Below are 112,520 nucleotides of genomic sequence, written 5' to 3' on the forward strand. Positions count from 1 at the left end.
TTGGAGCTATCGCGAGACACGCAACTCACCAATAATTTTTTCCTAAAATTAGGAATACGCAGCATTTTGGCAACAAAGACCGTGGCACGGGCGGCTATTGGCAATGGCTTAAACCAAATGCGTTATATTGTTAGACCTTATTACCGTTTCATGCCAGGCTTAAATCTCATAGCCGAATTTGAACATGAAGAGGCCTATGGGACATTTAAAACGATTCTACGTAATTTAGGACAGCATACCAGTGAAAATACGCTAACTTTTGGGATTTCCGTTTTATTTTAAGTGAGTGCCCACAGGGTCGGATTGGTTTGATAAATGGAGTATTCTGACTGTAGCAAGACTTATCATAGGCCATCTATATAAACAACCTACTCAGAACTATCTACTTTGACTAGAGGTTGCCGAAGAGGCTATATTGTAATTATTTTCTTTTAAAATCAAGGATGGAAATACAAATCATTGGATGGTTTTGGCATGTTGTTTGATACTGACTGCTTGTATGAATAGTAGTGATACTCCCAGTAAAAATACTGAAGGTCTGGAAGAGCATGTTGCCCAAGGTCATGTAAGGCATGGTGGAGGTGGTGGTCGCTAACATTAAAATCCTGTTACTGGATTTCAAAGAGTTAGTATGAAAGATACCGATTTTTTGAAACAAGAGCTCTAACCTATTAAAAATTGGGTAAAATGGTGCTTATCAATAATGGATGAGCGAATGCAAAGGATGGCTGCTATGGCAGAACAATGGCACGAGAAATCACTTGTAGAGATTGCTTCTCAGTTCAACATTGATTTATCTTTGGGGTTACCTGAGAAAGAAGCCAAGCTGCGATTAAAGGAAGTAGGACCTAACCTTCTCGGCAAACAGAAGCGAACATCCCCCTTAATTATTTTTTTGCAGCAATTTGAGAGTGTGGTCATCTGGGTACTTTTAGGTGCTGTCCTTGTTTCTTTTTTATTGGATGAAAAAGCCGACGCCATTGCTATTTTGGCCATTGTCATTTTAAATGCCATCATCGGATTTTTTTTGGAATATCGCGCTGATAGGGCGATGCTGGCGCTCCAGCAAATGGCCGCCCCGAAAGCCACGGTACTTCGCGATGGCCATGCGAGAGTGATAGCCGCTTCTGATATCGTACCAGGTGATATTCTCCTTTTTGAGAGTGGTGATTTAATCGCTGCCGATGCTCGTCTTTTTGAATTGTCAGCGCTTAAGGTCAATGAAGCGCCACTCACGGGTGAGTCGATACCCGTTGCTAAAAATCTGGATATTTGCACTGCTAAGACACCTCTAGCCGACCGTAAAAACATGGTGTTTATGGGGACTTCTGTAGCAGATGGCACGGGCAGAGCGCTTGTTGTGGCAACTGGCATGCAAACGGAAATGGGACGCATTGCCAAAATGCTTGGTGAAGCGTCTCGTGATGAAACGCCTTTGCAGAAAAAGCTCAATCAAGTGGGCTCTCGTCTATTGTGGCTTTGCTTTTTCATTATCGTTGCCATTTTTGGCTTAGGTCTCTTACGTAACATCTCACTCTTCAGCCTATTCATGAGTTCAGTCAGTCTTGCAGTGGCTGCAATTCCTGAAGGCTTGCCTGCTGTGGTCACGGTGGCTTTAGCACTCGGCGTGCAACGTATGGTGCGACGCGCTGTACTGGTAAGACGATTATCTGCGGTTGAAACACTCGGCTGTTTACAGGTTATTTGCACCGATAAAACAGGAACATTAACCGTGGGTGAAATGACGGCACGAAAGCTTGTGACAACCGGTGATGTGTACAGCATTCATGGAGAAGGCTATAACCTCTCGGGAGGATTTTTACTTCAAGGTCAAGAAATTAATGCGTCAGAAGACAAGCTGTTGCAAGCTACTTTGCAAGCGATGGTGGCTTGCAATAACGCGAGTTTTGAGAGCCAAGATGGAGAAGCGGCAACCGTGGGAGACCCAACTGAAGTGGCGCTCTTAGTTGCTGCAGCCAAAGGAGGAATTTGGCGAGGTGAACTACAAGCCTCTTATCCTCGCATCAAAGAGCTGCCCTTTAGTTCCGAACGCAAACGTATGACGGTCGTGTGTCGACAAGACCATGAACACATCGCTTTTGTAAAGGGGGCACCTGAAATTATCTTGGAGCGCTGTACCCATATTTTGACAAAGACGGGCATCAAAAAATTAACGCCGAATGATAAGGCGCGCATGAAGCAATCCTGTGAACTTATGGCCAGTGAAGCATTAAGGCTTTTAGCGTTTGCACAACGTTTTGTGGACTCTTCATGGTTAGAAAAAGAAGACGACGAGATTGAAAATAACCTGGTTTTTTTAGGTCTTATTGGTCTTCAAGACCCCCCTCATGCAAGCAGCAAGGAATCCATCAGTCGCTGTAAAAAGGCTGGCATTAAGCCAGTGATGATTACAGGAGATCATCCTGATACAGCAAGAGCCATTGCCAAAGAGCTTGGCATTTTGGAAGCCGGTGATCGATTGCTCACTGGCAATGAACTTGAGAATATGCCAGAGGAGGAATTTAACCATTGTGTCAAAGACATTGCTGTTTATGCCCGTGTAACTGCGGAGCATAAATTAAAAATCGTACGCGCCTGGAAAAAACAACAAATGGTGGTGGCGATGACAGGCGATGGGGTGAATGACGCGCCTGCTTTAAGAGAAGCTTCTGTGGGTATTGCCATGGGAAAAACAGGGACTGCTGTCACCAAAGAAGCCTCTGACATCATTGTCATGGACAATAACTTCACCTCAATCGTGGCAGGTATTGAAGAAGGTCGCACGATTTACGATAACATTGCCAAAACGCTTGCTTATTTATTAGCAGGCAATAGTGGGGAATTGCTGGTCGTGTTTATCGCCCTTTTAATCGGCTGGCCCTTGCCGTTACTTCCTATCCAATTATTATGGATTAACTTAGTGACGGATGGTTTGCCGGCCATTGGCTTAGCCACCGATATGTCAGAACCCGGGATTTTGAATCGTCCGCCCAGAGCAACACAAAAATCCATGATGGACATTGCCTTTTTCAAACGAGTAACCTTTGTTGGTTGCTTAACGGCTTTGGTGACGCTGAGTGTCTTTGCCTATGAATATTTAATTGATGGGGATTTAATCCAAGCTCAGGATGCAGCGTTTTCTGTCTTAGTAACCGCCGAGCTTTTACGGGCCTTTGGGGCTAGATCCCAGACTAAGACCATTTGGCAAATCGGTTTTTTCTCTAATCTGCGTTTGTTTTTTATTGTCAGCATTAGCTTTTCACTGCAAGTCTTCATCCATCATATTCCTATGCTGCGTGAATTATTTGGTATTGAGCCAGTGTCATTTACCCAATGCTTCGTTTGGATTCTATTAGGCATGGTGCCTTTGCTCATCATAGAAGCTCAGAAGCGGCTAAGGAAGGCACCCAATGAAGCGTTTTAGTATTAAAATAATGGTGGTTTATTGCCTAATGGCAAGCTTAACTTATGCCAAGACACCACCTGGTTTATCGCAATTAATTCAAGAGGCTACTCAAAATAATCCCCAGATTCGAGCAGCACGCGATCGCTTTCTTGCCGCCAATCATGTTATTCCTCAAGCCCGTTCATTGCCTGATCCAAAAGTCAGTGTTGGCTCTCCCATGAATATTGATCCCATGCGACTACAAATGATAGGTGCTAGTCAGGAAATTCCATTTCCAGGCAAGCTCATTGTTCAAGGGAATATAGCGACGGAAAAGGCAAGACACGCTGCGGCTGTTTATCAGTCTACTTGTTTGCAGGTTATTGCTCAATTAAAACGTATTTACTATGACCTTTATTCAGTCAACAAATCAATTGGAATATTGCAAAAAAATCGAATACTTCTTCAGGAAATGGAGAAAAGTGCCGAAGTCAATTACAGTGTAGGTAAAGTTCCGCAACAAGATATTTTTCGAGCGCAAACAGAAATTGCACGTCTTGACATGCGTTTAGTCATCTTAAAGCAGGAACGCGAATCGCTTCAGGCAGACATTAACCGTTTACTAAACCGACCTTTGGATATCGCAATTCTTACCCCCTCGCAGCTATCCATAACTCATGTTCGCCATAATTTGACTTCTTTAAATTCACTTATCAAACAACGCGCCCCTCAACTAAAGGTTCGTGAGCGAAGTGTTGAACAACAACGCCAAACGGTTAGATTAAGTAAAATGAATTATTTTCCCGATGTTGAAATTGAAGGAGGAAAACTTCGCAATACCGTGATGGATAATGATGGTTATATGGTTACTTTGAAAGCAACTATCCCTTTGTATTTCATGGAGAAACAGAATAACGGTTTGCGAGAATCTCTTCATCGTTACAATGCCGAAATAGAGGATTTACATACAACTTACCAGGCTCTTCTTTTCCAAGTGAAGAATGCTTTCTTGGTAGAGCAACGTTCAGCACGTTTAATTGAATTAATTCAAGGCTCCATTATTCCATTAGCACTACTCACGTTTAATTCATCACAAGCGAATTACGGGGTGGGTAAAGTAGATTTTTTAACTTTTCTAAATAATTTGCTGACGTTACAGGAAAACGAAATCGAATTACATAATGAGCTGGCGAATCATGAAAAAGCCGTGACGATGATAGAAGAAATTATAGGAAAGGTCTCATGAAACGAATAAAGCTTACTCTATTCTCTATTGTGATATGGGTTGTTGTTCCGATGAGTTTTGCTCAATCAACAAAAAGCAACCATAACCATAGCAAAATGAATAGGGATAAATCTACTTCAGAAAATATAATTGTGATTAACCCTGTTCGCTTACAAGCCATCGGCATTACCTCAGCGCCAGTAAAAAGCCAAGTGATTGAAAAAACGATTCGCACAGTGGGCTATGTTACAGCGGATGAGCGATTAGTCGCTCATATTCATGTGCGTTTTGATGGTTGGATAGAAAAATTATTTGTCAATTTTACCGGAGAAAAAGTTAAAAAAGGACAAGCCTTATTTACTGTTTATAGTCCTGATTTGGTTTCTACTCAGCAAGAATATCTGTTGGCAATGCATGCTAAAAAAATTCTGGATAAAAATAAAAGCACTTCCATATCATTGGGTTCGCAAACATCTTTTGAAGCAGCCAAACAAAGACTTTTGCTGTGGGGGATTTCTGAAGAGGCCATTAAGCAATTAACCCAAAGTGGTAAAATTACCAATACGATGACCATTAATTCTCCGATTAATGGAACGGTTATCCATAAAATGGCATTAGTGGGTATGCGAATCAAACCAGAAGATGAACTGTACACAATAGCTGATTTATCTCGTTTATGGATCATGGGCGATATTTATGAGTATGAATTACCCTATGTTAAACTTGATCAAACAGCAGATGTCACCTTGTCCTATTTGCCCAATCAATTGTTTAAAGCCAAACTTGATTTTATTTATCCAACAGTCGATACGAAAACTCGTACTGCCAAGGTTCGTTTCGTCGTGGATAATACTAAGGACCAATTAAAACCGGGGATGTATGCCAATATTGACTTAAAAATTCCTTTAGGCAAGCGACTGGTTGTTTCTAAAAATGCGGTTTTGATAACCGGTGAGCGTGCAGTGGTATTTATTTACCATGGCAATGGCAAAATTGAATGGCGAGATGTGACCTTAGGGGTTAGGGCAGGGGATTTGCTTGAGATAGTCAAAGGAGTTAAAGAGGGTGATCAAATTATTACATCTGCCAATTTCCTCATTGATTCAGAGAGCCAGTTGAAAGCGGCCATGGGAGGCATGCAACATAAATAGACATTCTTTCCAGACATATATTGTGGTGGAGAAAGAAGCTCTAATAGCAGAAAGGCGTGGTTTTGCCTTTAGAATAAAGGGATTTTATGGTTGAACGGATTATTGAATTTTGCGCACGCAATCGATTTATTGTGCTGCTTTTTGTGCTTGGGTTTTCTTTCATGGGCTACATCGCCTTAAAGAATACCCGCATGGATGCATTGCCTGATATTTCAGACACTCAGGTCATTGTGTATACGACCTGGATGGGGCGATCGCCCGATCTGATGGAAGATCAAGTCACTTATCCTATTGTCACAGCCCTCTTATCCGCACCCAAGGTTGTTGCTGTACGGGGATTTTCTGATTTTGGCTTTTCCTATGTCTATATCATTTTTGAGGATGGTACCGATATTTATTGGGCGCGTTCTCGTGTCTTGGAGTACATGAGCCAGCTGGCTGGAAAATTACCCGAAGGCGTAACACCTCAATTAGGCCCTGATGCCACACCGGTGGGTTGGATTTATCAATATGCCTTGGTCGATGAAAATGGGAAGCATAATCTGGCGGAGCTTCGCACGTTTCAAGATTGGTATTTGCGTTATTGGTTAAGAGCAGTCCCAGGGGTGTCTGAAGTAGCGAGTGTGGGTGGGTTTGTCAAGCAATACCAAGTCAATTTGGATCCGGTCAAAGTCCTTGCCTACAACCTATCGGTTCCTGAGATTGTTGAAAAAATTCGCATGAGTAATAATGACACCGGTGGGCGGGTCATTGAGTTCTCAGGTGTTGAGTATATGATTCGTGGCCGCGGGTACATTAAATCCACCGATGATATTGAAAAAATTGCAGTGGGCACCAATGCCAATGGCACACCGATTTTGCTGCGTGACGTGGCAACTGTTCAGCTTGGCTCTGATATGCGCCGAGGTGTTGTCGACTTAAACGGCGAGGGAGAAGCAGTAGGTGGCATCGTCATCATGCGCTTTGGGGAAGACGTGCTGCAAGTGATTGGCCGCATCAAAGAGAAGTTAAAAGAATTGGCCTCAGCGATTCCTGAAGGCATAAAAATAGTTAACGTGTATGACCGAAGTAACCTCATTCGAGAGGCCATTTCCACGGCCAATTGGAATTTGATTGAAGAGCTTGCCGTGGTCGGTTTACTTATCATTGTGTTTTTAGGACATTTTCGTTCCGCACTCATTCCCATTATTACCTTGCCGCTTGCGATTTTGATTTCTTTTATTCCCATTTATTTCTTACATGTTGGCCTTAACATCATGTCCATCGGTGGCATTATAGTTGCTGTTGGCGATATGGTCGATGCAGCCATCATCATGGTCGATAATGCTCATAAACGCCTAGCGGATTGGGAGGCGAAGGGAAGCCTGGGTGATCGCACTCAGGTCTTGATTGATTCGGCGAAAGAAGTAGGACCTGCTATTTTTTCATCGCTTTTAGTCATTGCTATCTCTTTTATGCCTGTTTTTACACTGGAGGCTCAAGAAGGGCGGCTGTTTTCACCCTTAGCTTACACCAAAAACCTGGCCATTTTCATGAGCGCTTTACTTGCCATCACCTTAATTCCTGTGTTATTGCCTCTTTTGGTGCGTGGTCGAATCATCCCTGAACAAAAACATCCGATTACGCGGTTTCTACAAAAAATATATGCACCTATTTTAAGGTTATCCTTGAAATACCGTACTTTTGTAGTGGTGATAGCAGTGCTGGCAGCATTAGCTACAGTGCCTCTTTATAAACTCATTGGTTCCGAATTCATGCCACCTCTCTATGAAGGCACCATTTTGTATATGCCAGTGACCTTACCAGGTATTTCGGTCACTCAAGCGACTGAGTTGCTTCAGAAAATGGATAAGAGATTAAAAGCATTCCCTGAGGTCGCACACGTTTTTGGAAAAACAGGACGGGCCGATACCTCCACCGATCCATCCCCTTTCAGCATGATGGAAGTCATTGTTGAGCTGAAACCTAAAAAATTTTGGCGCAAAGGTGTGACTTATGAAAGCCTGGTTGCCGAGATGGATAAAGCCTTGCAATTTCCCGGCGTGAGCAATGCCTGGACTATGCCGATTAAAGCGCGTAATGACATGCTCACTACAGGAATTCGGACTGCTGTAGGGATTAAAATTTTTGGTCCTGACATTAAAAAAATCGAAGCCATTGGCAAAGAAATTGAAATGGTGGCTAAAGAAGTGAAGGGAACAAGTACGGTTTATGCGGAGCGAGTAGCTGGCGGATATTTTCTTGATTTTGAAATCCATCGTGATGAGCTGGCTCGATACGGCTTAACCATAATGGATGTCAACCGCATCATTGAGTCGGCTGTGGGTGGTGAAAACATCGCAACAACCATTGAAGGACGTGAGCGCTACCCCGTGAATGTGCGCTATTTGCGAGAATTGCGCGACGAACCTGACAAACTCAATCGTATTTTAGTCAAGACCCCCAGTGGTGCGGAAGTACCTGTTGCGCAATTGGTGACTTTAACCTTTCGTTCAGGCCCCGCTATGGTTCGCGATGAGAATGGCATGTTAGCAGGTTATGTCTTCATTGACATCAGTGGCCGGGACATTGGTGGCTATGTGGAAGAATTAAAGCAAGCGGTCAACGCGAAAGTCAAATTGCCCCCGGGCTACACGTTGGCTTGGTCGGGTCAATACGAATTTATGCAACGGGTTTATGAGCGGCTTAAAATTTTTGTACCACTGACTTTAGTCATCATTTTTGTTTTATTTTACTTTACCTTCCGTACCATCACTGAGACCTTGATGGTGATGCTTGGCGTTCCTTTTGCTTTATTTGGCGGCTTTTTATTGCTGTATTTATTAGGTTACAACATGAGTATTGCCGTTTGGGTGGGGATGATCGCACTCGCCGGTGTTGCGGCTGAAACAAGTGCGGTGATGCTCGCTTATCTTGACTCGGACTACAGCGAGCAAAAAGAAAAAGGATTGCTCAAAACCTTGCCTGATTTGATTCAAATGGTACAACAATGTGCAGTCTCACGTATTCGTCCTATGGTGATGGCGGGGTTGGCTAACATCCTTGGTTTATTACCGGTGATGTGGGCCACAGGCATAGGGGCTGATGTCATGAAACGTCTGGCAGCGCCCATGGTGGGTGGAGTTTTTTCGGCACTGCTGCTGACCTTAATTGTGATTCCGGTGGTTTATGTGATGTGGCGAAACCAAGTGGATTTGAAAAAACAGCAGGCTTAACGGAGGCAAGATGAAATTAACTTTTTTAGGGGCTACTCAGACCGTCACCGGCTCAAAATACCTTTTGACTGTTGGTTCTAAAAAAATTCTGATTGATTGTGGTCTTTTTCAAGGCTATAAAGAATTGCGCTTGCGCAACTGGGCCCCATTGCCTATTGACCCGCATGATATTGATGCGGTGATTCTCACCCATGCTCACATTGACCATACGGGTTATCTTCCTTTATTCGTCAAAAATGGCTTCCGAGGCAAAATTTACGCGACACCCGGCACCAAAGCGCTATGCTCGATTTTGTTACCTGACAGTGGTCATTTGCAGGAAGAAGAAGCCCGCTTGGCCAATAAATATGGTTTTTCAAAATATAAGCCTGCTCTCCCTCTTTATACTGAAAAAGAAGCTCAGACGGCATTAAATTATTTTGAAACGATCGATTTTGATACTCCGCATCAATTGTTTCACGATTTCAGTTTTGAGTATCATCGTGCCGGCCACATCGTCGGCGCCGCCATGGTCAAAATAAAAACCCCAAAGGGTTCCATTGTGTTTACTGGAGACATTGGCCGTCCTTATGATCCCGTCATGAAAGCCCCGACTGCTATTGAAGAAACGGATTACCTGGTCATGGAATCCACCTATGGCGACCGATTGCATGATGCCACAGATCCCTTACCGCAAATGGCTCAAGTGATTAATCAAACCGTTAAACGAGGGGGCTCGGTCATTATTCCTGCTTTTGCAGTAGGACGTGCTCAAAGTCTTCTTTATTTTATTTACGAATTGAAACGACAAGGGGCTATACCCAAAAACATTCCGGTTTTTTTAGATAGCCCTATGGCCATTGACGCGACTCATTTGCTCTGCACCTATAAAGAAGACCATCATTTAACGGCAGAGCAATGTCAGGGATTATGCCGTATCGCTACTTATGTGAATACACCTGAGGAATCCAAGGAGATTGACCGCCATCACATGCCGCAAATCATCATAGCGGCTAGTGGCATGGCGCAAGGAGGTCGCATTCTCCATCATTTGAAAGTGTTTGCGCCCGATCCCAAAAGCACTTTGTTATTTACTGGCTTTCAGGCGGGTGGCACTCGTGGTGCTCGAATTGTGAATGGGGAGAGACAAGTCAAAATTCATGGGAGTCTTATTCCGATACGAGCCCAGGTGGTAGTTATGAGCAGTACGTCGGCTCATGCGGATTATCAAGAACTGTTAGGATGGCTTAAGCACTTTGCTAGGCCGCCTAAAAAAGTCTTTATTACTCATGGTGAACCCCACTCTGCTCAATCATTAAAAGAAAAGATTGAAAAGCAATTCGGTTTTTCTTGCACGATTCCTTCTTATCTGCAAACGGAGGATTTGTTGTGAGTAAGAAAACCCCTCATGGGCTTCGTTTAAAGCATTTAGGGATTAAAACCTATCATGAAGCCATTATTTACATGCGCGAGGATTGCCATGTCTGTCACTCGGAAGGATTTGAAGTACAGACCCGTATCCAAGTGACTTTAGGTAGCCGCTCCATTATAGCCACCCTCAATGTGGTGACCTCAGAGCTTCTAGCACCAGGTGAGGCTGGTTTGTCAGATTATGCCTGGGATTCGTTACATGCCAAAGAAGGCGATGAAATTCAGGTCTCTCATCCAAAACCCTTGGAATCCTTAAGCTATGTGCATACCAAGATTTATGGCAATGAACTGTCTTTTGAGCAAATGAAGGTCATTATTGATGATGTGTTAAGCGGCCGACTTTCTGATGTGCAAATTTCCGCTTTTCTAGCGGCAAGTAGCGCAGGACGGCTAAACAGTACGGAAATCATGAGACTCACCAAAGCCATGATTGATAGTGGTGAACGTTTATCCTGGCCTTCGCCTCTTATTGTGGATAAACATTGCGTGGGAGGATTGCCGGGAAATCGCACGACGCTGATTGTGGTTCCTATCGTGGCTGCTTTTGGATTGATGATTCCCAAAACATCATCGCGTGCCATTACGTCCCCCGCGGGGACTGCAGATACCATGGAGACTTTGGCGCCAGTCCACTTAAGCTCTAAAAAGATGCGCCGAGTGGTTGAGCAAGAAAACGGCTGTATCGTATGGGGTGGGGCTGTGAGTTTAAGTCCTGCTGATGATGTGCTCATCCGAGTGGAGCGAGCCATCGATTTAGATAGTGAAGGGCAATTAGTGGCTTCTATTCTTTCTAAAAAAATTGCAACAGGCGCCACGCATGCGGTCATTGATATTCCCGTGGGGCCTACTGCCAAAGTCAGGAATCAGTCTATGGCGTTCCTTCTTAAACAATCGCTTGAGGAGGTGGGTAAAGAGCTAGGATTGGTTGTCCTGACTTTATTGACGGATGGGTCGCAACCGGTAGGACATGGCATTGACCCATCGTTAGAAGCCCGTGATGTTTTGGCCGTGTTGCAAGGGTTTCCTGATGCGCCCAATGATTTGCGTGAACGAGCGTTGACTCTTGCTGGTGCCGCGCTTGAGTTTTCTTCGCAAGTACAACCTGGATTAGGGAAGTCCATTGCAAAGCAATTATTGGATAGCGGACAAGCCTTTAAAAAATTTCAGGCCATTTGTGAGGCTCAGGGTGGGATGAGGGAATTGACTAAGGCACGTTTTACTCATCCTATTGTGGCTCAACAAACAGGTAAGATATCTGTGATTGATAATCGAATGTTGGCAAAAATTGCAAAGTTAGCCGGAGCCCCTAAATCTAAATCAGCCGGGGTTGACTTACATGTTCATCTTGGCACGGTTGTTGAAAAAGGCGAGCCTTTATTTACGATTCATTCAGAATCCTCAGGTGAACTAACCTATACACGTGATTTTCTTTGCGACAAACATGACATCATTTCTCTGGGAGAGAAGTCTTGAGGCCCATTTTATTTTCATTATTTGAATCCTCCGAAATCAGTCAGCAGTTAAAAGAGGTACTTGAAGTTGACGTGGGTGATGTTACCTTACATCGTTTCCCAGATACTGAGTGCTATGTAAAGATTAATTCGGTGGTTGAAAATCGTGACCTTATTGTGGTTGATAGCTTAAACCAGCCTGATGCAAAAATATTGCCTTTGCTCTTTTTCGCTAAGACAGCCAAAGAATTAGGGGCTAAAAAAATCGGTTTGATTGCCCCTTATCTTTCTTACCTCCGGCAAGATAAACGCTTTCATGAAGGTGAAGGCATTACTTCGCGCTATTTTGCAGACATTTTATCCAGCTCATTCGATTGGTTGATGACGATTGATCCCCACTTGCATCGCTATCATTCACTGGATGAAATCTACTCAATTCCCACCTTTGTGTTGCATACCACCAATACTATAGCGGCATGGATTAAACACCATGTTCCTAAACCAATTCTTATTGGCCCTGATATGGAAAGTGAGCAGTGGGTTGCCGATATTGCAGAAAAAGGCCCTTTTTCTTATGCGATTTTAGAAAAGATTCGCCGTGGTGATAAAGAGGTGGCTATTTCAATGCCATTCATCCCTGAACTTGAATCCTCAACGCCTGTATTAGTGGATGATATCATTTCCACCGCCAGAACCATGGTGGAGACGGTAAAACAATTACAACAGGCGGGGATTAAGTCAGTGATTTGTATTGGGGTGCATGCGCTTTTTGCAAAAGAGGCTTATTCTTTATTATCGGGGATGAACGGGGTGCACATCATCACCTGCAACACCATCCGTCATAAAACCAATGCGATGGATGTGAGCGATTTGATTGCAAAGACTTTAATAAAAAACAAGTTCGCTAAGGCTTTAGAAAAATAAGAGGAACAAACGTTTTTATTTACAAGGAGGGTTACATGTCGTTTTTTAAAACAATCAGGATCATTGGAGTTTTCATGGGGCTGGTTTTGGCAACCTTTTTTTTGAACTCGTGTGAGGGTGCCGTGAAACAAGGTTCACAAGAAGTGGATGGAGGTTACGGAGGGCACGGTGCTGGTGGGCATGGGGGACATGGCGGCGCTGGGCATTAAGCCTGTTCTGTCTTGATGAAACAAGTCAAAGTTTACTCCCGCAACAGATAGGGCAAACACAGGTACTGATGTGGCTATTGAAAGCGCTGGCATTACTTTACTACATGGGGATTTGCGTGGTATTACTAAAGCTCGTCGTTTGTCAGAAGGCACCATGAGTAACATACGCCAGAATCTATTCTTTGCTTTTATTTATAATGTACTGGGTGTACCGCTGGCAGCAGGGGTTTTGTACCTGCTAACAGGCATGCTCTTAAGCCCAATCATTGCTGCGACTGCTATGGCCCTTTCTTCCGTTTCAGTCATTATTAATGCGCTTAGGCTACGACGGATAAAATTATGAGAGCATGTTTAGCTGTAATTGTATTATTACTTACGTCCTTTGTGGCAATAGGGAAATCGAGCTTAAGTCTTGAGGAAATGACGCAAATTGCTCTTGCTAGTAATAAGGATTTAAAAGCAGCTCGCTATAATGTGGCTATTGCAAAGGCTCGTTTGATACAAGCTGGCCTTTGGCCCAATCCAAGCCTTAATCTCTCAAATAATGACGACCGCCTATTTAATGATGAAGGGGAATATTCACGCAGTGCTGGTTTTAGTCAAGCATTTCCTATTTCTGGACGTATTGCAAAACAAAAGACGGTTGCCTACCTGGATGTGTTGAAAGCGATTGCCGAAATTAAGGAAGCAGAGCGTCAATTAAGCGCCAAAGTTGCGAATGCCTTTTATGCGGCAGTGATTACTGAGTGCCGTTTACAACAGCTGAATTATTTATTAAAAATCAATAAGGAATTAGTTGACGTGATCCATAACCGTTATCATGCGGCCGAAATTTCAAAGTTGGATGAGAATGCAGCTCGGATTGAGTATCTACGCATTGTTCAAGAAAAGCATTTATTACATAGCTTTCTCATCAGTCAAAATGCCTTGCTAAATCAATTGATGGGACGAGCAGCAGAGTCTCCTCTATCACTTAGAGGCGGTTTAATGACGAAACAAAAACTCCCTGAATTAACCATCCTAAAAACATTGGCACTTAAAAATCGTCCTGATCGTCAAGCCATCGCCTTATCGATTCATCGCGCCAGTGCCGATAGCCGTTTGGCAAAAGCCGAACGTTTTGCTGATTGGACGGTTGGGCTTGGTGTCCAACAAGATAAAATTGTGGTGGAAGAGGGTCCGCCTCAACCAGCTGACCGCACCTTGGGTGTTACCCTTTCTGTCCCACTTCCTCTTTTAAATCGTAATCAAGGACGAATTTTGGAAGCCGCCCGCACGGGAACTCAAGCTATAATGGCTTTACGTGCCTTGGATTTAAGCATTGAAACGGAAATAGCGAGTAATTATGCCCAATTGAAAGCACTTCAAATGAGTCTTAGGGAAACGCAAAACATTTCTCTTAAGTTAGGTGTTGAGAATGTCAAGCTCGCTCGCGAAGCCTATGAGGGTGGCCAAATCTCTTTCTTGAATGTGCTGCAAGTGCAGCGGCAACAAAATGATTTGCAGATGACCTATTTAGCCACCTTGGAAAAATATTTACAAGTCTACGTAGCCTTATGTACTGCCATGGGTCCTGGCAACACGAAAGGCTTTTGTCCTTATTTAGCTTATCAAAGGAATGGGAATGACTGTTATCTTTCGACAAAGGGTTAGAACAATTGCATTAGCAGGTATTTTGCTGGTTTTGTTTTTTTCAACGCCAAGCTTCCCTCATGGTGAAGAAATTGAGGTTAGTGAAGGGGCTAAAGGTCCTGTTCATTTAACGCCTGAACAAACCAAAATGCTTGCCATTAAAGTGGCCGAGGTGGCGCCTCGTTCCATGTCCAATCTTTTAGCATTAAACGGTCAAATTCAGCTCCTCCCTGATGCTCAAGCAGATGTCAGTGTGAGAATTAGTGGTAGCGTGACTGCCATTGATGTCAATTTAGGCGATGCTGTTCAAGTAGGGCAGCAATTGGCGGTTGTGCAATCGAGGTTAATTGGTAATCCACCACCTAGCATTGCAGTAAAAGCCTCGATTGCCGGAATCATCGATGCTCGTAATGTCAATTTAGGTCAAGCTGTTGAACCAAACACCGTACTTTTTCACATCAGTAATCGCGATAAGCTTTTGGTCATTGCCCAAGTTTACGAAGAAGATTTAGGCAAGATCAAAGTGGGGCAAGCGGTCAATATTCATGCGCTAAGCTATCCCAAGGAGGTTTTCCCAGGCAAAATCATTTTGATTGAACCCAGTCTTGATCCATTGACCCGTACAGTGAATGTGAGAATCAGCCTTGATAATAAAGCCAATCTGCTTAAGCCTGGCATGTTCGTTCGTGCTAACGTTATTTTAAGCCATAATGATACCGCACTTGCTATCCCCAACGCAGCACTCCTACAAACCAATGGCGAACAATTTGTTTTCGCACGGAATGGAAATGAATACGAACGTGTCTTTGTCAGCACTGGGATGAGCGATGACGAGTACACCGAAATCATCGATGGGCTTGTGCCTGGAGATGAAGTGGTAACTCAAGGGCTTCGTCAGATCTACACACTGTGGCTTAGCGGTGGAAGTAAGCCGCAACCTGTCAAAAAGGAAACCCATTAAATGTTTACCCATTTAATCACCTGGTCCTTACATAATCGCCCCTTAGTGTTAGCACTGACGCTTATTCTTTGTTTATTAGGAGGATATGCCTTACAACGAATGCCTGTGGATGTTTTCCCCGAATTTGCTCCACCGCAAGTGGTTGTGCAAACCGAAGCTCCAGGTATGGCGCCCCAGGATATGGAAACCCTTGTGACCTATCCTTTGGAAAGCGCTATTAATGGAACACCTGGGGTGGTGAGTGTGCGCTCAAAAACATCTGTTGGGTTATCGACCATTACCGTTGTTTTTGATGACAGAACAGATATCTATCGTAATCGCCAGTTGGTTAACGAGCGCGTTCAGCAAGTGGCCAACCGCCTGCCGCCAGGGGTTAATGCTCCAGTCATGTTGCCTGTGATTTCGGCCGTCGGATGGATGGTCAAATATGCCTTGGTCAGTCGAACAGCGAGCCCTGAAACACTGCGTACCATCTCAGACTGGACGATACGCCCACGAATTTTGGCTCTTGGGGGAGTTGCGTCAGTCGTTTCTGTTGGAGGAGAAGTTAAACAGTATCAGGTACAGCTTCAACCACAGCGAATGCTTGCCTACGGGGTGACAGTGGAAGAGGTTCGGTCAGTGTTGGCTACTGCAAATCAAAATGTGCCTGGTGCCTTTATCCACCAAGCAGGGACCGAATTTGTAGTAGGAACAATGGGGCGTATTAAGACGTTGGATGATATCAAAAAGACCTTAATTGCGGTTCGCAATGGCGTCCCTATTACCATCAATAATGTCGCTACAGTGGCTTTCGGTGGTGAAATAAAGCGTGGTGATGGTGCTTATAATACGGAAAATGCAGTTATTGGCACAATCTCAAAAATTTATGGTGCAGATACCCTAACCACGACTCGCAAAGTAGAGCAAGCATTAGCAGAGATTAAGACCTCATTACCCGCTGGGGTTGAATTAATCACGGAAGTGTTTCGCCAGGCTAATTTTATCGAGTCAGCGATTCATAATTTAACGAAGGCGTTGATTGAAGGGGCGATCATTGTGATTGCTGTGCTCTTTCTTTTTTTGATGAATTGGCGAGCCTCATTCATTACTTTCATTTCCATGCCTGTTTCTTTTGTAGTGGGAATTCTTGTGCTTTATTATTTTGGTTTTGGTATTAACGCCATGGCGCTAGGAGGGATGGCCATTGCCATCGGAGAGGTGGTGGATGATGGTATTATCACGGTCGAAAATGTGGTGCATCGCTTAAGGCTTAATCGTTTAGCTCAAACACCACTTTCAGCCATTCAAGTGGTGTTTGATGCTGTCTTAGAAATTCGAAGTTCTGTGGTCTATGCCACTATTATTATTAGCTTGGTGTTTTTACCGATTTTCTTTTTGTCAGGTATTGCTGAGCGGATTTTTAGTCCCTTAGCGATTGCCTACATTGCATCCGTCATGGGCTCTCTTGTCGTATCTATCACCGCGGTGCCGGCCCTTTGTTACCTCCTTTTGGTGGGGCGAGCTGAAAAAAAGCAGGATGTTCATGTGACTTTGCACGCTCTTTCTCAAGATGAACGGAATGATTTAGCTGGTCAGGACTTAAGTGAACATCACAAATCCGAAACCCCTTTTGTTGTTTGGCTAAAAAGGCATTTCTTAACCTGGTTACACTGGTCTTTGGCCCATTGCAAAACGGTGGTAGCTTTAGCAGGGACGGCTTTTATTTTTGCGTTAGCCTTGCTGCCTTTTTTTGGCACGTCCTTCTTGCCTGAGTTTCATGAAGGTAATTTTATTATCGCGATGACTACACTTCCTGGTACATCCCTGGATGAATCCATGCGTTTGGGAGGCCAAATCCGCAAAACCTTACTTAAATACCCGCAAGTCATCTCCATTGCGCAGCGTGCGGGGCGTAGTGAATTGGATGAAGATGCATTGCCACCTAACGTCAGTGAATTTGATGTGCGCCTTGATTTCGATAAAGACAAAGCAATGCCACCGGACGAGTTGCTGCGTCGTATCCGTGCTGACTTAGCGAACATTCCTGGCGCCGTATTTAACGTCGGGCAATTCATTGCTCATCGTATGGATGAAGTGTTATCTGGGGTTCGAGCGCAAGTGGCTGTGAAAATATTTGGTGATAACTTAGCTAAACTCAACGAATTAGGGCAATCAATAGAAACGCTGTTAAAAACGATTCCTGGGGTGGTGGATGTTAACAAGGAACAACAAATCAATGTGCCGCAATTGATCATTAAAATCGATCGCGAGAAAGCGGCGCGCTATGGTATTAATGTGGGGCAAGTGTCTGAAGATGTACAAGTCTTGCTTAATGGAGTGGCTGTATCAAGCATTCTTGAGGAGCAGCGAACGTTTGATTTATATGTTCGGATGAGCAAGGCGGAGCGTGACAATGTTCGAGCAATCCAAACCATGCTCATTGATGCTCACGGGGCTCAAGACAAAGAGACCAAAATTCCCTTGCGTGCCGTGGCTGATATTCGACTAGAGCCTCAGCCTTTTGCGATAAACCGTGAAAATGTGCAGCGTCTTTTAGTCATTGCCTTTAACGTGCAAGGCCGGGATTTAGGCAGTGTCATTCAAGAGGTGCAGCAAAAAATCAAGGAAAAAATTCAATTGCCAACAGGTTACTTTATTCAATATGGTGGGCAATTTGAAAGTCAGCAACAGGCTTCACGTGTCATACTCATTTTTGGTGGTCTCGTTATCTTTATCATGTTGATTCTACTGCATAAAGCTTTTGGTACATTGCGTGAAGCACTGCTGGTGATGTTTAATTTGCCACTGGCGCTGATTGGTGGGGTGGTTTCCCTGTTTCTTTTCAGTGGTGAGATGAGTGTAGCGGCCATGATTGGTTTTATCACCTTATTTGGCATTGCGGCACGTAATGGGATTATTTTAGTGAGCCACTACAATCAATTGCGTGTCCAAGGACAATCGCGCGAACAAGTGGTGATTCAAGGTACTCTTGACCGCTTAGTACCGGTATTAATGACTGCAGCAACGGCAGCCCTTGGCTTAATTCCCCTGTTGTGGGGATCGCCCGCCGGCAAGGAGCTTCAGCGCCCTTTGGCGCAAGTGCTGTTGGGAGGATTGTTCACCTCCACCTTTTTAAATATGCTTGTGGTACCCACCGTCTATAACGCCATTGAAGGCTGGCGTGAAAAACATATCTATACCAATAAAAACTTTCAAGGAGAATCGCGATGAATCAAATAGCTGAACGCATTAATAAAGAAGCAAAGGGTTTATTCCATGTGTTTGTGGTTTTATTTTTCTTGCTATCACCTTTACATGCTGCTAATCATGATACACAGGTTGAACCTCTCCCAACAACGATTTCAGGCGTTTGGGAAGCAATTGATAAGCACATGAAAGCAATGGATGAAGCGGTGGCTAACAACCAACTTGATAAAATTCACCATCATGCATTTGCTGTTCGGGATTTGGTGAATGCTCTACCGGCATTAAGTCAGAGTTTATCTTCCGAAAAATTGGCTGCGGTCAAGCGAGACAGTAAATATGTCGATCTACTTGCCGTGCGTCTTGATAAAACAGGGGATACTAATGATAAAGAAGGCACTGCCGCCAATTTGCAAAAATTGAAAAAAATACTGACGTCAATCCGTGGCAATTATATGGCTATTCATTATTAGACCTAAAAAAGGCAGGTCGAACTGATTCGTACCTGCCTAATAACGTTTCAGTCAGCAATGCTGGGGAATATCTGTTTAATGTCCACTATGGCCGTGAGCTGCCAAGATGATATTGTTTTGGGAACCCAATGTTGGACTGAGAGCAAAACCAGAAACGGTAGAAGCTGCAATAAGTACTATTGAAGGGATTATTACCTTTAATGTCTTTAAAATACCCATGCTTGTTTAATCCATCATCTCAATGGCCAGTGCGGTTGCTTCGCCTCCGCCAATGCAAATGGCGGCAATGCCTCTCTTTTTTTCATGGTACTTCAATGCTCCAATTAGGGTTGCCACAATACGAGCTCCCGATGCACCGATGGGATGCCCTAAGACACAAGCGCCACCGTGAACATTCACTTTCTCATGCGGAATATTGAGCTCTTTCATGGCTACCATGGGAACAACCGCGAAGGCCTCATTGATTTCCAACAAATCCACGGAATCCAGTGTCCAGTCTACTTTTTTAATTAATCGTCGGATGACAGCTGCTGGGGTAGTTGTAAACCAACCTGGCTCGTGGGCATAAGACGCGTGCGCGCGAATGACAGCCAAAGGCTTGATGCCTAATGCTTCGGCTTTTGAAGAGCGCATTAAGACCATGGCTGCTGCCCCATCGGATATTTTGCTGGAATTTGCAGCCGTTACCGTGCCGTATTTACTGAAGGCTGGTTTGAGTAAAGGGATTTTTTCAATGAGAACGGCTTGTGGGCCCTCATCAGTTGTGTAAATTTTCTCTTCTTTGGCGGTTGTAACGGTCACGGGGGTTATTTCAAAATTAAAACGGCCTTCTTTAGTTGCCTGTTGTGCCCGCAGGATGGAGGTTTTGGCATATTCATCTTGGCTCTTGCGGCTAAAACCAAATTTTTTAGCGGTGTTATCTGCAAAAACGCCCATCAAGGTCCCTCGCTCATAAGCGTCTTCAAGGCCATCTAAGTACATGTGATCGATGAGCTGTCCATGGCCTAGGCGATAGCCAACGCGTGCTTTCGTTAACAAATAGGGGGCATTGGTCATGCTCTCCATACCACCGGCCACAATGACGTTATGAGTGCCTGCCATAATGGCATCAAAACCTAGCATGATGGATTTCATGCCTGAGCCACACATTTTATTAATGGTGCTGCAGCCCACATGATGAGGAACTCCAGCAGCAATGGCTGCTTGCCTTGCGGGTGCTTGGCCAAGGCCTGCTTGCAAGATACACCCCATGAATACTTCTTCAATATCATCTGGCTTTAAATGAGCACGCTCGATTGCTGCTTTGATCGCATAGGCACCCAATTCATAGGCAGTGAGGTCTTTAAAATAGCCTAGTAAATGACCAATGGGTGTGCGGGCTAGGCTTGTAATCACAATGAGATCGTTATTCACATTTTCATTCCCCGTATAGAGATTCAAACAGCTGCTCCATAAACTCATTTCGTCTATTTTTTATGACTTCTATTGAGGAACGAATCATTTCAGAACCCAATTGCCCCAGTTTTTTGAATGTGTTCTCTTCTGTAACTGACTGACGATTTGCTTCTACGGCTTTTACTAACCAGGCAACGGTACGCATGGTGGGACTGATTTTTTCGGAAAAGATCGTGCGACTTAAACGCATGGGGTGCATTTTTTCTAACCACAGTGTTAAAAGGGGATTGCTAAAAGCTCGAATCCAAGGTTGACAAAGGACACGATAATGATAATCGTTGGCTTCAGAGGCTTTACGTACGTTTTCAAAGGGCTCAATAGCCTTGATCGAACAAAGTTCTGCAAGATCGCGTTCCTCAAAACGAACCTTGTACTGCTCCTTGCTGCAATCTGGGTCGCCTGTGGGGTTATCGATAATCATTTCATATAAACCGGGGGATAATGTCTCGATAGCCGCATAATGTTCTAAAATGGCGCGATGCTCCAAGCGAACCACTTTAGCCGAAACAAAAATGCCCAGATGTCCCACCGTCGGGTGCACAAGATAAGCAATGCGTTGCTTGGCTTTTTTTAAATCATGGGTTGTTGGATAAATGGTTTTTAACCAATGCAATGCTTGATAAGGTGGGGTAATTTCATCGCCTTGGGATGCAAAAATCACGATGGGATTATGAATGCGTTTTAAGTCAAAGACACAATCCTGATGGATAGGAATTTCTCCACGCTCGAACTTATTTCCAATAAAAAGGCTTGCCACTGTTTCTGTGATTTCCTCCTCACTAAATTGGTAAAAGCCATTCCACCAGTGTTCAAAATCTAAAAAACGCTCGCGCTCGGTATCTATCTCATCAAAGAGACGGCGGTATTTATCCCAGATGGCGGTAGTTGGGTTTAAGAATTCAAAATTTTGCACAAGCCAAGCGCCATCAAACATTCCATCATTCAAATCAGCAAGATAGCGAGTGAGCCATACCCCTCCTAAAAGTCCACCCAGTAATTGCATGGGGTTGGTTTCTTCTTTGCTACTCGCCCAATAGGAAATGGGTGAGCCATTCATCACGAGTGGACCGACCAAGCCTTCACAATCGGAAGCCAGTAACGCCAACATCCAACCGGCCTGGCAATTGCCATAAAGGATGGGAGATTGGCCTTGATGCCAGGTTTTTACTTGTTTCACAAACTGTTTTATCGTCGCTAGTACATCAGACAGCGTTTGATGCGGGATAGGGTGAGGATAAAACATAGCAAAATAAACGGCATGACCTCGATGCAGAGCGATTCCTATTTCAGAATCTCGTTTAAAGCCACCAATCCCTGGGCCATGGCCGGCACGGGGATCGACGATGATAACAGGCGGCTTATTGGGATCATAGCAATCGGCAAAACACACCTCATCGACCTCAAGGATTTTAAGTAAGGCATAATTCGTTTTAGGCTCTAAGGTTCTACCATCCAATACTAGCTCGTATTTAAAATGCAAAGGCGGTGGCATGCCTTGTTGTTCATGCGCCATCATATCATTGGCGCGTTGGCGCAATGTGTCGAAAAATAAAATGCTTCTTTGTCCAAAATCAATTGCGTAAGAAAGCCAATCCTTCCATAGTTGGGAAGATTGAGATAAGCCTTCAGACCATGAAGGGTTATGTTCTTTAAGTGTAGTAGTTTTCCCTTGTTTTAAGTCTTGTTCGTCCATGAATTGTCGCCTTGTTTGCTGCAATGATAAATTATAGCTTAGCACAAACGAGCAGTTCAGAAAGTCTGAGGTTCAATCTTGTGCTATGATTTGCTATATCTTATTTGATTGCGTTTAATGCCAGGGATATCGGCCATGAATGGACTAGAAAAGCAATGCTGTCCTAAGGAAATACTACTCACCCAACAACAAGAATGGTCACAAGATGTGGATGCTTGCTGTTATATCCCTGCTGAGATAAGCGCTTCCATTAGTTTCTTTCCTTTTTTTACCCAATTGGTTCAAGCAAGCCTGGCTAAATGGACTGCTGGGATAAGTCCTGCCGCGCTTGGCTCATCCTATTCTAATTGGCTTTGGCAGTTAGCACAAACTCCTGGACTATTATGGGAGCTAGCTACTTATCCTGTCTTTCATGCACATGATTGCATTAACAATATTGTTTGCATCGAGCGTGCTGCTGGGGGTAAAGACGTACGCTTTAAGAAAGACAGCTGGCAGCCTATGCCTTGGCGTTTATTCGCGGAAGGCTTTTTACAGGTGGAAGATTGGTGGCGACCCGCTACAACCAGCCTGCCAGGATTACTTGGTCAGGCAGAGCGCACGGTCTCTTTCTGGGCGCGCCAATGCCTTAATGCTTTGTCCCCTTCCAATTTCGTTTGGTCTAATCCTGATTTGTTCCATGAGGCCTTACGCACCGGTGGGCTTAATCTCATCCAGGGCAGTCAAAATGAGTGCGCGCATGAAGAGGCTTTGCGTTTTATTTGGGATTGGATTGAGACCTGGAGTGGTCATTGGCAAGTGATCTCAGTTGCTTATCGTATCGTTCATGGTGGCGCTCTCTACAAGAGAGTGATGATACCAAGGCTAAATTTGCACTAGATTATTTATGTCTCAAAACTGCTCAATTCATGGGGATGATGGCGATCCATGCGATGTCACTTCTTGAACGTCAGACAGGAGTTAAGAGCCTATGAAGAGTAAAAAAGGACTGATTATAGGCATTGCTAATGAGCATTCAATTGCTTGGGGTTGTGCTAAAGTATTGCATGAAGAGGGTATCCAATTGGCTATTACTTATCAGAATGAAAAGGCTAAAGGCTATGTACAACCTTTGGCTGAAAAAGTATCTTCTCCCATTTTTATGCCTCTGGATGTGACCGATAAAGCACAATTCGATGCCTTATTTCAGAAGATAAAAGACAGTTGGGGTCGGCTTGATTTTGCGATTCATGCGATTGCTTTTGCACCAAAAGCGGATTTACAGGGCCGTGTTGTCGATTGTTCTAAAGAAGGATTCATGATGGCCATGGATATTTCTTGTCATTCACTCATACGGTTGGCAAAAGCTGCTGAGCCACTGATGGTCGATGGAGGAAGCATTATTACCATGAGTTATTATGGGGCAGAAAAAGTCGTTAAAAATTACAATCTCATGGGGCCAGTCAAGGCGGCATTGGAGACTTCCGTGCGTTATCTGGCTATGGAGCTTGGGAGTAAAAGGATTCGAGTTAATGCCATTTCTCCTGGGCCAATCAGTACTCGTGCCGCATCAGGTTTAGCCGATTTTGATAAGCTGATGGAAAAGGCAGCTAATGAGGCTCCCTTGCATCAACTCGTTACCATAGAGGATATCGGTGAGGCGGCTTCTTTCTTAACATCCGATAAAGCCGCATCCATTACAGGACAAGTGCTCTATGTAGACGCCGGCTATAATATTAAGGCTTAAGCAGGCTTCGATGAATCACATGCTAAAGTGTGGGTTAAGTCAGTTAAATGGTTAGGATTGAAGGTTATCAGCGCAAGAAATGAATTACCTGATTGTGGATTTGTAGAATTCATTGCCCGATTTATGGAGGGCGGCAAACAGCGCTCCATCCATGAGATCAGTGAGTTTCATCGGATTAATGAGCGGTGGTATTATGTTGATGGAACGCATCCAAGGAATCAGAGGAAATCTTTATCTGTGAAATTAGGGCGTAATAGCCCCTGCCCCTATGGTAGTCATAAAAAATTTAAAAATTGTCATGGTAAAGGCTCTGCACCTTGAAGGCTGTATTTTAAATTTAGGATTTAATTACGATGCATGAAGAATACTGGCAACAACGTTGGCAATTCAATGAGATTGGCTTTAACCAGTCACAACCTAACGTATTAATGCAGCGTTATTTTCCTGAGCTGGATTTAAATACGGGCAATCGCGTTTTTGTTCCTTTATGCGGCAAAAGTATCGATATGACTTGGCTTGCATGTCAGGGCTATAAAGTAGTTGGAGTAGAACTCAATGAGCAAGCATGCAAAGCGTTTTTTAATGAAAACAAGATTCGCTTCAAGCGGACTGAAATGGCTGATTTTACAGTCTACCAAAGTGATGAAATTACTTTATTTTCTGGTGATTTTTTTAAATTAAATAAAAACTTACTCGATAAAGTCGATGCAGTGTATGACCGAGCGGCTCTCATTGCATTACCAGAATTACTAAGAAGCCGCTATTCAGAGCACATGGCCAAACTGCTTGAGCCAGAAACCAAGATGTTGTTAATAACTACTTCATACAATCAAAATGAAATGCAGGGCCCACCTTTTTCAGTAGATGAAATGGAAATTGATGAGCTGTTTAAAACAAATTTTGATATCACACAGATTTATAATAAGGCAATAAAAGCCATACCGGAGCATCTAAGCGCCAAGGGATTAAAGCATGCAATCGAACAAGTTTATTTTTTGGTAAAGAAAAAGCCGAAGCAAGGAGCTTTGTGAATCACGAGCATGATAAATTATGGTTCTATTAATTCAAATTAGTTGAATTAGTTTTACCGAGCCTGCTCTGGGCTGCCATATAATACTACTTGATTTCTGCCTTTCTTTTTAGCCTGATAAAGCGCTCCATCCGCAGCGCCAAGGAGTTCTCCAACTGTTTGCCCATTATTTGGGAAAATGGCAATACCGATAGAAATGGTAATTGGGCCTATTTGCTGATCATTGTGTTTAATGTTTAAGTGGTAAATTTTAAGCCTTAAATTTTCGGCTATATTTTTTGCGTTTTCGGTATTGATGTTATGAATAAATACTACAAATTCTTCGCCGCCGTAACGGCATGCTAAATCAGTTGCGCGCATCTCATTGCGGAATACTTCGCCAATCTCTTTTAATACTTCATCGCCAGCTTCGTGACCGTAGGCGTCATTGATAGATTTAAAATGATCCAGATCAAGCATTAACAGGGCAAATTGCTGATTTTCACGTTTCGCCTGCCCAATTTGTTGGTTAAGAAATTCTTCAAGGTAACGTCTGTTATAAAGTCCAGTGAGTGCATCGTGTATAGATTGAAAGCGAAGATTTTCTCTCAGGCGAATGTTGGCCAGGGCAAGTGCAGTTAATTCTGAAAATGCAGTAATCAGAAGCCTTTGATTTTCATCATGAAAGGGCGGACTCTCCTTGCTCGTCTCGAGATACAGTAAACCATAAATATTGTTTTGCGCCATTAATGGTATGCAAAGATGATATACGTCTTTATGGTTGGTTTTAGTATGCGGACAAACCAGTGTCGTGGCCGATTCGTCGACTTGATGCATTCTTCCCAACCTGATTCCCCAGCATAAATCGGGACTAAAGCTGTCAAGCTGCTCATTGGGCTCTCCCCAGATAACGATTTTTTCCAGGGCATTTTTGGAAGAGTGCATGATGAATAAAAAGCCGCTGGCAAATTCCAATAATTTTTTGGTAAAACTGTTCATGGCTCTAATGAACTCATTTTGTGTATTGCATGCCAGCATGATATCGCTCATTTCAACCAGAAACGAAATCTGTTTATTTTTTTCTTCCAGGGCGCGCATGCTGCTGGAGAGATTTTGATATGATTGTTGTAATTCCATATGTTCGCGAATGTTTTCGGTAATATCGCGGATATTTTGCACCGCACCCTGAGCGGATTCTAAACCTTGCAGCAAGCTGCTTGTTAATTCATATGTTTTTGTTTGATGATTGACATCAACCTCCAGGATTTTGGAAGTTGTATTGCTCCTGAGCGATTCTTTCCATTCATGAACTAATTCTTTTCTGCTTTCAGGTACCTTTGCCAATGCAGCCTCAATGGACATACCTGCCGATATCGAGGTGCCAAAAAGCAATTTAAATTCTTTGTGGTATGAGTCATTAAAAATGATAAATTTTAAACCTTCGTCAAAAGCGGCTATCATGTCGCTTGAAGCTTCCAGTACTTTGCGTAATTGCTCCTGTGCCTGCATATATCCGAGCTCAGTTTTTTTGCGGTTAGTTAACTCAACATTGGCAAGGGCAAATGCCACAATTAAGGCAAGAATACTTAAAGAATTCCCAACGATAATGGCTAAGCTCGTACCCTCAGCCTCAGATATTAATTTTTGATGACGATAATTTAATAATGCTGATTCTATGGATTTAATTTCTTCTCCTAAATTTTTAGCCAAGTTGGATAAATTCTGGCTGCGATTAAATAGATCGGCTCCCTCTTTTGTAGACTGTATTTCATGAATCTTTAGGGGAGTAATTCTGCTTAGAATCTGTAATCTTGTTTTAATAGTTGCTGCAAATTTTAAAACACGCTGATTCTGTTCAGGATTATCTTTAGTTAATTGGGTAAGCTTTTGTAAGTTTTGGTTAAGATTTTTTTTAATTTCGTCCATTTCTTCAAGCAATTGAGTCTGGCCGCTGATTAAAAAACCGCGATAATGCGATTCAAGATCAGCCAGTTCAAAGAGGCTTGCGTTTACGGATTGAATGACCTTATGGGCGTGAATGACGCGGTTATTAACATCAATCAAGCTTTTAACCTGATAGTAAGAAAAAAAGCTAATAAGCAGTAATGCCGAAAGCGCGAAAAAGAAAATGGTGTTCAGAAAGGATTTATTTATTTTGAAAGCAGGGGCTATCGTTTTTTCTTGACTTGCTATTTTAAGGATATCCTTTTTCATGCTTTACCGTTTTTTATTCTAAACTTTTAAATAGGAGTATAGTAAAAGGACGGGAAGCCTTATGAACCTGCTTGAATTGTTGCGCATTATAATATTGCCCGCTTTGTGTATGATATGCCTAAGCTTTAAAATACATGGGGCAATCGATCTTTCGCGCCTTATCAAAGTCACAAAAGAAAATAATCCTGATTGTGTCGAATTTTATACTTATAAGGGCGAGTTATACTGCAGTACGACCCCCATTGAAACTGACGCGATTGAAGTCAATATCTTGCAGGATGAAAGGCAGAATATTGTATTTGACACGCGTGTTTGGAAAGCGGCCTGGGGGAAAAAATCAGAGCAATTCACCACCATTGAGTATGTGCCGGAAAATGAAAATATTCATAATTGGCATGAACTCATTACCAGCCAATTTATTCCCGGCATTCAAGACCAAATTACTCCCATCCAGTTTGTAGAAAGCGAAATAGAACAATTAAAGGCATCGGGCCTAACACTTAAAACAGCCATCATCAAGCAATCTCCGGATGAGGTTATTTTCGAATTTCGCGTAACTGCACCCCAAAATTTAATTCAGCATGAGTTGCAGAAAGTCAGCAAGGGTAAGGATGGGTTATATATACTTCACTATGTCATCAAAGAAAAAAACATGGGTAAGGATAAAAGGAATAAATGGATTAAAAACCTCAAGGAAAGTTCAATTAAAGAATAACCAGCCTGCATGGCAAATTATTGCGCATGCTGTTCTATACTATAGATATGTAAATTGACATGCTGTGAATGATATGACCCAAGAGAAGCAGGAAATTCAAGAAACTATAGTAGAACTGCCAGATCAAGAAAACCCGATTGAACAGGCTAAAAACTCTTTGCTTGGCAGTATTGGCAAGTATGACAGTAAGACTCAAGGTGTCAGCCAGCTTAGTGAAGAAGGAAAAAAAGCGCTGTATGATGGATTTGACAAATATCAAAAAGAAAGGCAGGAAGAACTTAATAAGGCGAAAAGGGATAATAAAATTACAGAAGAAGAGGCAAAAGACCCGGCCTATTACCGAAAAAAATTCATTGAATTTCTTTATGATAAAGCTCAAAAAAAGGAGATTAAAACGGGTAATGGCGAACCAGTTACCCTTGAAGCGATGCTTGGTCAAGAAGGGGTTGAGCTTTATCAAAAAGCCCTGAAAGAAGAACGTTATAGTCAAGAGTACATGGATGCCGTATTTAACAAGGCAACCAAACATTATGAAGGCGAAAAATGGGCAGAGCGCCTAATCGTACCAATCGGCGGTCCATCAGGCGCTGGTAAATCATACGCTGCAGGTGAAATTGTCAAGCAGGCCAGTACTTATGTTCGTAAAGTGCCGAATGATGACAGCGGTAACTATGTTGTTTCTATTGACGGCGGTATTGGCCGTGAGATGTCTAAGATTCGCAATGAGGTGATTAAGGTGGCGCGCCTGAATGGGCATGCTGGCGTCAGCGATTTACATGAGCAAAGCAAGGTGCTGGGGGGCATTAAAAAAAATCTTTGGAACGCTGCCATGAAAACCAAGGGATTAAGTATGGTCTGGCCTGAAACCTTTTCGCATTGGCATATCCCCTCTGGCAAGTTATACCCTAAACAAATTATCAACGCGATAAAAAAAAGAGTGCCTTTATTAAGCAAACTCCAGAGTGAGCTGTTAAGCCTTGCGAATATGCAAGATACCAAAGTTATTTTTAGCCGGGTAGTCAGTCCGAATAATGATGAGCAGATGAAAAACGTGATTCGATATAACGGAAATAAAAGGGCTTATGGCGATATATCAGCGTTGAAGAAAGGCTCTTATGAAGATACTGATTATTCAAAATTGCCGGAAAGTAAAGCATACAGCGCAGGGCCGTTAGATTTCTTTTTTAATTCTGGCCTGTTTGGTTCAAGGGATGCCGAAAAACATTATCAAAAAGTATGCAAAAAACCTGTGGTTATTCACGTGGTGAATGACATGATATTGGTCAAGAATACCGGCGGTAATAATTGGGTAAGAACAAATGATCCAAATGATGCAACCATGAGCGTCTCGGAACGGTTGTTTAATGATTGGCAGGCAAAAGAACCTGATACTTCATTGGAAGAATATGTGCAACAACACCGAAGCGAATACAAGCCACTGATTAAGAATCCCGAGTTAGCAAAGCTTGAATCGTCTGTTGAGCAATTGCTAGAAGATGCAAAACGCCATAATGACGATATTGCGATTCAAATTGCTGCTTCGTTGCAAAAACAGATCCAACAAATCGAAACCTGCTGGCGTAACGATAAGAAGGCAGACTGCAGGCAAAAAATTGAAAATGTAAAATTATTACTGCATAACTGCGGCCAGTGCACAGAATATCTGAAGTTACCTAAAGCAAATAGAATTTTAAATCATTTAAGCGAGCAATTAATTGTTATGAAATCATCTCTTCTGGGAGAAAAAGAGAAATCAACTTATGCTCAAACTCCAAGCATCGACTGGTCTGCTAAAAAAGATTTTATGACTGCAGACAATGAAGATGCCCTGGGTTTTAAAACAGAATTTGTTGACAATGTCGCCAAGATTAATGAAGGAATCGATGCCAGGATTTCAGAAACGGCAAATTGTACTGCGGTGCAAAGTGAAACTGCGGGAACGGTCAAGTTTAAAAGTAAAGAATTAAAAGAGAATGAAGCCATTCGGGCTTATTTGGATTTTGGCGCTGAAGATGGCGGCAATAAAAAAATCGGCCTCTTAAAGCAGGATCATACCGGTAAGGTAACCGATCTGTCTTCCGACAATCTTGCCACTGACGAAAAGGCCAGGGTGGCTTTTAAACAAGCGCAAATGTTTCTGATGCAATGGAAACCAGGTGGTGGCGACATTACCATTCGCGGTCCTGATAAGGACATGGCCAACAAGGTTTATGCCTCCCTGCTGCTGCTTAAAGAAAGTGATCCCAAATTTAAGCAGGTAAAAATTGTATCGCTCGTCGCCGGGTGTAATGGGCCTAAAAAAGGCGGTCAAGCAAAATTCATCAAGCAACATCTCGGCACAACTGACGATGGGCCTTTAAACAAGGATATGCGGGAACGTGCCGTGCAAGAACTGCGTGAGGCAGGCAGCGCGAAATTCCGCGATCGATTAAGCGAGATGCGCCAGGAATTTGAAAAGCCACCTGTACAATCTAGGGAAGAACAAGAACAGCAACAAGGCCTCAATATTCAGCAGTAGGCAGTAATCGATTATTCTCCAGCCTGACGGCATTCATTTTTGGCTGTTTCTTCGCAAAGCCCCGCGCAATCTGTCATACCTGCTTGTTTGCATTTATCAATACATTGGGCTGTTCTTTCCTGCACGCAAAGCAGTTGATCGTTTTTCTGCTTATCTATGGCTTCTTCAGAGAGGGCAAATGCTGGTGTTGGGGAAAAACATAACATCAAAAGCAAATACATCCAGTATTTGATCATCATTTTGCTCTTTTCCGTTTAGGTTTTAGTAAAAGTATAGATAATGAGCGATAGATTGGCATTTTGTTTTTAAAAATTATACAACATGGTAAAGTATTAAAATCATGGATGACGACTTAGGCTGCTTTGATTAAAGTTTGGCTATACTTAAACTAAATCGATAAGGAAGGAAGAATTTCTCTATGACTTCATCAAAATACATGCAAGAGCTTCTTGAAAAGGCAAAAAACAAGGCTTATGGAGAGGCTCAGAAAAATAATCTTGCCTTTGACCCGCAGGGACGGGTTTTGGTGCAATTAGAAGGTGCGATAGTCAGCCTTGACATTAAAGATGATGAAGCTTTAAAACAACAGTTTTTTAGTCGTTTAAATAAAGAATTAAAGACGGTAAAGGAGGAATTGGAACAGAAGGAAGGGACTAAATCCAGCTCAATTTATGTGGAAGCTCCTATCAAGGCTCTTAAAAAAGCAGATACAGGCAGCATTATTCCTCTGCAGCAGGAATTTCATTTTCATTTAAGTCTTGTGGCAAGAACTTATCAGAGTATTGCAAAGCTCGAGGATAAAAATGCAGAAATACAAGAGGCGCTTGCGTCCGCCCAGAAAAAAGTCAACGAATTAGTGATGCGGGAGTTTGCCAGGGGCTTACAAGAAGCGACAAGAGATACTAAAGGTGGCGAACTCGATATCAGCAAATTAAATAAAACGCTGGATAAAGCCCGCAAAAAGATCATGCCGGAAGCGCATGCCATTTTTATGCAGGAAATCGTGAATAAAACAGGCGTCATATTAGAGCCTAAAGATTTTAAAGGCATAAAACATACCGCGGAAATCACCACAGCTTCAGGTGATAATTTACTCCACGTGGATAGCAAGCTTGGGCTTGCCACTTTGGTTAGGCATTCAGAAGTAACGGCTCATGGCCGTGGTCAAGGCAAAATAGCTGATCGGCAATTGATAACCCATTATTACAAAAACAGCACCATTACTGAGAATCCCAATACCCGTACCCAAATCCGCATACCGTCCTTGGATGTTAAAGAAGGTATTAGAGGAAATGCGGTCATTGAAGATATTGCAAAAAAGCTTCAAACCATTTCTAAAAACTATCGTTTTTCTGAATTGCTTGAGAATGAAAGCAAGCCGGCTCAAGCATTCATCTATAATCTTTATACCTCTCTCCATGACAGGTTCGGCGATATCAATGGTAATCTCCAGACGCAGGGGGCAGACTATATTTTAAAAGGGATGCATCAATATAATGCTTCTCAAATTAATACTGAAAGTCCTGTGTTTTGTTTTGTACAAAATATTCCGGTCAACGGTTTTGGCGCAACTTTGAGTCACACAAGCCGCGACCCTCTCATTCGCGAGGCAACCTTAATGGCTGATATGGCTTTCATGCATACGCTGTATGAAGCAAGCGATAATAAGTCGGCAATAGATCAAGTATTTGCGAAATACAGAGGTTACCTTGAAAAAGAAGGTAGGGATGCGTATTTTTCGAAGTCTCCGGAAGGTCAAGACGCAATTCAGCAAATCGCGGCCATTAAGGAACAATGGAAAAAAATAGCGCCCCAAAGTGATGCCGAGCCAGAAGTGAAAGCGCGTTATGCCTTACAAAAACTCGTCGCCCACAATCTTCATTGCACCCATGATTATGCCAAACTGGTTCAGGCTCTTTCAGTTTATGTGGAAAAAGCATCAATCGGCGGCTGTAAAAGCGGCAACGAGCGCGCGCAGGCAATCAACGGCCGGGTTGCTATCCTCGATACGCAAGATAAGGACATTGTTAAAATAATCAATGAGCTTTCCCGTGCAGATTATGAAAAAAAGGTGGTTGAACAAGCGGGAGCGTTAAAATCACAGCTGGATAAGGTTTATAATGATAAAGGATTGCAAGGTGCCGCTTCTGTTGTCAGCCTCCTTGACCAGGGCGCATCAGCCAAGGTAGAGGCGAAGCCTGGTGGAATTTACTTTTCGCGCAATTATGCCGAAGAAAAAGAACTGACCAATCTGCACCAGAGCAAAGCCGGCAAAATGCAGGCGCACAAGAATTTAACCAAAGAGATGCAAAAAGCCTGGGATTTTCATCCTGTTTCCTGGTGGAAACGCATGAAATCCAGTCGTCTGGGTGTCGTTGGCGCCATATTGGGCACAGTGACCATTATTCCTGCTGTCGTTGTTGCCGTATACAATGCGGTCGATAACGCAAAACGAAGTGAACGGTTAGATGAAATTAGAAAAAATGCTAAAGAAGAAGCTTCAAGCGTACGTCGGGATGATGTGCCTATTGAAAGTTCCTATCAACGTATGGGAGCGAAGATTGGCAATGGGAAAAAACAAGGTTTCACCCAATCACCTGTCAATGAGCTTGAAGAAGAATTTGGAGAACAACATGTTATTGACCTCACAAAAAAAGCTGATTTGCCTCCAGATGAAGAAGAGAAGCCTGGTATTACTATGAAAATAAAATGAATCAGCAGTCCAGTAGCTCCCATTATGATTTCCATGCTCTGCCCACAACATTATCCACAGATTTTGTGGATAAATATTTTCTAAGCTTAAGGAGAAGCTATGAACAATCACATGCGTGTCGGCATTTTTGTCGAAAATGAATATCAGGAACTGGAATTCTGGTATCCCTATCTGCGGCTGCGGGAAGAAGGAATTAAGCCATTGATTATTGGGGCAGAAAAGAAAACGTATAAAAGCAAGCTTGGATATGAAGTCCAGGCGGAAGTTGCGGCATCCAGTGTGGAGCATGATTCTTTTTCAGCTATCATCATTCCCGGCGGGTATGCGCCTGATAAAATGCGGGTTCATCAGCCTTACCTGAATCTCATTAAAAATACGTTTGATCGTGGTGCTGTGGTAGCAGCTATTTGTCATGCTGCCTGGGTTTTAATTTCAGCCAAGGTGGTTTCTGGTAAAAAAGCCACTTGTTATCACACCATTCGGGACGATTTAAAAAATGCCGGAGCCGAATATCTTGATGAGGCCGTGGTGGTAGATGGCAATCTCATTACTTCACGCAAGCCAGATGATTTGCCTGTTTTCTGCCAGAAAATCATCGAGGGCTTAAAAAAATAGTGCAGCAGTCTGTCAGGCCTTGAAGACAATTGCATGTCCGGATTACGGCTTTCGGTCTAATTCGGGCGGCGGGGCCTGGCAAAATGATAGCGCCAATCGCTCAAGGAGCTCCCAAATTTGCGAGGGATGATTGGTTTTAATCCGTTCGTCTAATTGTCTACAAAAACGCAGCAACTCATAAAGCACGGGCAACGATAAGCGCGCCAATGCAGTTTGGTATATTTTGAATTTTTGCGGCCAAATTTTTAATTCTTTGCCGGCTATAGCAAATGATATCTTTTGACGGAGCTTGCAGGTTAACTGGATTAACTGGCGTATTTCCTGAGTCATCAGCCATAGAATCAGGGTAGGTTCGGTGCGGTTATGTCTTGCTTGCCTTAAAAGGTGAAGGGCTTTTCCGCAATGAGCGGCAAGGCAGGCATCAGCTAATTCATACAAATGGTACTCACATTGATCAATAAGTTGTGCCTGCACACGCTCAGCCGTGAGTAATTCAGCTTGAGAAGATATCAGGGATATTTTTTCTATAGCCTGGGCACAAGCCAGCATATTGCCTTCTGTGTACTGATAAATTAAGGCAGGAATTTCAGAACTATACTGAAGTCCTCTTTGTTGCAGCTGCCTGACTATCCAGTTTTTTAAAGTTGATTCATTAAAAGAATATACCTGAACGCACAATGCGTTCGCATGCTCATTTAACCAGCCTAATTGTTTTGCCTGAAGCTCAGGGGCCTGAAGAATCACAAGGCAACGCGGATTCACGCTTTGCAAGTATTGTTGCAGAATTTTTTTGCCAGACTGATCTATGGTTTTTTTCTCATAACGGACATCAATCAGAACAAGATCGGAGAATAGCGAATAATTATTTGCCTCATCAAGAAGCTGCGCCCAATCAGATGGTGTATTAATATCAATGATTTTGGTATCGCATTCACCTCGACTTCGCCATGCATTTTTGATGCGTAAGGCAGCATCGTTTAACAAATAATGATCCTGCCCAAAAATTACGTAGACAGGATAAATTTGCTTTTTTAAGCTGGATTCCAGGGCTTGATACTGTATGTGCATGTCCTATTTATGGCTTATTCGATTCAATATCTGATTTGCCGCGTCACGCCTCATTTCCATTTGCGTTAAGGCCTCTTCGGCATCTGAGCCGAGAATTCGATCGCTGTTTATGGTAATTTGCCTTGTCACCATTACTCTTGTTGTCGGAATAATGATTTTTCCATGGGCGGCCTGCAGTTTAAAGCGCACTATATAATTGAGTTGATATTGCCTGGGCGTTGTACTGGAACTGATGCTGAGCGTCTGTTGTTGAAACGCCTCTTCTTCTAAAATAAGCCAGTAATCAGCAAGACTTGGGTCATCAAGGACTTTGATTTTGTAAGCTTCCAATTGCTCGCTTAACAAGGAACCCAATTCCTGCGATACCCCCTGATTGATAATTGCAACTTTATCAAGCCAGACAGGAAGGTCAATTGCTCCGCGCAGATGAAAGCCGCACCCGCTTATGAAGAAAAAACTGAAGGTAAAAATAAAAACTTTAAGCCAGTGTGCTTGCTGCGACCTCATGATTAGATAACCAGATTGATTAACTGGCGATGAGGTACAACAATTGCTTTTTTTATCGGTTGGTTCATCAGAAAAGTTGAAACCTGATCTTTAGCCAGTTTGACAAGCTCTTCTTCTGAAGCATCGGTTGAAGCCGTGAATTGTCCGCGCAGTTTGCCATTGACTTGTACCACAAATTCAACTTCATCCGTTTTAAGCGCGCTTTTGTCCACTTTGGGCCAAGGAGCATCGACAATAATTTTTTCGAAGTTTAGCTGCTGCCATAAATGATGGCAGATGTGTGGTGTAATAGGCGCTAAAAGTCGAAGCAGGATACTGATTCCGGAATGGAGAAAATACTTGTCTTCTTCAGTTTTGACTTCATAGGATGATAATTCATTGAATAATTTCATGCACCCTGAGACCACCGTGTTAAATTGATGGCGCTCATAGTCTTGATTGATTTGTGCAAGTATTTGATGAATCGTGCGCCGCGATTTTTTTAGTCTTGGCTCAACGTCTTGCCAATGGATGTTGGCATTGTTATCGAACATCAAATCATTAATCTCTATGACTAAATTTTGATGCTGACAGGCAAAAGCCCAAAGGCGTTTCAGGAAACGGTGCGCGCCTTCCACGCCGCTGTCAGACCATTCCAGGGATTGCTCAGGCGGGGCAGCAAACATAATGAATAACCTTGCCGTATCAGCGCCATAGGTATCGATTAACTGGTTGGGATCCACGATATTGCCCAGAGACTTGGACATTTTATGCCCATCCTTTAAAACCATACCCTGGCTCAACAGAGCTTTGAAAGGCTCATCTGAGTTGACTAAACCTTCATCCCGCATGAGCTTATGGAAAAAACGGGCATACAGCAAATGCATCACTGCGTGCTCAATGCCGCCAATGTATTGATCCACCGGCGTCCAGTATTTTGCCCGATCATCAAGCATGGCATTGTCTTGTCCTTTACAGGCGAAACGTGCGTAATACCAGGAGGATTCAACGAAAGTGTCAAAAGTATCTGTTTCCCGAACTGCATCCTGACCGCATTTGGGGCAGGCAGTATGAATAAATTCACTGCATTGTGCCAAAGGCGAGCCATTTCCTGATAAATCAACCTGAGCAGGCAGTACAACAGGAAGTTCGTCTTCAGGAACAGGAACAATGCCGCACTCTTCACAATGAATCATAGGAATAGGCGTGCCCCAATACCGTTGTCTTGAAACTCCCCAGTCACGCAGCCGATAATTTACCGTGGCTTTGCCATGGTCCCGTTCTGCCAGCCATTCAGTAATGACTGTTTTGGCCTCAGATGAGGGTAAATCATTAAACTCGCCTGAATTGATTAAAATACCTTCTCCGGTGAATGCGGATTCAGATAGGTTATGCCCTTGAGCGGCAGCAGGTTTAATGACTTCCTTAATGGGCAAATCATATTTTTGAGCAAACTCCCAGTCTCTTTGGTCGTGGGCAGGGACTGACATGACTGCTCCCGCGCCATATTGCATGAGGACAAAATTTGCAATCCAGACGGGTATTTCTTCCCCGGTTACTGGATGCACGGCCCGCATGCCGCTGTCAACGCCTCTTTTTTCCAATGTTGCAATTTCGGCTTCAGACATGGCGACACCTTTGCAGCTATCAAGAAAAGCCGCAACGCTCTTATCTTTTTCTGCGGCAAGTTTAGCCAGGGGATGATCAGGCGCTACAGCCAGATAGGTAGCTCCCATCAAAGTATCCGGCCTTGTGGTGTAAACCTTAAGCCGCTTTGGATAGTCATGGACCTTAAAATAAATATTGGCGCCTTCAGAGCGTCCAATCCAGTTCCGCTGCATTTGTTTGACTTGCGATGGCCATTCATGCAATGTGTCAAGGTCACGAAGCAATTCGTCCGCATAGGCGGTTATTTTGATAAACCATTGGGAAATTTCCTTGTGTTCAACCAAAGCGCCTGAGCGCCAGCCACGGCCGTCAATAACCTGTTCATTGGCTAACACGGTTTGATCAACCGGATCCCAGTTGACAATGGCATTTTTTTTATAAACCAGTCCTTTCTCATACAATTTAATAAAAAACCATTGCTCCCACCGGTAATAATCGGGGTCACAGGTTGTAATCTCGCGTTTCCAGTCATAGGCGTTGCCCAGTTTTAAAAATTGCTCCTTCATGGCGGCGATGTTATTTCTAGTCCACTCAGCAGGATGAATACCGTGTTTAATGGCGGCATTTTCTGCCGGTAAACCAAAAGCATCCCAGCCAATCGGTTGCAAAACATTCTTGCCTAAAGCCCTCTGGTAACGGGAAATGACATCGCCAAGCGTATAATTGCGAACATGGCCCATATGCAGGGAGCCGCTGGGGTAGGGGAACATGGACAGACAGTAAAATTTTTCTTTATTCAGATCTTCAGTAACGTTAAAAATCTGTTTCTTGAGCCAGTATTGTTGCGCCTGTTCTTCAATTTCACGTGGGTTATAACTGTTATCCATAGTTTCTAAATTTAAATTCAGTTGGGTTGGTAAGAATAACGCCTCTTGTGTTTTGCAGCAATAGGTTAGGTTGCTTCAATCGGGAGCGGATTGAATAAATCCATGTATAACACTCACAAAAAGCAGCGCAAAACAAGCAATAAGTACCGGAAGATCGCCCCAGAGAGTCCAGGGGCTGTTGCCCTTTGCCGGATAGATATCGGCTCGCAATACTCCCTCTTTAAATGCAGGAAGAGAGGTTATAATATCGCCTTTGTCATTAATTATTGAGGAGAGCCCATCATTATTTGCAACAATTTGGTATCGGCCGGTCAGGACAGAAAGCGCCTGGGCCATTTGCATCTGTTGATACATGGCAAGCGAATGTCCAAACCACCCATCGTCGCTGATAGATACAATCCATTCTGCATTTGGCATTTGCCGGCGCAGTAACTCAGGATAGGCAAGCTCATAACAGATAAGAGTGGCCACAGGATGTTTGTCCACAGTCAAAAGAGACTGATGGGCTTTGCCAGGGGCAATATTTGCAACAGGTAAAGCAAGCCAATCAATAAGGCTTTGAAAGGCTTTCGGTATAAACTCTCCAAAAGGAACCAGTTGCCGCTTTAAATAAATACCCTCTGCCGTGCCTAGCGCAATCATAGCGTTATGGTATTGATTTTCATCATGCGCTGAGGTTTGCAGCATGCCAAGCAGAATCCCGCTCTGTTTACGTTTGGCCCGCCTGTGGATGGTTTCTATTATCTCGCTGATGTAGCTTGAAGGAAGAGGAATAGCCGACTCAGGCATGACAATGAGTTTAACCTGGCCCATAAGCTGATTAATTTGTTTATTGTAATACTGCAGGATGGTCCAGAAAAATGAGTCGTCCCACTTATCCCGCATGGATAAATTAGCTTGAATCACGCCTACGGAAAATGGTTTGCCTTCAATATGCGACCAGCTTTTGTTTTTTAGCAGGCTTGGGGCGATTAAAATACTGACAAAGGCAAGAACCCAAAGATGGCGTTTTTTTTCTTTTCCAAACAAACCTGCGGCAAGAAAAGTTGCAGCAAGAACCGCCAAAAAGCCTGCTCCGTACACACCAAATATTGGAAGTAAATACTTAAGGGGGGTATCAATCTGGCCAAAACCCACCAGAAGCCAGGGAAAACCAAATGATCCCCGGGCACGGAGATATTCTGTTATACACCAGAGAGCCGCAAATAATAAACACGAAATACCAGTGGATCGATTACGCGTGAGCTTATTATGCGCCAAAGCCATGATGGCAAAATATAATGAGAGATAAAATACAAAAAAAAGAGTGATCAATCCGGAACCAAGAGCTGCGATATGTCCATATTCATGAACGCTGACATACACCCAGGATACGCCAAACCCAAGATAGCCAAGCCCAAAAAAAAGGCCGTGGTAAAATGAATTTTTTGCTGTTTGGTCTTTGAGAAGCGCAAACAGCAGGGCGATTCCCAACAATGAAAATCCCGGCAAGTGAAATGGCGCAAACCCGATTGGGAGTAATATGCCTGATAAAAAAGCAAGCAATAAACGTGTAAAACGAGCCGTAATCGCCTGAGGATAAATGAGCGCTTTTGTAAGTCTTGGGTAGTTCATATTTGTCTGTATTCAACAATTTACGCCAGCGGGTATTGACAATTTGTTTCGTGAGCTAAAGATTGGGATGAATTAGCCTGAATTTTTATCCATTTTTCTCAATACGTTATTGAGGCAGTAAAAATTTTAAATTTTAACTTGAGTGAGGTGAATAGCAAGCCTTCAGATAAAAAAATATCAGTTTGCCGAAACCTCGAAGGTCTTGCCCGGGTTGCTATTCATTCTCATTTTTTTGGTGTAGGATGAAACGTCAATTGGTTTAGACTTCATGGCAAACATGTTTTTATAGCGCTTGTCTAAGCACAATCACGGCTGTTCAATAAGGAAAGGAGACAACTTAATATGTATCAGGTAATGATCGCAGGAGCCGGAAAAATTGGCAGTTTAATTGCTTGCATGTTAGCTGACAGCAATGAATATGAGGTTCATCTTGCAGACTTGGATTTCGGCGGTACGGATGTCAGCCGTTTGCTTAAAGCCATGCCTGAAATCAAAACTGTGGCGCTGGATGTTAAAGATCAAGCCTCAACAGAAGCCTACATCCAAAAAAACAACATTATTGCAGTTATTTCCAGTTTGCCTTATTTTTTAAATACTTATATTGCAAAAGCTGCAAAAAATGCCAAAATTCATTATTTTGATCTGACAGAAGATACCGCCATAACAGAAGCCGTTAAAACTATTGCTAAAGATGCCTCAACAGCTTTTGTTCCCCAATGCGGCCTGGCTCCAGGGTTTATCAGTATTGCAGCAAACAGCCTCATGCAGGAATTTGATGAGTGCTATCATGCCAAATTACGGGTTGGCGCACTGCCTCAGCGTGCCAATAATGCGCTGCATTATTCCCTAACCTGGTCCACAGCTGGGGTGATTAATGAATATGGCAATCCCTGCCATGGCATAGAGGGAGGAAAACCTGTGGTAATGGCTCCCCTTGAAGGGCTTGAGCACATTCAAATTGACGGTTGTCTGTATGAAGCATTCAATACATCCGGCGGTATTGGCAGCCTCGGCGAGTTATATGCCGGCAAGATTAAAAGTTTGAACTATAAAACCATGCGCTACCCGGGTCATTGTGAAAAAATGCGCTTTTTAATGAATGATCTGAAACTTAATGAGGACCGGGACACCTTACAGCGAATCCTTGAAAATGCCATTCCCAAAACATACCAGGATATCGTCATCGTTTACGTGACTGTTGAAGGCAATAAGAACGGTGAACTAACTGAAAGAAGCTACATTAAAAAAATTTATCCCAAAACAATACGCGGTTTAAACTGGTCTGCCATTCAGGTCAGTACAACTGCCGGTGTTTGTGCGGTGGTTGATTTGGTTCTTGGGCAGGCAAATGAGTACCGCGGGCTTATTTTACAAGAAAAATTCCGGCTTGCCGATGTATTGGCAAATCGATTTGGCAAACATTATGTATAAGAAACAGGCCTTTGCCAGATTCTCATTATGAGAATATTCGCGTCATTTCATGGGCAAAATATGATTTTTTTGGAGAAATAAAGATGGATTTATTGGCCAAACTCGGTATCGCTCCTGTTAATCCAGGCGCTTTCAGCGGAGTTAGCTGGAAAGGCAGCGCTCATCATCAACGCCTGCAGTCAATCAACCCCAGTAATGGGGAATTGATTGCTGAAGTGGCCACATGCGGCAAAGAAGATTATCAACGGATTGTCGAAAATGCCAGGCAGGCTTTTTGGGACTGGCGTGAAATACCTGCTCCAAAGCGGGGAGAAATCATACGTCAAATTGGGGATGCTCTTCGCGAACAAAAGGATTCATTGGGCAGCCTTGTGTCCCTGGAGATGGGTAAATCAAAACAGGAAGGCGATGGCGAAGTACAGGAGATGATTGATATTGCCGATTTTGCTGTCGGACAATCACGGATGCTTTATGGTAAAACCATGCATTCTGAGCGCCCCAATCACCGTATGTATGAGCAATGGCATCCCTATGGGATTGTGGGCATTATTTCCGCCTTTAATTTTCCTGTAGCGGTATGGGCCTGGAATGCCTTTATTGCAGCCATTTGCGGCAATGTAACCATTTGGAAGCCTTCAGCTAAAACGCCGCTTTGCGCAGTGGCTGTCCAAAATATTTGCAACAAGGTGCTGCAAGATAATCATTGCCCGGATATTTTTTCTCTGATTATTCCCGAATCTCACGATATTGCAGAAATGATGGTGGACGATTCGCGTATTCCTTTAATTTCATTTACCGGATCAACTGCGGTTGGCCGTCAAGTTGCTGCAAAAGTAGCCTCCCGCCTCGGCCGGTCAATTCTTGAATTGGGCGGTAATAATGCCATTATTCTTGATGAAACCGCCAATCTGGAGCTTGCCATTCCCTCAATTGTGTTTGGCGCTGTAGGTACAGCGGGGCAGAGGTGCACTTCCACCCGCAGGTTATTTGTGCAGGAAAATATATATGATGATGTGATTACAAGGCTGCGGCACGCCTATGAGCAAATCACCATAGGCGATCCTCTGGACAGCAAAAATCTGATGGGGCCACTAATTGATCGGCAAGCTGTAGAGCAGTTTAATCAGGCCATTCAACGAATACATGAGGCTTCAGGAAAAATTCTTTTTGGCGGCAAGTCATTAGAGAGAAATGGCTTTTTTGTCCAACCTACATTGGTTGCGGGATTGGACAATTCCTGTGAAATTGTCCAGGAAGAAACCTTTGCCCCTATCCTGTATGTGATGCCGTACCGCACGATAGGCGATGCGATTCAATTGCAAAACAGCGTGCCGCAAGGCTTATCCTCTGCCTTGTTTACAGAAAACATTAAACATGCCGAGCTTTTTTTAAGCGTCAAAGGCAGTGATTGTGGCATTGCCAACATTAATATTGGTACATCCGGCGCAGAAATCGGAGGCGCTTTCGGTGGTGAAAAAGATACAGGCGGTGGACGTGAGTCTGGATCTGATGCCTGGAAAGGGTATATGCGCCGCCAAACCAATACGATTAACTGGGGTGATGCATTACCATTGGCTCAGGGAATCCGGTTTGAATTGTCATAAATTTCTGGACTTTAGTCATTTTTTGCTATTCCCGAAAGGGATGATTTGATCGAGCAGGTCAGTATGATGTTGCAGTGTGCCCAGGTTCTGGCCTTCATCAATCTATCAAAAATCACTAAAGTCCAATATTCATAAAGGAACAAAAATGCAAGAACCGTTTTTCATCAGAAAAGTTGCCGTTCTCGGTGCAGGTGTGATGGGAGCCCAGATTGCCGCCCATTGCTTGAATGCGGGCCTTAAAACTCTGCTGTTTGATTTGGCTGCTAAAGAGAACGGGCGCAATGCCATTGTGGAGAAGGCTATTCAAAATTTGACGAAGTTAAAGCCTGCGCCGCTGGCAGAGACACACCTGGCTGCAATGCTTACGCCCTGTAATTATGAAGAAGATCTGGCTAAACTTGCAGAATGTGATTTGATTATTGAAGCCATTGCCGAGCGATTAGACTGGAAACAAGATTTATACCAGCGTATCAGCCCTCATTTGCATAAGAATTCAATTCTTGCAACCAATACTTCGGGCTTAAGCGTCAATCAACTTGCCGAATCGCTGCCTGATTTTATGCATAAAAGATTTTGCGGCATTCATTTTTTTAATCCACCGCGCTATATGCATCTTGCCGAGCTGATTCCAGCAAAAGAAACAGACCCAGCACTGATTGATAATATTGAAAGCTGGCTAACCCGCTATCTGGGTAAAGGGGTTGTGCGCGCCAAGGATACTCCTAATTTTATCGCAAATCGGATTGGCGTGTTTTCGCTACTGGCAACGCTTCACCATGCCGAAGCAATGGAACTTGACCTGGATGAAGTAGATGCTTTGACTGGCACTTTAATAGGCCGCCCCAAATCAGCGACGTTTCGTACCATGGATGTGGTTGGGCTGGATACCATGCAGCACGTAGTTCATACCATGCATGAGCAACTGGAAGAAGACCCGTGGCATAAAGCGTTTCAATTGCCGGATTGGCTCACAGGTTTAATTGACAAAGGACACCTTGGGCAAAAAACAGGACAGGGCATCTATCGTAAGCGAGAAAAGGATATTGAAGTTTATGATATCAGATTGGCTGAGTATCGCCCTTTTTCGGGTCAGGTCAGTGATGAGGTGAAAGAAATTTTAAAAATTTCTGACCCCAAAACGCGCGTACAGCAATTATTCGAATCAAAGCATCGGCAAGCGAGGTTTTTAACGGCTTGTTTTAGGGATTTATTTCATTATTCTGCCTACCATTTACTGGACATTGCAGAAACTGTTCAAGCTGTCGATTTAGCCATGCGCTGGGGCTTTGGTTGGTTGAGCGGTCCTTTTGAAACCTGGCAGGGCGCGGGCGTTGAATGGGTAAAGGAATATATTCAAAAGGCAATATATGAAAGCCAAACCATGAGTCAAGCGCAGTTGCCGTCCTGGCTTGAAGGGTTGAGTCATTTTTACACTGCTGAAGGTGCATTTGCGCCGCGAAGCCATGAATATAAAAATCATGGGACTTTACCGGTTTATGATCGGCAATTGTTTCCGGAGTACAGACATGCTTCCCGATGTCCTAAACAAGAAATTCTGTACGAAAACGCCGGAGTTTGTTTATGGCAAGTACAAGATGATATTGGAGTGGTCAATTTTAAAAGCAAGGCTAATACCATAGGGCAAGATGTGCTGGACGGACTTATGAACTCTATGGATATTGCAGAAAAAGCATGTCAGGGTTTAATTATTTATCAGTTTGATCCGCAAAATTTCAGCTCTGGCGCAGATTTAAGAGGTGTTTTGGAGCTTATCCGCCAGAAAAAATGGTCGGCGCTCGAGTCAATGCTTCAACAATTTCAGCAATTAGCCTTAAGATTAAGGTACAGTCCCATTCCAACCATTGCAGCGCTTCGCGGACGTGCTCTGGGAGGAGGCTGTGAATTGCTCATGCATTGCGGTGCTGTTGTGGCCGGTTTCGAGTCTTACCCCGGGCTTGTGGAAGCTGGCGTTGGATTGATACCCGCCGGAGGCGGATGCAAGGAAATGGCCTACAGAGCAGCAATTGAAGCCAGGGAATCAGATCTAATCTTGTTTTTAAAACCACGTTATGAACAGATAGCAACCGGGTTTGTGGCAGGTTCTGCAACTGAAGCTTTGGCACGGGGTTACTTACGGGCAAGGGACAGCTGGGTCATGCACCAAAATGAAGTATTATTTGCAGCCATTAGCCGCATAAAAGATATGCAGGCCGCAAACTATCTTCCTCCACTATCTCCCAGAATCAAGGTCGCCGGACGTGAGGGGCATGCCCGTTTACAGGCCGGGCTTGTTAACTGGCTGGAAGGCCGATTTATCTCTGAACACGATTATTTTCTGGCTAATCAGTTGGCTTTTGTCATTTGTGGTGGAGAAGTGAATCAAGGTGAAATTGTAGATGAATCCTGGTTTTTGAAGCTTGAAAGAGAAGCGTTTATGCAGCTTGCAGAAACCAAAGAGACAGAGGCACGGATAGCGCATTTGCTGGAGACTGGAAAACCCTTGAGAAACTAGGTTCTTTGGGGTTCATGACCCTTAATAGATAGCACTCCGATGCTCACATACTTACCGTGTGCTGCATCTCTGCCCTGAAATCGGGCTATTTGGGCTCATGAAGCGAAAACTCAACAAAGACATGATGCTCTGGCTTGTGTAATGATGGAATTAAGAATTTGCAGGAGATTATGAATGACCAATGTCTACATTGTGGATGTGTTACGAACGCCAGTAGGTAAAGCGCCAAGAGGCGTGTTCAAAAACACTTTGCCAGATGATTTACTCACCCATACCATAAAAAGTCTTAAACAAAAGCAACATGCGGTTGATTGGGAGCGCTTGGGTGATGTGGTTATCGGTTGCGCCATGCCTGAAGCGGAGCAGGGTATGAATGTAGCCCGCATTGCGGCATTAATGGCTGACTTACCCAAATCAGTGCCTGCAATGACCATTAACCGATTTTGTTCTTCAGGCGTACAAAGCATTGCCACTGCTGCTGCCACGATCAAACAGGGCGATGCAGGGTTAGCTCTTGCCGGAGGGGTAGAAAGCATGTCCAAGGTTCCGATGGGCGGTAATAAATTCACTGCGAATCCTGCAATCTACAACAATGAACATGTGGCTATCGCTTATGGTATGGGAATTACCGCGGAGATTGTTGCAAAACGCTGGAAAATCAGTAGAGACGCGCAGGATCAGTTTGCCGCAGAAAGCCACCGCAAGGCAATTGCTGCCCAGGAACGAGGTGATTTTAATGATGAAATAGCACCCATTGAGGTGACCAATTATGGATTTGATTTAAAGCGTTCTGAAGCTCTTGCAAAAACACGGCTCATCAGTCAGGATGAGGGCCCTCGGGCAGATACCTCTTATGAGGCCATTTCAAGATTAAAACCCGTATTTTCTGCCAGGGGAACAGTCACAGCCGGTAACAGCTCGCAAATGAGTGATGGGGCCGGCATTGCCTTGTTAGCGGATGAAAGCGCGCTCAAAGAGTACAACCTAAAACCTTTAGGCCGCCTTCTAAGTTATGCTGTTGCAGGTGTCCCGCCCGAAATAATGGGAATAGGGCCTGCGCATGCCATTCCTAAAGCATTGGATAAAGCGGGAATCAGGCTGCAACAATTGGATTGGATTGAATTGAATGAAGCTTTTGCAGCCCAGGCATTGGCTGTGATTCAGGAGCTTGATTTGCCGCTTGACAAGGTTAACCCATTGGGAGGGGCTATTGCGCTGGGTCATCCTCTCGGTGCAACGGGGACAATAAGAACGGCAACGCTGCTTCATGGTTTGCGCCGCATCAAAGGGCGATACGGTATGGTAACGATGTGCATAGGAACAGGCATGGGCGCAGCAGCTGTTTTTGAGGCATTGTAAGCGCTTTTTGCATTGGCTTTAAAATGACATTAAAAACCGGGCGCATCCCCTTATGCCCAAGCGGGAATGAGACGAGCATGCGCTGCAGGCTCCAGATATGATTTCTCCCTGTTTTACAGGACTTGCTATTTGGTTCTTTAAAGCTCAAAATGTATCAATCCATCCGCTTATTGTAAAAATAGCGGATGGATGCTCATGATTTTTTACCCAGGAAAATAATATGATGTCTAAAGAAGAAATAATTTGCCGTATTGTCCGCAATTTAACTGGAGACAAGACCTGGCAAAAGGCATGCTGTGGTTGAAATGCTTCCGCCTATGAATGAACTGCTGGCTTATCGGAATGAGCACGTGGTTCATTATTATTGTTATCATCATCCAGAAACAACCGAAGACGAGGCTCGCCAGCTGCTAAATGATTTACTGGGCTGGATTTGGCTTAAAATATATCGCAACAAGGCGCAGCGCCGAACCTACCTGTTTGGGCCATTATTACCAATTGATGCGATGTGGCATGCGTTTATTTTACATACGCGCGACTATCATTTGTTTTGTACAAGATTTTTTGGTGATTATATCCACCATGATATCGAACCGCCCGGCAGAGAATATCACTTAAAACCTGATGAACTTCAAGATTTTTTAAATGATTGCTTTCAATTTCTTGGCGATGAATGGGTGCATCGCTATTTTGATGATTTTATCCGCTAACGATTGCTTACATACTGCCGAACTCAATCATTGTTTGCGCAGCAACATGCTTGAAGCACGGAAGATTGAACCCCGAGGCCGCAATTTATACTGCCTCAGGTTTTTTTGTATGAAGGCCTCGAAGAATCTAGGAAGGATTGCTGTAGAGTCCAATTAAAACACATTCATCCAATATATGGCCTTGCATGGCATCCAGAATTTCCTCGCTGGTCACATTTGAGGATAATGACAAAGTTTTATCCAATGCATAAAGTTTAAAATAGTAATGATGGGTGCCGCTTGGCGGGCAGGGTCCGCGGTATCCAGTCTCTCCCCAGCTGTTTAAACCCGAAATTGCTTCAGGCGGAGTATTATCTTGCTCAATCTGGTACACATCAGGCGGTATATTAAATAAGGTCCAGTGTACCCACGTGCCACTCGGAGCGTCAGGATCATCAACAATTAATGCAAATGATCTGGTATTGTCCGGGGCTTCTTCCCATCTGAGCGGGGGAGAAACATTTTCTCCTTCACAAGTAAATTGAGAAGGCAGATTGGTATTGGAATTAAAAGCAGGACTGGACAGTGTAAATGCCATTGCAAGCTCCTTATGACTAAATAATGGACATTAAATGTTGCAATTAATCTCAGATAGTGTAAAATTTATTCCGTTATGCGAAAATTATTCTTTATTTCCTGCTCCCTGATTTTAATTTCGGGCGCTTTATTTGTCTGGATTTATTGGCCAACGCCAGAAATTCATCTTCGCCAGGCTTCATTCTCTGAAATGCCTGGATGGAAAAATACTGACGCTCGAAAATCACTTAAGGCTTTCCAAATCTCCTGTAAAGCATTTCTCAATCATGATCCTGAAAAGTCAGTAGGCAGCAAATTCATCAATTTAAAAGCCAAGGATTGGTATCCTGCCTGCAAAGCTTCCATATTAGTTAAGACCAATTCGGAAAAGAAAGCCAGGCAATTTTTTGAGACATGGTTTACTCCCTATTTATTTTACAAACAAACCCCTGTGGAAGGATTGTTTACTGGATACTACCTTCCGCTTGTGAAGGGAAGCCTTGCCAAAACCAGGCAATTCAATACACCCATTTACGGGATGCCAGATAACTTGATTACGGTGAATCTTGGCCAATTTGACAGCGATTTATTGCATCATCGAAAAATTATTGGCCGAATTCAGGGTTCAAGCCTGATTCCTTATTATTCTCGAGCGGAAATCAATCAGGGTGCAATCGATAAACACGCAAATGTTGTGGTTTGGGTGACTGATGAAATTGAACGGCAGTTTTTGGAAATTGAAGGTTCCGGAGTGATAGAATTGCCGGATGGGAAAAAATTGTTTATTGGGTATGCAGGAGAAAATGGACGCACTTACACGCCCCTTGCCAATGTCTTGATCAAAAAGGGGAAGATGACAAAGGACAATGCTTCAACCCAGCGAATCCGTAAGTATTTTAAAGAACACCCGGAAGACATCCGCCCGGTACTGAATCAAAATGAATCTTTTGTTTTTTTCCGCAAGCTTCATAAAAATAAAATTGTAGGTTCTCAGGGAGTTGAGCTCACACCAGGCTATTCATTGGCGGTAGATCGCAAATGGCTGCCAATGGGTGTTCCTGTCTGGCTTAGTACGACGCGACCGAATGATGAGGGAAAAGAGCAAATTCCTTTTAAAAGGTTAATGATAGCCCAGGATACAGGAGGCGCCATTAAGGGGCCGGTTCGAGGCGATGTATACTGGGGTGCTGGGGAAAAAGCTATAGCAATAGCCGGTCATATGAAAAACCGGGGTACTTATTGGATTTTATTGCCAAAAACCATGGACAGCAGCCGGGAGTAGACATTTTCGGCATTCATTTCACCGCGCCGGTATTTTAATTTGATCTTCAATCCAACCTACAAAGGCGGTTTATCACACCTTTGGTTCGAGTGCAAAATTAAACGGACTTCACTTTAGGTCAAAAATTTACTTTATTGTGCGTATATTCTACGATCAAGATAGAGCATATTCTTTTCGGAGTATGAATGCGCTTTCTGATAATCGGTATTATCCTCGCTGTAAGTTCCGCATATGCTGATGATTTTATTGGTTTTTCTGCTTATGAAAATGAGGATTACAATACTGCCTATCAACATTTAATCGTTTCCGCGAAAGAAGGAAATGAAGAAGCCATGTACGTCATTGGGCGTATGTACCAATATGGCCTGGGCGTGAATGAGGATATTAAAAAAGCGCTTTATTGGTATCAAAAAGCTGCCGAGAAAAATAACGCAATGGCGCAAATGAGTTTGGGATTTCTTTATGATACTGGCCAAGGTGTGCCCAAAGATTATAAAAAAGCATTTGATTGGTATATGAAAGCAGCAAAACAGGGGCATCCCATTGCCCAACGGAACGTGGCTTTGATGTATTCCGTTGGCGAGGGAACTCAACCTGATCCACATGAGGCTTTTAAGTGGTTTAAAAAATCTGCGCTTCAGGGATATAGCAAATCACAAGTGAATTTGGCTTACCAATATATGACAGGGCAGGGTACTGAAAAAAATGTTGATAAGGCATTTTACTGGTACAAAAAAGCTGCCATGCAGGGGGATGAGAAAGGCCAGTACAGCCTGGCGATATTATACAGCGGCCAATATGGAAGGCCTGCCGATCAAGAAGCGGTTACCTACTGGCTTGAGCAAGCCGCAAACCAGGGCCATGTCAATGCCCAGGCATATTTGGCATATCAATATTACAATGGGCTTGGCGTAAAGCAAAATTATGAAAAAGCAGCTTATTGGTATGAACGGGCGTCAGAAAAGAATAATTCATATGCGCAAGCACAGCTTGGGCAAATGTACTTAAGCGGTACAGGATTGGCCAAGGATTATCAAAAAGCGGCTTATTGGTTTGGGAAAGCAGCAATGCACGGGAATGCCATGGCCCAGGGTAAACTTGGCTACTTATATGCTGCAGGCCTGGGGTTGGAAAAAGATGCTTCCAAAGCCTATGCCTGGCTTCTTTTGGCTTCTCAAAATAACAATGAGCAAGCGAAATCTGACTTGGAACGGCTCAAACCGCATCTTTCTCCAGAAGATATCGCAGAGGGAAAAGGTTATCTGAATGAAGTTTCGCAAAAAATCAAGAAAGAACCTGCCGAAGAAGATGAGAGCCCGGAATGGTAGCGTATTTTATAGCGTATTTAGGCTCTCATACAGGATATTCACAGAAACTTTTCCTTTATTGCTTTTCACTCTTTGCAGGATAGTGTAGTTGGTTAATTTCAAATTGTCTGACGATACTGTCGCAACACTCAGAAAATATGTGCTTTCAGCGGTAACTTGATGGTGTGGAATTTTAAATTTTTGCAATAAGGGGAAGATTGAGCCTGGTTTTGACAAACTTTTTTCTTCACGATTTTTTAAAAGTTCCAAAGCTTGTGATTCTTTTAAACCATTGCCTAAAAGCATGAGGATGGGTTTGGGCGCGGTATTGATATTGATAGGCGTTACTTCTGGCAATGCTGTGAGGTATGGCATCAGAATTTGATATGATTTTTCATCAATTCCCTGAAGCAGGCGCAATTCCGAAATGCTGGCCATAGGCTGAAAAGCAGGATAGTAGGGAGGTTTTTGTTGCAAATAATAATTTAGAAAAGAGTCCTGTCCCCGCGCCAAATCTTGCGAACTGACCCAGCGGGCAACCCCCTGAACCACTGTTTGCCGTTCATTGGGGGATAAGTCCGGCGCCAATCGTTCTAATAAACGCAGCAATAGAATTCGGTAAGATTTATCCTGCAAGTTATTGATGTTCAATCTTGCCTGCAAATCAAAAAGAGCGCCTGTGATTTTCACCTCAGGATAGATGGATTGGTACCGTTTAGGAAAAATTAAAACTTTTCCTTGCTGATCAATGGCTTTTAAAATCACTTTATCGCGGCTTAGTTTATCCATGCTCCAAAAGGTTACTGCCTGTGAGGCAAGATATAGGCGATCGCTTGTTGCCGTCAAACGGAGGCGGTAGATATCAAGCTGCAAGCGGGCGCTCATCGCAGTTACGGCAATGGCCACCATGGTCATAATGAATAAAGCGGTCAAAAGTGCGCTTCCATTCGCCCCTCTTGTTAACTCAGGATGCATGATATAATGCCTCCGGCACAATAAAGAGCAGGCTTAAATGACCCAGCTTTTCTATATCCAGGGTCAGCCTTATGGCAATGGGCAGGGGCTCATCGTTCTGATTCTTTTGAATGCCTTCATGCCATTCTGACAAGACTTGCCGGCTTTGGTTTAAATAAGAAAATGAGCAATTTGCAAGATTATCAAGCAGAATCTTATCTTCAAATAGATTACGGTTTGGCATATCCAAATGTATCCAACCGCGCCTTATGAGTTGCTTACCCTGGCAAAGGTAGGCAATGCGCTGAAGCGTGCTGCGTTTGTCTTTGCCATCTGGATTGGCCAGGCCATCACGGGTAAACTCCATATAATTAGAATGGCCGACAAAAGCCGGAATACGTTGCAGGCCATTCCCGAGCACAAAACGATCAATCATCTGTTCCGAATCACGTTCAATGATTGTCAAGGTGAGTTGCAAGGCATTAATACGGGAAGCTGCCTCGCTCAGCCGCTCTCTGGTATTGAATGCGTGATACATAGCTGAACCCGTAATGGCAGCTAAAATAGCAAATACCGCAAGCGCAATCAGGATTTCTATTAAGGTGTAGCCTTGTTTCATTGAACATACCTGAAGGCAAGAAGCGGGTATCCGAAGGGACCGGACTGGTTTTTGCTGACGGTAATTTCTATTTTTTGTACTCTATTTATTTCTGTGGGGCTTAGTTTCACCCGCCAATACAAGCGCTCGCCAAGCATGGTTGTGACTTCTGTTATCTCTTGTCCTGGAACCACCTGCAATAAGCCAAGTTGAACCATACTGACTCCCTGCTTGGCAACCCAGTGGCTCAGCGTTTTGTCTTTAAGGCGGCGGGCATAAGAAACATCCTGTGAGGTAACTTTTAACAGCGCTGTCAAGGCAATGGCTATCACTGCCAAGGCTAAAAGCACTTCAATCAGCGTAAACGCTTTTTTATTGATCATAATTTTTTTGCTGGCTGCAATTCGACCTTGCCATTGTGAGAGCCTGTTACGATTATAACCGCTTCCCTATCCTTACCGCGAAAAAAAAGTTTAAAAGGAGTGATATCTCCTGAGGAATTAATAATAATTTCTGCTCCTCTTTGCGCTTGACTCTCTCTTTCAAGGTTGATGACTGCATCTTCTGGCAAATTTTGCGGGCGAAAAATGCGCTGCCCGGATAATGCCTGCCAACCTTGAGAGGGGATGAACCTCAAAAGCTGATAGGTATTTTTGTTGAAGCGGATGCCCAGCGTGCCTGACTCCAAAATGGCTTGCTGTTTTGCAAGCTCGATATAGTTTGCAAACTGTTCTGCGCTCGCAACAATTCGTCTTTTCCCGCCAAAGTCGCCGAAGGCCAGCAATGCAAAGCTTAACGTAATTGCAATAATAACCAATACGACCAGTATTTCAAGCAGACTAAAACCATCTTTATTTTGCATCCCAGTTACCAATTTCGGCATTAACCCCTTCACCTCCAGGCTGGCCATCTGCTCCATAGGTAAAGATATCAAACTCACCATGCTCGCCAGGATTAAGATATAAATAATCCCGCCCCCAAGGATCTTTGGGTAATGATTTGAGATAAGGCTTCCAGTTAGGCGGTGCCGGATTGGTATCCGGTTTTTCCACTAAAGCTGAAAGGCCCTGATCCGTTGATGGATAGAAGCCATTATCCAGCTTATAGAGTTCAATAGCGCTTTCAATGGCTGAAATATCCTGTTTGGCCTTAACAACTCGAGCCTCGTCTGGACGGTTGATGATTTTTGGCACGACAATAGAGGCAAGAATACCCAGGATAACAACGACCACCATGATCTCAATTAATGAAAAACCCGTTTGCTTGCTCATACGACTAACTGCTCCATGGAAAAAATGGGTAAAAGTGTTGCCAACACAATGAATAATACCACAGCCCCCATCATAAGAATGATGATTGGCTCAAGTAAAGTTAAAGCGGCATCAATCAGGCGATTTACTTCTTCTTCAAGATGTATGGCCGCCCGTTCCATCATCACTGATAATTGCCCGCTTTTCTCGCCGCTTGCGATTAAATGTACAGTCATCGGATTTAAAAATCCTGTTGCTTTTAATGCCTGATGGATGGCTGTGCCTTCTTTAACCCGAACCGCCGCGATTTCAAAAGCCTGCTTCATAAAAAGGTTATTGATTAAACTTGCAGAAACCCGCATGGCTTCAAGTACACTCACACCGGCGGCAAAGAGGATGCTGAAGGTATGAATATAGCGGGCGCCATTAATGGATTTCACAAGATATGAAACTATGGGTAATTTTAACACAGTACGGTGAAAAAACAAACGAAATCGCATATGCTTTAGGCTTTGCTTAAAAGCAATCAGCAACAGAATAAAAATAAAAATGCAGTACACGCCATAATCTTTTAAAAATTCGCTGGCTGCAATCAGAGCGAGAGTCATGCCTGGCAATGTTTGTCCGCTTTCAGCAAAAACATCGATGATTTTGGGCACAACAAAGGCCAGTAAAAAGCCGATAATTGCTACTGACACAACAACCATTAAGGTCGGATAAATTAAAGCCTGCTGAATTTTGTGCCGGGTTTGCTGTTGCTTCTCGGTGTAATCAGCAAGTTTCTCAAGCACCAAATCAAGGCGACCTGTTTGTTCTCCGGCCGCGACCGTTGCGCAATACAGTTCAGGAAAGGCGAAAGGGTATTCGGCTAACGCCTGTGCAAGAGAGTATCCTTCGAGAACTTTCGATCGTACGCCAATGATAATTTGGCGGATTTTATCTTTTTCGGTTTGCTCACTGACCCCTTGCAATGACTCTTCAACAGGTATTCCAGCAGCGAGGAGTGTGGCTAACTGCCTTGTGAGCAAGGCCAAATCGCTGGAGGATAACTTCTTTCTGTTGCGGGTTCTTATTGTTTTTTTTAAAGCCAGGACATGAATGGGAATCAGTCCTTGCTCACGGAGGAGCTGACGTGCCTGGCGTTCAGAATCGGCTTCGATAATGCCTTTGCTTGTGGCTCCTGACTTTTTCAGCGCCTGATATTGAAATGCGCCCATAACCTTTAACCACCTTTTATCGAGAACCAGCTCATCTTGGGGAATGAAAAATCATGCATTGTCCTAAACAATCGAGAACAAGTTTAATCTATTGGGTTTCATATGTCACTTGGGGTAAGATATGCAAGCATGATAGATGCAATCCAGATCAAACCTTGAACCCACACGCCAATCACGGAGACCATGATGAGTATAGATGTATTGTTTGAGGCAATAAAAGAATATGATGCCAAGTTCATCGATTTGCGCTTTACTGATACTCGCGGTAAAGAGCAACATATTACCTTGCCGGTTTCAGCTGTAGATGAAGATCTGATTGAAAATGGCAAAATGATAGATGGTTCTTCAATTAAAGGATGGCAAAAAATCCATCAGTCTGATTTGGCATTGGTTCCAGATTTAAGCTCGATACTGCCTGATCCTTTTTATCAGGAAAATACACTCTTTATTCGTTGCAATGTTGTCGACCCCCAAACCATGCTTGGATATGACCGCGATCCGCGCTCCATAGCACAGCGGGCAGAATCATACCTCCAGTCTACCGGCATTGCCGATAATGTGTTTTTTGGGCCGGAACCTGAATTTTTCCTGTTCGATGATGTCCGCTTTGAAACCAATATCAGCGGTTCTTTTTACAAAATTGACTCTGAAGAAGCACACTGGAATTCAGGGAAAATTTTGGAAGGGGGTAATATTGGACATCGGCCAAGCATAAAAGGCGGGTATTTCCCTGTGCCGCCGGTTGATTCTTCGCAGGATATCCGCTCTGCAATATGCCAAACCTTGGAATCTTTAGGCATTGTCGTAGAGGCGCATCATCACGAAGTTGCGACAGCCAATCAATGTGAAGTTGCAACGCGTTTTAATAGCTTGACCAAAAAAGCAGACGAAATTCAGATTTTAAAGTATGTCGTTCATAATGTAGCGCACAATTATGGAAAAACAGCGACTTTTATGCCCAAACCGCTGGTCGGTGATAACGGCAGCGGTATGCATTGCCATCAATCTTTATCGAAAGATGGAGTCAATTTGTTTTCTGGCGATCAATATGCCGGCCTATCTGAAACAGCGTTATATTATCTCGGCGGAATTATTAAACATGCCCGGGCTTTGAATGCCTTTACCAACCCTGCTACGAATAGTTATAAGCGCTTAGTTCCAGGCTTTGAAGCTCCGGTTTTATTGGCTTACTCCGCGCGCAACCGTTCTGCTGCCATTCGTATACCCCATGTTGGCAGTGCGCGAGCCCGCCGCATTGAAGTTCGTTTTCCGGATCCATCCGCAAATCCCTACCTGGCTTTTGCGGCAATGATGATGGCAGGCCTCGATGGCATTCAGAAGAAAATTCACCCCGGGCAGCCAATTGACAAGGATTTATACGATTTACCGCCAGAAGAATTAATCGATGTACCTACTGTTTCAAGTTCCCTGGAAGAAGCAATCCACCACTTGAGAGAAGATCATGAGTTTCTATTGCAGGGTGACGTATTCAGCAAGGATTTTATCGACAGCTATATCGCCTTGCGGGAAACAGAAATTTCCCAGGTTAGAAGCTTGGTTCATCCTTTTGAATTTGAGCTGTATTATAGTATTTAGCTAAAGGTTTAAGATCCAATTGCCCCGGGTTATGGATGGCCTTCAACCTAATCCGGGCTAAATGGCGTATACTTATGTAATGCAGTTAATGATATCGCAGGGAATGTTCATGAGACGGTTATTCATCCTAATCAGCCTTATGATTTTTTTGCCGATTCTTCATGCAGAGATATATAAATGGACTGATAGTGAAGGGAATGTTCATTTTTCAGATAAGCCTCATCCAGGCGCTGAAAAAATAGACCTGCCACCGGTACAAACATTTTCTCCCCCGCCAACACCTCCACCGGCTGAAACCATGGTGAACCCTGAAGTCGCCGCAAAAACGCCAGACTATGAAATTGCCATTTCTCAACCAGAAAACGATGCTACCATACGTAACAACCAGGGGAGTGTGAGTGTGGCTTTGGAAATCCAGCCACGGTTGAATCCTGGCGACAAAGTGCAAATTGTATTTGATGGCACCCCAATTGGTGAGCCGCAAACAGCAACGGTATTCCAACTGAGCGATATTAACCGCGGAGCCCATACGCTTGCGGCTCAAATTGTTGGTTCAGATGGCAAAGTCATTTCTACCAGTGAAACAATTACTATTTATATGCATAGACCCAGGGTCGGCATGGTTCCTGGAACGCGCAGGACCCCTTGAAATTCCTGAGGTTAATCCTTATATACTCTCCTGATAATTTTTTTGATGAAACAGATATTTTTGCTGATGGTTGATTTATTGAACTTTTTAAGCATCAACCTTGCCCACTTCAACTCGATTGTTAACAGGAGATTATTAAATGGTGAGTAATCCGCAAACCATGGGATTTCAAACTGAAGTCAAACGAATGCTTGAGCTTGTCGTACATTCCTTATACAGCAATAAAGAAATTTTTTTGCGTGAATTGATTTCCAATGCATCTGACGCGTTGGATAAGCTTCGTTTTCTGGCTCTTTCAAAAAGCGAGCTGTACGAGGGAGATTCTGACCTCAAAATTTCGGTCGAATTTAACGAAAAGCTTAAAACCATCACCATTACCGATAACGGTATCGGCATGAGCCGTGATGAAGCTGTTGAAAATCTCGGGACCATTGCCAAGTCAGGCACGAAAGAGTTCATCAGCCATCTTTCCGGGGAAGACAGTAAAGATTCAAAATTAATCGGCCAGTTTGGAGTTGGCTTTTATTCCGCGTTCATTGTAGCAGACAAAGTAACGGTCAAAAGCCGCAGGGCCGGGTTAAGTGCAGAGGAAGGAATTGTATGGGAATCCACAGGCGAGGGCGAATTCACAATTGGCAAAGAAGCCCGTAAAAAACGCGGAACAGAAATTATCTTACATCTAAAAAAAGAAGCGGAAGAGTTTTTAAGCCATTGGCGGTTGCGCAATATCATCAATAAATATTCTGATCATATCTGCTGGCCAATTGTCATGAAAAAAGCATCCTCCGAAGAAAAAGAAGCCCAGGAGTTTGAAACCGTTAATAAGGCTACCGCATTATGGACATTACAAAAGTCTGAGATAAGCGATGAAGAATACAAAGAGCTTTATAAACACATCTCTCATGATTATCAGGATCCCATGATCTGGTCTCATAATCATGTAGAAGGAAAGCAGGATTATATCAGCCTGTTATACATTCCGAACCATGCTCCTTATGATTTATGGCAACATGAAGTCAAACATGGGTTAAAACTTTATGTAAAGCGGGTTTTTATTATGGATGATGCCTCGCAGTTTCTGCCGCGTTACTTAAGGTTTGTCAAGGGCATTGTAGATGCCAGCGATTTACCTTTAAATATTTCGCGAGAAATCTTGCAGGATAATAAACAAGTTGACAGCATTCGCGCCGCTTGCACAAAACGCGTATTATCCATGCTTGAGAAACTGAGCAAAGAAGACAGGGAAAAATATCAGCATTTTTGGGATGAATTTGGTTTGGTGATGAAAGAAGGGCCAATCGAAGATCACGCTAATCGCGAAAGTATCGCAAAATTGCTTCGTTTCGCAACGACTGCCAAAGATTCAGAAAAGCAGTCTGTATCGCTCATGGAATATATTGAGCGCATGAAAGAAGGTCAGGATAAAATTTATTACATCACTGCTTCCAGCTACAATGCGGCAAAATATAGCCCGCATCTTGAAATCTTTAAGAAAAAAGGCATTGAAGTATTGCTGTTAAGCGACCGTGTTGATGAATGGCTGGTGAACTATTTAAGCGAATTTGAAGGGAAAAAACTCCAATCCATCAGCAAGGGCAAAATTGATCTGGATGATAAAAAAGAAGTTGAGGCGCAGGAAAAAAATCTCGCCCCGCTGTTAAAACGGATTAAAGACGTGTTGGGTGAGCGTGTTAAGGATGTACAGGTTACGAACCGCCTGACAGACTCTCCAGCCTGCGTTGTGGCAGATGAACAGGATATGGGACTTGAAATGCAGCGCATCCTCCAGGCAGCAGGGCAGAAATTACCTGAAAGCAAACCCATATTCGAAATTAACCCAGAACATGCATTAATAAAACGATTGCATGTTTTTGAGGATAATGAGCATTTTGCACAATGGGTTGTCGTATTATTTGAACAAGCCGTATTGGCTGAAGGAGGACAACTTGACAATCCGGCTGATTTTGTCAATCGGGTTAATCAATTATTGATAGGATCGTGAATCTAAAAAAGCCCGCTTAAGCGGGCTTTTCAATCATTTGAGGTTACTCGTCTGTAAGACGAAAATACTTTGTGCCAAAATATTGCTGTAATTTTTTTCTAATGGTGCCTCGACTGATTCCCAGCATCTTGGCAGCCTGCAGTTGATTGCCTCTACGCTTTTCCATAACCGCTTGCAGTAAAGGAGGCTCAACTTCAGAGAGGATCATCTCATAAAGATTATCAATGGGTTTGGATTTGTTTTCTGATAGGAATCGATTTACCAGATTGTATACGATTTCTTGCAAGCCTTGCTCATGTTTAATGTTATCGGGGGTTTTTACTTCAGTAACATTCATCTTAACTTCCTTATTTTTGTTAATTCTTATCAGTCCAACTGCTTTCAATAACGCTGAAAGCAAAATTTATTGTACATGAAGGGTAAATAATAAGCCAGATGAATACGATACTTTTTCAATGAAGCAACACGCCCTAAGTTTTATCAAATCCCAATTCATTTTTAATCAAATCGCTGATGCTGCAATCAGCTTCCTCCAATGAAAGAGACTGTTTTACTTTTGCCAGGCGGGCGCTCATTTTTTCAGAATATTCAGAATCATTCAGCAAGCGCTCAATGACCTTCGTTAATTCCGTGGCATTACAATCATATTGCAGCAACTCAGGGACAATCATCGCATTTTGCAGCAAATTGCATAGCCCCAGATAGTTAACTTGAATCACTTTTACAGCGACCATATAAGTCAGTAATGACGCCTTATAGATAATGCACATGGGTTTATTGAGCAACGCGCATTCAAGAGAAGCGGTGCCTGAGGCAACAACGACACACCTGGAAGCAGCAACTGCAGCCAGTGCATTGCCGAAAAGAAGGGTAATCGGCGCCTTGCTTTTTGAGGTATAACGATGAATTATATCAGGATTGATTGTGCCCGCTACTGGAAGGACAAAATGAATATCCTGAAAGCGTTTCGATAATTGTTCAGCGCTTTGTATTAATATCGGCATATGCTGTTCTATTTCATGTGTTCTGCTGCCAGGCAACATGGCGATTAGGCGCTTATTGGCTGGCAGTTGCAATTCGCTATAAATTGTTTCAGATGCCGCATAGTTTTTAACCTGCTCCACCAATGGATGGCCAACATAAGATACGGGAACGCCAGCTTTCTGATAGAGATATTTTTCAAAAGGAAAGATAACAGCCATTCTGTCTACATAGCTTCGTATGGTGTGAATACGATTTGCTTTCCAAGCCCAGATTTGCGGGCTGATATAATAAAGAACACGAATATTCAAAACCCGTTTAGCATACCTGGCGAGGCGCAGGTTAAAACCTGGATAATCAACCAATACCAGCAAATCGGGCTTACAGGCTTTAAGATGTGCCTGCATATCTTTGAACGCCCGTTTAATGGTGCGAAAATGCTTGATGACTTCTGAAAGCCCAGTCACGCCAAATCGGGCAAGGTCGCTAACCAATTCCGTGCCAGCTTCTTGCATATGCCGTCCGCCAATGCCGGTGATCCTTATATTTGGACAGGTTCTTTTGAGTTCCTTAATAAAAGAAGCCGCATGCATATCGCCGGATTCTTCTCCGGCTACAATAACTATATGCCTAGCTGACTGCATTTCTAACCAGTAGATTGTTGTTAATGAGCGAGGTTATTTTTTCAGCGGTAGCCAATGCTTCACAACCTTCTCTGCCGGTGACTAGAGGTTCAAGATCTTCATGAATACAATGAATAAAGGCTTTTATTTCTTCAAGAAGCGCATCTCCTTTCTCAAAGGCGGATTGATGTCTTGCGATCTCTGGTATACCGGGAAACATCTCGCCTTCACCTTTTTGGAAAACCGCAAATTGTTTATTTTGAAAATCAATGGATATGTAGGAATTAGGTTGAAAAATTCTTGTTTTTCGTTCAGTCTTAAAACTGATTCGGCTTGCTGTTACATTCGCAACACATTGATTTTCAAAGGTAATTCTTGCGTTAGCAATATCAATTGATTTTGTTAGCACAGGGGCTCCCTGGGCATCAATATTTTTGATGGGGCTTTTAACGATGGTTTGAATAATATCGATATCATGGATCATTAAATCCAAAATAACGTTCACATCTGTGCCGCGGGGGTTAAAAGGAGCCAGACGATGCGATTCAATAAAAAGAGGGTTATCCAGATGAGCATCCAGTGCGAGGCGTGCGGCATTAAACCGCTCCAAATGACCAATCTGGAGTTTTGCGCCAGATTGTTTGGCAATTGCAATTAACTCTTCGGCCTGGGCTACTGTTTCTGTCATTGGTTTTTCAAGCAAAACATGGATACCGCGGGATAAGCAATCTTTAGCAATTTGGTAGTGGGCATTTGTCGTTGCAGCAATGCTGACAGCTTCTACCTGGTTGAGTATATCCCGATAATCCGTATATCCAGGTACACGCAATTCTTCAGCGACAGCATGACATATTTCGCTATTGACGTCACAAACAGCCACCAGTTCAACATTATTAAGAATTTGATATTTTTGTGCGTGAAAACGCCCGAGATATCCCACGCCAATGACGGCACATCTAATTTTATTCATGATTTAAAAAGGGTAATAAGTTGCGCATATTATTGCATTTTCCGCATACCTTATCAATTTTCAAACATAAATATCATCAAGCACAGTAGATGAAAGATCAACATATTTGTTTTAAGACCAATATGTTTCAAATTAAACCAGATGGTGGTATATTTTGCATTTATTAGACATTTAATATCGCGAGAAGAGATATGGTATCTGAAAATAAACAAATGTTTTTAAAGGCTCCGGAACACTCAAAGAGTATGAAAGCTTCTCAAATTGAGCCTATTGCTGATCACTATAAAAATAAATATCAAATCGTGATTTATAAAAACGGGAGCACGGCTGTCGGAAAGCAATTTATTGCAAAAAAAATAGCAATATACAGGCATAGGTATGAGGAAACAGCAAGAGATTATCAGGATGAAAAAAGTAAATATGCAAATTATGTAATGCGGGGTTTTGAGCCGGGAGAATTTACCCTGAATGAGGAAAACATTGGTAAAAAGAATTGCACGTTAATTAAGGAGCTATTAAAAGAATACCTAACGCCTGCTGTGGATGAGAATTCTGTTCAAGAACTCATAGAGCTTGATGAAGAACAATTCAACAAAGTAAATACCATCCTGATGAGTAATCCAGCTGCCAAAAATATACTGGATCAAGAAATCCATCAATTTCTTCGTGAGGAGCATAGGGAGCTTAAAGAAAATATAAGTCATTGCTGTCTTTCAATGAAAGAAGCCTGGACGGAGATTATCGCTATAAAGCAAGAACTTAAATCAAACGAGGCAGTAGGCTATGTTTATACAAATGGAGAAAGTAAAAGAAGCAGCCATTTTGAAGTATTGATTATTACCCGGCAGGCAATTATCAAACCCGTATCCTGGTATGGCAGTGAACTTGCTTTTACCAGGTCAGGCAAAAACCAATTTGCTGAACTTCCTTTAGATAAACCAGCCATTCTACAAGCTTCAAATGCTATTCCCGTACCTCAAGCAGATATATTTGCCTGTGGGACTTTGGGTTTTTTATATTTAAAGGAATTGCTGAAAGACGACAAGGCTCAACTTAAAGAGTATGCATTGATTTTTCCTTATTATGATGAAAATGACAATTTACAGTGGTTTTTTTATCCCTCGCCGCAGGTACTTAAGTATTCACAGTCATCAAAATATAATGAAGTTGTAAAGGCCATGCTGGTAGATTCTGATATACCTCAGTCCTTAAAGCTGCAGGAGGAGCAGTATAGAGTTGCGACATTGAAAGGTCTTTTGCGACAAAGTATTGCTAAAGCGAAAGAAAAGAAGATTGATGCGGTAGAAAAATACAACTTAAATATCTTATCCAGTCTGGATAATTACAGGGCGAAATGGTTGAAGGCCTATGAAAACGCCATGTTAAGCCGTGCCAGTATGGATTTGCCATTGCCTGAAAAAAATCAAACTATAAATTTCTTTCTGGCATATAGCAGCCACCGCTTACAAAAATATGCAAGTCCTCTATTGGCTGCCAATCATGCGCTCTTGAAGCAGGCAATAAAAGCTGAAAAGACTCAGGATTCTCTGCAGGAAAATATAGCGCAAAAAAACGACATACAGGCGGTCAGCGCTTCAGAGAATGAGGCAGCTGCTTTTTCGCCAAAGCTTTAACTATTATTGCTTTTTGTCATGAATTGGCGTCCCAGGCAGGATTCGAACCTGCGACCTGCCCCTTAGGAGGGGGCCGCGCTATCCAGCTGCGCCACTGGGACGTTGAGATGTCTTAGGTGCTCGCTCAACAGCCAAACTGGAATTGAGGAGCACAGGGAAGGCAAACAACCAATAAAATCAAATGAAAGGCGCTATTTTACAATTACCACGCCTAAATAACAATCAATTATAAGCGGTTACATTCCAAGATAGTTTGGTCCGCCGCCGCCTTCTGGCGCCTGCCAGACAATATTTTGCCTTGGATCCTTGATATCGCAGGTTTTACAGTGAATGCAGTTTTGAGCGTTGATTTGCAATTTTGGTGAACTATCCTCATCAACGATTTCATACACGCTGGCAGGGCAGTACCGGCTTTCAGGAGAAGCGTAGAGTTTATAGTTAACGTCGATAGCCAGGCTCTCATCCCTTAATTTTAAGTGGCAGGGCTGATTTTCTTCATGAAAGGTATTGGCCAGATAGACTGAGGAGAGGCGATCAAAAGTCAATACACCATCTGCCTTCGGGTAATTGATTTTTTCAGATTCAGAGGCTGGTTTTAAGGTTAAATGATCGGCATGGTTGGCAAGCGTCCATGGCGATCTTCCATGAGAAATATAAGTTTCAAATGCTGCATTAAGAAGACCAAAAAATAACCCGTAGCGAAATCCAGGACGCACATTACGCACTTTATACAATTCATCAGCTACCCAGGAATTTTTAAGCTTGAAGCTGTAGGCGGTCAACTCAACAGGGCTTTCTTCTGCGACCTTTGTTAATAATTCAAAGCAGGCTTCGGCTGCAAACATTCCCGACTGCATGGCGGTATGGATGCCTTTAATTTTAGGTACATTAAGAAAACCTGCGGAATCTCCAATTAATGCGCCTCCTGGAAAAGTAAGCTTGGGTAGGGATTGCCAGCCTCCTTCATTTAAAGCCCGCGCGCCATAAGCAATGCGCTCGCCGCCTTTTAGTATCTGACGCACAAAAGGATGGGTTTTAAAGCGCTGCATTTCAGAAAACGGATTCAACCAGGTATTTTTATAATCAAGTCCCACCACAAAACCAACGGCAACACGATCGTCAGATAGATGATATATGAACGATCCCCCATACGTTGAATGGTCAAGAGGCCAACCGATTGTATGGATGACCAAACCGCGTTGATGTTGTTCAGATGGAATTTTCCAGAGCTCTTTAATTCCTAAACCATAAGTTTGGGGGTTTACGCCTTTTCTGAGATCAAAGCGATTCATTAAATTTTGACTTAATTGTCCCCGGCAACCTTCGGCAAAAAGTGTCTGCTTGGCGTGCAAGTGTATTCCTGGTTGGTAGTTTGCTGTTTTATTGCCTTCTTTATCAAGTCCCATGTCGCCTGTAGCAACGCCAATAACTTCGCCTGCGCCATTATAAAGAACATCAACCGCAGCAAACCCGGGATATAGCTCGCAACCCAATTCTTCAGCAATTCCTGCTAAAAACTGACACAATTCACCAAGACTGATAATGTAATTGCCTTGATTGTGCATGGGTTTGGGAGTAGGGAGCCGATATGCCCGTTTCTCGCTTAGATAATAAAAAAGATCGGAAGTTACAGCAGTGTTTAAGGGCGCTTCCTGCCACGAGTCTGGCAGCAAGGCTTTTAAGCTTCCTGGCTCAAGAACAGCGCCTGAGAGAATATGAGAACCAACCTGCGCGCCTTTTTCTAGAATGCAGACGTTTATCTCCCGATTCTCTTTGGCTGCCAGTTGCTTGAGTCTGATGCCTGCTGATAATCCTGAGGGCCCCGCGCCTACAATGATTACATCATATTCCATTATTTCCTGTTCCACGCAAAACTCCAGCAAAAAATAAAAAATAATCGCCGTTATATGAGGCAAGATCAAGAGTAGCCACGATAATTTACTGAAATAGGGCAATTCCTTATATGTTCACGAAGCATAATCCGTTCATTTATTGTTTTCAATGGCGAAATGAAATCTAGCAGCGGTTTTTAGTTCCAGGAAGCAATGATTATGTTGTGAAAAGATAGCGATATTTCATCTATAATAAGCACAGAACAAGGCAATTTATGCTGATTAGGTTCCAGTCAAGCATTTTAAAATAGCCCGAAAATATTCAAGGAATGATATGAAGGCGTTGCCTTTTAAGAAATCTAAAGCAGTTTCAATTGGTGTGGAGCTGGAATATCAGATAATTGATAGAGATACTTTCGCCTTGGCTTCCCGCGCAATAGATATATTTCGCTGCTTAAAAAGTAACCCCTTTAATTGCCGCATTAAACCCGAAATCAATCAGAGCATGATAGAAATTAACACGTCTATTCACCTCTCTGCTGAGGCGATGCTTGAAGAATTGCGGCAATTGCAAAGCTATCTCATTGATAAAACCAGTCATCTTAACATTGGTTTTTGTGGTGGAGGAATTCATCCTGAACAAAAATGGATATCTCAAAAAGTATTTCCTCGCGAAAGATATATAAAAATTGCGAAAATTTATGGCTACCTGGCAAAACAGGCTTCGGTATTTGGCCAGCATGTGCATGTCGGATGCGCCAATGCTGAAGATGCCTTATATTTAACCCATGCGTTCGCGCGATACATTCCCCAGTTTATTGCCATAAGCGCTTCATCGCCTTTTTATGAGGGGACTGATACGGGATATTTTTCGACAAGGTCTGCTGTGTTTAATGGATTCCCAATGAGCCGGGTTATGCCTTTTCTCCAAAACTGGCAAGAATTTACCGCCTATTTTTATAAGATGCGGGACTGGGGAATTATTGAAAGCATGAAGGATGTGTATTGGGATGTGCGTCCAAAACCAGAATTCGGCACGGTAGAAATTCGAATTTTTGATACTCCCCTGAAACTTGAGAAAGCGGTTATGATTGCTGCCTATGTTCAAAGCCTGGCTCTGTATTTACTTGCCGAACGGCCATTTAAGCTCACAGAAGAATTGTATTTTGCCTATCAGCATAACCGATTTCAGGCAAGCCGCTATGGCTTGGAAGCCAAATTGGTTGATACGGACAACAATAAAGAATTGCCGCTCATGGACGATATCATGAGTACGGAAAAAAAAATCAAGACTTACAGCGCCCAGCTGGGCTGCGAAAAATATGTTCAAAAGCTCATGGATGAAGTCAATGATAACGGAAATGATGCGATGATTCTTAGAAATTTGTATAAAGAATATGGATCTTTTCCCAAGATAATCTCTATCCAGTACCAGTCCTGGCTGAACCAATAGGATGTGTTAAAAACCTATGAATATCAATACCAACATCACTGAAAGCCTGATTGAAGAAGTTCAGGCAACAAAGCTCGGACGCCTTTTAACAAGGGATGAGTTAAATAGAATACTCGCTCATTCCGAAGTGCAATATTATCCTGTTGACTGCGTTATTTATAAACAAGGAAAAGTATCCCATGGCCTGTATATCTTGCTTTCTGGTAAAGCCAATATTTTTGCGAGAACCATGGGAGATAAAATTGCTAAAATTGACATACGCAAAGCCGGTGAGTTTTTAGGAGAGATTTGCTTCATTGATAAAGAGCCTTCACGAACTTATGCGATAGCCAAGAGTCCTTGCAAATGTTTATTCATAAGTTCGGGCTATACTGAGTTGCTTCGATTCTATTATCCTGAAACAAAATACAAAATTCTTAAAGCCATCAGTATCCAGCTTTGCCAGCGGATAAAAAGCATGCATGATAAGGTTAATGAATTTATCTTGGAATCGGATATGGTATCTTTATCCCTTTTTGGCCGGGTTATCCATTCGCTCACCCATGCAAAAGAAATGACTTTCTCTCAAAGTGGAATAAATGAGGAACAATTATTACAAAAAGTTCTGTTTCAACATTTCAGTGATGACGAAGTTGGTGAATTACTGCACCACGCCTCCATTTTGCAGGCGCCTAAAAATTATATTTTAATCCATGAGCAAGAGAAAAGTGCTTGCTGCTATATCGTCCTGAATGGCGCCGTGCAATCCAGTATCATGCAGGATAACAAACTTGCGAAACTTTCTGTCATCGGGCCAAACTTATTGTTTGCGAGCATCGGCTGCATAGACAAAGATTCAAAATTTACCATCACGTTCATCACCTGCGAGAAGGCAACGCTCTTAAAAATACCCGAAAAACAACTGGAATACTTCAAACAACAAAAACCGGAGCTCTGGTATAAATTGTTTGAACTAATCTGCGAATCAATCGTAGCGCTCGGTAAATCTATCGATAAACTTGATGTGCGGTTACACATCGAGCTATACAACAGGTGAGGGCAGCATGTGCAGAGTGTTATCTTATTTAGGCAAGCCAACCGTCATTGAAGACTTGCTGTACAAACCCGATAACTCATTCATTCAGCAAAGTTATCATCCAAAATACATGTCTTATCTCTTAAATCTTGCGGGTTTCGGAATGGCGGCATGGGATAGTCAATCCCATAACAAGCATCTGCCTTATCTTTATAAAACACCGCAGTTGCCGTTTTATGACCCAAATCTTAGAAATTTGGCACAAAAAATTTCACCGCATTGTTTTCTCGCGCATTTAAGGGGAGTTCCATACCAGGAAGAGCAGGTGGTAGCCAATCAAAATGTGCACCCTTTTATTTTTCCAGAAACCAATATTGCGCTTGCGCATAACGGCTCGTTGCACGATTTTGAGAATATCCGTTACGGCCTTTTGGATTACATCAAGGATGAATATAAAAAGCATATACTGGGAACCACAGACAGCGAATGGATCTATGCTGTTTTTTTATCGCAGCTGTCAAAAGATTTGCAATCAGTTGATTCCGAAAAAATCATTGCCGCCATCATCAACACGCTTGAAATTATCGAAAAAGTACGAAAACTTTATGATGTTAATATTAATTCACCGGTCAATCTCTTCATCAGCAACGGAGATTTCATCGCCGCAACCCGTTTTGTATTTGATTATGGCTGGTATCCTCCGGAAGAAGAAACAGGCGCGCACTTTGCCTATCACTCACTTTGGTATACTTATGGTGAAAGTTATGGGTTTTATGAGGGAGAATATAAAATGAAAGGCGGGGTAAAAAACGCAAGCATCATCATTGCATCCGAACCTTTGACTGAAGACAACACCACATGGCTTGAGGTGCCCGAATATACCTTAATTTACGCCCATCAGGAAGAAGGTGAAATTAACATTATTTCGCGAGACATCAATATTTAGCACGCGATTAATTATTTTCAGCGCCTGCCAAAGCCAATGAGTAACGGTTCATTAGAAACAACACAAGTCCAGTCAGGCTAAAGACAATCGCTGGTAGACCTAAAGGAAGAGTACTTGCCACATTGTTACGGATCACAAGCATCCCAACGACTGAAGAAAAGATAAAGCGCAGCGTCCCGCCAAGCGCTGCGGCTGTTCCTGCCTGTTCGCCAAAGGGAGTCATTAAGCCGCCGCTTCCCGCGCCCATGCAAAATGTCCCGCCAATACCAATCAGCAGCATGGGATAGATAAAACCATGCAGCGTTAATCCTGTATGGGTATACCAGGCGCACATCCAGATGCCGCCAATCAAGGTAATGACAAATCCCAACAGGCAGGTTTTATAAACCTTAAAACGCTCCACAATTTGGCTGCAAATTACACTGCCAAGAAAAAAAGAAACCCCCATGTAAAAAAAATAAAAACCGTATTCGCTTTCAGGTATATGAAGTTCACGAATAATGAGATAGGGAGACAGGGCACAAAAGAGATATAAATACGATAAGCCAAAGCAGGTGGCCAGATTATAAACAGCAAATACAGGATTGCTAAAAATAGCACGGTATTGTCTTATGACCGCATGCCATGAAAAAGGTATTTTACTTGCTGCGGGGAGGGTTTCAGGCAGAAACAATTTTAACGATATAAAAGCATACAGGGCAATCCCCAATAGGCTTAAAAAAGTGGCCTGCCAGCCGAAATAAATATCGAGATAACCGCCAATGAAGGGTGCAAACATGGGTGAAAAAGAGATAATCCCATTGAGGTAGCTATAAACCTTTGCGCTTTTATCGCCGCTGAAGCAGTCGCGCACAATGGAAAAACCAAGTACCAACATCCCGCAGCTGCCAATAGCCTGAATCATGCGGGCAAAAATAAGAAACAGCGCATTGCTGGCCGAAGCGCATAAAATACACCCCGCAGCGAATATCAAAGTCACCAAAAGCGCGATTTTTTTTCTACCAAAACTGTCTGATAAAGGACCAACGACAAGCTGCATGATCCCGGCTGTCAGCATAAAAATGCTTAACGTCAAAAGCATGGTGCTATCTGAAACAGCAAACAAATGAGTTAAACCAGGAATAGCAGGTACATAAATATCCATAGCTAAAGGCAGCGCCAGAACGAGCGGGGCAAGGGCTAGTGTTAATTTGAATGGGGTGATATTGGTCAGCATATTTAAGTACTGCATCGTTCTTGGGGTTTACATGCCCCGATTAATTTGTAGCCCGGATTAGACGCAGTCGTAATCCGGGATCTAATAGTTTTTTTATGAATACTCCCGGATTACGACTGCGTCTAATCCGGGCTACGATAAAAGCATATCATCCGCCATTTTGCATTTCGAGCGCAGCCAGCTTTTCTTCAATAGCATCTTCACGCCGCAAACGCTCTGAACGGTCCATAAAGAAGGCAAACCGGCCTGTTGACACTTTGGATGCGATAAGCTGTATACCTAAGGCAATGCCCAGGGTAAACACGGCAAGAGCAATGTTTGCAATCAAGGGCTTCCATGAATCATGTTTGCACATGATATCATCCTTGCTGTGCAGATGTAACCTGAATTCTTTTTGAAAAGCAGTCATTTGCTCTTTGCTCGGCAAATCGTCCGAATGGGCAGTTACAAAACCATCAACCCGCGTTTTAAGTGATTCTGCGTGTTCATGCACAATTTTTTGGTCGTCTTCTTTCAGAGTAGACCCATACCTATCGAGCTCTTGTATTTTGCCATAAAGTGCCTCTATGGCTTCGGCATATGCCAAATGGTCGCCTTGCTTTCCCTTAAAAAGGCGTAAAATTTCTTGAGCAGGCATTGGCGATTCAGCCGCTACTTGCTCATCCTCGTAATTGGCGGCCACTTTTTTGGCTAAATCTGTAAGTCCCAAGGCAATCCGGTTTAACAGGGATTGCAAGTTGAACCCGATGAATTTGGACTTATTCTCCTCAATATAATCCAATATTTCTTTACTGCTATTGCTTTCAGAATAATGCTGAAGTTTTTGTTTTAACTCTGAAATAAAGCTTTCCCGCTCGCTTTTGTCGCCAGCAAAAAACGTATCTTTCACACGGTATTTATCATTTCTATTTTGGATGTAATCATCGAGTTCTTGAGATAATTTAGTGACCAGTGCTTCTCGTTCTTTAACACGCTCACCTAATTGCTTATTGATTAACGCTTTTTTCTCAAGAGACTCAGTGAGCTTCACTTTATTTTCTAAAATTTCATCTATTTTTTGAGCTTGTTCTTTCAATGGTTCATCTTTGGTAATTTCCTGTTTCAACCTTTGCAGCAATTCTTCACCAGGTAATTGGCTGAGGAACCGTTGTCTTTCCTCAAGTATTTGTTGATTCTTTTCAAAAATGGCTTTTGTTTCATCAAAAGCAATTTCATCAACAGCTTGCAAACTGCCGGCAACTTGGGAGGAATACTGCCCGAGCTCTTCCTTAATTTTGTTGTTTATCCTGGATTGCAAACCAGTCAGCAGTTTCTCGGCAGTTTGCAGCATTTGTTCATAATGATCTTTATTTTTAAGCTTGGCTATTTTTTCTGCTAACTTGGTAAGATCCTCATAATCGGATTGCAACCCTCTAATTTCATTAAGGAAGTTGACAAGGGACGAGATAAGCTCGCTTGGGCTACCGGAAAGTTCATTGGTTTTTTGATTTAAAGTTTCAAGTTTCTCTAATACGGGCTTTACTGCTTCGAGCACTTCAACCTCAGCGTTTATAGCAGACGCATTTTCATCATATTCTTTTCTCAATTTTTTTAATTCTTGTTTCTTCTTTAAATTGGATTCATATATTTCGACTGGTTTTTGCAAGTCTTGCAGCTTGCTTTTCATTTTATCAAGCATTTTGGAAATTTTTAAAAACGTCCGATTGGTTTTTTCCCAAATTTGATACCCTAGTAATTGGGTCTCATAAACATTGAGCTTTAACTTATAATCCTTATCGCCACGTTTAGGCGGTAGCGGTTTTTCTATCTCCTTAGTAGTTTCGTAATTAATGAACAAGTTATTAACAAAATATAAGGCGTCACTAGCGCCTTTAACAGAAAGCAGCGCACCTTCAGCGAACAGTTGTTCAGGTTCTTTTTTTCTGTAAGCGAATTCTTTTATCTCGGATTCAATTTGTTTGAACAGGCCATGAACTTCGCTTGCGATGAGAGGACAAAAGTTCCAATCCTGAGCTTGATCAATTTCCGTCAAGGTTGTATCGATCTGCTTATTCTTTTCTATTATGGTTGATAATTCCTGTTTTTTATCGTCTATAAACCGTCCTATCATTTCCGCATTGCAGGATTCCAAAAGTTCTCTCTGTTTGGCTTTTTCAAGGGAGGATTGCAATTCTGCTGTCCTCAGCTCCAGAGTTTGAGTTGCTGACTCTATCTCTTTCTCACAATCACTTACGGCAGCTTGATAAGCTTTTTGGATGGTTTCTAAAGCAGTATTATCCGCGTTTTGCAGGATTTCAGAGCAAATGGATTCTTTAACTTTAAACTCATTCAGCGACTTTTTATGCTCAATTAATTGTCGCTGTTGCTCAAGCAGTTGCTGAATTTGCTCTTCAATTTCTTTAGAAGATGACTTGATTGCAAAGTTTTCTGTGAGTTTCAGAATGTTTTGCTGAAGCTCTTGGATAGGCCCGATGTTTTTCCGGATTTCTTCTTCCAGAAAGCTTTTGATAGTATCTTGACGCAATCTCGTTACTTCTTCCCGTTTTTCCAGAAGTTTCTTTTTTGATTGTTGAAGTTCTTCCATTTTTTTTGTGTTTGCAGCCTCTAATGTCTTGCGGACTTCGACTGCTTTAAAATTGCTCGAATCTTGAATCACAATGGCAGCAGGGAGAGGATAGTTTAGATCCAATTCGCCATCTAGATTAATTTGATGCTCCGCGCAGAACTGAGAGATCTTATTTTCTTTATAATCACGCAACCTTTGTTGAAGCTTAAGAATTCTTTTATCGATAGCTTCCACCTGGCTCTCAAGCGATTGATCCAGTTTATTAATATCACCCAATTTTTCTTCAAAAGAATTATCTTGAACTGTTTGGATCAAAATTAAATGGCAAGCCTCAATGAACAGTTTTTCTTCTTCGCTTATTATTGTTTCTTTTTTAATCAGATCATTGATCAGTCTGTTTTTACTCAATTCATGTTTGACATGCTGGCTTTCAGGATAATCCTGATAATATTTACCCATGACTTCAGCCAAGAATTCGCTGATTTTAGGCAGAAAACTTTGAAAATATGCATTTGCATCGATCGTCTTATCTTCTTTTTTCTCCTCTTTATATACCAGCCGGTATTTAAAACCGCCTGTATGCTCAATCTTTTTAATGGGAATGCCTGCAGTAAGTTTCGCTACAAATGAGCTGCTTAAGTCAGTTGTGATTGCGTCTGGATTTAAAAATGGCAGTAAATCCTGCAGGGTAGGGGGCAAATCGCTTAGTTTTTCAAAAATTTCTTTAATGAACCCATAGGTCTCTTGATGAGTGATTTTTAAAGGGGGATGGTTGCCAAAAAACAATCCAGGCAAATCCTTTTGAATTTTCTCAATTAAAACTTGTTCTTTAATATTTTCATTGTCGCTATCATATAAATCATCGAGATCGAGCGATAATTTATCAAAGCAATCCAGCAAATCTTTTAACAGATTTTGATCGCCGCTCATACGTGCCAGGGAGCCAATCGAGGAATCATTGGCAATCTGATTACAAAGCAACACTTTTAATTGTTTAATATACGCTTCTTTGGCTTCCAAACCGCTCAAAGACTCTGATTGCAAGCACTGCTTTGTAATTTCTGGAAATTGCTGGTTTAAATACAAGCTGACCATTTGTCTGAAAAAGCCAATTTCATTCAGCGCAGCAATCAACTCTTTCTTTTTGCCAAGCAGCGTTGCTTTCTGGATTAAACCTGGTTGGCAACCATTGTCAAAATAATAAAGTATATCTTGACTTAAAATTGTAATGATTTTATTGATGGTATTGATTTGTTTTTGAGCATTGATTTCATCAGATGAATTTCCGAACTTTGCTTTTTCTAAACGCTTCTTAATAGCGAAAAAAAACTGACCAATTGCGGTGGATTCAAAGCTTGGATACCCCATAACACAATCATCCTGTATGGCTAAAGTATAAGATAGGGTAAGTTTACCGCATTAAGCTTAAATAAAACTTAAGCATCAAAAAAAAAGTGACGCAAATCATTGTCGAGTGAACCTCATGCAACAGCTTTTAAGTCTGATTATTGTGATAATCAGACTTAGTGGGGTGCGGTAAATGAGTGTGTTCTGTTGTTGTTTTATTTTCTTTATTTATATTCTTTATATTATGGTCTACTGTTGTAGACGTTAAAAGTCTATGGTTGTGGACGTTTGAGTCTACGGTTGTAGACGTTTGTTCTTCTTCAAGACAATCAGTTTCTATTATTTTTTCGGGCTTCATCAAATATCTTTTACCATTCAATTTGACTCTTTTTAACTCAATGTGTTTTTCAAAAAAAGATAAAGCCTTATATATTACTGCTCGCTTGTATCCTGTCCGCTGACATAAAGATTCTTCGCCAAGATAACAATTTTTATTTTTATTCCAGAATTGGAAAATGGTTTCATAAACATCGAGATAAGCAAGGGTTATTCCTGGAAGGTGGCGAATATAACGTGGAATTAGGTAAAAAGTGTCTTGATAGTGTTTGCTATCAGTATTGCTAGTGTTATAATTTCCCATGCAATTATCTCCTTTTAGTTGTGTTTAAGGGGTGTTGTAAGGATGCTCATGTAAATGATTGCCAATATGGCATCCGAGGTTAAAAAAGAATGAATAGAGTGCTTGGCGGCTACAGTATTCATTCGCTTGTTTTAAGTTCCCGCGCTGGGAACATGAAGTGCCCAGCCGAAACCTTCCTGATTATGCCTTAAAATAAATCTCAAGTCTTTATTAATAATACCTGCAATAACACCTACCCATATCTATATTCGGATTGGGAAATTTACATATACCCTTTTCAAAACCATTGCTTTTGCAGGCATCAGTGCAATGTCTGGTATCTTTACTAATGCACTTAGTTCCGATGGGTATGGTATAAGTGTCTTGATCACCATGGGCATAACTGTTCATAGCGCATGCCATCAGGAATAAAGCGGATAATGTTTTTTTTAAATTCATATTAAGGCCTCCATTAATCTCACATGCATCCATAGGGATTATGGGTCTGCTCAACACATAACTTATATACCTTGTGCCCTGCCTCATAAACATTATTATTAATTGACTCAAGCGTGTTTAGCACTTTATAACCAAAGAACAATAGGCCTGCTCCAAATAAAATTTCTTTCCATGAGGAAATTAATTTGTTAACAAATTGGTTCTCTCTGATTTTCTGGGTAGTTTTTTCAATTGTAGACATAGAACACCTATAGTTTATTGTTACTGTGTTCCCTGTTGTTTTTATTATTTCCCTGAATTCTTTATTGTTCGCCCTGTATACGCCTGAGCATATCTTCTTTGCTCAGATCAATTGGCAAGTTCTCCCCTGTCAGCATGTTAATTTTTAATTGCTGGGCAACAGGGATAAAGTTTTGTTTTTTCCAGCGGACAAGATTTGAGTGAGCAATATTTAATTGTTTGCACAAGTACACGTGGCATAGTTGCCTGAGTTAGCTTCCGTGCCGTAGGGCGGCGACAAATTGCACTGCTCTTTGCGCATGTTAATCGTAAACCTTTTTCCTATGGCCAACGGTCACGACAATGATGGTTAGTTCGTCATCTTTTATCTGGCAAATAACGCGATAATCTCCAATGCGATAGCGCCAAAACCCTGACTTGTCAAAAGACAGTCCTTTGCCTGTCTGCCTTGGATTACCAAGAATCTTTATATTTGCCTCCATGTAATGAACGATTCTTTTAGCCATGGATTTATCTAATTTCTTTAGTTGCTTTAAAGCAACATCAGTGTAATTAATCGTCCAGGCCAAGCTCTTTCCTTACTTCTTCAAAAGAATAAAGACGTTCAGTATTTTTTAATGCGTCTGTTGCCTCTTGGTAATCTCTAATATCTTCAAGGTAGTGAGAAATCGCCTCCCTAACCATAAAGCTTTTAGAGCGTCGCATTTTTTTTGCCACCATAGAAAGCTCTTTTTCAAGCTCTTCAGGCAGCCTGATTGCAATAGCCATTTTATTCCTGCTTATCTTGTTTTCTTATACACTATTATACATAACTATACATTAAAATCAAGATAAATGACTTGCTCTCTTCAATCCTCTTTTTCATGGGTCCTTTATCCATCAGTTTTTTAATTGCCAATAGGCTGTCGCATAGGAAACCATAAAGGCATCAGCAATTTGTAGATTTAAATTGACTTTAAAGCCTTCGTTGAATAAGGTTTATGAAATTCTGGATGTTACTCGCTTTTGGACTATTAAAACAATAATTTAACAAAGGTACTCAAATGAAAACCATTACCAAAGAACTTCAAAAAAAAATTACCCCTGCGGATGCTCTTAAATTGCTCAAGCAGGGAAATCAGCGCTTTATCCAAAATCTGCGCTTAAATCGAAATCTCTTACAGCAAGTCAATGAAACAGCTGAAGGACAGTATCCTTTTGCCACTATTTTAAGCTGTATTGATTCGAGAACTCCTGCAGAGCTGATTTTTGATCAAGGCCTGGGTGATATCTTCAGCATACGCATTGCAGGCAATATAATCAACGATGATATAATTGGCAGCATGGAATTTGCCTGTGAAATTGCCGGTTCAAAACTGATAATGGTTTTAGGACACACCAACTGCGGTGCAGTGAAAGGCGCATGTAACCATGCCCAACTTGGGCATTTAACCGCCCTTTTGGAAAAAATAAAGCCTGCAATTGAACAAGAAAACACAATAATAAAAGATCGCGATGGCAATAACTCTGAGTTTGTCAATGAAGTTGCCAAGCGAAACGTACAAATAGCCATGAGCAGTATTCCTGCAAAAAGCAGCATCATCAAAAAACTTGTTGAATCCTCCGCTGTCGCTATTGTTGGAGGTTTATATGATGTTTCTACTGGGGAAGTCACTTTTTTCCAGTAATTCTTTGGTTTGCTCTTTATCAGGGCGGCAGCAACCGCCCTTTTCTATATTCCCCACCAATTCATTCCCCATATTCGAAAATTAGTTCTATAATTAAGCAGAAAGTCTAATAAATAAGATTTATTGAGTAAATTATTTTTTGCTCAGAAAACCTTAAGAATAATAAAGTATTATTTATTAATCAGACTGAATTTAATCGCCACAAACAACTGGATTATGCTATGTATAACTTAGAGAATACTATCAAAAGCGTACAAAACGCCGTTTTAAATGATGTTAAGTCAAAATTAGAAGATTCCTGGTTGCGGGCAAATCGATCCAACATTGAAAAAGAAGTGAATGAAAAAGTCAAAGAACAGCAAAAAATATATGACGAGCAATATAAACAAGATCAGGAAGAATATCGTCAAAAGCTTCAGGAGTGGCAAAGTTCTATTCCACAGCACTCATCGTTAAAGCCAAATCCGCCTTTGAAAGCTACCGCTCATGCTTTTCAGTTCGAACGTGAGATTCAAAACAAATATACAGAACAATTCAAGAGCCTGTGGGAAAAAGATCTAAAATCCATTTTTGAAACACAATTGAAACAATTGAATGCAGAATCTTTTATTGGAGCATTGCTGAAACGGCATCCCTGGCTTGATCTTGGCTACGCAAGCGAAGGCCAGTTACCATTTATTTTTTTAGAACACTATTTGAAACACCAGTTAATTTCACTCATTGAAAACCCTCACATCAAATCCTGGGGGGAGTTACAGATAAGCCATTTTACCAAACCGAATTTTTCATGGCGTGACATTGAAGAGGGGGTATTTCAAAACCTTATCGAAGGTTATCCATTCCATGATGTTGATGATAATTATATCAGTCGATATATTGGCTGTTCTTCTTACCCGCAATTTTTGTCTCAGACGAACCTTGCGGGGAGTAGGCCAACCCACATTGACTTGATTCGCTTTCTTTACTCTCAAGACAGTTCAGGCATGGTTGCCAAAGAACTCAAGAGCCAGTCACGCAAAGGTAACATTTACTGCACAAAATATGCTCCCTCCCACTATACCAAATTAGCCGATTTTGATCCCGCGCAATGGGAGCATTACCAATCACTGCTTGTTAACGTAGGTTCAGAGCAAAATCCCTTGTGGGTTCTTTTACATAAGACAAGCTCAAATAATTGGACAGCCTATGTACCGAATGATAAGCAAAATTATGCGTCATTTTTTGAAAAAGTTCCGGGAACAGTTAATATCCACCCCGTTGACTATCAGTTAAACGCTAAAAACGATGATGATTCTCTATCTAAAGAAAATCAGTGGCATGCGGTGCTGCTGGGAAGAGTATTCCCCTGGTGCTTTTTGAAGAGCATCAATAAACCCGAATTAGAAAAATATCGCCACGATGTTCCTGCTTCCCTCTTATGGGAGAATGTAATTGACCAGATGATTTCACATACTTATTGGGGCTCTTCCAAGCAAAAAATTCATTCTGCTTTTGTTCACCGCGCTCCTTTTAGCAAATTTGATTTGCAATCATGTTATGCACAAAGCTGGCGTTTAGAAAATCAGGGTTTCCTCTTTGGAGACGGGCGTTCTGAGTTTGAAAAAAATATCCGATATATGCATATGATTGAATCATTTGAAACACATATATTTTCTATATCGGAAGACAGCAAAACATTCACTTACCAGCCTACTGAAGCCGATGCCACACTGCAGCATCAGGCATATAAAACCATTTATCACTCACCTGTAGAACGTCTGGTGATGGCCAATCCTGTCTATACTCATGGTTTTGTTAAAGATTTGGCAACTTACGATATCAATTTAAAAACAGTACGCCCCATTAACCCACAAAATTTCCAGCAAAACAAAGACAACTTTACCTACCCAATGCACGCTGCCGCCCGCAACCGGTTTCTGCAAAGTTTTGCCCCTGATTTATTAGCTTCCGCCAAGAACAGTATTGAAGGTCGTCAGGCATTATGGGCTTCTGTTGGAAAAGAAATGATTAGTTTCTTCCAGCAAGAGCCGATCTTGGATCTTGATTTATACAATCAGGTTAGAAAACCACTGAACGAATGGAAACAAGAATACTGCGATCATGAACAGCATAGCGGTTTGTCTGGCAAAGCCTGGTCCTATGCGCAAATTGCGGAAATGGGCAAGGATGGTTTGGATGCGCTATTTACCCAATTAAATGCACTATTCCCAACAAGCTGGAAGCCTCAATATAAAGAGCCCGCCCCGAACCTCAATGCAACTTTTGATCTTGCCGGCAGCTTAACTGATTCTGCCAGTGATTATATTAATCACCTGGCTTCTAAAATAGAAGATTTTGATAAAAGACAATATTTCTATACAAAAGATTACCGCACGCGATGCATGCCGCTCTTTAAGTCCTTATCGTTAGTTTTTCCAGAAACGCTCGACAAACAAAATATCGAGGCCATCGGCAGATTGCTGAAAGCAGTCAATCAGCGTAAAGAGGATTTCCAGGAAGAAACGCCCGAAGTCGTTTTGTATAACCTCCCTAATAATAAGCAGGGTGAAGCTTTTATTGAGCAAATGGAAGAATTGCTGCAGAAAAACCCTAACTGGCAACTGCAAATCCGTATTCCCGTTTGGGACCGGGAAGCTTATATAGAAAATGAAGAGCAAAGAAAGCTAAAAGATCGCTATCGCCTCATCCAAAATAAAATTCAAGATAATCAGCGTAAAGTCAATCACCAAAAGCTCGCAAAGCAAACTGAGAATATTTACAACTATGCACGCAACGACCTTAAGGCAGAATTGATTTTATCAGCCACTATGCACGCCAATGAGCAGCCATGGGATGAACAAGGCATGACTTATCCTCTGGTTTCCCAGGCGCCAGGTATCCAGCAGCAAATGCAGCAAGAGCAGCAGCAGGAAATGCAACAAGAGGAACAACAACAGGAAGAACAGCAGCAGGAACAGGAACAGGAGCAGCAGATTGAAGCTTATGGCGGCAATGAAGGTCTGCTGATTACGCGCGGCAATATTAATGAGAATGAAACCTGTAAGCAATATTGGCAAAATCTTGCGGGAGAAATCAAAGACTTATCAGGCTTTAGCGGACAATTAAGCGACCTGTTCTCGCAATGGGTTGGCAGTGAGCGTGATGCAAGGCATGTCATTGAAAAGATTGAGCCCGAAGCCGTAAAAAAAATGATGGACTACGCGCCGCAGTTTCGCCTGGGTATTGCCAAAGACAACCTGCCTCCTGGTTTTTATCTCGCTTATTCAAGGGAGTCCAAACAAGGTTTAATCTTATGTTTTAGTGCAAAACGTGAAATCGATGATCTACGAAAACGTGCTGATTTAACCTTAAAACAGCGTAACCCCTTTACCGTTGAACTCCATCCGCGAAAAAAAGCCATTGAATTTCGCGGTGATTTTCGCCAATTCACACCCCTTGATAGCAAAGGCGATTTAACCATCAAAGAAACTTTGTGGAAATATTTGGCAACGGAAGATAAGGACGCACAAAGACTCAACCGTGCCAAACAAGGCATAGACCTTCTTAGAGAAGACGAGGAAACGATCTCGAGCGAAGACGCATCAGTTACCCTGCAGCGCTATGAAGCCTATAAGGAAATCAAGGTTCCCGGAAATGATGAAGATTGCCTGAACGCATTGAAGGCATGGGCAGAAGGCAATAAAGCATCCAAGGAACTTTGCTCTATTCTCTTCAATAAAAATCGACTCACCGATAAAAACTTAAAAGCATTCGGCCAGTTATTTAATTTTTATGACGTTGATTTTACTCAACAATCCAATAAAAAAACAAACGGCACTGAACACTGGTTGTTCATTGCTGACCAAATGCTTGAAACTTTTGGTGAGAAGCATTTCGCTATCTGGAAAGAACGGCTGCTTGATCCCTCAGAAAACTGGACTGAATTATTAGAAAAAGAAGAAGTGGATGCCATGGCCTTGAGCATGCAAAGCCTGAAAGGCCATAAAACTGAATCAGAAATCTGGTGGCGGCTCGTTGATGCTCACGGCAAGGCCACAGGCCACATGTCCTATGCCAAGTTATGGCATGCCTATCAAACCCTTCTCACTTATATTGAACAAAAAAAATTAACGCTCAATGAAGATGCGATTTCCAACTATCTGCAAGCCACATCCAACTTTAATGGTTTGGTCTTTTGCGACCGCCTGCATCGGGTGTTAAAAAATGCTGAAAACCAATTGGATCGCGACCTCGTTCAACAGCATATTCTGGATAATATTGACAAGATTGACTGGCGGCATAATGGCTACTATTACGCGAGCCGCTATGAATCCTATCCTTATTGGAAGGAAGGATTGCAACTTGAAAAGCTCACGAGTACCAATAAGTCCCTTGCAGCTACTTATATGCCCCGCTGGGATGAAGGTGAAATTAAGGATCTCAAAACCCATGCGCTTCGCTTTGCCAGTGAGCGCATGCAGCTTCGGTATAACGAGTTTGACCAGTATCAAAAATTGATTGAGGTTGCAAAACTTGCTGAAAACCCTGAATTGTTACGCCTTTTTACAGCGTCGCTTGCCATAGGCGTGAATAATCTCAATCATTTTAAAGAGCCAAGCACCCTCACTTCACTCGTGAACACTTTAAGTGATACGAAAGAAGTTAACTCTGATTTGATCGTCTGGATCAATAAACAACTGTTACTGGACAAAGAGCTACTGCCCGATACGTTACACTTGCGTTTTGAGGATATTGTCCATTTCGCTAAAGCCTTACAACAAAACAAGATTGGTTTGGGCGATCTTCAACTTGATGATGATGAACTTGAATTTATCAATGCCTGCGGCCGTGCCCTGCAATGCCATCAGGACAAGCCGCAAGACAAGCTTGCCCGCTTGCTAAAAATTGATAAACCAGGAAAGATCCTGGATCACGGATTGTTTACTGCCTATCCTTGGCTTCTGGAAGATTATGAAAAAAATAGCCAAAATTGGCAAGAAATCGACCCGCTTGCCGGCGTTAAACGTACGCTCCAGATTAAGCTTTTTCTTGCACAACTGGAATCGATCGATTTTGCAAAATCAACCTACCTGCCCTCTCGTGAAGAACTGAGAGAAGCATTCAGCGCGATTGCCAGCAAATCACAACGCGTGGAAGCAAGAAACACCAGACAAGAGATAGTGAATCAATGGATTGAAAAAGGATGCGCCATCACTGTCCAGGACTCCCCTTTCCGCAAACTCGAGAACAAAGAACCCAAAGAAACCCTGGAGTTTCTCGAAAAACGCTTTTTATCGACCTTTAAAGAGCATAATAAAACTTTAATGCAGCAATTGCTCGGCCATGTTGCTGTTAAAGATGAAGGCAATGAAGAAGCGGTTAAAAAACAACTGGAATCATTTCAGCGTTTGATGATCGGGCTTGACAATAAAACGCATTATAACGATTTAGGCCAGGTTCTTGGCTTACTGCTGCAAAAAGCCAAAAGCGCCAAACCGGAATGTATTTATTCTTTACCGCAGCTGACTTCCTGGCTCGAGAAACTGGTAAACCAAGAGGAAAGGGCCTTCGCGCACTATCCCGTTAACCTTTTGGAAGAACTGTTAAGCCATGAATTGAATAACCCCAAGTCTTCTCTTTTAAATTCCAACCTTCATCATTTAAACGAGAATGGAGATGCGGAAAAACAGAAGTTAGTTCAAACAATTACCTATAATGATCTGCCGAATCATTATAAACCCGTCTTGGTGCGATGGGCTTTAAAAAGCGAAAAAATTGAAACAAAAGTAATTCATTATGTAGTCAGGCAACTGGGAAGCCTGGATGAAGATGAATCCATCAGTTCAAAATGGCCAGAAGCCGTTTGCCGGTTAATTAATAATTATCTTGATTTATCGATGCCTCCGGAATTAGGTGTTCTAAAGGCAGTTGTTGAACAACCTGATTTACTTCCAAACTATCTCAAGCCTGTATGGCAAGAAAGTCAAATCAAATTAATCAATTTATTAATTGATGAAAGTACGCGTCATAACAGTTTTGACAAAGATGAGGCTATTTCACTTCTTACAGCCTTAAGGGGCGAAGGAAGAAATGCATATGCCATTCAAATTATCCTGGTGCAGGCCATAAATCATTTATCATTCAATGAAAATGCCAAAGTCTTTTTAGACATTTCTAATGAGTTACAAACATGGTCTAAAGACGAAGCAGAACAGCTGGCGCTTTACATGGCGGACGAGCCAAGACCCTCTGAAAAACTGCTTTGCGACTTGCTTAAACGTTGCCCAACTAAATCAGCAAGCGATTTAATTCATGAATTTGAAAGTGTTGAACAGGCTAAAGACAAAAATGGCTCATCCAAGCGTATTTACAGCATTGACGAGAAAGACCGTGAGGATTTAGCCCGCGTATTAAAAGGCCTGAAACTCAAAGGCAGAGGATACATCAGCATTGATGAGCAAAAAAAGCTGCTCAATCTCTTGTATTACACCAATGATTACAGCGATGTGCAGCAACTGCACCGCATGAGAATGGAAGATTTAAAGAAAACCCTGGAACAGGGCATTCAGGAAATCAAAAACAGCCAAAATATCGATAAAGATTACGCCTCTGCCCGGGTATTAGCCTGCATGAGGGAGATTTTGCTGCGCAAATCAGGCAAATTCGCGAACCACACCCAAATGCTTGATTTGCTTTATGCAGCCACACACAACGATGAAAGCCTTATTCATCAACTGCGTACTGGCCAGGGTAAAAGTATCATCACTATCATGCGCTCTTCTTTCCTCGCATTAACAGGTCATGTGGTAGATGTGTTCAGCGCCAAAGCGAGCTTGTCAGAACGAGATCACGAAGAATTCGCACCCGTACTTGATGCCATGGGAATCCCTCATGCGTACATCAGTGAAGGCTCCCCTGCCGCCAAATACAAAACAAAACCTTCTAACTCTGATATTGGCGCAATCAATTATGCGACCATTGGCAACTTCAGCCTGTTCCACTCCCGCCATATCTGGGATGGAAAAGATAAGATTGATCTGGATAGAGAAAAACGCGTTGCCTTTATCGATGAATGCGATCATGTCCTTAAAGATGAGCAAACCCAGTTCAATTTTTCTGATTCAGAAGAAGGCAATAGCGATAATAAAATCTATAACCTTGATGAATGGGTGTACCGCATTACCTATGATTTTTATCTAAAGCATAAAGAAAACGAACAATATTTCTTTCCCAATAAAAGCGGTATTTTAACCGTTACTGAAAATCCAGGCCTTAAAGCGCTCTGTGATGCCCTCTATCGTGAACTTAAAAACAGCCCCAAAGGCTCAACTTTTTGGGGTAAATACATCAGCCCCGCTGCTGAACAAAACAATGAAGATGCAATCAGGCTGCGTAATGGCAAATTAAAAGACTTATTGACCGCTGCCCACATCGCGCATCATATGGAACCTGATGACAAATTCTGTGTGCGCCCCGACTTAAAACAGGTCAGCGGCATGAAAATCACAACTCGCGCTGCGAAAGTGATGATTAACAATCAGGTCATCGAAGGCTCAACCTATAGTGATTTGGTGCAGCAGTTTTTACATGTACGCTTAAATCATGACGCCGTAGAAAAAGGGCAAAAACCGGATTTCTTTGTTGATCCGGTCACCCAAATTGCCCTCTCGCAAAACGCGCAGTATTTGCTGAAAAAATATTATAAAAAACTCGAAGGCTGCACAGGAACCGCCGGTAATGAGGTTGATTTAGAATTCTATGAAAAAGAGTATGGCATCAGAAATGTCATTAAAATGCCAACTCACGAAAAAATCAGAACAGAATTTCTGCCTGCAGAATTCGCTGAATCATTTAATGATCAGATTGATAAACTGGTAAAACAAATTCTTGCTAACCAGGACCAGCCAATCTTAATTACCTGTAAAGACGATAAAGCCGTAAAACGCATTGCAGCCGCCATTCAAAAAAAATTAAAAGAGACAGAAGAATTTAAAGGCACGCTTACCGTAGACACTAATGACAGCGGTAAATCTGAAAGTCAGGTTGTGCCTCTCGCCGGTAAAATAGGTGCAGTCACCATCAGTTCACGCCTGGGACGTGGTACGGATATTAAGCCTGAATCTACAAAGGGATTGATGGTACTGCGAACCTATCCTGCTATCCCCCGGGTTGAGAAACAAGAGCGCGGCCGCCAGGGCCGAAACGGCGCTTTGGGAACCTGTCAGGATATCATCAACTATGCAGAGGTTCTTAATGAGCATAAAGCTTTATATGAAAATCACCAAGAAAGGCTTTTACAGATTGAAAAAGAACAACAGCAGCATTTAACTAAAAAACTGGAAAAAAACAGCAAGCGCGGTTCTCAAAAATGGAAATGGTTAGAAAAATCAGAAGAAACGCAAAATAAAATTGTCATTACCCGAGCTACCCAGCAGTTAAAACATGAGCTCAAGCAGGAGCAGGATAAATTTATCCGCCGCAAGGAAAATCTGCTTGCAGTACTTTCAGGCAATGTGATGGATGTGCTGCATCAAAACATGAAAAGTGAGGCTTTCGGGTATGAGCAAAGCCGCAAATCGCTAAAAACTCAATGGCTTGATGCGCGCAAGAAAATTGATGAAGCCTGGAACTCACGCCTCGCTGGCAAACAGTGCGACAGTGAAGAAGTTTATCAAGAATTTTTTGAAAAAGTGGAAAACATATGGGCTGGCCTCTCATTCAATCATCGTGAGCTTGACGGGCATTGCCTAACCAAATTACAGCAACAATCTAAAACAGAGAAAAAAGAGAAAAAAGTGATTCTGGAATCCGAGCATAGAATTGAATCACAACCCAAAAATATGGATGCGTTTATTCAATGCTATCAGGCATGGTTTGCAGAGGCTCAGAAAAAAAGAGAATACAAACTCAATGATGAGCAAAAAAATGTACTCTATGGTATTGAAACCAAAATCATCCCGGTGAATATTCCGAATATGGGGGATGTTGATGAAGGCATAGAAAAGATACGCATTGTCTCTTATCCCAAACACCATGAGCTCCTGTTCAAAATGTTGTTAGCTGCAAGCGGGAAAAGCGAGAATCCTGAAGCGTTATTTAATGGATTAAGCGCCCTGATTAAAAAGCATGGTTCAATGCATCGCATGCCTTGCCAATCACTCGCTTATATGGTAGACAAATTAAGCGAACGCAGCGGGGATGAGGAGAAACTCCAGGAGTATATTGCTGTTTTTGAGAAATTCTTTGGGCACGAAAAGCTCAATGAAAAAATTTTCCCCAATGCCGAAACCATCACGCTCAATGGCAAGTTGCTATTCCTTGCTGTGAACACGATTACAACCCACCTGGTAGCTGATGGGAAAGGCTCAGCTTCTTTTGTTGAAAAACTGATAACCGTGATGCATGAAGCGCGTTTCAGGGATCGCCTGGATGATACGAATCTATCAAGGCTCAATCAAATATTTGCTGATAACCATCATTCAACCGATGTGTTAACGCGTTACTTTGCTGACGCCAACACGGGAGATCTGGGTTATTTTATTAACAATATCTTGACGCTTGATGAAAGGATCGCAAAAGACCGTATCGCTCGGCTGCATCAATACCTTAAAGAGCATCAAGAGAAGTTAAATCAAAAAGACTTGCGTCCCATGATGCGTCCTTTACTGGCTATTGTCCTGCTAAACAGCAAGGATTATTTGCCTGATTTGGCTATGCTCGCAAACCTTGAGCCGGTCCATCGCGGCCGCTTGCTGCATTTTATGGCTGCTCGTTTGCCTCTTGATGAGGATACTGTCAATGAGCTTTTGGAAAAAATTTCAACTCAGGAAGAAAGTCAAGAATTCATCGAAGATGTGATAAAACCATTAACCAGTTTGCCGCTTGAGACTTCTTTAGAGTATATCAATAAGGAGCTTCAGGACATTGACAGCCAGCATGAATTTGGCGCGATGAAGAAAAGATTGCAAACGCTGCATGAGGCTGGTGATTACTTTAACCAGTATGTGAAGCAAAAAAATATTACAGGAACTGAGAACCATCATATCCTGGCTGACTTATATGAAAAAATGCCTTGTGAAAAAGCAAAACGGTTTTTTGCTGTTGCTGCAAATCGCAATTACGTTCATGTACCAGCCGAAGATGCCATCGAGCTGGCTACTCAATTCAATAAAGAATCCGATATGAGTTATGCGCTGTTGAACTTCACTGCCCATGAAGTCACGGCATTAAAAAAACTGCTGGGAAGCCTTAATAAAAAAATTCAGCAGCTTGAGCCGGGCGACGAGCATAAAAAGATTTTATTCAATCAGGATGAAATTTCCACCATCAAGCAAAGGCTTGCTCAAATAAACACGGAAGAGGCCCAAAATTTCAGTAAAAAACTTGAAGAGAAAGATACCCGGGTTGCCGATCAGTTAGATGGTTATTTTGATTTATACGCTCATTTCAACTCTTGCGCAATGCATAGTAACATCACTGATAAAAAATCGTTACAAGCGTTATTCTTTAAACCCAACTCTCCTTCGGCTTTAGAATGGAAAGTTTTCTATGAAAAAGCAATAAATCATTCTCATCTCAAAGAAAAGAATATCAAAGCAATTGCGGCGCTTTTTGTTGAGAAGAAAATTTCTAATCAGGATTTGGCTAAATATTTTGAATATTTCAATGCGCTGAATCAATTAGATACCGCCAAAAGAAATTTTGCGGAGAGGATATTGCCTCCTGTAACTCAAGATACGCTGCCAGGCGAGGAAACCCTTCGTTTGTGGCTTGATGTTATACAAGCGCTCAAAGATTATAAGGGTAAGGTTACTGAAGATTTGCTCATGAACCTTTATGAACATGTTTGCAAGAATCAATTGGCTACATTCAGATCTAAACTGGTAAAACTTCAGGAAGAGTTAGAAACGGTAACACATGACGCGACTGAACTTGACCGCAATAATCAATATATGTCTTATTTTAAGGAATATGATAGCCCAAATCAGGAAAAGCGCGCCAAAATCATGCAGTATCTGCATCATGGTTTGCTGGATTTGGGAGAGCAATTTAAGAAAACATGCTGGGATCATTTTAATAAGCTGGCCAATAGTTTACTAGAAAAGATTATCATTCCTGAAAGTTTGGGTGGCGCAAACAGTTCCTCCCGCGCAAAATTTAAAAAGTCGTTTCAGAATCTGATTGCCTTCACCCAGGAAATGGTTGGCATCAGCCGCCACCCCATGGAATATCGCGGTGATATTAAAGGTTCAAAAGAGGATGCGGGCATTTCTGGAAAATACGCCGCATATTTTGAGCAGCAGCGAAACCGCTACGCCAGTTTTTGGTGGACAAATCAAAGCCGGAAGTGGCAGGCAGAAAGTTTATTTTCTAACCTCAGCCTAATCGATGAGAAAAAGACAGATAAAACGCAATTTTATAAAAGCGCCCTGGAGCAGATTTTGTGTACCCAAAATGACATCATGGAAAATGATAAAAATAATTACAATTTTAAGGGCTACAGCCGCCTAATGGACATTAGCATGCAAATGTTTGTCAAGTTGGCCAAAGACGGTTTGTCTCAGCCTGATATCAAGGAAGATATGGTTACGGTCTTAAACGATATCCTTGAATCACAACTGGCCATGCATATCAAGTATTTGGCAGACTTTATGCCAGATACAAAATCTACCAATGGGTTTAAGAAGATATTGATGGAATATAAAGAGAAGATGGATAACAATTCAGGAAAACTTGATTCGCAAGAGTTGGCAGAGTTTGCGGATGGTCTGAAAAAGAACCGAAATTCCATCCCCTATCGCTTGCAATACCTGGCAAATAATCTTGAAGCCCTGATTGCCTTGCCAAAAGCAGGCGACAGCAGTCATGGGCTTAAGCGTTAAATATGGAGCCGAATGGAGATTCCAGGTTATGATAGATAAAACTATTTTTAAAAGGAACTGTTTATGCATCGGATGGATTTGGAGCTGTTAATTGAGCAAACCCTGGCTGCTGTTAAAAAACATACCAGCGCGCAAGTTGAGATAGAGTTCGATCTATGTGTAGGAGCCGATGAAACTGAAAAGAAACTTATGGTCTACCCAACCGGCGGGCAAAGCACAGAAGTATCCAGAGTGCACTTTATCATTGAATCCTGACTATTGTTCCAAACCCAAAGGCACTGATTTTTTTGGGTAATAATTTAATCTTTGCCTTTTAAGGTTCGAATTTTATTATAGAACATGGCGGCCATTGTCCGTTTGTCAGCCGTTTTTTTGTACTCTAAACCAGGTTAAGGCAAGCAAGGTGGCAGAATCGAGGATTTTAAATTCATCCATCAGGGAAAACACTTCTTTTCGGTTGATAATCACGGTCTTTATTTCCTCATTGCCTACCCCGTAAAAACCGCTTTTCGGAGAGCCTGTAATTTCAGCATAATAAAGATAGGCTTTTTCCGTCAGGATGCCCGGGCTTTTATACACTGCGGCAATTGGTTGAAGCGTTTTAATCTCAAGGCCTGTTTCTTCGTAAACTTCTTTATGGGCAGTTTCTTCAGGTCGCTCATGATTTTCTATAGTTCCAGCAACGCCTTGCAGGATAAAAGGATCGTCCTTTGCATGATTCAAAAAAACGCCTGGACGAAACTCCCGGCATAAAACAAAACTGTCTGATTTCGGAACATATACCAATACCAGTACCGAGTCTGAAGTATTTACTATTTCCTGCTCTCGTACTATTCTTGCCGCTTTCTTCTCGCTTAAGCTGGGAACTTGCAAGTCATATTTAGCCACACTCAGATAACCCTGGTGTAATTGTTCTTTCCTGATGATTTTTGTTTTATTAAACATGCTCACAATATCCTGGCTCGCCCGGCTGTCTTAAGGCGGGCAGGGTCTAACGTTTTTTTACATGGCGCATCAGCCTTTTCTTCTGCTTGATTTGCCTTGGCGTCAATTTATTTTTTTTACCTTGAAATGGGTTGATGGTGCCTTTAAATTCCAGTTTTAATGGGGTTCCCACAAGACCAAGCGCTTCTGTATAGGAATTTGCAAGATATCTTTTATAACTGTCCGGCAGTGCCTCCAATTGATTGCCGTGAATCACGATAACAGGGGGATTATGTCCGCCAGGATGGGCATAACGAAGTTTAATGCGGCGGCCTTTGACTAACGGCGGCTCATGTTGGCTGACAAAATCCTGCAGCAAACGGGTTAATCGCGGAGTGGAAAAAGTTTGCATCGCAGAAGCATAAGCTTGATCGATATCCTGAAATAATAAACCAACGCCGCTTCCATGAAGGGCTGAGATGAATCTGATTTTTGCAAACTGTACAAATTGAAGTTTTCTATCAATCATTTGCCGGACGCGTTCTTTCTGTTCGGCATCAAGACCGTCCCACTTGTTGACTGCAATAACCAATGCCTTGCCTGTCTCGATGATAAATCCCAACAAATGTAAATCCTGATCGGTTAATCCTTCTCGCGCATCCAGGAGCATGAGGCACACATGGGCCTCACGAATGCTTTGCAGCGTTTTTATGACAGAAAATTTTTCGATTTTTTCGTCCACTTTGGCGCGCCTTCGGACACCTGCTGTGTCAATTAAGACATAATCCTGCCCCTCTCTTGCAAAAGGGATGGCAATGCTGTCTCTTGTCGTGCCAGGCATGTCGTATACAACCACCCTTTCTTCACCCAGCATGCGATTGACGAGCGTTGATTTGCCGACATTCGGACGCCCGACAAAAGCGATTTTTGTGCCTTTTTCCGGGATTTTCTCAGCCTCTTTTATGGGAGGAAAAGTTACTGTCACTCTTTTTAAGAGAGCCTGGATGCCTCGGCCATGAGTTGCAGAGACAGGATAAAGCTCGCCAAAACCCAGGCTTTGAAAATCTGCGGAAGCTAATGCTTCATCCAGGCCATCGGTTTTGTTAATAACGAGAAATACAGGTTTGCTGATTTTCCTGAGTTTATCAGCAATCGTTTGATCAATGGGGGTTAACCCTGCGCGCCCATCAACCAGAAAAAAAATAATATCAGCCTCATGCAATGCAACTTCTGATTGCCTGGACATCAATTCATCAACAGCCTCATCATCTACCCCGACTCCTCCGGTATCTATCACGATAAATGGTTTATCATCATAGATAGCCTCGCCGTATTGCCGATCCCTTGTTAATCCCGGGAAATCAGCAACGATTGCATCCTGCGTGCGGGTCAAACGATTAAATAAAGTAGATTTGCCGACATTTGGCCGGCCTACTAACGCAATAACCGGTACCATAATCTCAGCTCACCGAAAAATGATTAAGCTTGCCATTTGCCGTCAGTACATAAAGTTCTGAATTGGAAACAACAGGAGCTGTCTGTACAGGAGCACCAAGTTCTTTCCTGTATATAAAATCGCCATTATGTACTGAAAGAACATGAAGATATCCCGTTTTATCGCCGAGTACCAATCGATTTCCCATGATCACAGGCTCAGTAACCCCACGGGCTTTCAAGGCTGGTTGTTTCCATTGCACTTGTCCGCTTTGAAGATCAAATGCCCAAATCACATCGTCACTGTCAGTCATATATAAAGAGCGATTGTCTATCGCAATGTTTTTAAAAGTTGAGGCAGGTTTTCTCCAGATAAATTCCCCATTATCTAGAGACAGTGCACCAACATAACCTTGATAGGTTGCCAAAAATAAAGTCTTGCCGCGAATGACTGGATCAGCGTCAATATCGACTAAACGTTCAACATCGCTTGCGCCATTTGCGTAAGCAATGCTTCTTTGCCAGACAATACCACCGGTTTGTAAATCAATCGCATCTAATTTGCCATCTGAAAAACCGACGAGAGCCAGCTTATCAAGGATTTTTGGCGAAGAACTGGCTTTTAAAATTAATCCGGGCGCGCCATGATCAAACACCCATTGTTTTTCCCCGGTTGCAGCATTAAAAGAATACAAGTTCCCGTTAATGGTTTTGACAATCACTTTTCCCTGGGCAATGGCAGGCTTTGCAAGCACATCACCAGAAACTTTTGCCTGCCATAATTCTTTTCCATCAGAAAGGCGAAGCATGATTATTTTTGATGAATCGGTTCCAAGCGCCAAATATCCCTCAGCAACACTTGGCCCGCTTTGTAATTTATCAGTTAGTTGCGTAGACCATAGCACCTTTGCTGTATCTGCATCGATTGCCTGAACAAGCCCGCTGACATCTGCGGTATAAATTGTTTTGTTGCGGACAACCGGCTGCAGCTTCAAGTAGGTATCCTGCAAATTGGGTTTTCCAACCGGAGCGGACCATTTTTCAGCAAGTTTAATTTTTGGTGTTACAGGCGTTAATGATGCGGGTTTTGGAGCATTGTCCTTGCCCAGCATAAACTCGTCTACTTTTGAGCAGCCAGATACCAATAAGGCGGCACAAAATACTCCATATCCTGCTAACTTCCAACCAATCCTGCAAAAGCTAAAATTATTATACAAATTCATAAATCCTCAATTCTATCATCAATCATCTTGTGTCAGAGAAACAGCATTCACCCTACCGACAGAGTTTTATCATCTCTCTTTTGTGATTGTGTAAGAGCCGCCATTTCATTAGTTTTCATTTCCAGAAAAATATTACCTAAATCCTGAGTTTCCGCAGCTTTCAGCGCTTGTTGATATGAAGCCGCGGCTTGCGGCAACTGGCCCGATGCCGCATATACATCCCCTTTTATCTCGTTAATTAGGGGCAAGTAAGTTGTATCTACGGTTTGATCCAATTCATTTAAGGCTTTTTCATACGATTTTTGTGCGAGCAAGAGGCGCGCAGTGCGGATTTTTGCAATCTGCCTTAATGCGGGCATCTTTGAATTCGCCGCAACAAACTGCAAATGCTCTTGTGCCTTCTCGTATTTCAAACGTGTCACCATAAGTTTGGCCAGAGTTAAATGCGCAACATCGGCATAGACAGTACCATTATATTCCTTAATGAGCTGGTTGGCATAAGACTGGATACTTTTATTATCCTGATTCGAATAGGCAATGAGCAAGTGTTCATAAGTATTAGAGGCAAGCTTGTCAATTTTTTCCTGATGCCAGTGCCAATACTTATAGGCAGCGGTTGCCAGGAGAATAAGCGAAACGGCAATAATAATGATGTTGTTATATTTTTGCCACCATTTTTTAATTGCTTCAATTTGTTCTTCTTCCGTCATGTAAACCGACATGCTGTTCTCCTGCCTTACTGCAAATAATTCTGTATATAAAAACCCAGCTCTTGCTGAGGTATTGTTTTCTGTTCATCAGGTTCACGCAAGTTCTTGATGCTGATTTTTCCTTGCTGGATTTCATCGCTGCCAAGTATAAGCGCTAGACGTGCCCTGCTTTTATCCGCCTTTTTAAACTGGCTTTTAAAACTACCCCCTGCCGTATTGACAATAATCTGCAATTCTCCATGGTCATTACGCAATTTTTCTGCAAGCTTTACTGCACGAATTACAGCCTCATCACCCACCGCGATGAAAAAGATATCAGGCACAGATTCAGGTATTTCAATTTGTGATACCTTTTCTTGCAGGAGGAGCAAACGCTCAAGACCTATAGCAAATCCAACAGCAGGCGTAGGATTACCGCCAATCTGCTCTATTAAGCCATCATAACGGCCGCCTGCGCAAACGGTTCCCTGGCTGCCCAAATGCCCTGTGACCCACTCAAATACAGTGTGGCCATAATAATCCAGCCCGCGAACCAAAAACGGATTAATTGTATAGTTGATGCCGAGTTCTTCTAATCCTGCGCAAAGACCAAAAAAATGGCTTTTACTTCGTTCACTGATTACATCAATTAATTTTGGCGCGGCACTTATCAGGGATTGCATGTCAGGGTTTTTACTATCCAAAATCCGCAAGGGATTGCGCAGAAGCCGCTTCTTGCTGTCCTCATCGAGAAGCGAGTAATTGGCTTCAAAATAACTGACTAATTGCTCCCGATAAACCTGACGCTCTTCCAATTCTCCAAGAGTATTGATTTCTAACTCCACGGCATGGCCCAGCCCAAGCTTTTGCCATAATCGTTGGCAAATTGAGATAAGCTCAAGTTCAATGCCAATGCCTTCTATTCCCAATGCCTCAACGCCAAATTGATAAAATTGCCGGTAACGGCCTTTCTGCGGCTTTTCATGGCGAAACATAGGCCCGCAATACCAAAGTTTTTGCTGCTGGTTGTGCAAAAGCCCGTGCTCCAGGCAGGCGCGCACGCAACCTGCAGTACCTTCTGGCCTTAATGTCAGGCTATCTCCATTCAGATCAGTGAAAGTATACATTTCTTTTTCAACGATATCGGTCACTTCACCAATGGTGCGCTTGAACAGTTGCGTGCTTTCCAGCAGCGGTGTCTTGATTTCTTTGTAGCCGTATTGTATTAAACAGCGGGCAAAAGCATCCGTTAAAAAGCGCCAACGGCAGCTCTCTTCAGGCAATATATCATTCATTCCCCGTACTGCTTGAATCCTTTCAGTCATGCTGAATCTCCAAAGCGCTGTAATTGCTGTTCTTTGAAGACAATATGGAACGCATGTTGGATAAATCTGTCAGGCGGATGTCTGCTTCAGACCGGGTATTTTTGGGCTCATTTTGCTGGCTGACATTTTTGGGGAACAAGCGTTCATTTTCCTTATTTTTGTACCACCACATGGCGACAGCAACCAAAACACTGATCGCAAAAAGCGCGGTCACTATCTTCACAATATGTTCAGCCCGATTTGTTTCCCGCCGGCTTTGCCACAATGCCCTTTCTGGTTTTCTTTCAACTGCATGAAGGCTGTTAAACGTTTCAACTAAAGGCTCAGCCGGTATATCCAGGAGTTTTGCGTAAGCGCGCAAATACCCTTTGATAAAAACTGGTTCTGGCATGCTATGGTAATCATCCGCTTCAAGCAGTTCAATAATGCGCACGCGCAAATGTAATTTCCCGGCAACATAATCAGTACTGAATCCTTTTTCCTTGCGAATTGCCGCAAGTTTTGCTCCTGGTTTTTCCTGTTCTTGCTCTTCTATTTCATCCAAGGTCGTTACTGTGTTCATCTTTCACTCCGGTATTTTCCGAAAAATTGCTTAATCGCTGTAAATAGGATCGATAGTTTGCCTCGAGGTCTTTATCACCTGCGCGGTGCGCAATATCCGCCGCTAAAGAAAGCAAGCGGGAGTCTCGCAATGAAAGCGCCGGGTATTGTCGAAGTAAATTGAGCGCTTCATTAAGATGATTCCTGTTTGCTTCGAGTTTGACTAATTCATAGAGCGACTGTTTTCGCGAAGGATCCTGCTCCAGAGCCTTGTTAAAATAAAACGCTGCTTTTGCAGTATCAGGAATAGCCAAGGCGCATAAACCGGCATTCTCATATGCAGCCGCCGTATTTTCATATTGCACATCTTTAACCGCACGCAAAAAATAGTTTTCTGCTTGTTTATATTGTCCCTGCCGGCATAAAAACGCGCCATAATTATTTAATTGGGCGCCGTTATTGGGGGCAAGGGACATAGCCTTTTGATAATAGACCTGCGCTTTATCCAGAACTCCCGTTTTTTCCAGAAAGTAAGCCATTGCTGCATTTACATTAGGTGAATCGGGCGCCTGTTCAAGCGCTATCAATAATTTTCTCTTGGCTCGCGGCCTGTCTCCCTGCTTTAAATAGGCAAGGCCAAGCCTTGTATTAAAAGAGGCAGCCTCATTCAGGTTGTGCTCTTTCACAACAGATTCATTTTCTTCTGCATTTTTTCCGCATGAGGTAGCGAATGCCAAGACAACAGCACAAAAAAAGCAACGAAATTTCAAATGTTACTCACAATGAAGTTTGAATGGGAGTCATTATAACCGTGAATAGAGATGAGTCACAAATTAATTTCCTGACAAATTGCTTGCTATTAAAAAATGGCTACAGCATGTAGCTTTTTTATCAGCGATTGTCAAAAAAACCGTAATTTGGACATTATTCCGTTGCTTTTGCCTTGACTGGCATAAAATGCAGTTTTTGCCAACGCGCCGAGCGGCTTGTTCTATCATTTACATTGCCAGCCAGCTGGCCGCAAGCTGCATCAATATCATCACCGCGGGTTTTTCTGGTAATGGTGTTAATCCCCTTTGCCATCAGCTGCTCCCGAAAGGCATTGATAACAGGTAAAGGCGAGCGTTCATACTGTGTCATAGGAAAAGGGTTAAATGGAATGAGGTTTACCTTTGCAGGAACATTGTGTAACAGTTTAATTAATTGCGCAGCATGCTCAGGCTGATCATTAATCCCTTTTAGCATCACATACTCAAAGGTAACTTTTCGCTTTGGCTCATCCTTAAAATAGTTTTTGCATATATCCATCAATTGTGCCAGAGGATATTTTTTGTTAATGGGTACAAGCTCATTCCTTAATTCGTCATTAGGGGCATGCAGGGAGACAGCAAGCGATACAGGGCTTACTTCACGCAAGCGCTCCATATAAGGCAAAACACCGGAGGTACTTAAGGTTACTCTTCTTTTGGATAAGCCGTAGGCATAGTCATCCATCATGATATCCATAGCGGATACAACATTTTCAAAATTAAGCAGCGGCTCTCCCATGCCCATCATAACCACATTGGTTATACGCTTATCGTGCGTAAAATTATTTCTGGATAATTCTCTGACTGCGAGCCATACCTGACCAATAATTTCCGCAGTAGAAAGGTTGCGGTTAAAGCCTTGTTTTGCAGTTGAACAAAAACTGCAATTTAACGAACAGCCAACCTGAGAGGATACACAGAGCGTGCCTCGTGTCGCTTCTGGAATAAAAACGGTTTCAATACAGTTATTACAATCCAGTTTCAGTAACCATTTATGTGTACCGTCGCTGGATTGTTGACAGTGAATCATTTCCGGCAAGCGTATTTCGGCAATCCGACTGAGCAATTCACGCAATTTTTTACTCAAATTTGTCATTTGGGTAAAATCTCTGCAACCTGCCTGGTGAATCCACTGCATCAATTGCTGGGCGCGGTAAGGCTGTTCGCCGTATTCTTTTAAAAATTGACGCATTTGCTGATGGTTGTAATTCAGCAGGTTGATTTTTTCACTCATAACATTCTCACAAAACCGGTCGCCGAATCCGTCGCATCATTTCCTTGTGTGGATTTCTTCTGGTTTGAAGAAATAGGCAATTTCCTGAGCTGCTGTTTCAGGGCTGTCTGAACCATGTACGGCATTCGCATCAATACTCTCAGCAAAATCCGCACGGATTGTTCCGGGTGCCGCTTCTTTCGGATTGGTAGCTCCCATAATCTCACGATTTTTGGCAATTGCATTTTCTCCTCGCAACACCTGAATCATCACCGGACCTGAAATCATAAAAGAAACCAAGTCATTGAAAAAAGGTCTATTTTTATGCACGGCATAAAATCCTTCAGCCTGTTCTCGAGTCAGATGCATCATTTTCGCAGCAACAATATCCAGTCCAGCTTCTTCAAATCGTGTATAAATTTTACCAATAACGGATTTAGCAACAGCATCTGGTTTAATAATAGACAAAGTTAACTCGGTTGTCATTTCAGGCTCCAATTTAGGTTAAAAAGCCAGCATTATACATGAAATGAAGGCACACTGACTAGGAGCAGAGAATAGCGAGCCAGGACAAAATCATATTTTGACTGCATTATGCTGGAGGAAATCATCCATCTGCTCATGATTCAGGATGTACTTCTCCAATCTCCCGGTCAAAATTTAATGATTGTAAATTTTCCTTTTCCCTGGCTTCATCAGGGTGATAATCGGGAAGTGATTTAATCAATTCATTTGCTTTGAGAATCGTGTCAAAAAAGCGCTTGCGAAAAAGACGCAAATTTTGTGCAATTTCTTCAGCCCTGGTTAAATACGAGGAAAGGAGTTGATCTATTTCCGCTTTATGTTGGTGAAACTGGGTAATACTCGGGCTCAGCTCGGAACGCATTTCTCGGTTGAGGCTTATTCCAAGGTTTTTTTCAATTTCATCCCAAAATGATGAAGATTCAGCGAGCATTTCATCACTTAAATCATAATGAATGATCGCAACTTTGATGGCCTGCATGACTGCTTCCTGGGATTGATTGACGCCATGATGCTGTAGAATCGCTTTACATTTTTTAGCCGCAGTGTTTAATGAATTTTGGAGCTCACGCGATAACTTAATTAAACTTAACTGGCTTTCGCCAATTAACGTTTGATGGGCAATTTCCAGCTGGCTAAACTCATCACCCAAATTAATCAGTTTTTTTCTTTCCTCTTCAATCTCTTCGCGCGTGTTGGCGCCTGGCGCGCTTGCATCTTTCTCATTCTCCCCTGATAGCAGGTAATCAATGAATAATTTTTGCGCATAGACCTGATAATCTTGCGTTTGCTGAAGAATGATTCCATTGAATATATTCTTTAAGGGAACCCGCAACAGCTGATAATAAATGCTGCGGGGATTTTTTATCGCTGTAATCAATTCATCATGCTTAAGACGAATATTAAATGTTTCAAGCACCCGTTCTGCGGTTAGGATCCCATAGGTTGAGAGCCATTTTTTTAAATCAAGATCAGTCGCTTCATTCATAATTCATCTTATAAAAAACCATTTATTTTTATAAGTATATACAGATTATCACCTGATGCGAATGTTTTTAGGCTCTGTTGGATAGGGAAGGCTGCCAGTTAAACTCCTGCTGTGAATGCGCCAACTTGATTTTTTTTGAACAGGCTGATAAAAAGCATCTCCTGACAACAAACTGACATTTTTCTGCTGACGAGTGGATAGTCGAAAAAATGTCGCCAAAAAAAACCGGAACACCATTTGTTATGAAAGAAACAAAAGAAATAGATGAGCTGTTGCAGTTTCTTCGGATTCCTTCACCCAGGGAATGGTTAAGCCATGCGGTTCTGCAACTGCCGCTCCTCCTCGTTGATCATGCGCATTGCGAAAGAAAGGCCGCGGCTACCGCAGTTAATTTTATCAGCAAATATCCAGAAAAAACCGATTTGGTTGCGGTTATGTCGCCCCTCGCCCGGGAAGAATTATTGCATTTTGAAAAAGTAGTGGCTTTGTTAAAGGCAAGAAATATTGCCTTTACAGCCCTTAAGCCTTGCTCCTATATGCTTAGGCTCCATCAGGAAGTGGCGGTAAATGGGACAAATGAACGGCTATGTGATCAGCTTATTGTCGGCGCCATTATCGAAGCGCGTTCTTGCGAACGATTTTATGCCTTGAGTTCCTTAATTAATGATAGTGATTTAGCCAGATTTTATCTTACTCTTGCCCGATCTGAAGCCCGGCATTTTAGAGATTATTTGCGGCTTTCGCGGTTATATGGAAAAAACACAGACAAGCGGATTGAGGATTTTCTCAATATTGAAAACGAACACATTTATCAAATTGAAGAAGTATTCCGCTTTCACAGCGGAATACCTAAAGCAGTCTCTTGATCAACTTCGGGCAAGGCGGCATGGTTCAATGGATTATAGGCTAGGTCTTGGGGAATTATATTCGACATTAACCTCATGGCGTTGGCCAAGATAGTTGGCAAGCCCGCTCTCACCGTCATTTAAAAGCTCCTGAAATCCGTCTTTGGTAAGCCTGTGCCCATTCCGGTCAACAAAAACATTTGCCTCATCGCGGGACTGCTGATACCCATTAGTCTGCAGCCAGGAAATAACGCCTCTTTTAAATATTTCATCCGTGCCCGGCGGCAATATGGTACCGTCTGAAGCCGTGACATTTAAACCATTCAAATCGAGTTTGTTATCGTCGGTAAATTCAACGCCCTGAACTTTAAAATCCGGCATTTTATTGCCGAATTTATCTTCGAGTTTGTGAAGAAGCGGTCGGAATGTTTTGTCAAAAATAGCTCCAGCAACCTGGCCGCCTAAATCAGAGGCACTGATGGCTTCATTTAACTTCAGACAGACATTTACAATCTGGCTGTATGCGGAAGTCCAGTTATCAAATCCCTGGTAACCGCTCTCAATCATCTTTTCGGCCAGGTCTTTAACAGCTTTCCATTTTGGTTCGGCATTTGCATTTTTTTGTTCCTGCTCTCCCTGTCTTTTTAAAGCCTGAATGCGGCGTTCTTCATCCCTCTTTTTTTGCAGGTTCTCTTTGATATGCCGTTGTAATTCTGTGTCTGCCATGTTAATCCTCCACAAGAAGGTCAAAATAAAAACCACTTGACTTATGATAGCACAACAATAATGGATTGTCATCCCAATCGCTCAAGACATACTGCTGTAAAATTTTGTCTTGAGTTTCATGGTCGTGCGAGCCTGGCCTGTGTATATGGCCGTGTATGATGGTATCAGCTTTTAACTGTTGCATATGTTTCAGCATGGCTGATGGCACAATTTGGAGCATATATTCACTTTTGCCGCGGTTTCGCTGACTGGTTTGCCGCATTTTTCGCACAATTTTGCTTCGGATTTTCCACGGCAATTTTAAAAAAAAGGCTGGGAATAATGGATTTCTGGTCAACAATCGCAGTAACTGATGCCCGCGATCTTTGGTGCAATAGCGATCGCCGTGTACCAGCAAGATCTGCTTTTGTCCAAGCGTGATGATCGCCGGTTCTTCAAGCATTTTTATTTGAGCATGTTTTGCAAATTCCTGACCCAGCAAAAAATCCCGATTTCCCCGAATAAAATAAACTGCGATATCATGTTCCGCAAGAAGCGACAAACGCCTTGCGATAGAAAGGTTCCAGTCATCCAGGGCATCATCACCCGGCCACACATGAAAAAAATCGCCAAGAATATAGACTGATTTTGTATTTTTAATTGCCCAATCAATGAATAAGTTAAAGCGCTGTGTAATTGCTGACTCTTCAGGGTGAAGATGCAGGTCTGAAATGAATACTGCTTCAATCATACTGGTTCAATATGGATGCGATCATCCTGAAGATATATTTGGCAAGGCCCGCCAAGAGGCTCAATCGCATCACTCAAGCGATAAAAACCAGCGATGGAAACCAGCTCTGCCTCAAGTGACTGGCAAAAAATTCGGGCTTGCTTGTTGCCTTCAATGCCCGCGAGCGCCCTGCCTCGCAAAGGGCCGTATACATGAATATGCCCATCGGCTAACAGTTCAGCGCCATGACTGACAGCCGCGGTAATAACCAAATCGCCTTTACTGACAACCTGCTGGCCGGATCGTACGGGATGGGTTATCAACTTACTGCGTATGGGTTCAAAAACCGTGACTGGTTCTGGCTCATGAGAATCGAACGCCGTCTTATCAAAGCTCGAGTTTGCATGCAAAATAGCAAGGCCGGCACTTTGGGCGGCTGAAACAAGCCACCCTTGCTCCCCTTGTACAGCAACCGGGATTAACCCATGCGCCCGTATATGGCGGCAATAGATCCCAAGGTTCAACGGCTGACTAATAACAGAACAATCAATTACCACAGGCGTATTCGTGAACAATCGCGGAGCCTTGGCAACAATTTCAGCAAGCTGGGCGGTAAACAAATCCTCGTCGGGCTCCAGAAGCGATATCACCGTGAAGGTAAAGAGCCTTCCTTTAAGCTTGAAAGCCTGGGTTTTAAGTAGGGTTTCTGCCATAGTTGTCTTGTTAAAATTTGACAAAATAAAAATCCCCTGGTTTTTGCAATCATATTTAACGGCGTTGGCGGTTTCTCGATGCCCAAGCGCTATGAATACCGCAGAAGGCACAGGGTTCTGGCAAGAAACGTCAACATATCGTATAGGAAATACTGAAAAAGCAATGAGATAAGATCGCTAATTACCAGCCAATGAGTATATACTAGCATGCATCAATCAATAACAGAAGGTTTTCTATAGTGGAGAAATTGTGGCTTAAGCATTATCAAGAAGGCGTTTCACATGATATTGATATGAGTCGGTATTCATCCATTAACGCTTTATTTGAGGAATCCGCAAAACAACATCAAGATAAAATTGCCTATGCCAATATGGGTACAGGTCTGACCTTCAGGCGACTGGATCAATTAAGCCGGCAATTTGCCATATATCTTCAGCAGCTTGGTTTGGAAAAAGGCGAAAGAGTTGCCATCATGATGCCCAACTTGCTGCAATACCCCATCGCTCTTTTTGGAATATTGCGAGCCGGATTGATTGTTGTCAATACGAATCCATTGTATACGCCGGATGAAGTTATGCATCAAATGAATGATTCCGGCGCAAAAGCCATCGTTGTAGCGGCCAATTTTGCACAAACCGTAGAAAAAGCTTTGCCAGATATGCCTATGCTGCAGCATGTTGTCGTGACACAAATTGGCGACATGTTTCCATTAATCAAGCGCTCTATTGTAAACTCTGTTGTGCGGCATGTTAAAAAAATGATTCCTGACTATCATCTTCCCCAGGCAGTTGGCTTTAGAAAAGCGCTGCACATTGGGAAACGCGGCAGCCTGAAGAACAATCCTTTAAATCATGATGATATCGCTTTTTTACAGTATACAGGCGGCACAACAGGAATCGCCAAGGGCGCGATGTTGACGCACGGCAATATGGTAGCCAACATCCTTCAGGCGACAAGCTGGCTTAAGCCGCTGGATTTAGATAGCGAAGAGATTATTGTTACCGCCCTGCCGCTTTATCATATATTCTCCCTGACTGCCAATTGCCTGACGTTTTTAGCACTTGGGGCAAAGAATATCCTGATAACCAATCCGCGGGATATTACCCAATTTATCAGGGAAATTAAGAAAACGGGCTTCACTGCCATTACAGGGGTGAATACCTTATTTAACGCATTATTAAACCACCCTCAATTTGATGAAATTGATTTCAGCCGGTTAAAGCTTGCCCTTGCTGGCGGTATGCCTCTGAAAAAAAGTGTCGCCATTAAATGGAAAGAAAAAACAAATGCGCCAATTCTTGAGGCTTATGGACTTACCGAAACCAGCCCTGCTGTAACCATTAATCCTCTGTATCTTCAAGAATATAATGGCAGTATTGGTTTACCGTTGCCATCGACCGAGATTTCGATACGGGATGATGATGGTCAAGAACTTCCCCCGGGTGATAAAGGCGAATTATGCGTTAAAGGTCCACAGGTTATGCCTGGATACTGGCAACGGCCGGATGAAACTTCGCTTGTTTTTTGGCCTGATGGTTTTCTGCGTACGGGCGATATCGCAACTGTTGATGAAAATGGATTTGTTTATCTCATTGACCGAAAAAAAGAAATGATTCTGGTTTCAGGCTTTAACGTTTACCCTAATGAAGTAGAACAAGTCATAAGCCTTATGCCGGGTATCCTTGAAGTAGGCGTTATTGGCGTTCCTGAAAACGACAGCGGAGAAAAAGTCAAAGCCTGCATCGTCAAAAGGGACGATAATCTCACCGAAGAAGCCATTATCACCCATTGCCGCAAACATCTAACCCCTTATAAAGTTCCAAAGATTATTGAATTTTACGATGACTTGCCCAAATCCAATGTGGGCAAGATTTTAAGACGGGCTTTAAAATAAAGGCATGACGCGCGGGATTGGGAGAGTAATACCTGCATAGCTCATATCAATAAAACGAATAAAATGATGAGCAAATTTTTGACTAACCGTTATTTAAATTGCCAAATGACCCTATTTGATCAGAGTTTTAATCTCGCATAATTGTTTCATAATGCGAGCTGTCGCTCCCCAGACAAAGTGCTGGGAAGCAATAAATTGGCAGCTTTGGATAACTTTTCCGTATTTGGAAACAATAATGTCTTGATAATTCTCCTGACAGGTGACTTCCCTCACTGGAAGGGCAATAACCGCAGAGACTTCATTCTCATTCATTAAAAACGGTTGAAGCTTTGTAATGGTTGCAAGCCATGGGTAAATGACTGTTTTGGCATGAGTCCTTTCTGGAGATAATGCCTCAATGCGGTGTACACGATCCGCCTGAATGCCCAGTTCTTCTTCTAATTCCCGCAAAGCTGTTGTCCATAAATCCTTGTCACATGACTCCCACCCTCCTCCAGGAAAACAGATTTCTCCAGGATGGGTACGCAAATGCTGACTGCGTTTTGTCAGTATTATAGAATCTGAATCCTGTTCATGAAGCACAACAACAGCAGATTTATTACACATTAAATTGCGATTACTGGTCATTTACTCCTCAAGGTGTCTGGATATTTTAAAAACTTTCTACAATTGCTTTAATTTTAGTATAGCATTCGTCATATTCTTCCTCGCACTTTGAGTCAATCACAATCCCTCCGCCAGCAGATAAATACATATTCTCTTTTGTAGCAGTTATGGTACGGATAGCAATATTCGTATCAAACCGGCCATGCCGGGAAAAGTATCCAATGCTTCCGCAATATACTCCTCGCGCGTATGCTTCTTGTTCAAAGATTATCTTCATGGCTTCTCGCTTGGGCGCGCCGGTTATGGAACCTCCTGGAAAACAGGCAGCCAAAGCATTGATCGGGGCGCAATCTGTCCGGCACTGGGCAGATATATCGCTCACCAGATGGTGGACTGAGTGATAACTCTGCACGGAACAGAGGGATTCAACCCTTACGCTGCCAGGTACTGCTATCCTGCCCAGATCGTTACGCATCAAATCCACTATCATGGTATTTTCCGCCCGGTTTTTTTCTGAGGCTATAAGAGCCGCTTGCAGTTTTTGATCTTCTGCAGGATCCAGGGAGCGTTGAATGGAACCTTTGATTGGCGAGGTTAAAAGATGACCTTGGTTGCAAAATAAAAATCGCTCAGGTGAAAAACTAATCACATCTGCTTCAGCAAGACGTAAGAACGCAGCGTATGGAGTAGGGTTTTTTCTGCTGACGCATTTATAAAACAGCCAGGGATCTCCACTAAATTGCGCAATAAAAGGCTGCGTGTAGTTAACCTGGTAGGCTCTTCCCCGTCTCAAATCACGATGGATGGCATTAAAAGCTGCTTTATACTCATCTTTGGATATTAGAGGAACAAATGATTGGCTCAGAGAAAAAGTCCTTATATTCTGAGCATGATTCCAGCGCTTTAGAATATCTTGAACAAGATATGCTGTCTCAGGTTGCTGATTGGCTGCGATTAGGAATACTTTTTTTTCTAAATGATCGGCAATGATAGCCCAGTCATAAAAGCCCAAATCAACAACCGGCATATTGGCGAGCAAAGGATGCCTTGTTGCATGAAAACCTGTCAGATGAGCTGCAAAATCATAAGCTATATACCCTAATGCCCCTCCCTGAAAGGGCAAATCATTGTGATTTTTTGCCTCAGGAAGCAAGCGCAGTATTTCATTGTAAGTTTGGACAATTTCCTTGCTTTCTGCAGTATACCGCAAGCGATGATATGGACAGGCTGTAACAATGTCATAACGTCCCCGCCTTTTGTCAGAGCTTTCAAGCAAGGCAAAACCGGGAAGGCTGCTTAATGCCTGGTAGCGCTCAATTAAATCTGGCTCATAGGCCAGCAACGAAACGGATATACTGCTCATTTTATCGCCAAAAAAATAATGGAAGGTTATTTCATATTCACGTAAAAAGTAAAGTAACATTTTTTTGGTAAGTACAGTGAGCCCAAATGACACCGGAACTGATTTTTAAATTCTTGCCTATAATTAAAGTATTAAATTGCAGGCATTGTCGATTTTAACTGGATTATTCTTGCCCTTATGGTAAGCAGAGTTATGGCCCAAAAACAAAAAAACTTAAATCTAGCTCTACAGGGAGGCGGCGCGCATGGTGCTTTAACCTGGGGCATTCTTGATAAGCTTTTAGAAGATGGCCGAGTCAGGTTTGATGCCATATCTGCTACCAGTGCCGGTGCAATGAATGCTGTTATTTTAGCTCATGGCCTCATCAAAGGCGGGAATGATGGCGCAAGGGAGGCACTCCACGAATTCTGGAAAAGAGTCAGCGAAGTGGGAGAGTTTTTTAGCCCAGTAAGGCTCACCCCTATCGAAGAATTTTTCGGCGTTAAGCCTGAACAATCCATTTCCTTTTATTTCTTTGATTTAATGCAAAGAATGTTTACCCCAAGCCAACTAAATCCGGCTAACTTCAATCCATTGAGAGACATTTTGGTTGATCAGGTTGATTTTGCAAAAATCAGGGATACCGGGTTAGTAAAAGTTTTTATTTCCGCGACTAATGTTAAAACAGGAAAAATTAAAATTTTTACCAATAATGAACTGTCTGCTGATGCCGTTATGGCTTCTGCCTGTCTGCCATTCATTTTTCCCACAGTTGAAATCGATGGGGAGTTTTATTGGGATGGAGGGTATATGGGGAACCCTGCCCTTTTTCCGCTTATCTACAATTCTTTATGTCCGGATATTCTAATTTTGCATATTAATCCAATTAACCGCGATCAATTACCTGAAAACGCCACAGATATCTTAAATCGTATGAATGAAATCAGTTTTAATTCTTCCTTGCTTAGGGAAATGCGGGTTATCGCCTTTATCAGCAGGCTGTTGGACGAAGGAAAAATTAAACCTGAATATCGAAAAGAAATGAAGCGGGTTTACATGCACGCCATACGCTCAGATATCACCATGCAATCCTATTCGGTTGCCAGTAAACTATTGCCTTCCTGGAAATTTCTCAAAAGCCTGTATGAGGAAGGCAGAAGAGAAGCTGAAGACTGGCTAAAACAACATTACCGCCACATAGGGAAAAAAGCTTCGATTGACATCAACGAATATCTTTAACGAGGATTAATTTGGAATCCGGCAGCTTCTGCTAGATGAAGTTGCGATCGAAGAGTCTCTTGGCTGCCTTTTAACAGATCTAACAAATCCCAATCTAATTTGGGCAAATGAGTCTTAAGGCATTTTTCCATTCGTTATACCATGAATTTACCTGCTCATCCTGAGAGGGGATAAAACTTCTTTCACACTGCCATTTTTCTTCCAGTTCATTTAATGAAGTATATAATCCAGAGCCAAGCCCGGCAGCCATTGCCGCTCCCCGGGCAGTTGTTTCAACATCTTTTGGCCGTTCAATTGTTAAGTCACACTGGGAAGAAAGATATTGCAAAAACCAGGAATTGGCAGCCATGCCTCCATCAACACGAAAACATGATATCGGCTGCTGATAATCCTGACGCATAGCGAGCAATACGTCACGTGTTTGATAGGCTACACTTTCAAGGGCTGCACGGGCAAAATGTGAAGCGGTGCTGGTTCTTGACAGTCCGGTAATTATCGCCCCGTGTCTGGATAGCCAATGGGGAGCGCCAAGTCCGGTAAATGATGGGATTAAATAAACTCCTTCATTACTGGACAAACTCCGGGCCAGTGATTCCGTATCTGATGCCTGTGAAAACAGTTTGAGTTCATCGCGCAACCACTTTATAGTAGTTCCTGCATGATAAATGCCCCCTTCAAGCCCATAGGCTGTTTTCCCCTGTAGACGGTAGGCAACGGTCGAGAGCAGCTTGAATTGTGAAGAGATGACATCCTCACCGGTATTCAACAGTAAAAAACCGCCTGTGCCGTAAGTCGCTTTCATTGCTCCTTGAGTAAAGCAACATTGTCCAATCAAGGCAGCCTGTTGATCTCCTGCCACCCCGGTAATTGGGATGGTTCTGCCAAATAGGCGTTTGTCTATCTCACCAAATGCGGCATCACAGTCCCTAATCTCAGGCAAAATACCAAAAGGGATATTGAATATCGCTAATAACTCCTTGTCCCAGATTTGCTCATGGATATTGAACAACATTGTTCTTGAGGCATTGGTGATATCAGTCAGGTGTTTTTTGCCTCCAGTTAAACGCCAGATGAGAAAGCTATCAATGGTACCAAAAGCAAGCTGTTCCTTTTTAGCAAGTTTGTTTGCCTCTTTTATATGATTGAGCAGCCAATGGATTTTCGAAGCAGAAAAATAGGGATCAATAACCAGGCCAGTTTTTGCAAGAATAATCTCTTGGCAATCATTTTTTAAATTTTGACAGAATTTTTCCGTACGTCTATCCTGCCAAACAATGGCAGGTGAAAGACAATGGCCGGTTTTTTTGTCCCAAAGCAAGGTAGTTTCACGCTGATTGGTGATGCCGCAGGCAACAATTTTTTTACTGTCTACACAAGAAATAACATCTTTTATCGCTTGCAGGGTTTTTTGCCAGATCTCTTCCGCATCTTGCTCGACCCACCCTGCTGCAGGATAATGTTGCGTTATGGGATACTGACTGTTTTGAATCAACTCTCCCGAGGATGAGTAAAGCATAGCTCTTGTGCTGCTGGTTCCTTGATCGATTGCGACAAGATAGCTCATGGATAATGGCCTCTCTTCAAAAAGATGATTATAAACAGATTATTAGTAAGGAAAAAATAAGAATGCAGCAGGTTTATGATATTGCCATTATTGGAGGCGGTATTAACGGTTGTGGCTGTGCGGCAGACGCTTCATCGCGAGGGTTGAGCGTGTTTCTTTGTGAACAGGATGATCTCGCGGCACATACTTCATCACGCAGTACCAAATTAATCCATGGCGGTCTGCGTTACCTTGAACAGCGAGATTTTTCCCTGGTTAAACATGCGCTTGAAGAGCGGGAAGTGCTCATGCAATCAGTGCCTTATCTGGTTCGCCCTTTGCCCCTGTTTCTTCCTTATAAAAAAAACATGCGTCCCCAGTGGTTTATTCGTCTTGGACTATTTATCTATGATCATTTAAGCCGGAAAAATAGCCTGCCCAAAAGCAAGTGGTTAAAACGCCTTAAGGATCCAGTCTACTTCAAGTCTCTTCAAGATACGTTCGATAGAGGATTTTTATTTTATGACTGCACCGCTGATGATGCCAGGCTTACTTTAGTCAATGCGCTGTCCGCCAAAAACAATGGCGCTAAAATTTGCACCCGTACCCGATTGCTTAAGGCTGAAGTCCAGGATAATCAGTGGATTTTAACCATGCACACTGCAAATCAGACACAATTTTCAATACGGGCAAAAGCAGTCATTAATGCCGCAGGCCCCTGGGCGGAAGGTGTAAATCATTTACTGAATGTGAGCAACACTAAAAGCCTAAGCCTTATCAAAGGCAGCCATCTGGTTGTTCATAAGTTGTATGAAGGCAATCATGCCTATTTTTTACAGCATAGCGACCAGCGTATTGTGTTTGTTATCCCCTATTACAACCATACCATGATAGGAACCACTGATGTGCCTTATTCAGGTGACAGATCACCAATTCATATTGATCCGAATGAAATCGATTATCTATTAAACATTGTTAATCAATATTTTAAGAAACAGGTTAAGCCCCATGAGATTATTCATAGCTGGAGCGGCCTAAGGCCGCTAATTGCAGCACCCGGCAGATCGCCACAAGCTCTAAGCCGAGATTACACCTGGCAGTTTTTTACAAACCCTGCGCCAACTTTAACCATTTACGGAGGGAAAATCACCACATACCGGCAACTCAGCAAAAAAATTGTGGATACGCTCCGGCCAATTTTTCCGGACATGGGCGAGTCAGTTACAGATAAAATACATTTGCCAGGCGCAAACTATAAGGGAAAGTCCTTTGCTGATTATTCTTATTGGGCAAAAGAAAAATATCACTGGCTGGCAGAAGATACCTTAAACCGCTATCTCTCTTTATATGGAACGAGAGCAGAACTCATCCTAAAAGATGCTAGGCAAATATCAGATTTGGGAACTCATTTTGGCTGTACACTCTATCAGGCCGAAGTGGATTATTTAATTCAGGAGGAGTGGGCTAAAACTTCTGAAGATATTTTATGGAGGCGAACAAAACTCGGCTTTGATGTAAAGAAAGCGACAAAGTCAGCTTTGGAAAATTATATGAGCTCCATATAATCCTGGACGTTATCAGGTAATTGCTTACCTGTTTTGATGCCGTCGGAACGCAGCGATGGAGCTCTTGAATCAGCCACAATGGAAACTGTGAAATCCACAGGGCTTTAATTGTTTATTGCTGTAGAGAAAAAGAAGGCTCCTCTTGCTCATCTTCATGAGAGTCATCATTGCCATCAAAACCAAGTAACTGAACTCTTGCCTGCTGGGCAGTCATCCCTAAATTGCGCAGATGGGTTGCAGATTCAATTACCGGAAGAGGCAGAGATTGGTCCTCAAGCCCATCTTCAAGAGAATCGTCATTACCATTAAAAGCAGACATCTGCCCTCTTAGCTGCTCGATAGCCAGCTCCAAACGCGCAAGAGCTGCAAAATCAATGGTCGGAAAGCTTTCCTGATGGGAATAATCAATTGGGTTGATTAGATTAGCACGAGGGATGCCGTGAGATCCAAAAAAACCATAATTGCTCAAATGGCTATTTTCTTCACCTTGGGTTCTCAAATGTTCAATAGCAATACCCTTTTTGTCTGCCAAAGTTTTTATATGAACCGCATCTTTGGGATGGAATTTATCATTAGTTAGGGGATTAAGCAGCCATTTGGAGTCATATCGTTCACCTAAGGGATTACCGCGGTAAGCACGGGTATTATGATATTCGATTAAGTTTTTTAGAGAAAATTGATGCCCTGTCGAAACAAAAATCTTATCCTCCTCCTCGATTTCATCACAAGAGATAGGATCATTTTTATTAATGGGCTTGAATTTGGCCAAATCTATTAAAGCTTCAAAAGCAACATCAGAAAGAGAGCTATGGCCTTGTTTCAAATTATTTTGGGAAAGTAATTTATTGAATCGGGCTCTTAAATTTTCAATTATTTCCTCCTGGATCGTGCCTGGATCTAATTGATTTATCTTATTTAGCTCACTTAGTATTGCGATAATTTCTTGAGAAAGATTTTGATCCGCCAAGTTAGAAAATTTGGCCAGGTTTTCAATGGTTGCGCCAAATTTCCCTGTGATAATTTTTACGTCTGAAAACTTAAGATCTTTGTCTTTGGAAGATGCAAATAAGGTCATGATTAAGATATTTGTTAAGGTTAATTGCTAAATTGTACTAATAATTATCATAAAATGCAATAAATGATCAAATATCTCAAAACTGATAAACGCTTGAATTTTTTTAGCGGCCTGCCTGCCTCCTCGCTTATAGGGGAATATGCATTACCCGCTAACTATTTTTTTCCTCATCTTCAAGCTGTTTTCGGATTTTACTGACATCGACACTTAAGGACTGCTCAACCAATTCTTCCAGAGTTGAGGCAGGCATGCTGCCGGATTCAGAATAAATGGCAATTCCCTGTTTAAAGACCATGAGATGTGGGATAGAACGAATTTGAAACAGTTCAGCAAGCTCTTGTTCTTTTTCAATATTAACAGATGCAAATAAAATTTTATCTGAAAATTGAGCTGCAATTTTTTCATATATTTTGGCAAATTGCTTACAAGGCGCGCACCACTCTGCCCAGAAATCAACGAAAAAGATTTCATGTTCGGCAATTAATACTTCAAACTGATCCTTGCCTATCGCTTGTACATCGCTTCCAGACATATCACCCTCCTTGTTTTATCGCCTGTAATATCCGGTTGAAAATGGTTTCAACATCTCCTATTCCTTCAATATGATGAAATCGTGGAGCACGCTCATCACGCCCTGCCCATTCGCGATAATATGCAATCAGAGGCTCTGTCTGCTCGTGGTAAACTTTAAGACGCTTTCGTACAATGTCCTCTTTATCATCATCCCTTTGAATCAATGGCTCCCCTGTTATATCATCAACGCCTTCTTTTTTAGGCGGATTATATTCAGTGTGATAAACCCTTCCCGAACCTGGATGGATTCTGCGGCCGCTGATTCTTTTAACGATTTCTTCATCATCTACGGCAATTTCTATCACATGATCAAGATCTACCTCTGAATTGGTCAAGGCTTCAGCCTGAACAATGGTTCTTGGAAATCCATCCAGCAAAAAACCTCCTCGGCAATCATCAAGTTGCAGGCGGGATTCTACAAGTTTTATCATGACCTCATCAGGCACTAAGCGCCCCTCGTCCATGATTTTTTTTGCGGTGAGCCCAAGCTCCGTTCTTGTTGCGATTGCAGTCCGCAACATATCTCCAGTTGAGATTTGAGGAATATTAAAATAGCTGGCCAATTTTTCTGCCTGTGTTCCTTTTCCAGCACCAGGGCCGCCTAATAACATTAACCGCATAAGTCCCATTTTTAACTCCCCTATAATTTATGGCCAGAAGATGTTGGATTTGCTGACTGACTATAAATATGCACAACAAAATCTCATATCGTACCGGTTCATTTAGTTTTTGTCATCCCAATGCGCAGCTAAATCAAACCCACTCATCAAAAAAACCTGGCATCATCGCGAACTTCATTGCAAAATCCAGAAATGATTTTATGGCAAGCTGACTGAATACGGAACTTTTTATACCAGACTTTGTCTCTTGCGGGCGCCGGCCCATGATGATTTCACCACAAGGCCAGCCAGTTTTTTCGCCGCAACGATTGTTCACATCCCGTTAACTGCACCTCATAAATTCGAGCACGTCTTTTAACTTTTTGCGCAACGTGGATAAGCCACTGCTTTTTTAAATATGTTTTTCGTTGAAAACCGCCGATACCTTCGTGATAGGCAAGATATAAAGCATAAGGATCGTTGCGTGCAATTCCTGCCTTTTGATAGGCAAGATTCGTATACCATCCGATAAAATCAACCGCATCACCAAAATCATCTCTGGAAGACCAAATACTTCCGTTATGTTTTTTATAATCACTCCAGGTTGTTTTAAGGGCCTGCGTGTATCCATATGCAGAAGACGGCCTCTTCCATGGAATAATCCAGAGAAGTTTGGTGCGCTCAGGGCGCGCTTTGCCGTTAAATTTAGATTCCTGATGAATAATAGCCATTTGTACTGGAATAGGCACGCGCCAACGGCGTTGCACATCTTTTGCTTCTCTGTACCAGTTCGGATATTGTTTAAATATATGGCAAATATTCTCAACATTGGCTGGAGGCGGTTTCACGCAGCCTGTCAGGAATAAAACGGGCAGTATGAACAAAATCCTGATATTGATGAAATAATTCACAATGAGATTGATTCCCAAATAAGATAAGGCAAACAAATTTAAGCAAACTCAAAAAAAATAGCAAGAACGAGCCGTGTCATCGCCAAGCTCGCTGATCCTGAAATGACGAGGCGGCTCTTATCTTTGCCCTGCTCCGGCCTGATGATGGAAGGAAAAATCATCATTTGATCCCAAACACGGTAGTTGGTTAAACATGGCCGAGATAGAATTAAGCCATTTGTTTCGGCAGTGTTTGAATCGACGATTAACAAATATGGATGAGATGGCAAATGAAGTGAAGGCTTAGGTAGACTGAGGGTTGTTTTGCTCGATCAAGTTTATTTTCCATTGTCTGTTCCATTTTTTGATGTGTTTTTCTCTGATTATTGCTTCATAAACATCAGAGTGAATTTCGTAATAAACTAGGCGATGAACACTATATCTTTTAGTGAATCCCTCAGCCAAACCTTTCTTATGTTGGTAAATTCGTTGCACAAGATTACTGGTAATCCCAGTATAAAGGGTTCCATATGCC

85 protein-coding genes, 1 tRNA gene and 5 pseudogenes (1 of these 91 only partly in view) are annotated in these 112,520 nt (G+C 42.5%); 44 read left to right on the forward strand and 47 right to left on the reverse strand.

The genetic code is table 11. The annotated features are described in order from the left end of the window. From Llon_RS06830 to Llon_RS06890, 14 genes and pseudogenes are all read left to right on the forward strand, one after another. On the forward strand, positions 1-282 hold the final stretch of the coding sequence (locus Llon_RS06830) for a multicopper oxidase domain-containing protein (protein WP_058529316.1). The gene continues 2,289 nt to the left of window position 1, outside the view; the window shows 282 of its 2,571 coding nt (coding positions 2,290-2,571); its start codon lies off the left edge, out of view; the stop codon is at positions 280-282. A 451-nt stretch (positions 283-733) separates the two neighbouring features. Continuing rightward, positions 734-3,424, forward strand: coding sequence for a cation-translocating P-type ATPase (locus Llon_RS06835; RefSeq protein ID WP_058529483.1), 2,691 nt, complete (start codon positions 734-736; stop codon positions 3,422-3,424). Further along, positions 3,411-4,631 (forward strand): TolC family protein, encoded by a 1,221-nt coding sequence (locus tag Llon_RS06840; protein ID WP_058529317.1) that lies wholly within the window; start codon positions 3,411-3,413, stop codon positions 4,629-4,631. Before Llon_RS06835 ends, Llon_RS06840 begins: the two co-directional genes overlap by 14 nt. Positions 4,632-4,681: 50 nt before the next feature. Then, on the forward strand, positions 4,682-5,761 hold the full coding sequence (locus Llon_RS06845) for an efflux RND transporter periplasmic adaptor subunit (RefSeq protein WP_412754049.1): 1,080 nt from the start codon (positions 4,682-4,684) through the stop codon (positions 5,759-5,761). A gap of 86 nt (positions 5,762-5,847) precedes the next feature. Beyond that, positions 5,848-8,990: pseudogene (locus Llon_RS06850) on the forward strand (efflux RND transporter permease subunit). Then, on the forward strand, positions 8,987-10,348 hold the full coding sequence (locus Llon_RS06855) for an MBL fold metallo-hydrolase RNA specificity domain-containing protein (protein WP_058529320.1): 1,362 nt from the start codon (positions 8,987-8,989) through the stop codon (positions 10,346-10,348). Before Llon_RS06850 ends, Llon_RS06855 begins: the two are co-directional and overlap by 4 nt. Further along, on the forward strand, positions 10,345-11,859 hold the full coding sequence (locus tag Llon_RS06860) for a thymidine phosphorylase family protein (protein ID WP_058529321.1): 1,515 nt from the start codon (positions 10,345-10,347) through the stop codon (positions 11,857-11,859). Before Llon_RS06855 ends, Llon_RS06860 begins: the two co-directional genes overlap by 4 nt. Beyond that, the gene (locus Llon_RS06865) at positions 11,856-12,761 is read left to right on the forward strand and encodes a ribose-phosphate pyrophosphokinase (RefSeq protein WP_058529322.1); all 906 of its coding nucleotides are present in this window, start codon (positions 11,856-11,858) and stop codon (positions 12,759-12,761) included. Before Llon_RS06860 ends, Llon_RS06865 begins: the two co-directional genes overlap by 4 nt. Positions 12,762-12,796: 35 nt before the next feature. Further along, the gene (locus tag Llon_RS11590; RefSeq protein WP_165474509.1) at positions 12,797-12,970 is read left to right on the forward strand and encodes a hypothetical protein; all 174 of its coding nucleotides are present in this window, start codon (positions 12,797-12,799) and stop codon (positions 12,968-12,970) included. Between the two features lie 58 nt (positions 12,971-13,028). After that, positions 13,029-13,313, forward strand: a pseudogene (locus Llon_RS06870) (haloacid dehalogenase); the annotation flags it as partial. A 77-nt stretch (positions 13,314-13,390) separates the two neighbouring features. Then, positions 13,391-14,623: a TolC family protein gene (locus Llon_RS06875; RefSeq protein ID WP_412754048.1), complete on the forward strand. Its 1,233-nt coding sequence runs from the start codon at positions 13,391-13,393 to the stop codon at positions 14,621-14,623. Next, on the forward strand, positions 14,595-15,563 hold the full coding sequence (locus Llon_RS06880; RefSeq protein ID WP_115336864.1) for an efflux RND transporter periplasmic adaptor subunit: 969 nt from the start codon (positions 14,595-14,597) through the stop codon (positions 15,561-15,563). Before Llon_RS06875 ends, Llon_RS06880 begins: the two co-directional genes overlap by 29 nt. After that, a complete protein-coding gene (locus Llon_RS06885) occupies positions 15,564-18,776 on the forward strand; it encodes an efflux RND transporter permease subunit (protein ID WP_058529326.1) in 3,213 nt (1,070 codons plus the stop codon). Next, on the forward strand, positions 18,773-19,222 hold the full coding sequence (locus Llon_RS06890; protein WP_058529327.1) for a hypothetical protein: 450 nt from the start codon (positions 18,773-18,775) through the stop codon (positions 19,220-19,222). Before Llon_RS06885 ends, Llon_RS06890 begins: the two co-directional genes overlap by 4 nt. A 225-nt stretch (positions 19,223-19,447) precedes the next feature. On the opposite strand, the gene Llon_RS06895 is transcribed toward Llon_RS06890, so the two are convergent. Then, on the reverse strand, positions 19,448-20,635 hold the full coding sequence (locus Llon_RS06895) for an acetyl-CoA C-acyltransferase (protein WP_202813343.1): 1,188 nt from the start codon (positions 20,633-20,635) through the stop codon (positions 19,448-19,450). A 4-nt stretch (positions 20,636-20,639) separates the two neighbouring features. Further along, positions 20,640-22,370, reverse strand: a complete 1,731-nt coding sequence (locus Llon_RS06900) for a DUF3141 domain-containing protein (RefSeq protein ID WP_083503280.1) — start codon at positions 22,368-22,370, stop codon at positions 20,640-20,642. A gap of 135 nt (positions 22,371-22,505) precedes the next feature. On the opposite strand from Llon_RS06900, the pseudogene Llon_RS06905 reads away from it, so the two are divergent. The 4 genes and pseudogenes from Llon_RS06905 to tmpT all read left to right on the forward strand — a co-directional run. Then, a pseudogene (locus tag Llon_RS06905) lies at positions 22,506-23,159 on the forward strand (poly-beta-hydroxybutyrate polymerase N-terminal domain-containing protein); the annotation flags it as partial. 181 nt (positions 23,160-23,340) lie between these two features. Continuing rightward, positions 23,341-24,096, forward strand: coding sequence for an enoyl-ACP reductase FabI (fabI, locus tag Llon_RS06910; RefSeq protein ID WP_058529329.1), 756 nt, complete (start codon positions 23,341-23,343; stop codon positions 24,094-24,096). Between the two features lie 21 nt (positions 24,097-24,117). Beyond that, a pseudogene (locus Llon_RS06915) lies at positions 24,118-24,417 on the forward strand (YchJ family metal-binding protein); the annotation flags it as partial. A 32-nt stretch (positions 24,418-24,449) separates the two neighbouring features. Further along, complete coding sequence (gene tmpT, locus Llon_RS06920; RefSeq protein ID WP_058529331.1) at positions 24,450-25,127, forward strand: thiopurine S-methyltransferase; 678 nt, start codon at positions 24,450-24,452, stop codon at positions 25,125-25,127. 53 nt (positions 25,128-25,180) lie between these two features. Here the strand turns inward: tmpT and Llon_RS06925 are convergent, their stop codons facing one another. Further along, the gene (locus Llon_RS06925) at positions 25,181-27,319 is read right to left on the reverse strand and encodes a diguanylate cyclase (protein WP_065238288.1); all 2,139 of its coding nucleotides are present in this window, start codon (positions 27,317-27,319) and stop codon (positions 25,181-25,183) included. Positions 27,320-27,380: 61 nt separating this feature from the next. Here Llon_RS06925 and Llon_RS06930 point away from each other — a divergent pair, with 61 nt between their 5' ends. Both Llon_RS06930 and Llon_RS06935 read left to right on the forward strand, forming a co-directional pair. Then, the gene (locus tag Llon_RS06930) at positions 27,381-28,034 is read left to right on the forward strand and encodes a hypothetical protein (protein ID WP_058529332.1); all 654 of its coding nucleotides are present in this window, start codon (positions 27,381-27,383) and stop codon (positions 28,032-28,034) included. 64 nt (positions 28,035-28,098) lie between these two features. After that, positions 28,099-30,552 (forward strand): hypothetical protein, encoded by a 2,454-nt coding sequence (locus Llon_RS06935; protein ID WP_131754638.1) that lies wholly within the window; start codon positions 28,099-28,101, stop codon positions 30,550-30,552. 11 nt (positions 30,553-30,563) lie between these two features. On the opposite strand, the gene Llon_RS06940 is transcribed toward Llon_RS06935, so the two are convergent. Next, positions 30,564-30,791, reverse strand: coding sequence for a hypothetical protein (locus Llon_RS06940; RefSeq protein ID WP_058529334.1), 228 nt, complete (start codon positions 30,789-30,791; stop codon positions 30,564-30,566). Between the two features lie 179 nt (positions 30,792-30,970). On the opposite strand from Llon_RS06940, the gene Llon_RS06945 reads away from it, so the two are divergent. Next, positions 30,971-33,265, forward strand: a complete 2,295-nt coding sequence (locus tag Llon_RS06945) for a hypothetical protein (RefSeq protein WP_058529335.1) — start codon at positions 30,971-30,973, stop codon at positions 33,263-33,265. 99 nt (positions 33,266-33,364) lie between these two features. Then, positions 33,365-33,880: a type 1 glutamine amidotransferase domain-containing protein gene (locus tag Llon_RS06950; RefSeq protein WP_058529336.1), complete on the forward strand. Its 516-nt coding sequence runs from the start codon at positions 33,365-33,367 to the stop codon at positions 33,878-33,880. 42 nt (positions 33,881-33,922) lie between these two features. Here the strand turns inward: Llon_RS06950 and holA are convergent, their stop codons facing one another. The 4 genes from holA to lnt all read right to left on the reverse strand — a co-directional run bounded on the left by holA (position 33,923) and on the right by lnt (position 39,543). Beyond that, positions 33,923-34,948: a DNA polymerase III subunit delta gene (gene holA / locus Llon_RS06955; RefSeq protein WP_058529337.1), complete on the reverse strand. Its 1,026-nt coding sequence runs from the start codon at positions 34,946-34,948 to the stop codon at positions 33,923-33,925. A gap of 3 nt (positions 34,949-34,951) precedes the next feature. Then, positions 34,952-35,455 carry an LPS-assembly lipoprotein LptE gene (locus Llon_RS06960; RefSeq protein ID WP_058529338.1) on the reverse strand — a complete coding sequence of 168 codons (504 nt, stop codon included), beginning with the start codon at positions 35,453-35,455 and terminating at the stop codon, positions 34,952-34,954. 2 nt (positions 35,456-35,457) lie between these two features. Further along, positions 35,458-37,929 carry a leucine--tRNA ligase gene (leuS, locus tag Llon_RS06965; RefSeq protein ID WP_058529339.1) on the reverse strand — a complete coding sequence of 824 codons (2,472 nt, stop codon included), beginning with the start codon at positions 37,927-37,929 and terminating at the stop codon, positions 35,458-35,460. Between the two features lie 75 nt (positions 37,930-38,004). Then, positions 38,005-39,543 (reverse strand): apolipoprotein N-acyltransferase, encoded by a 1,539-nt coding sequence (gene lnt, locus Llon_RS06970; protein WP_058529340.1) that lies wholly within the window; start codon positions 39,541-39,543, stop codon positions 38,005-38,007. Between the two features lie 342 nt (positions 39,544-39,885). Between lnt and Llon_RS06975 the strand changes: the two genes are divergently transcribed. From Llon_RS06975 to Llon_RS06995, 5 genes are all read left to right on the forward strand, one after another. Further along, a complete protein-coding gene (locus tag Llon_RS06975) occupies positions 39,886-40,974 on the forward strand; it encodes a saccharopine dehydrogenase family protein (protein WP_058529341.1) in 1,089 nt (362 codons plus the stop codon). A gap of 83 nt (positions 40,975-41,057) precedes the next feature. Next, on the forward strand, positions 41,058-42,578 hold the full coding sequence (amaB, locus tag Llon_RS06980) for an L-piperidine-6-carboxylate dehydrogenase (RefSeq protein ID WP_058529342.1): 1,521 nt from the start codon (positions 41,058-41,060) through the stop codon (positions 42,576-42,578). A gap of 145 nt (positions 42,579-42,723) precedes the next feature. Further along, positions 42,724-45,090, forward strand: a complete 2,367-nt coding sequence (locus Llon_RS06985; protein WP_058529343.1) for a 3-hydroxyacyl-CoA dehydrogenase/enoyl-CoA hydratase family protein — start codon at positions 42,724-42,726, stop codon at positions 45,088-45,090. Between the two features lie 174 nt (positions 45,091-45,264). Next, positions 45,265-46,449 (forward strand): acetyl-CoA C-acyltransferase, encoded by a 1,185-nt coding sequence (locus Llon_RS06990; protein ID WP_058529344.1) that lies wholly within the window; start codon positions 45,265-45,267, stop codon positions 46,447-46,449. 317 nt (positions 46,450-46,766) lie between these two features. Next, on the forward strand, positions 46,767-47,159 hold the full coding sequence (locus Llon_RS06995) for a glycine-rich domain-containing protein (RefSeq protein ID WP_337589089.1): 393 nt from the start codon (positions 46,767-46,769) through the stop codon (positions 47,157-47,159). Between the two features lie 127 nt (positions 47,160-47,286). Here the strand turns inward: Llon_RS06995 and Llon_RS07000 are convergent, their stop codons facing one another. Next, positions 47,287-47,736 (reverse strand): YbhB/YbcL family Raf kinase inhibitor-like protein, encoded by a 450-nt coding sequence (locus Llon_RS07000; RefSeq protein ID WP_058529345.1) that lies wholly within the window; start codon positions 47,734-47,736, stop codon positions 47,287-47,289. A gap of 75 nt (positions 47,737-47,811) precedes the next feature. Here Llon_RS07000 and mltA point away from each other — a divergent pair, with 75 nt between their 5' ends. Further along, positions 47,812-48,996, forward strand: a complete 1,185-nt coding sequence (gene mltA / locus Llon_RS07005; protein ID WP_058529346.1) for a murein transglycosylase A — start codon at positions 47,812-47,814, stop codon at positions 48,994-48,996. Positions 48,997-49,181: 185 nt separating this feature from the next. After that, positions 49,182-50,324, forward strand: a complete 1,143-nt coding sequence (locus Llon_RS07010) for a tetratricopeptide repeat protein (protein WP_058529347.1) — start codon at positions 49,182-49,184, stop codon at positions 50,322-50,324. 6 nt (positions 50,325-50,330) lie between these two features. Here Llon_RS07010 and gspK read toward each other — a convergent pair whose 3' ends face one another. From gspK to gspF, 6 genes are read right to left on the reverse strand one after another with little or no spacing between them, the layout of a single operon-like run. Then, positions 50,331-51,278: a type II secretion system minor pseudopilin GspK gene (gene gspK, locus Llon_RS07015; protein WP_058529348.1), complete on the reverse strand. Its 948-nt coding sequence runs from the start codon at positions 51,276-51,278 to the stop codon at positions 50,331-50,333. Next, positions 51,268-51,876, reverse strand: a complete 609-nt coding sequence (gene lspJ / locus Llon_RS07020) for a GspJ family T2SS minor pseudopilin variant LspJ (protein WP_058529349.1) — start codon at positions 51,874-51,876, stop codon at positions 51,268-51,270. Before lspJ ends, gspK begins: the two co-directional genes overlap by 11 nt. Beyond that, positions 51,873-52,238, reverse strand: coding sequence for a GspI family T2SS minor pseudopilin variant LspI (gene lspI, locus Llon_RS07025; RefSeq protein ID WP_058529350.1), 366 nt, complete (start codon positions 52,236-52,238; stop codon positions 51,873-51,875). The genes lspJ and lspI overlap by 4 nt, the downstream gene beginning before the upstream one ends. After that, a complete protein-coding gene (gspH, locus tag Llon_RS07030; RefSeq protein ID WP_058529351.1) occupies positions 52,235-52,717 on the reverse strand; it encodes a type II secretion system minor pseudopilin GspH in 483 nt (160 codons plus the stop codon). The genes lspI and gspH overlap by 4 nt, the downstream gene beginning before the upstream one ends. Beyond that, positions 52,707-53,126: a type II secretion system major pseudopilin GspG gene (gene gspG, locus Llon_RS07035; protein ID WP_058529352.1), complete on the reverse strand. Its 420-nt coding sequence runs from the start codon at positions 53,124-53,126 to the stop codon at positions 52,707-52,709. The genes gspH and gspG overlap by 11 nt, the downstream gene beginning before the upstream one ends. After that, entirely contained in the window at positions 53,123-54,322 is a 1,200-nt protein-coding gene (gene gspF, locus Llon_RS07040) for a type II secretion system inner membrane protein GspF (protein ID WP_058529353.1), read from the reverse strand. The genes gspG and gspF overlap by 4 nt, the downstream gene beginning before the upstream one ends. Positions 54,323-54,508: 186 nt before the next feature. On the opposite strand from gspF, the gene glnA reads away from it, so the two are divergent. The 3 genes from glnA (at position 54,509) to htpG (ending at position 58,569) form a co-directional block, all read left to right on the forward strand. Beyond that, positions 54,509-55,918 carry a glutamate--ammonia ligase gene (glnA, locus tag Llon_RS07045; protein WP_058529354.1) on the forward strand — a complete coding sequence of 470 codons (1,410 nt, stop codon included), beginning with the start codon at positions 54,509-54,511 and terminating at the stop codon, positions 55,916-55,918. A gap of 109 nt (positions 55,919-56,027) precedes the next feature. After that, on the forward strand, positions 56,028-56,567 hold the full coding sequence (locus tag Llon_RS07050) for a DUF4124 domain-containing protein (RefSeq protein WP_058529355.1): 540 nt from the start codon (positions 56,028-56,030) through the stop codon (positions 56,565-56,567). A 139-nt stretch (positions 56,568-56,706) separates the two neighbouring features. Then, positions 56,707-58,569 carry a molecular chaperone HtpG gene (gene htpG, locus Llon_RS07055; RefSeq protein WP_058529356.1) on the forward strand — a complete coding sequence of 621 codons (1,863 nt, stop codon included), beginning with the start codon at positions 56,707-56,709 and terminating at the stop codon, positions 58,567-58,569. Positions 58,570-58,612: 43 nt separating this feature from the next. Here the strand turns inward: htpG and Llon_RS07060 are convergent, their stop codons facing one another. The 3 genes from Llon_RS07060 to Llon_RS07070 form a co-directional block, all read right to left on the reverse strand. Beyond that, entirely contained in the window at positions 58,613-58,906 is a 294-nt protein-coding gene (locus Llon_RS07060; protein WP_058529357.1) for a helix-turn-helix domain-containing protein, read from the reverse strand. Positions 58,907-59,039: 133 nt separating this feature from the next. Continuing rightward, positions 59,040-60,194, reverse strand: coding sequence for a lipid-A-disaccharide synthase (lpxB, locus tag Llon_RS07065; protein ID WP_058529358.1), 1,155 nt, complete (start codon positions 60,192-60,194; stop codon positions 59,040-59,042). Next, positions 60,181-61,143, reverse strand: coding sequence for a Gfo/Idh/MocA family protein (locus Llon_RS07070; protein WP_058529359.1), 963 nt, complete (start codon positions 61,141-61,143; stop codon positions 60,181-60,183). Before Llon_RS07070 ends, lpxB begins: the two co-directional genes overlap by 14 nt. A 245-nt stretch (positions 61,144-61,388) precedes the next feature. On the opposite strand from Llon_RS07070, the gene Llon_RS07075 reads away from it, so the two are divergent. Beyond that, on the forward strand, positions 61,389-62,777 hold the full coding sequence (locus Llon_RS07075; RefSeq protein WP_058529360.1) for a hypothetical protein: 1,389 nt from the start codon (positions 61,389-61,391) through the stop codon (positions 62,775-62,777). Positions 62,778-62,801: 24 nt separating this feature from the next. On the opposite strand, the gene Llon_RS07080 is transcribed toward Llon_RS07075, so the two are convergent. Next, positions 62,802-62,878 (reverse strand) — tRNA-Arg (locus Llon_RS07080). Positions 62,879-63,013: 135 nt separating this feature from the next. Then, a complete protein-coding gene (locus Llon_RS07085; protein ID WP_058529487.1) occupies positions 63,014-64,645 on the reverse strand; it encodes an electron transfer flavoprotein-ubiquinone oxidoreductase in 1,632 nt (543 codons plus the stop codon). A gap of 298 nt (positions 64,646-64,943) precedes the next feature. On the opposite strand from Llon_RS07085, the gene Llon_RS07090 reads away from it, so the two are divergent. The 3 genes from Llon_RS07090 to Llon_RS07100 are packed head-to-tail and all read left to right on the forward strand — an operon-like array spanning position 64,944 to position 68,023. Beyond that, positions 64,944-66,062, forward strand: coding sequence for a YbdK family carboxylate-amine ligase (locus Llon_RS07090; protein ID WP_058529361.1), 1,119 nt, complete (start codon positions 64,944-64,946; stop codon positions 66,060-66,062). 16 nt (positions 66,063-66,078) lie between these two features. Further along, positions 66,079-67,098 carry a Crp/Fnr family transcriptional regulator gene (locus tag Llon_RS07095; protein ID WP_058529362.1) on the forward strand — a complete coding sequence of 340 codons (1,020 nt, stop codon included), beginning with the start codon at positions 66,079-66,081 and terminating at the stop codon, positions 67,096-67,098. Between the two features lie 7 nt (positions 67,099-67,105). Next, complete coding sequence (locus Llon_RS07100) at positions 67,106-68,023, forward strand: class II glutamine amidotransferase (protein WP_058529363.1); 918 nt, start codon at positions 67,106-67,108, stop codon at positions 68,021-68,023. A 7-nt stretch (positions 68,024-68,030) separates the two neighbouring features. On the opposite strand, the gene Llon_RS07105 is transcribed toward Llon_RS07100, so the two are convergent. The 6 genes from Llon_RS07105 to relB form a co-directional block, all read right to left on the reverse strand. Further along, positions 68,031-69,239: a multidrug effflux MFS transporter gene (locus Llon_RS07105; RefSeq protein WP_058529364.1), complete on the reverse strand. Its 1,209-nt coding sequence runs from the start codon at positions 69,237-69,239 to the stop codon at positions 68,031-68,033. Positions 69,240-69,387: 148 nt separating this feature from the next. Then, positions 69,388-73,173 carry a hypothetical protein gene (locus tag Llon_RS07110; RefSeq protein ID WP_058529365.1) on the reverse strand — a complete coding sequence of 1,262 codons (3,786 nt, stop codon included), beginning with the start codon at positions 73,171-73,173 and terminating at the stop codon, positions 69,388-69,390. A 127-nt stretch (positions 73,174-73,300) separates the two neighbouring features. Continuing rightward, positions 73,301-73,792, reverse strand: a complete 492-nt coding sequence (locus Llon_RS07115; protein WP_058529366.1) for a hypothetical protein — start codon at positions 73,790-73,792, stop codon at positions 73,301-73,303. A 457-nt stretch (positions 73,793-74,249) separates the two neighbouring features. After that, on the reverse strand, positions 74,250-74,471 hold the full coding sequence (locus Llon_RS07120; protein ID WP_058529367.1) for a hypothetical protein: 222 nt from the start codon (positions 74,469-74,471) through the stop codon (positions 74,250-74,252). Positions 74,472-74,772: 301 nt separating this feature from the next. Continuing rightward, a complete protein-coding gene (locus tag Llon_RS07125; RefSeq protein WP_058529368.1) occupies positions 74,773-75,039 on the reverse strand; it encodes a type II toxin-antitoxin system RelE family toxin in 267 nt (88 codons plus the stop codon). Beyond that, positions 75,023-75,238 carry a type II toxin-antitoxin system RelB family antitoxin gene (relB, locus tag Llon_RS07130; RefSeq protein WP_058529369.1) on the reverse strand — a complete coding sequence of 72 codons (216 nt, stop codon included), beginning with the start codon at positions 75,236-75,238 and terminating at the stop codon, positions 75,023-75,025. The genes Llon_RS07125 and relB overlap by 17 nt, the downstream gene beginning before the upstream one ends. A 275-nt stretch (positions 75,239-75,513) precedes the next feature. On the opposite strand from relB, the gene Llon_RS07135 reads away from it, so the two are divergent. The 3 genes from Llon_RS07135 (at position 75,514) to Llon_RS07145 (ending at position 88,253) form a co-directional block, all read left to right on the forward strand. After that, positions 75,514-76,137, forward strand: a complete 624-nt coding sequence (locus Llon_RS07135) for a carbonic anhydrase family protein (RefSeq protein WP_058529370.1) — start codon at positions 75,514-75,516, stop codon at positions 76,135-76,137. A gap of 221 nt (positions 76,138-76,358) precedes the next feature. After that, on the forward strand, positions 76,359-87,998 hold the full coding sequence (locus Llon_RS07140) for a hypothetical protein (protein WP_058529371.1): 11,640 nt from the start codon (positions 76,359-76,361) through the stop codon (positions 87,996-87,998). 63 nt (positions 87,999-88,061) lie between these two features. Continuing rightward, complete coding sequence (locus Llon_RS07145) at positions 88,062-88,253, forward strand: hypothetical protein (protein WP_058529372.1); 192 nt, start codon at positions 88,062-88,064, stop codon at positions 88,251-88,253. A 105-nt stretch (positions 88,254-88,358) separates the two neighbouring features. Here the strand turns inward: Llon_RS07145 and Llon_RS07150 are convergent, their stop codons facing one another. From Llon_RS07150 to Llon_RS07195, 10 genes are all read right to left on the reverse strand, one after another. Beyond that, the gene (locus Llon_RS07150; protein WP_058529373.1) at positions 88,359-88,943 is read right to left on the reverse strand and encodes an NUDIX domain-containing protein; all 585 of its coding nucleotides are present in this window, start codon (positions 88,941-88,943) and stop codon (positions 88,359-88,361) included. A gap of 46 nt (positions 88,944-88,989) precedes the next feature. Next, entirely contained in the window at positions 88,990-90,378 is a 1,389-nt protein-coding gene (gene der, locus Llon_RS07155) for a ribosome biogenesis GTPase Der (protein ID WP_058529374.1), read from the reverse strand. A gap of 4 nt (positions 90,379-90,382) precedes the next feature. Beyond that, positions 90,383-91,579 (reverse strand): outer membrane protein assembly factor BamB, encoded by a 1,197-nt coding sequence (gene bamB, locus Llon_RS07160; protein ID WP_083503282.1) that lies wholly within the window; start codon positions 91,577-91,579, stop codon positions 90,383-90,385. A 47-nt stretch (positions 91,580-91,626) separates the two neighbouring features. After that, entirely contained in the window at positions 91,627-92,301 is a 675-nt protein-coding gene (locus tag Llon_RS07165) for a YfgM family protein (protein ID WP_058529375.1), read from the reverse strand. Between the two features lie 14 nt (positions 92,302-92,315). Next, entirely contained in the window at positions 92,316-93,593 is a 1,278-nt protein-coding gene (gene hisS, locus Llon_RS07170) for a histidine--tRNA ligase (protein ID WP_058529376.1), read from the reverse strand. Further along, a complete protein-coding gene (locus Llon_RS07175; protein WP_058529377.1) occupies positions 93,586-94,155 on the reverse strand; it encodes a helix-turn-helix domain-containing protein in 570 nt (189 codons plus the stop codon). The genes hisS and Llon_RS07175 overlap by 8 nt, the downstream gene beginning before the upstream one ends. Continuing rightward, complete coding sequence (gene pilW / locus Llon_RS07180; protein WP_058529378.1) at positions 94,130-94,903, reverse strand: type IV pilus biogenesis/stability protein PilW; 774 nt, start codon at positions 94,901-94,903, stop codon at positions 94,130-94,132. Before pilW ends, Llon_RS07175 begins: the two co-directional genes overlap by 26 nt. A gap of 154 nt (positions 94,904-95,057) precedes the next feature. Further along, entirely contained in the window at positions 95,058-96,176 is a 1,119-nt protein-coding gene (gene rlmN / locus Llon_RS07185) for a dual-specificity RNA methyltransferase RlmN (RefSeq protein WP_058529379.1), read from the reverse strand. A 36-nt stretch (positions 96,177-96,212) separates the two neighbouring features. Beyond that, positions 96,213-96,641, reverse strand: coding sequence for a nucleoside-diphosphate kinase (gene ndk / locus Llon_RS07190; RefSeq protein ID WP_058529380.1), 429 nt, complete (start codon positions 96,639-96,641; stop codon positions 96,213-96,215). 133 nt (positions 96,642-96,774) lie between these two features. Further along, entirely contained in the window at positions 96,775-97,665 is an 891-nt protein-coding gene (locus Llon_RS07195; protein ID WP_058529381.1) for a hypothetical protein, read from the reverse strand. Between the two features lie 209 nt (positions 97,666-97,874). Between Llon_RS07195 and Llon_RS07200 the strand changes: the two genes are divergently transcribed. After that, complete coding sequence (locus Llon_RS07200) at positions 97,875-98,531, forward strand: MiaE family protein (RefSeq protein WP_412754035.1); 657 nt, start codon at positions 97,875-97,877, stop codon at positions 98,529-98,531. A gap of 33 nt (positions 98,532-98,564) precedes the next feature. On the opposite strand, the gene Llon_RS07205 is transcribed toward Llon_RS07200, so the two are convergent. The 3 genes from Llon_RS07205 to minC are packed head-to-tail and all read right to left on the reverse strand — an operon-like array spanning position 98,565 to position 100,658. Beyond that, a complete protein-coding gene (locus Llon_RS07205) occupies positions 98,565-99,236 on the reverse strand; it encodes a hypothetical protein (RefSeq protein WP_058529382.1) in 672 nt (223 codons plus the stop codon). Between the two features lies 1 nt (position 99,237). Further along, positions 99,238-99,966 (reverse strand): UDP-2,3-diacylglucosamine diphosphatase, encoded by a 729-nt coding sequence (locus tag Llon_RS07210; RefSeq protein ID WP_058529383.1) that lies wholly within the window; start codon positions 99,964-99,966, stop codon positions 99,238-99,240. After that, the gene (minC, locus tag Llon_RS07215; protein WP_058529490.1) at positions 99,963-100,658 is read right to left on the reverse strand and encodes a septum site-determining protein MinC; all 696 of its coding nucleotides are present in this window, start codon (positions 100,656-100,658) and stop codon (positions 99,963-99,965) included. The genes Llon_RS07210 and minC overlap by 4 nt, the downstream gene beginning before the upstream one ends. Positions 100,659-100,897: 239 nt before the next feature. On the opposite strand from minC, the gene Llon_RS07220 reads away from it, so the two are divergent. Beyond that, entirely contained in the window at positions 100,898-102,553 is a 1,656-nt protein-coding gene (locus Llon_RS07220) for an AMP-binding protein (protein WP_058529384.1), read from the forward strand. A gap of 111 nt (positions 102,554-102,664) precedes the next feature. Here the strand turns inward: Llon_RS07220 and Llon_RS07225 are convergent, their stop codons facing one another. Beyond that, positions 102,665-103,180 carry an NUDIX hydrolase gene (locus tag Llon_RS07225; protein WP_058529385.1) on the reverse strand — a complete coding sequence of 172 codons (516 nt, stop codon included), beginning with the start codon at positions 103,178-103,180 and terminating at the stop codon, positions 102,665-102,667. Between the two features lie 25 nt (positions 103,181-103,205). Next, positions 103,206-104,522, reverse strand: a complete 1,317-nt coding sequence (pabB, locus tag Llon_RS07230) for an aminodeoxychorismate synthase component I (RefSeq protein WP_058529491.1) — start codon at positions 104,520-104,522, stop codon at positions 103,206-103,208. 192 nt (positions 104,523-104,714) lie between these two features. Here pabB and Llon_RS07235 point away from each other — a divergent pair, with 192 nt between their 5' ends. Further along, a complete protein-coding gene (locus tag Llon_RS07235) occupies positions 104,715-105,740 on the forward strand; it encodes a patatin-like phospholipase family protein (RefSeq protein WP_058529386.1) in 1,026 nt (341 codons plus the stop codon). A 94-nt stretch (positions 105,741-105,834) separates the two neighbouring features. On the opposite strand, the gene glpK is transcribed toward Llon_RS07235, so the two are convergent. Then, on the reverse strand, positions 105,835-107,304 hold the full coding sequence (gene glpK, locus Llon_RS07240; RefSeq protein ID WP_058529387.1) for a glycerol kinase GlpK: 1,470 nt from the start codon (positions 107,302-107,304) through the stop codon (positions 105,835-105,837). A 62-nt stretch (positions 107,305-107,366) separates the two neighbouring features. Between glpK and glpD the strand changes: the two genes are divergently transcribed. Continuing rightward, complete coding sequence (glpD, locus tag Llon_RS07245; protein WP_058529492.1) at positions 107,367-108,848, forward strand: glycerol-3-phosphate dehydrogenase; 1,482 nt, start codon at positions 107,367-107,369, stop codon at positions 108,846-108,848. Between the two features lie 112 nt (positions 108,849-108,960). Here the strand turns inward: glpD and Llon_RS07250 are convergent, their stop codons facing one another. The 4 genes from Llon_RS07250 to Llon_RS07265 form a co-directional block, all read right to left on the reverse strand. Further along, on the reverse strand, positions 108,961-109,923 hold the full coding sequence (locus tag Llon_RS07250; RefSeq protein WP_058529388.1) for a hypothetical protein: 963 nt from the start codon (positions 109,921-109,923) through the stop codon (positions 108,961-108,963). A 151-nt stretch (positions 109,924-110,074) separates the two neighbouring features. Then, entirely contained in the window at positions 110,075-110,455 is a 381-nt protein-coding gene (locus Llon_RS07255) for a thioredoxin family protein (protein WP_058529389.1), read from the reverse strand. A gap of 1 nt (position 110,456) precedes the next feature. Further along, a complete protein-coding gene (gene adk, locus Llon_RS07260) occupies positions 110,457-111,116 on the reverse strand; it encodes an adenylate kinase (protein WP_058529493.1) in 660 nt (219 codons plus the stop codon). Positions 111,117-111,388: 272 nt separating this feature from the next. Continuing rightward, a complete protein-coding gene (locus Llon_RS07265; protein ID WP_242601658.1) occupies positions 111,389-112,006 on the reverse strand; it encodes a transglycosylase SLT domain-containing protein in 618 nt (205 codons plus the stop codon). Between the two features lie 163 nt (positions 112,007-112,169). On the opposite strand from Llon_RS07265, the pseudogene Llon_RS11750 reads away from it, so the two are divergent. Next, positions 112,170-112,289, forward strand: a pseudogene (locus Llon_RS11750) (IS630 family transposase); the annotation flags it as partial. On the opposite strand, the gene Llon_RS11315 reads toward Llon_RS11750, so the two are convergent. Next, positions 112,289-112,520: GIY-YIG nuclease family protein (locus tag Llon_RS11315; protein ID WP_083503283.1), on the reverse strand; the 232-nt coding region annotated here is incomplete at its 5' end. The pseudogene Llon_RS11750 and the gene Llon_RS11315 overlap by 1 nt on opposite strands.

Source organism: Legionella londiniensis (genome assembly GCF_001467825.1).
Lineage (GTDB): Bacteria > Pseudomonadota > Gammaproteobacteria > Legionellales > Legionellaceae > Legionella_A > Legionella_A londiniensis.

Bases quoted from the DNA above. Each gene is read 5' to 3' on its own strand.
- Llon_RS06835 (WP_058529483.1), top strand. From the start codon at position 734: ATGGCAGAACAATGGCACGAGAAATCACTTGTAGAGATTGCTTCTCAG.
- Llon_RS06840 (WP_058529317.1), top strand. From the start codon at position 3,411: ATGAAGCGTTTTAGTATTAAAATAATGGTGGTTTATTGCCTAATGGCA.
- Llon_RS06845 (WP_412754049.1), top strand. From the start codon at position 4,682: ATGAGTTTTGCTCAATCAACAAAAAGCAACCATAACCATAGCAAAATG.
- Llon_RS06855 (WP_058529320.1), top strand. From the start codon at position 8,987: ATGAAATTAACTTTTTTAGGGGCTACTCAGACCGTCACCGGCTCAAAA.
- Llon_RS11590 (WP_165474509.1), top strand. From the start codon at position 12,797: ATGTCGTTTTTTAAAACAATCAGGATCATTGGAGTTTTCATGGGGCTG.
- Llon_RS06875 (WP_412754048.1), top strand. From the start codon at position 13,391: ATGACGCAAATTGCTCTTGCTAGTAATAAGGATTTAAAAGCAGCTCGC.
- Llon_RS06880 (WP_115336864.1), top strand. From the start codon at position 14,595: ATGACTGTTATCTTTCGACAAAGGGTTAGAACAATTGCATTAGCAGGT.
- Llon_RS06885 (WP_058529326.1), top strand. From the start codon at position 15,564: ATGTTTACCCATTTAATCACCTGGTCCTTACATAATCGCCCCTTAGTG.
- Llon_RS06890 (WP_058529327.1), top strand. From the start codon at position 18,773: ATGAATCAAATAGCTGAACGCATTAATAAAGAAGCAAAGGGTTTATTC.
- Llon_RS06900 (WP_083503280.1), bottom strand. From the start codon at position 22,370: ATGGACGAACAAGACTTAAAACAAGGGAAAACTACTACACTTAAAGAA.
- fabI (WP_058529329.1), top strand. From the start codon at position 23,341: ATGAAGAGTAAAAAAGGACTGATTATAGGCATTGCTAATGAGCATTCA.
- tmpT (WP_058529331.1), top strand. From the start codon at position 24,450: ATGCATGAAGAATACTGGCAACAACGTTGGCAATTCAATGAGATTGGC.
- Llon_RS06925 (WP_065238288.1), bottom strand. From the start codon at position 27,319: ATGAAAAAGGATATCCTTAAAATAGCAAGTCAAGAAAAAACGATAGCC.
- Llon_RS06930 (WP_058529332.1), top strand. From the start codon at position 27,381: ATGAACCTGCTTGAATTGTTGCGCATTATAATATTGCCCGCTTTGTGT.
- Llon_RS06940 (WP_058529334.1), bottom strand. From the start codon at position 30,791: ATGATGATCAAATACTGGATGTATTTGCTTTTGATGTTATGTTTTTCC.
- Llon_RS06945 (WP_058529335.1), top strand. From the start codon at position 30,971: ATGACTTCATCAAAATACATGCAAGAGCTTCTTGAAAAGGCAAAAAAC.
- Llon_RS06950 (WP_058529336.1), top strand. From the start codon at position 33,365: ATGAACAATCACATGCGTGTCGGCATTTTTGTCGAAAATGAATATCAG.
- holA (WP_058529337.1), bottom strand. From the start codon at position 34,948: ATGCACATACAGTATCAAGCCCTGGAATCCAGCTTAAAAAAGCAAATT.
- Llon_RS06960 (WP_058529338.1), bottom strand. From the start codon at position 35,455: ATGAGGTCGCAGCAAGCACACTGGCTTAAAGTTTTTATTTTTACCTTC.
- leuS (WP_058529339.1), bottom strand. From the start codon at position 37,929: ATGGATAACAGTTATAACCCACGTGAAATTGAAGAACAGGCGCAACAA.
- lnt (WP_058529340.1), bottom strand. From the start codon at position 39,543: ATGAACTACCCAAGACTTACAAAAGCGCTCATTTATCCTCAGGCGATT.
- Llon_RS06975 (WP_058529341.1), top strand. From the start codon at position 39,886: ATGTATCAGGTAATGATCGCAGGAGCCGGAAAAATTGGCAGTTTAATT.
- amaB (WP_058529342.1), top strand. From the start codon at position 41,058: ATGGATTTATTGGCCAAACTCGGTATCGCTCCTGTTAATCCAGGCGCT.
- Llon_RS06985 (WP_058529343.1), top strand. From the start codon at position 42,724: ATGCAAGAACCGTTTTTCATCAGAAAAGTTGCCGTTCTCGGTGCAGGT.
- Llon_RS06990 (WP_058529344.1), top strand. From the start codon at position 45,265: ATGACCAATGTCTACATTGTGGATGTGTTACGAACGCCAGTAGGTAAA.
- Llon_RS06995 (WP_337589089.1), top strand. From the start codon at position 46,767: ATGAATGAACTGCTGGCTTATCGGAATGAGCACGTGGTTCATTATTAT.
- Llon_RS07000 (WP_058529345.1), bottom strand. From the start codon at position 47,736: ATGGCATTTACACTGTCCAGTCCTGCTTTTAATTCCAATACCAATCTG.
- mltA (WP_058529346.1), top strand. From the start codon at position 47,812: ATGCGAAAATTATTCTTTATTTCCTGCTCCCTGATTTTAATTTCGGGC.
- Llon_RS07010 (WP_058529347.1), top strand. From the start codon at position 49,182: ATGCGCTTTCTGATAATCGGTATTATCCTCGCTGTAAGTTCCGCATAT.
- gspK (WP_058529348.1), bottom strand. From the start codon at position 51,278: ATGCATCCTGAGTTAACAAGAGGGGCGAATGGAAGCGCACTTTTGACC.
- lspJ (WP_058529349.1), bottom strand. From the start codon at position 51,876: ATGAAACAAGGCTACACCTTAATAGAAATCCTGATTGCGCTTGCGGTA.
- lspI (WP_058529350.1), bottom strand. From the start codon at position 52,238: ATGATCAATAAAAAAGCGTTTACGCTGATTGAAGTGCTTTTAGCCTTG.
- gspH (WP_058529351.1), bottom strand. From the start codon at position 52,717: ATGCAAAATAAAGATGGTTTTAGTCTGCTTGAAATACTGGTCGTATTG.
- gspG (WP_058529352.1), bottom strand. From the start codon at position 53,126: ATGAGCAAGCAAACGGGTTTTTCATTAATTGAGATCATGGTGGTCGTT.
- gspF (WP_058529353.1), bottom strand. From the start codon at position 54,322: ATGGGCGCATTTCAATATCAGGCGCTGAAAAAGTCAGGAGCCACAAGC.
- glnA (WP_058529354.1), top strand. From the start codon at position 54,509: ATGAGTATAGATGTATTGTTTGAGGCAATAAAAGAATATGATGCCAAG.
- Llon_RS07050 (WP_058529355.1), top strand. From the start codon at position 56,028: ATGAGACGGTTATTCATCCTAATCAGCCTTATGATTTTTTTGCCGATT.
- htpG (WP_058529356.1), top strand. From the start codon at position 56,707: ATGGTGAGTAATCCGCAAACCATGGGATTTCAAACTGAAGTCAAACGA.
- Llon_RS07060 (WP_058529357.1), bottom strand. From the start codon at position 58,906: ATGAATGTTACTGAAGTAAAAACCCCCGATAACATTAAACATGAGCAA.
- lpxB (WP_058529358.1), bottom strand. From the start codon at position 60,194: ATGCAGTCAGCTAGGCATATAGTTATTGTAGCCGGAGAAGAATCCGGC.
- Llon_RS07070 (WP_058529359.1), bottom strand. From the start codon at position 61,143: ATGAATAAAATTAGATGTGCCGTCATTGGCGTGGGATATCTCGGGCGT.
- Llon_RS07075 (WP_058529360.1), top strand. From the start codon at position 61,389: ATGAAAGCTTCTCAAATTGAGCCTATTGCTGATCACTATAAAAATAAA.
- Llon_RS07090 (WP_058529361.1), top strand. From the start codon at position 64,944: ATGAAGGCGTTGCCTTTTAAGAAATCTAAAGCAGTTTCAATTGGTGTG.
- Llon_RS07095 (WP_058529362.1), top strand. From the start codon at position 66,079: ATGAATATCAATACCAACATCACTGAAAGCCTGATTGAAGAAGTTCAG.
- Llon_RS07100 (WP_058529363.1), top strand. From the start codon at position 67,106: ATGTGCAGAGTGTTATCTTATTTAGGCAAGCCAACCGTCATTGAAGAC.
- Llon_RS07105 (WP_058529364.1), bottom strand. From the start codon at position 69,239: ATGCTGACCAATATCACCCCATTCAAATTAACACTAGCCCTTGCCCCG.
- Llon_RS07110 (WP_058529365.1), bottom strand. From the start codon at position 73,173: ATGGGGTATCCAAGCTTTGAATCCACCGCAATTGGTCAGTTTTTTTTC.
- Llon_RS07115 (WP_058529366.1), bottom strand. From the start codon at position 73,792: ATGGGAAATTATAACACTAGCAATACTGATAGCAAACACTATCAAGAC.
- Llon_RS07120 (WP_058529367.1), bottom strand. From the start codon at position 74,471: ATGTCTACAATTGAAAAAACTACCCAGAAAATCAGAGAGAACCAATTT.
- relB (WP_058529369.1), bottom strand. From the start codon at position 75,238: ATGGCTATTGCAATCAGGCTGCCTGAAGAGCTTGAAAAAGAGCTTTCT.
- Llon_RS07135 (WP_058529370.1), top strand. From the start codon at position 75,514: ATGAAAACCATTACCAAAGAACTTCAAAAAAAAATTACCCCTGCGGAT.
- Llon_RS07140 (WP_058529371.1), top strand. From the start codon at position 76,359: ATGTATAACTTAGAGAATACTATCAAAAGCGTACAAAACGCCGTTTTA.
- Llon_RS07145 (WP_058529372.1), top strand. From the start codon at position 88,062: ATGCATCGGATGGATTTGGAGCTGTTAATTGAGCAAACCCTGGCTGCT.
- Llon_RS07150 (WP_058529373.1), bottom strand. From the start codon at position 88,943: ATGTTTAATAAAACAAAAATCATCAGGAAAGAACAATTACACCAGGGT.
- der (WP_058529374.1), bottom strand. From the start codon at position 90,378: ATGGTACCGGTTATTGCGTTAGTAGGCCGGCCAAATGTCGGCAAATCT.
- bamB (WP_083503282.1), bottom strand. From the start codon at position 91,579: ATGAATTTGTATAATAATTTTAGCTTTTGCAGGATTGGTTGGAAGTTA.
- Llon_RS07165 (WP_058529375.1), bottom strand. From the start codon at position 92,301: ATGTCGGTTTACATGACGGAAGAAGAACAAATTGAAGCAATTAAAAAA.
- hisS (WP_058529376.1), bottom strand. From the start codon at position 93,593: ATGACTGAAAGGATTCAAGCAGTACGGGGAATGAATGATATATTGCCT.
- Llon_RS07175 (WP_058529377.1), bottom strand. From the start codon at position 94,155: ATGAACACAGTAACGACCTTGGATGAAATAGAAGAGCAAGAACAGGAA.
- rlmN (WP_058529379.1), bottom strand. From the start codon at position 96,176: ATGAGTGAAAAAATCAACCTGCTGAATTACAACCATCAGCAAATGCGT.
- ndk (WP_058529380.1), bottom strand. From the start codon at position 96,641: ATGACAACCGAGTTAACTTTGTCTATTATTAAACCAGATGCTGTTGCT.
- Llon_RS07195 (WP_058529381.1), bottom strand. From the start codon at position 97,665: ATGAATGAAGCGACTGATCTTGATTTAAAAAAATGGCTCTCAACCTAT.
- Llon_RS07200 (WP_412754035.1), top strand. From the start codon at position 97,875: ATGTCGCCAAAAAAAACCGGAACACCATTTGTTATGAAAGAAACAAAA.
- Llon_RS07205 (WP_058529382.1), bottom strand. From the start codon at position 99,236: ATGGCAGACACAGAATTACAACGGCATATCAAAGAGAACCTGCAAAAA.
- Llon_RS07210 (WP_058529383.1), bottom strand. From the start codon at position 99,966: ATGATTGAAGCAGTATTCATTTCAGACCTGCATCTTCACCCTGAAGAG.
- minC (WP_058529490.1), bottom strand. From the start codon at position 100,658: ATGGCAGAAACCCTACTTAAAACCCAGGCTTTCAAGCTTAAAGGAAGG.
- Llon_RS07225 (WP_058529385.1), bottom strand. From the start codon at position 103,180: ATGACCAGTAATCGCAATTTAATGTGTAATAAATCTGCTGTTGTTGTG.
- pabB (WP_058529491.1), bottom strand. From the start codon at position 104,522: ATGAGCAGTATATCCGTTTCGTTGCTGGCCTATGAGCCAGATTTAATT.
- Llon_RS07235 (WP_058529386.1), top strand. From the start codon at position 104,715: ATGGCCCAAAAACAAAAAAACTTAAATCTAGCTCTACAGGGAGGCGGC.
- glpK (WP_058529387.1), bottom strand. From the start codon at position 107,304: ATGAGCTATCTTGTCGCAATCGATCAAGGAACCAGCAGCACAAGAGCT.
- glpD (WP_058529492.1), top strand. From the start codon at position 107,367: ATGCAGCAGGTTTATGATATTGCCATTATTGGAGGCGGTATTAACGGT.
- Llon_RS07250 (WP_058529388.1), bottom strand. From the start codon at position 109,923: ATGACCTTATTTGCATCTTCCAAAGACAAAGATCTTAAGTTTTCAGAC.
- Llon_RS07255 (WP_058529389.1), bottom strand. From the start codon at position 110,455: ATGTCTGGAAGCGATGTACAAGCGATAGGCAAGGATCAGTTTGAAGTA.
- adk (WP_058529493.1), bottom strand. From the start codon at position 111,116: ATGCGGTTAATGTTATTAGGCGGCCCTGGTGCTGGAAAAGGAACACAG.